Source organism: Pseudomonas sp. NFACC51 (assembly GCF_900103575.1).
Classification (GTDB): Bacteria; Pseudomonadota; Gammaproteobacteria; order Pseudomonadales; family Pseudomonadaceae; genus Aquipseudomonas; species Aquipseudomonas fluorescens_Q.
In genome coordinates, this window is record NZ_FMXH01000003.1 from 10,860 (window position 1) to 122,759 (window position 111,900).

Consider the following 111,900-nt stretch of genomic DNA (forward strand, 5'->3'; position numbering starts at 1 on the left):
GCATTGTCCAGCGAATGCAGCTGCAACTCGTAGTTGAACAGCCGCCCTAATTCTTCACCGCCGCCCATGTCCTTGAGCAACAGCACCTCAGGTCCCAGGGGGCTGGTGACTTTGGCCAGGCGTGAGGCTTGGTTGAATAGCATCGGTTGTCCTTATCGCTGCCGCAGTCCATTTGACGCTGCGCAAGATTGCCGGCTTTTGACGTTGAAGATCAAGCGATCGCGCCCTTTGATAGCTCGTGCACAGGCATGAAATCGCCAGAGTAGTGACGCTGATCGCATAATGTAGTTCGTTGCTTGAGGCAGAGGAACCCGGTTCTTGATTGTTACCAGGCATTACTTGAATATCTGCTCCTTCGCGCGTCACCTCACGTCCATGGAAAGCGATTACTGTGACCTCTTACCGCATTCAAGAAGCCGATCTCGAAATCCCCGATACCTGGCAGGACCAGAGCATCAATATTTTCAAGCTGCCGGCAGTCGGCCCTGCTAAAGAAGCCAGTTTCGTCATCAGCCGCGATACCACTCAGGGCGATGCTCCTTTTGCCGAGTACGTGGACCGCCAACTCAAAAGCGCGGAGCAGCAACTGCCGGGCTTCAAGCTGGTTCAGCGCTGGGACACCGTACTGCATGGGCACACCGCTACATTGCTGGACTACACCTGGCAACGCGAGGGGCGCGACCTGATGCTGCGCCAGGTGTTCATCGAGCGTAAACCATCCGTGGTGATCACCACTTTGACCACCACACCGAACGATTTCGCCTATCACGAGCCGGCCTGGAAGGTGGCGATGCATTCGTTCAAGCCACAGCCTCCGATCATCTGAGCATCCATACGTCCCACTGAGCAGTCATACACATCAGTCAGGTAGATGCGCGCAATGGATGCACAGGCTGCAGCACGTCTGGGTGACGAAATAGCCCACGGGTTCGGGTTGGCCGCGATGGTCGCCGGAGCCGTGGCCGGTGCCTTGATCGGCGCTGCGGTCGTTGCCGCGACGGTTGCCACGGGCGGCGTGGCCCTGGCGATCATGGCCGGCTCGATTGCGGCTGGCGGCTTGTCGATGTTCCAGATCGTCAAGGGCCTCTCCACAATCTTCAACCTGCCCGAGCCCACCACGGGGGCGTTGATAATGGGCAGCTTCAACGTCTACATCAACAGCCGCAATGCCATGCGGGCGGGTGAAGACACTTCATCTTCCTGCACCGGGCTGCCGATGAACCATCCGATCTGGCCCTTCCCGGTGCTGATCGCCGAAGGCAGCGCCACGGTCTTTATCAACGGCAAGCCGGCGGCGCGCTTGCACAGCAAAATGGTCTGCGGAGCCCACATCAAGAGCGGCAGCCCGAATACGTTCATCGGTGGGCCGACGGTGTCGGTGGCGTTTGTCCTGGATCTTGAAGGGTGGATGCACACTGGGCTGGAAGTGTTGGGGTTGTTGGCGGCAGGTGCTGCGCTGGTCATGGCCGCCATGGCGGGTATCGCCGTGCTCGTCGAGTTCGTGGTGGTGGGCGGGCTGATCGTAGGGGGGATGGAGCTTCTCGGTGATTTAGGTGACCGCCTGGGGCCTGGCTATCGGGACCTGCTGCAAGGTGTCGCCGGCATGGCCATGCTGGGGCTGAGTCCGAAGATGGCGAAGGCGGCCAAGCCTGCCGAACTGCCGCCGCCCAAGTACAAGCCTGGCGTGACCGAGGCCGATATCCTGGCCATGCCGAAGGGGTCGCGACCCGACGCCGACACGTACCTGTCACCGCAGTATGTGAAAGAACACTTGGCCCAGTTCGAGAACGGTGCCTCGCGCTTCACCACCAAGGCCAACCTGGACAAGTACGGCATCGCCCAGCGCGACGGCACGACGTTCCTGATGCCCAAGGCTGAAGCCGATCAATTGATTGCCAATGCCAAGGGCGACAAGCGCGCATTGGAGAAGGCCCTTGGGCTACCAGAAAATACCCTGGAAAGTAGTACTCTGGTGCGGGTCGACATCCCCGCGCCTAAAGACATGAACCTGCGGATTCCTTCAGGTAACGAGGCCGGCGCCAACGAATTCTGGATCCCTGGCGGCAAGCTGCCGACCGGTGCCAGCGAGGCGGTCATCGATGCCGGGGGCATTTTGCCCAAAGACTTCAGTTGGACGCCATTATGACGGTAGAGGTAGGCAAATCATGAAATTTCAAGATGTTCTGGTCAGTCGCGAACACATGTTCTGCGTGGGTATCGAACAGGATTCGGGTCGATTCTATGTCTCCATACCGGTGAGCAACGGCATGGCCGACTACGAGGAATATTATGAAATCAATCAGGCGACCTTCGAGCTGTTCAAGCGTGACCCGGATGCGGCGCTGCCTTTTGTGGCGCGTTGCAGGAAGCGTGAGCTGGACGAGCTATTGATTGTCCAACCGGGAACGAACCGCGGCACCGCCATCTGATCGTCGAAGGGCAGGGGGAACGGTGGGAATTGAATTGAGTGCCTTCGCCAGTCGGGATGTGTTCCTGGACTACGCCTACGAAGCGGTCACCTTCCGTTGGGACCCTCGCACCGGGACCGTATTCAGGAAGTTTTACGGTGCTGCCGAAAGCGAACAATCGGTTCCCGCGGACAATAGGCTGTACAACGACGCCGTCTTGTATGGTCGCGAGATTTCCAAAGAACAATACGCGAAGGGCTTTGATCGCCAATGAGCATTCTGGACGCTGCAATCGCCCTGGCTTCAAGGGTCCACGCGGGCCAGGTGGATAAGGCCGGCAAGCCCTACATCCTCCACCCGTTGCGCCTGATGATGAAGTTCGACGGGCTTGAAGAGCAACTGGTCAGCCTGTTGCACGATGTGGTCGAAGACGGCGATGTCACGCTGGATGAGCTGCGCGGGCTTGGCATTCCCGAGGTTGTGGTGACGGCTATCGACTGCTTGACCAAGCGCAAGGGCGAGTCCTATGAACAATTCATCGCCCGGATTCGGCCCAATCCACTGGCGACCAAAGTGAAAATAGCGGACATCCACGACAATCTTGACCTCACTCGGCTGCCCGTCGTGCGAGACAAGGACCTGGAACGCGCCGCGAAATATCATCGGGCATTGCGTTACCTGCAAGAGCAATGAATCATGTCGCCGCCGTCTGCTCGTTGAAGGACAACGCGGCAAGACCGGCGCTGCGTTCGCTCTGACCGTGCCCAGCGATCTCTGGTCATCGATAACTCTCCTGTGCAGTCATACAACCAGTAAGTTGGATTTTCGCAATGGATGCACAGGCTGCAGCACGTCTGGGTGATGAAATAGCCCATGGCTTCGGGTTGGCCGCGATGGTCGCCGGTGCCGTGGCCGGTGCCTTGATCGGCGCCGCGGTCGTAGCCGCGACGGTTGCCACGGGCGGCGTGGCGCTGGCGATCATGGCCGGCTCGATCGCGGCCGGCGGCTTGTCGATGTTCCAGATCGTCAAAGGCCTGTCGACCATCTTCAACCTGCCCGAGCCCACCACGGGGGCGTTGATAATGGGCAGCTTCAACGTCTACATCAACAGCCGCAATGCCATGCGGGCGGGTGAAGACACTTCATCTTCCTGCACCGGGCTGCCGATGAACCATCCGATCTGGCCCTTCCCGGTGCTGATCGCCGAAGGCAGCGCCACGGTGTTCATCAACGGCAAACCCGCCGCACGCTTGCACAGCAAAATGGTGTGTGGCGCGCACATCAAGACCGGCAGCCCGAATACGTTCATCGGTGGGCCGACGGTGTCGGTGGCGTTTGTCCTGGATCTTGAAGGCTGGATGCATACAGGGCTGGAAGCGTTGGGAATGTTGGCCATGGGGGGCGCAGCGATTCTCGCGGCCATGGCTGGCGTGGCCGCTCTGGTCGGTTTCGTGGTGATCGGCGGCACGATGATGGCTGGCATGGCGTTGCTGGGGGATCTGGGGGATCGCTTGGGGCCGGGTTACCGGGACCTGCTGCAGGGCGTCGCGGGAATGGCGCTTCTGGGCCTGGGCCCGAAAATGGCGAAAATCGGTACGGCGCCCAAGCCGCGCTCGGTGAGCTTCAAACCGGGCTACACGTCAGAGGATATCGCTGCGATACCCAAGTTAAGCCGGCCCAATCCTGCCGATTACCTTGAGGCCTCCTATATCGACAAGCACCTCAAAGTCTTTCAGGATGAAGGCGGTGCGTTTCTGTTTACCCCCGATGACATTGCCAACCCCATGTATGGAACCTTTAGCGACACTAAGTACGTCATGGCCAAGTCAGACCTGCACGGTGTGGTCGCCGAGTTTAAGAAAACCGGTGATCTTTCGATTCTGGAGACCGCTTTGGGTTATGAACCGGGCAGCTTCACCGGCAAGGAGATTTACATGATGAACCTGGACAATCCCAAGGTTGTCATGCCCTCCGGTAACGAGCGCGGAGCGAACCCGTTATGGCGCCCTGGCGGCCTGACCCATCCCGGCGGTATGCGTGAAGCGGTATTGGATAAGGTGGCCATCCCACACAATAACGACATCAATTTCCTGCTCGCGAACCCGGATGTAGTGAGAATCCAATGAGTGCCACCCTAGATAATGTATTGCTGCTGGCCCTGGCCAATGACGAGCTGGATAAATTCCTCGTAGGCGAGCCGTTCTACTTTCAAGAAGCCAAGAATGATTATGAGGAACCGCAGAACATCGTTGCGGCTTTCGATTTGCTGGTGCTGCGTTATTGGCAACAGACTCGCGATCCCCAGTTCCCTGTGCGCTGGGTGACGGCTTTGCTCAAGATTCTCGCGACCTACCCTGATCGTAATCGGGCAATTTATGTTGCGGCGTCGTGGGTCTGGTACTACCGGTTTTGCCTGAGCAAAAAGCAGGCACAACCCGAGGGGCTTTATGCCGACCTGTTCGAGGTCGATATGGGGGCCGTGGCGCTGGCCCTTCAAAGGCAACTTGAGCTCAACAAGGCTGAGCTTGTCCAGGATACGCGTTGGGCGGGTGGTAGCTGGAACAGCCAGAACGGCCTGTGGGGGCCGTTGATGCGGACCGCCCTTGTCGTTCGGGATAAGCTGGGCGGCCCTGACTTCGTACCGGCTAATCTCTGAGTGGTTAATGATGTGCTGAGGGCCTATGTGGCAACAGCGGACGGTGATTTGATCCATGTTCGAATCATCGATAAAGCGCTGGACTCGCCCCTGCGCGTTATCGGGTTTTCGAATGCGGCAGAGAAAGATATCTACGTTTTGCAGGTCGCGCACAACACGCAGAAGGCAAAGGTATTCGATGCACTCCGTTCATTGGGCGTGGCCTTTTCGGCGGGCAAGGAATGGTGCCCCTCCGAAGTTTTTGAATATCTTCGTGACGAGCAATTGCTGAGCGGCAAATACTTGCGCGTCGCGTGGACGCAGCCCGGTCAATACCGGCTTACGAACGAGTGAAACTTCAAGATGCCTGGGTCCACCGGGCACACAGGTTCTGCGTGGGTGGCAACGATGAACCCGTGGCGAGGGAGCTTGCTCCCGCTTGAGTGCGAAGCGCTCACAAAAAGGGGCGGCTACGCAGCCCAGCGGGAGCAAGCTCCCTCGCCACGGTTATTCCGGCCATGAACCTCAGTGCTTGGCCTTTGCCGGGAAAAAAGCTTTCACCGCCGCGTCGATCACACCCTTGATGCCCTTGCCCTTGGCATCCACTTCGCTTGCGCCACCGGAGTTGAGGTCCAAGCGGCCGCCGGTGTCGATGTTGCCATTGCCACTGGCGTAGATATTGAACGCAGTGCCCGAGATATTGATCTCGCCACTGGCATTGAACTCCAGCACGCTTTTGCCGCACACCAATCGAATCTGCGACCCCGCCTCCACGAGGTACTGGGTGCTGATGCTGTCGCTCTTGGCTCCACCGACAAGCAATGCGTCGTTGCGCTGTACTGCCCGCAGTCGGTCTTGGCCAATCCGTACGGTTTCGTTGTGGCCGATGCTTTTGTTGCGGTCGTGGCCCACCGAATGGCTTTCATCCACCTCGACCACGATGTCCTGGTTGCGCTCGGCATGGATGTACAGCTGCTCGGCGCCTTTCTTGTCTTCCATGCGGATTTCGTTGAAATTCGCTGGCGTGCCGCCTTTGCTCGAACGGCTTTTGGTGCCGCTCTGAGTGGCATTGGCAGGCAACGCATAGGGCACGGTCTGTTCGGCGTTATACACGCGACCGGTGACGATCGGCCGGTCCGGGTCGCCTTCGAGGAAGCTGACGATCACTTCCTGCCCAATGCGCGGGATCTGCACCGAGCCCCAATTCTTGCCGGCCCAGGCCTGCGACACACGAATCCAGCACGAGCTGTTTTCGTTGGATTGGTCGTGCCGGTCCCAGTAGAAATGCACCTTCACCCGGCCAAACTGATCGGTCCAGATTTCCTCGCCCTTGGGGCCCACGACCAACGCGGTTTGCGGGCCCTTGACGATGGGGCGGTGGGTAGTCGCCAGTGGGCGATAACTCTGCTGGGCGTCGATGCAGGTCAAGCTGCTTTCGAACTGCGCGGTCGGCGCGCCGCCGCCGGTCTCGCCGCTTTCCTGGGAAAGGTAGTAGCGGGCACCGACGATCAGGTATTCGCGGTTCTGGTCCTGGCGGCTGAAGCCGGTGAGGCTGAACAGATGCCCCGAGCCCAGGCCCCGGGCGTTGCCGGCCAGTTCCACCTGTTCGTGCAGGCTCTGCAAGGCTTCGATGCGGGTGCGGGCGTAGTGTTCGCCATCGGTGCTTTGCACGTAAGTGCCGGGGTAGTCGTACAGCGGATAGTCGCCAGCCGTGTGTGGGCGTGGCATGGCCGAGCGCACGTCGATACGTGCGCTGGGGCGTTGGAAGTCGTAGTCGTTGAGCTCAAGCGAACCAGGCTGGACTTCCTGGGCCAGGTGCCAGTCGTGAATGTGATCCCGCTCGCGCTGCTGCTCGTTCTTCGGGTAGTAGGGCACCGAGCCGTAGCCGGGTGCCTTGGTGTGGGCGCCGTAGGCGTCAGCCAGCACCAACACATGGCGGCCCTGCTCATGGCGGAAGAAGTAGTAGATGCCTTCCTGTTCCATCAAGCGGCTGACAAAGTCGAAACTGGTCTCGCGATACTGCACGCAGTATTCCCACTCACGATAGGTTTGGCTCAAGGCGTCTTCGAAATCGGAAAAGCCCAGGTCGCGGAACACCTGCTTGATGATCTGCGGGATGGTCAGGTTCTGGAAAATCCGGCAATCGGAAGTGCGGGTCAGCAGCCACAACCACGGTCGCAGTGTGGCTTGGTAACTGGCGAACTGGCCCTGGTCGACGTTCTGGCTGCAACGGGCGACGATGCCATGGAAGTAGCGCTCACCACCGCCATCGAGCTGCAGGCTCACGCACATGGGCTTGCCAAGCAGCTGGTTGAGATCGATGGCATTGTCCAGCGAATGCAGCTGCAACTCGTAGTTGAACAGCCGCCCTAATTCTTCACCGCCGCCCATGTCCTTGAGCAACAGCACCTCAGGTCCGAGGGGGCTGGTGACCTTGGCCAGGCGTGAGGCTTGGTTGAATAACATCGGTTATCTCATTGTGATAATGGCTGCGGCGCTGATTGGAACAACTGTGGGAGCGAGCTTGCTCGCGATGGCGGTATGTCAGTCAACATGGATGTTGAATGTGACTGCGCTATCGCGAGCAAGCTCGCTCCCACGGGGTTTTGCAGTGTTCCTTACCGTCAGGCCGCGTCGCTGAAATCGTATTGCAGTTCGTTATCCACCGCGCTGATCCGCACGCCGGCCAAGGCTTTGCCTTCGAGCATGCGGGTCAGGAACTCGCGGCTCATGTCCGGCAGCAGGCTGTTGGTCAGGATGGTGTCGATCATGCGTCCGCCGCTTTCGGTTTCGGTGCAACGCGAGACGATCAAATCGATCACCGCGTCGTCGTAGTCGAAGGCGACTTTGTGGGTGCTCTCCACGCGCTTCTTGATGCGGTTGAGTTGCAGGCGGGTGATGGCCTTGAGCATTTCGTCGCTGAGCGGGTAGTACGGGATCGTCACCAGGCGGCCCAGCAAGGCTGGCGGGAAAATCTCCAGCAGCGGTTGGCGCAGGGCCTTGGCGATTTCTTCCGGCTCCGGCACGTTCTGCGGGTCTTTGCAGACGTCGGCAATCAGCTCGGTGCCGGCGTTGGTGGTCAGCAGGATCAAGGTGTTCTTGAAGTCGATCACCCGGCCTTCGCCGTCCTCCATCACGCCTTTGTCGAACACCTGGAAGAAGATTTCATGCACGTCCGGGTGAGCTTTTTCCACCTCGTCCAGCAGCACCACGCTGTACGGTTTGCGCCGCACGGCTTCGGTCAACACGCCGCCTTCGCCGTAGCCGATGTAACCCGGTGGCGCACCCTTGAGGGTGGACACGGTGTGGGCTTCCTGGAACTCGCTCATGTTGATGGTGATGACGTTCTGTTCGCCGCCGTACATGGCTTCGGCCAGGGCCAGGGCGGTTTCGGTCTTGCCCACGCCGGAGGTGCCGGCGAGCATGAACACACCAATCGGCTTGCTCGGGTTGTCGAGGCCGGCGCGGGAGGTCTGGATGCGCTTGGCGATCATCTGCAAGGCGTGGTCCTGGCCGATGATGCGTTTTTTCAGGTGCTGGTCGAGGTTGAGCACGGTTTCCAGTTCGTTGCGGGCCATGCGGCCCACCGGGATACCGGTCCAGTCGGCGACCACCGAGGCCACGGCCTGGTAATCCACGGTCGGCAGGATCAGCGGGGTTTCGCCTTGCAGGGCGGTCAGGCGCTGCTGCAGGTCCACCAGTTTCTCGCGCAGGGCGTGGCTTTCGTTGTCGGCAGCTTCGCTGGCGTCTTCGCTGTCTACCACGCCGACGCGCTCGCGTAAGGTGGCGCGGGTGGCGAGCAGTTCGTCCACCAGGGTTTTCTCTTCGGCCCAGCGGCTTTCCAGCTCGGCCAGGCGTTCGCGCTCGGCGCTCAGCAGGCTTTCGGTCTGGGTCTGGCGAGTGCCGATGACCACGCCGATGGCGTGTTCACGGGCGATGATTTGCAGCTCGGTTTCCAGTGCTTCGATGCGCCGGCGGCTGTCGTCCACCTCGGCCGGCACGGCGTGCAGGCTGATGGCGACGCGGGCGCAAGCGGTGTCCAGCAGGCTCACGGATTTGTCCGGCAGCTGGCGCGCGGGAATGTAGCGGTGGGACAGCTTGACCGAGGCTTCCAGGGCTTCGTCGAGGATCTGCACCTGGTGGTGTTTTTCCATGGTCGAGGCCACGCCGCGCATCATCAGCAGCGCCTTGTCTTCCGACGGCTCGGCCACTTGCACCACTTGGAAACGACGGGTCAGGGCCGGGTCTTTCTCGATGTGCTTCTTGTACTCGGCCCAGGTGGTGGCCGCCACGGTACGCAAGGTGCCACGGGCCAACGCCGGCTTGAGCAGGTTGGCTGCGTCGCCCGTGCCGGCGGCGCCACCGGCACCCACCAGGGTGTGGGCTTCGTCGATGAACAGGATGATCGGCTTGGGCGAGGCCTGGACGTCTTCGATGACCTGGCGCAGGCGCTGTTCGAACTCGCCTTTCATGCTCGCGCCGGCCTGCAACAGGCCCACGTCGAGGCTGCGCAGTTCCACGTCCTTGAGGGCCGGCGGTACGTCGCCGGCGACGATGCGCAGGGCGAAGCCTTCGACCACGGCGGTCTTGCCCACGCCGGCTTCACCGGTAAGGATCGGGTTGTTCTGCCGGCGGCGCATGAGGATGTCCACCAGTTGGCGGATCTCTTCGTCACGCCCGACGATCGGGTCGAGCTTGCCGCTGCGGGCCTGCTCGGTGAGGTCGACAGTGAAGCGCTTGAGGGCTTCCTGTTTGCCCATGGCGCTAGGGGCCATGGCGCCGCTGGCTTCGCCCGGCACGGCACCGGCATTGAAACCGTCGCTGGCGGTCAGGGCGTTTTCCGGCGAGTCGCCGACGTATTCGTCAAAGCGTTCGCTCAGGGCCTCGACCTTGACCTTGTCGAACTCCGACGACAGCCCCAATAGTGCGTGGCGCAGGCTCGGGGTCTTGAGGATGCCCAGCACCAGGTAACCGGTGCGCACCTGGCTTTCGCCGAACATCAGGCTGCCGTAGACCCAGCCGCGTTCCACGGCTTCTTCCACGTGGGACGACAGGTCGGTGATCGACGTCGACCCCCGTGGCAGACGGTCGAGGGCTTCGGTGAGGTCACGGGCCAGGCGCGCCGGCTCGATGTTGAACTGGCGGATGATGCGGTGCAGGTCCGAGTCCTGCAGTTGCAACAACTGGTGAAACCAGTGGGCCAATTCCACATAAGGGTTACCGCGCAACTTGCAGAACACGGTGGCGGCTTCGATGGCTTTGTAGGCCACGCTGTTGAGTTTGCCGAACAACGCGGCGCGACTGATTTCACCCATGCTCATGGCTCCTTGAGGTCTGTGAGGTGTTGGCCTGTTCGGCGTAATGCCGGGCCAGTATTAGATCGTTGGCATCGGTTTCGGGGCGACCCAGCCAGGTATTGAAGCCCAGGCGGAAGCGACCATTGAGTTGCAGTGCCGGGACTTCGGGTTGTGCCAGGACCAGGTTCAGGTCCCAGTCCAATTCATGCCCCAGGTATTCGGCGACCCAGGCCACCAGCTCGTTGAACGGTTGGCTGCCGGGCAGCATGCCCATGTAGTCAACGAGCTTGAGTGGCCCCAGGCGAATGCGGAATTTGTGTTGGCGATCCCACACGAAGCGGCCCAGGCAGAAGTCCACGCCCAATTGATGAGCGCTGACCCCGACGCGGCTGCGTTCGGGCAATTCCAGCCATTGGCCGACGTATTCTTCGATCTCCACCGGCAGGCCGAAGTACTCGCTGAGGATTGCCTTCAAGCCGTCCGGGTAGCGGGTTTGCGCCGACAGGTGGCCGCTGTAGTGCAGCTTCGCCGTGTCGGGGATCAGCCCTTGTTTGAGCAGGCTCGGCATGCCCCGGCCGCTGAGGGCGGCCAGGCGCGCCGACCAATAGTCATCGTCCGGGCGATCGTGGCTGACCGTCGGCCGCGCTTCGGCCCAGGCCCGGTAAAACAGGCTGAGCAAGCGGTGGTGAAACACATCGAGAAAGCGCTTGCTGGTGCTGTCGCCATTGTTGCGCTGGCGTTCGCGCACGTATTCGGTGATGTGCAGCGGCATCGGGCCGTTGGGGCCGCCGAGGCCGAAGAAGAACTGCTCCAGGCGTGCCGGGGTGCCGTCGCTGCCCGGTTGCACCGAGGCCAGGGTCGCCGGGGCGAAGGTGCAGTCGGCCTGCTGGCCGAGGCGCAGCGGGTCATCGGCCAGGCGCAGAGAATGGCCCAGGCGCGGCAGCTCGGGGGATTCGCACTCGATGCGCCGTAGCGCCTGGAAGAAGTCGTATTCCCAGGGCTCCTGGTGCATCGCCTCCAGGGTACTCACAGGGTCGGACGACGTCCGGGCTTGGCTTTCCATCGCATGATCTCGCCGCGTTCGGTGGTACGGATCACCGTCTCGGTAAAACTGTTGATCGACACGTAGCGTGCCAGGAAGCGCTCGAACACGGCGCCGAGCAGGAACACTCCGGTGCCGCGAAACGCGTTTTCATCGAATTCCAGGGTGATCTCCAGACCACGCCCGAACACGATCGGGCCGGGCATCGGCAAGCGCCGGGTGCAAGCCTTGCTGCTGACTTCGCGCAGGCCTTCGATCTGCAATTGCAGCGCCGCATCGTTGCTGTCGCCGTACAGGCGCAGCAGTTCGCGCAGGGCGGCGGCGCCTTGGCCTTGTTCGCTGAGGGACAGGTAATTCAGCGAGAGCTGGCTGATCAGGCGCCAGGCCTTGGCATCGTGGGCATGGCTGGCCCGTGGGCGACTGGGACCTGCCACGCAACGCACGGCGCCAACCGGCGCACTGTCGGCGAGGGTGAAGTCGGTCTTGCCGTTGCCCACGCTCATGAACAACGGCAGGTCGCGGTTGGTGCACAGCGCGGTCACGCCCAGTTGGCGCAGGTCGTGGCGATAAGGCGCTTGCTGGCTGTCCACCAGGTTGACGAAGGTTTCGCTGCCGATGTAGGTCGAGCGTGGGCCGTTGCGCCGCTGGTCGCTGGACAGCACACGGGGTTCGCGCCGCACCGTGTAATAGGCCTGGTCGCGGCCATAACGGGACGGATCGCGTACGGCGTAGAACGGCAGGAACGGCTGCTCCGGCCCGGTGCCGTGGCCAGTGAGGCCGTTCAGCGAATGCACTTCGAAATCCATCGGTCGGGTACGGTCGGCGATCACGTGGTGTTCGTTGACCCGATCCGACAAGTGAATGCGATCCAGGCGCTTGGGGAACAGGTTGATGGCCGGGGTGCAGAACGGCAGGAACTGCGAAGCGCCGACGCTGCCTTCCAGGCTCGGATCGTGCCGGTCGAACAGCACGATCAGCTCCAGTTCCTGGCCGTCGCAACGCTTGACCGCGCGGCTCAACTGGGTGAAGTCGACAAACAGGAAACGGTGGGGCAGGGCGAAGTATTCCTGCAACAGGCGATAGCCCTGGAAGGCTCGCGGCACCACCGGCAGCGCGGCGTCGGCATCGTCGAAGCCGCGCGAGCGCAATGCATCCTGCGGCAGGCGTTCCACCCAGTCGCCGCCGGGCTTGCGGGCGAACACCGCGCAGGCATTGCCCAGCAGTTGTTCGTAGAGGCGGAAAGGCTGTTCGTCGGCACCGCTCAAGTACAGCGGCAGGTTGTCCAGGGCCAGGCTGTTGAACGGCAGTTCGGCGCCGGTGCGCAGTGTGAGGCGCAGGCCGGCCTTGGCTTTCGGCTCGCTTGCAGCCAGGCGTCCGAGCACGGCGGAGGGGTTGCCGAAGTACTCGGCCTGGCTGACCTGCAACGGCCACAACGTCACCGCGTGGGCGGTGCGGTACTCGCAGCAGGTCTGGGTTTCACGCCCCAGGGCGGCACGCAGGACCGTATCGCGCGGCAGCGGGAAGCCACTGCTCAGCGAGCCTTCGTCCGGGTCGGCCTGCAATTGCACCACGGTCATCGACGGTGTCGGCGCCAGGTAATGCGGGTAGGCGATTTCCAGCAGGTTGTGGGTGAAGGTCGGGTACTCGGCGTCGAGCTTGAGCTGCACCCGCGCCGTCAGGTAGGCGAAGCCTTCCAGCAGGCGCTCGACATAGGGGTCGGCGCAGTCCATGCCGGACAAGGTCAGCCGACTGGCGATCTTCGGGTATTCCTTGGCGAACTCCGCCGCGCTTTCGCGCACGTGGTGCAGTTCCTGGTTGTACAGCTCCAGCAGGCGTGGGTTCATGAGCGTCTCCGCTGGTCGGCGTTGACCACGCGCACATGGCCGGTTTCCAGGTCCAGGTCGGTTTGCAGCATCAGGCGCAGCGGCACCGGCTGGGCCCAGAGATCGCCTTCGATCTCGAAACTCAAGGCGTTGTGGTTCATCTCGGCCGTCGCCCGGGCGCGCACGCGCAGGGTGTGGCGCAGGATTCGCGGCTCGAACGTGGCGATGGCCTGGTGGATCAGCGTTTCCAGGGCCGAGACATCGACGTTCGACGCGCTGTTGCCGGCCAGTGCCGGCAGGCCGAAATTCACCACCGAGGTGCCCGCCGGGGTGTGCAACGTGGCATCGGCGCTGAGCAATGAGGTGGTGTTGAGCAGCCACGCCAGGTCACGCAGCACGGAGGCTTTCAATTGGGTCAGGGACAGCACGCGTTTGTCGGCGCTTTCCTTGGGATTGGTCGGATCGTCGTCGGTCAACCGGTCCAATAGGGATGGCTGGAGGCGATCGCGGGTGGCGATTTCGGTTACCAAGTGAAAAGGCCTGTGTAATTCTTCTGGTCACCTGTGCCACCCATGCAGCTGGCGCGGCGAGCGATTATCGAGGGTTCGAGTTGCCCATTGACCAGGCGTATGGCGCGGTACTCGGAGTGACATTGCGGACTGTTCTGAGCCGCGGTCGAGAAATGAAGAACAATGACAATAGGCACCTTGCCAAAGGTCTCGACATGAGATTTGCCTTGTCTGTCTACCGTGAACTGGCAGGGCCATGGCAGGTCGAGTGGCATTAGCGTCTGGTCTGGTTTGCGTAGCGCGCAGCGTTGTTGGTCATCGACCAGCGTCAACTGTTGCCCGCCCATCACGACGACTTGATTCACCGCTGCGGTTGAAGTTGCCGATGAGGCTTGCTGCCCGGCACAGGCTGTCAGGCTCGAAAACAGGCAGCCAATCAATACAGCGCAACGAGCCTTGTTCATAAAAGCTCCCAGAACCAGATCGCCCTGGATCGATAGGCCGGATCGTCATACCCGAGGGTCAGGCCACGGTTCCAGAGGTCGATATGGTCGCCGGTGCGACCGTCCGAAGACTCTCCCAATTGCTGGAAGCAATCCTTGAAGAAAATCAGGCCGGTCTTGTCTTGCAGCTTGCGTCGGTCCGCGGCAGTTCCGCCGAGGATCAACGGGCGGCCCAGGTGATGTTTCCACAACCAGTTCGCCAGCGATTCGGCCCCCCTGGCGTGCTCATGTGCACACTTGGGTTCGGTGTAGGTGGACTTGTTGACCTTGATGGTCAGCTCTGTATTGAGCGTGATGCTCATGCGGATAGCGCACTGGTTTGCCCACGGACCATCACAGGGTTTCGCGTCTGGGTAGGTCACCAGCAGATCGGAATAGGCTTTCCACAGATTGATAAACGAAGGCTTGGCCATGACTCACACCGCGCTGTAAAGGATTGGATTCGAGCAAGCACCAAACACCCCCGGCGCGTGGCACCGGGGGCGTGTTCGATTACACCTTGACGTTCTGACGGATGTTCCAGCCGAACTTGACCGGACCGCCTTCCTTGGTGCCGTCGGCTTTCTGTGGCTGGTAGTCCACCAGCACCTTGGCGAAGTTCAGGGTGACGTTTTCGGTCAGGCGATCATCGCCGCCCGAACCGCCGGTGCTCAGGGACGTAACCAGCACTTCTTCCAGGTTGATGATCATGTACTCGACCTGGCTTTCACCGCCGGCCTTGCGCACGGTCAGCTTGACCTTGTCGATGTGCTTGCCGCTGGCGCAGTGCATCATCAGGTTCGGCGACGCCTTGTCGACGTACTTGGTCAGGGACAGGTCCTGGACGTTGACCTTGCCCGCACCACCGCCGCTGCCCACGTGCATGTTGCCGGACTGGGACATGCCCCAGCTCCAGTTCAGGACATCGATCTCGTCCTTGTGGGCCTTGTCCATGGACTCGCCCTTGATGTCGCCGATCTTGATGAAAATATCAACAGCCATGTTTTCTCCCTGTGTGGTTTCTAACCACATTGTTTGGTTGACGCTGACCTTGCGAAATCTGTGAACTCAATGAAGATCTCTTGTGGACCACTCTGTGGCGAGGGAGCTTGCTCCCGCTTGGGTGCGCAGCGCCCACAAGAAGGGGCCGCTACGCGACCCAGCGGGAGCAAGCTCCCTCGCCACAAAGGGCCTCCACAGGAAAGCCCATTTCAACGGTTGTTTATGCGCCCTTGGCCGACGGCAGTTTCGATACCAGGCGCAGCGACACGGTCAGCCCTTCGAGCTGGTAGTGCGGACGCAGGTAGAACTTGGAGTTGTAGTACCCCGGGTTGCCTTCGACTTCTTCGACGATCACTTCGGCGGCAGCCAACGGGTGCTGGGCCTTGGTGGTCTCGGTGGAGTGCGCCGGGTCACCGTCGACGTAGTTGAGGATCCAGTCCTGCAACCAGCGCTGCATCTCGTCCTTCTCTTTGAAGGAACCGATTTTGTCGCGCACGATGCACTTGAGGTAATGGGCGAAACGGCAAGTGGCGAACAGGTACGGCAGGCGCGCCGCCAGGTTGGCGTTGGCGGTGGCGTCCGGGTCGTCGTATTCGGCGGGTTTCTGCAACGACTGGGCGCCGATGAACGCGGCGAAGTCGGTGTTTTTCTTGTGCAGCAGCGGCATGAAACCGTTCTTCGCCAGCTCCGCTTCACGGCGGTCCGAGATGGCGATTTCGGTCGGGCACTTCATGTCCACGCCACCGTCGTCGGTCGGGAACGTGTGGGCTGGCAGGTTTTCCACTTCACCGCCGGACTCCACGCCACGGATGCGCGAGCACCAGCCGAAGTGTTTGAACGAACGGTTGATGTTCACCGCCATCGCGTAAGCGGCGTTGGCCCAGGTGTACTTGGAGCTGTCGGCACCGTCGGTGTTTTCTTCGAAGGCGAAGGCTTCCACCGGGTCGGTCTTGGCGCCGTACGGCAGGCGCGCCAGGAAGCGTGGCATGGTCAGGCCGATGTAGCGCGAGTCTTCCGATTCACGCAGCGAGCGCCAGCCGGCGTATTCCGGGGTGGTGAAGATCTTGGTCAGGTCGCGTGGGTTCGACAGTTCCTGCCACGAGCCCATGCCCATCACGGTCGGCGATGCCGCAGCGATGAACGGCGAGTGCATGGCCGCGCAGACTTTCGACAGTTCGCCCAGCAGCTCGACATCCGGTGGCGACTGGTCGAAGTAGTAGTCGCCTACCAGGCAGCCGTAAGGCTCGCCGCCGAACTGGCCGTATTCTTCTTCGTACATCTTCTTGAAGATCGGGCTCTGGTCCCACGCGGTGCCCTTGAATTTCTTCAGGGTCTTGTGCAGGTCGGTCTTGGAGATGTTGAGCACGCGGATCTTGAGCTGCTCATCGGTCTCGGTGTTGTTGACCAGGTAGTGCAGGCCACGCCAGGCGCTTTCCAGTTGCTGGAAGTCGGGATGGTGGATGACCTGGTTGACCTGGGCGGTGAGCTTGGCGTCGATGGCGGCGATGATCGATTCGATCGACTTGATGGCGTCGTTGGACACCAGGTCGGTCTGCGCCAGGGCCTGTTCGGCCAGGGTACGCACGGCGGTCTCGACGGCTTCGCGGGCGCGCTCGGTCTTGGGTTTGAATTCTTGCAGCAGCAGGGACGCGAACTCGCTGGTTTCTTCGGTTGCGCCCAGGTTTTGCACGCCTTCGCGGGCTGTATTGTCAGTCATGATCATTGGTCCTGTGCTGGCTTCGGCGCGCTCGCCAGGGCCTGCAACAGCGCTGGGTCCTTGATCGCCTTCATGATGATTTCTTCGGCGCCGGTCTTGCCGTCCATGTAGGTCAGCAGGTTGGCCAACTGGGTACGCGCTTCGAGCAATTTGTTCAGCGAATCGACCTTGCGGGCCACGGCCGCCGGGCTGAAGTCGTCCATGCTTTCGAACGTCAGGTCCAGGCTCAGGTTGCCTTCGCCGGTCAGTTCGTTAGGCACATGAAACGCCACGCGCGGCTGCATGGCCTTGAGGCGCGAGTCGAAATTGTCGACGTCGATCTCGAGGAACTTGCGATCAGCCACAGGGGCCAGAGGCTCGGCGGGCTTGCCGGCGAGGTCGGCCATTACCCCCATGACGAAGGGCAACTGGACCTTTTTCTCGGCGCCGTAGAGCTCGACGTCGTACTCGATCTGCACTCGAGGCGCGCGGTTGCGCGCGATGAATTTCTGAGAACTTTGCTTCGCCACGTTGCTGCTCCTGGTCGCTTGAGCGACGGTGTTGGCGTCATCGGGGGGGCCGGTGACGTGACTGCGTGATCCGCTCGCTTTTTATTCGCTGTCTGGGCCGCGCAGGTTTTCAAATTGACTCATGCCGTCGGGAATCAGGTTGCGTACGATGGCCGCGAAGTCGGCGTGCACCAGATTCTTGGCCCGGTTCAACAGCACCGGCAGCGGGCTGGAGGGCTCATGACGGGTGTAGTAAGCGAGAATCCGGTCCAGGCTGCGCAGCACGTCGTCGCGGTTGTTGATGTCGCCGCTGACGGTGCTGGTGCTGTTATTGGTGTTGCGCGGTGAGCTTGTGACATTTGCATGCTCAGTGGGCGCTGGGCTGTTGTCGCTGACGGAATCGGCCTGGGCGCTGTCGCCACTCTGCGGGGCGAACTGGCCGAGAATCTGCAGGGCCATCTTCAACGGTTGCTTCAACGGGCCGAGGTCCACGCCTTGGGCGGAACCGACCTGGTCGCTGACCTGCTGTTCGATGGTTTCGGCGGCGCTGCGGGCTTCCTGCAGGGCGGCACGGATGATTTCCAACTGTTCGGGGTCGCTGTCGAGCAAGGCCCCGGCGAGCTGTTCGGCACCGAGGTTCTCATCCGGGAAACTTTGCAGGCCGCTGGCGTTGGCGGCGGCGCGCAGGCTGACGGCGCCGAAGGTCCGCGAGCGGACCAGGATGCTTTCGCGCAGCAAGCGAATGGTGACGTCGGACGTCAGGCCGGCGAGGGCATTGATGCGCACAGTGGGGTCGTTGTCGTCATCGGCGTCCAGGCGCGGATGTAACTCGGCCCAGTATTGCTTGAGCAGTTCGCTGATCAGCGTCAGCACACGGGCCATGCCCGGCAGGCCTTCGAGGGCCAGGGAGCTTTGCAACAGGAAATGGGTGATGCGCAGGTCTTTGCTGCGTTGCAGCAAGTCCAGGCTCTGCTGCTGGATGCTGCGCCATTCAGGAGGCTCGGCAGGCAAGATCGAATCGCCCATGCTGCGCTCGGGCTGGCCCCGGGAGTCGCGTTCCAGGCGCAAGAAATCCGCGTCATATTCCAGATCTTCACCGCACGGCGAAGTCGCGGAAACGGCGGCGAGCAACAAAGGCACATCCACTTGGATCGATCTCCCTATCACCCGCTGAAGAAGTCGGGCAGTTCACACGCAAGTTTCGGATGAAACTCGCATGTTCCTTGACGGTAATGGCCTTTTAAATCCTAAGTGATTTTAAAGTGCCATCATCTATATTCAAGAAGTTGTGCATTTTTGGTGTAGTACTTATCGCTTGTCAAGGTAAGCTATTTCACCAGTGTAGCCCCTCTGTAACAGTTGTGATGCGCTTAACAGCCTGCTCGACCCATCGGTCGAAGCGGCAACTGACGTGGGGTTTTTGTCACGCAAGCCGGTTATGATCAGCAATCATGCTGGCAAAAAGCCGTTTCGCGGTGGTTGGCAAGGTTGTTGGTGGGTAGTCGGGGCTTCAATCCTCACTTCACCCGCCCGCGCGCGAAGTATTCAGCAAGGAGGCAAGATGCCGCTGTGTTTGACTATCACTAGTTATCACAAGATTACCCCGGGCCAGTGTTCTGAAAAGTCCATGGATCAGGGGGTGATGGCAATTGGCCGTAATTCCGATAATGACTGGGTATTGCCGGACCCTGAGCGTCTGGTTTCCGGCAAACATTGCGTTATCCAATACAAAGATGGGCGTTATTACTTAACCGATAACAGCACTAATGGTGTGGAATTGGTCAAGGCCGGTGTTCGCCTGCGCAAGGGCAACAGCGAACCCCTGCAAGACGGCGAAGTGATCCGCATCGGTGATTATGAAATCCAGGCGCGCGTCGATTTCAGCCTGCCAGTCACCGACAGCAACCCGTTCGCCGAATCGCCCAGCACTTTCGAGGCCTTGATGGGGCGCCAGGGCGCCGCGGTGCATGCGCCATCGCCGCTTCATACGCCATCGCCGATTCCAGTGGCTGCGCCTGCGCATTTCCAGGGCGGGTCGGCCATGGACACCCTGCCGGACCTGTTCGATTTCTTGAGCCCGAGCAGTGTCCCGCCGGCCACCCAGCCTGACCATGTGCCGGCCGAGCAGCACAACTTCCGCCCGCCGACGCCAATTCCCCGGCCGAGCCCGCCGCCCGTGGTGGCGCCGGTGATACCGCCGTCTGCCTCAATGATTCCGGACGACTGGGACCCCTTTAGCGACAAGCCGGTGGCGGTGGCCCCGCCGCCCGTGACCCCGCCGCCTGTGCCGCTGCCGCCCGTGGTTGAGCCGGTCGCGACGCCTGCCCCGCAGGCTCCGCTCGCCGACATCTTTGCTGAAATCAGCGCACCGCCGCCGGCCCCCGTGCCTGAAGCGTCGGTCACCCGCGTCGAGCCCCCGGTCGCACCTCCGGTTGCTCCGGTTGCTCCGGTTGCTCCGGCCGAGGCCGCCCAACCCGACTTGCTGCAAGCCTTCCTGCGCGGTGCCGGGCTGGACCAGTTGCGCCTGGACAAGGCCAACGCCGAAGCACAGATGGAAAGCATCGGCCGCAGTTACCGGTTGATGGTCGAAGGCCTGATCGATGTATTGCGCGCCCGCAGTAGCCTCAAGGGGGAGTTCCGCATCCAGCAGACGATGATCCAGCCGGTGGAAAACAACCCGCTGAAATTCGCCCCCAACGTCGATGAGGCCCTGTTGTTGCTGTTGCGCCACGGCAATCAGGCGTTCATGGCCCCGGACGCGGCGGTGCGTGACAGTTTCGATGACTTGCGGGCCCACCAACTGGCGGTGATGGCCGGTGTGGAAGCGGCCATCAAGCATTTGCTGGGGCGCTTTGAGCCGGCGCAACTGGAAGAACGCATGGCCAAGCCCGGTGGGCTCTCGGGTATTTTCAGTGGCTCGCGACAGGCCCAGTACTGGCAGCAGTTCACCGAGCTCTACAGCAACATTTCCCGGGAAGCCCAAGAGGATTTCCAGGACCTGTTCGGTCGCGAGTTCAGCCGCGCCTACGAAGAACACAGTACGCGACAGCGACGCCGCTAAGCGGCGCCGTCCCATAACAAGATTGATCGGCACACAACGGATAGCTCAAACGTCATTGAGGACGCAGGATGATTCCCAGGTTTTTACTCGCAGTTGCCACCGTGCTTCTGCTGACGGCGTGCGCCAAGGATGCGGCCAACCCCCAGCCCGAAGAAGCTGAGGCCGACACCGCCGCCATCGAGCTGCACTTTCACGCCATTGCCGGCCTCAACCCCGGCGCCACCGGCCAGCCGGCCCCGGTCCGGGTGCGCATTTTCGAACTGAAAAATGCCGCGACCTTCGGTCGTGCCGATTATTTCGCCCTCGCCGAACGGGCCCAGGCAACGCTGGGTGCCGACCTGATCGACCAGGACGAGGTGCTGATCCAGCCCGGCCAGCAATTGAGCCTGCAACGCGACCTCGATCCGGCCACGCGGCATATCGGAATACTGGTGGGCTATCGCGAACTGGACCAGTCGCTGTGGCGCACGGTGATGAATGTCCCGGCGCGCGAATACACCGAATACCAGATCAGCCTCGATGTGCGCGCCGTGCGCAGCGCCGTCGTCGTCCCCCCATCCAGCCCTGCCCAATAAGCAATCGGAGCCCCCATGTCCTGGAACAATCGCGTGGTCTGGTCGGAAGGCATGTTCATTGGAACGCAGCACTTCCAACAGCATGACCGTTACCTGGAAAACCTCATCGACGCACGCAGCCGCCCGTTGTCGGCCGGCGCCTGGGGTTTTTCCGAATTGCTGATCGACCAGGGCCTGTTGGCCCAGGGCAAGCTGGCGATCATCTCGGCGCGCGGCCTGTTGCCGGACGGTACGCCCTTCAACATTCCCCAGGATGACCTGGCGCCCACCCCGCTGAACGTCGATGACAACCTGCGCGATGGCCTGGTGTACCTGGCCCTGCCGCTCAAGCGCGCCGGCGCCCGGGACACCGTGGACGAAGGCGAAGACCTCGGCGCTGCACGTTATGTGAGCCAGGTGTGCGAAGTGCGCGACGACAACGCACCGTTCGAAAACCGCGCACCGGTGGCCCTTGGCTCGCGGGCGCTGCGGCTGCTGACCGAACAGGATGGCATCGGCGACTACGCCGCCATCGGTGTGGTGCGTATCAAGGAAAAACGCGCCGACCGTGCCCTGGTGCTCGACGACACCTACATCCCGCCACTGCTGGATGTCATCGCCTCCAAACCGCTGGCGGCGTTTCGCAGTGAACTGCTGGGCCTGCTGCATCAACGCGGCGAAGCCTTGGCCGGGCGGGTGGTAGCGTCCGGCGCCGGTGGCGCCTCGGAAATTGCCGATTTCATGCTGTTGCAACTGGTCAACCGCGCCCAACCGCTGATCCAGCACCTGAGCCAGTTGAGCCCACTGCATCCCGAACGTTTCTACAGCGAGCTGGTAAGCCTGGCCGGGGAGTTCTCCACGTTCACCGCGTCCGGGCGACGACCGCAGCCATACCCGCCATACCAGCACGATGACCTGGCGCTCAGCTACGCGCCGGTGATGCAGGCCCTGCGTGAAGCCCTGTCGATGCTGATCGACAGCAAGGCGACGCCGATTCCGATTGTCGAGAAAGCCTACGGCATCCACGTGGCGATGCTGGCCGACAAGACCCTGCTCGACAGTGCCAGCTTCATCCTGGTGGTGCGCGCCGACGTGCCGGCCGAGACCCTGCGCGGCCGCTTCGGCCAGCAGAGCAAGGTCGGTTCGGTGGAGCACATCCGCGATCTGGTCAACCTGCAACTGCCGGGCATCGGCCTGCTGCCGTTGCCGGTGGCGCCAAGGCAGCTGCCGTACCACGCCGGCTCCACTTACTACGAGCTCGACCGCGGCAGCGATCACTGGCAGCAGCTGAGCAACTCTGGCGGCTTCGCATTCCACATCGCCGGCCAGTTCCCAGGGCTGAACCTGGCCTTCTGGGCGATCCGAGGATAAATCGCGATGAGTAACGACGATCGTACCCAGTTCATGCCGACACCCGGTGGCCGTGGTGGAGATCCCTTCCGCCCGGACGCTGGCCGGCCACAGCCGACGCCTGCGCCTGCACCGCTGTCGATGCCAGCCGCGCCGGTGCTCACCGGCAAGGCCGAGGGCCTCAACCCGTTGGAAAGCGCCGCCGGCCCGCTGTTGGCGCTGCTGACGCGCCTGCGCAACACCATTGCTCACCCGGCGCCGGCCAGTTTGCGCGCACAACTGCTGGCTTACCTGCGCCAGTTCGAAGAGCGCGCCGAGGCCGCCGGTGTGGTGCGCAACGATGTGTTGCTGGCCCGCTACGCCTTGTGCACCGCGCTGGACGAAGCGGTGTTGAGCACGCCGTGGGGCGGCACCAGCGATTGGGGCAAGCAAAGCCTGTTGATCACCGTGCACAACGAAGCCTGGGGCGGCGAGAAGGTGTTCCAGTTGCTGGAGCATTGCCTGCAAAGCCCGCGCGAGCGCCTGTATCTGCTGGAGCTTTTGTACCTGTGCATGTGCCTGGGTTTCGAGGGGCGCTACCGGGTGATGAACGACGGCCGCAGTCAACTGGAAGCGTTGCGTGAGCGCACCGCCGCCGTCATCCGCAGTGCCCGTGGCGATTACGAGCGCGAGCTGTCGCCGCACTGGCGCGGTGTCACTGTGGCCCGTGATCGACTGGCGCAATTCATGCCGCCGTGGATCGCCGTGGCCATCGGCGCGGCCTTGCTGCTGGCGCTGCTGTTCGGCCTGCGCATGAAACTGGCCTCCGATGCCGAGCCGGTGTTCAAGAACATTCACTTCCTGGGCGAAATCCCGGTACAGACCATCGACCGCCCCGTGGTGCAGCCGAAAGTGGTCGAGCGCCCACGCCTGGCAGGCTTTTTGGCTGATGAAATCCGCGCCAACCGGATTGCCGTGGAAGACGCCGTCGACCGCTCGGTGGTGACCATCCGCGGCGATGAACTGTTCGCCTCGGGCAGCGCCAGCATCAAGGACGACTTCCAGCCGCTGATGCTGCGCATCGCCGATGCGGTGCGCAAGGTCAAGGGCCAGGTCCTGGTCACCGGGCACAGCGACAATCGGCCGATTGCCACCCTCCGGTTCCCGTCCAACTGGGCGTTGTCCGAAGCGCGGGCGCAATCGGTGCTGCAAATTCTTTCGGCCAAGACCGGCCAGCCCGAGCGCTTCAGCGCCGAAGGCCGCAGCGACACCGAGCCGTTGGCATCCAACGCCACCCCAGAGGGGCGTGCGCGCAACCGTCGGGTTGAAATCACAGTATTGGCGGAGGGGGTCGAGTGAAGGCGTTTTTCAGTTTTATGACCCGCTGGGTCATCCCATTGCTGGGGCTGATCGCCCTGAGCCTGATCATCTGGTTCGTTGGCCCGCTGCTCGATTGGCTGGTGCCCGAAGGCCGCCGCTGGGCCTTGATCGTCCTGGTGTTCGCGGTATGGATCGCCTACCGGGTGTTCCGCATCATCCAGGCGCGCCGTCAGGCCGCCGAAGTGATGCGCAGCCTGGCCGCGCAAACCCCACCGGACCCGACCAGCATCGCCACCGCCGAAGAGCTCGAAACCCTGCGCCAGCGCATGGACGAAGCCTTGGCCCTGCTCAAGAAAGCCAAGCTGGGCGGTGACGAACGGCGCAACCTCTATGAACTGCCGTGGTACGTGATCATCGGCCCGCCGGGGTCGGGCAAGACCACCGCGCTGGTCAACTCCGGATTGCATTTCCCATTGGCCGCGCAACTGGGCGCCGGTGCCGTGCGCGGTGTTGGCGGCACGCGCAATTGCGATTGGTGGTTCACCGACCAGGCGGTCCTGCTCGACACCGCCGGGCGCTACACCACCCAGGACAGCGACGCGACCATCGACAAGGCCGCCTGGCTGGGCTTCCTGGGCCTGTTGAAAAAACAACGGGCCCGGCGCCCGATTGACGGCGCGTTCATCGCCATCAGCCTGTCCGACCTGCTGTTGGGCAGCGACGCCGAGCGCGCCGCCCATGCCGCCGCAATCCGCCTGCGGATCCAGGAGCTCTACACCCAACTGGGCGTGCGCTTCCCGATCTACCTGATGCTGACCAAGCTCGACCTCGTGCCCGGGTTCATGGAGTATTTCGACACCCTGAGCAAGGAAGAGCGCGCCCAGGTCTGGGGCATGACCTTCGCCCTGGACGATGGCAAGAGCAGCGACAGCCCACTGGCGCACCTGCAAAGCGAATTCACCGGCCTTGAGCAGCGCCTCAACGACCGTTTGGTGGAACGCCTGCAACAAGAGCGCGACCCGGCGCGGCGCGATCTGATCTACGGCTTCCCGCAGCAGTTCGGCGCGCTGAAAGATTGCCTGCAAAGCTTCCTAGAAGGCGTGTTCAAACCCAACGCCTTCGAAGAGCGCGTGTTGCTGCGCGGTGTGTATTTCACCAGCGGCACCCAGGAAGGCAGCCCGATCGATCGCCTGATCGGCTCCATGGCCCAGAGCATGAACCTGGACCGTCAGCACCTGGCGCGCCAGACCGGCACCGGGCGCAGCTACTTCATCGAAAAACTCTTCACCGCCGTGGCCTTCGCCGAGCGCGGGCTGGTGGGCGTCGATCCGAAAGTCGAGCGGCGGCGCAAGTGGATCGCCCGCGGCGTCCTGGCCTCCACCGTGGTGTTGGTGCTGGTGGTCAGCACGTTGTGGTGGGTCAGCTACCGCGCCAACCAGGCCTACATTGCCCAGGTCGATCAGAAGGTCGCGCCGTTGGGACAAACCGTGCAGAACCTCAGCCCGGCGCAACGGGATGTGCTCGCGGTGTTGCCATTGCTCAACGCCGTGAAACACCTGGCCGACGACGCCCCGAGCTGGGCCGAAGGCCTGGGCTTGTACCAGGGCGACATGCTCGAAGCCGAGTCCGGCAGCGTCTACCGCAAGCTGCTGATCGCGGTGTTCGCCCCACGGCTGCTGACCCGCATCGAAGAACAGCTGCACAGCGGCGGTAATTCGGACTTCCTCTACGAGGGCTTGAAGGCCTACCTGATGCTCGCCGACACCGAGCACTACGATGCCGATTTCATCAAAGCCTGGATCGCCCTGGATTGGGACCGCAGCCTGCCGCGAGACTTGCCAGCCGAGCAGCGTCAGGCCCTGACCGCGCATTTGCAGGCACTGTTCGAGCGCCGTCCGCCCCTCGCGCGCCTGGACCAGCGTCTGGTCGAAGACCTGCGTCGCCAGTTGCAGCAATTGCCGGTGGCCCAGCGGGTCTATGACCGGATCAAGCGCCAGAAACTGCCCGACGGCATCCCGGACTTCCGCATCAATGAAGCCGCCGGGCGTGACGCGGCGCTGGTGTTCAGCCGCAAGAGCGGCAAGCCGTTGGGCGAGCCGCTGAGCGGGTTCTTCACCGTCAAGGGCTACCGCCAGGGCTTCTTGCTCACCAGCCTGAGCCAGACCGGCACCCTGGCCGAAGAGCAGTGGGTGCTGGGCTTTGAGCAGGCCGATCAGCAGAACGTCGCCAGCCTAGCCGCCGATGTACGTCGCCTGTACTTCCAGGATTACCTGCGCCAATGGGACGCCTTGCTGGCCGACATCGACTTTGTGCCGATCACCAGCGTGGCCCAGGCCGCCGATGTGCTGCGGGTGATTTCCGGTCCGACCTCGCCGTTGAAAAAGCTGTTGGTGGCGGTGGCGAAGGAAACCGACCTGCAACAGGATGAACGCCTGCTGGCCGCCCAAGGTGCGCCGGTAGAAGGCGGCGTGGACAAACTCAAGGAGCGCCTGGGCAGCTTGCTCGGCCAGGAGCAGTCGACGCAAAACGCACCGGCGCAAAGCGATGACCCGATCACCGCGCACTTCGCCGAGCTCAACAGCATCGTCAGCAAAAGTGAAGGCGAGCCGGCGGCCATCGATGGCTTGCTGGCCGACATGAACGCTTTGTACGTGCAGGTCAGTGCCATGGTCGGTGCCAGCGGCGACGCCTTGCTCGGCGAAGCCAAGAACCAGGCCACGGCCGCTGCTACGCGCGTCAGCCTCAACGCTGAACGCCAGCCGCCGCTGGTGCAGGGTTTGGTCAAGTCGGTGGTCAACTCCACCACCAACAGCATGATGGGCGGGGTGCGCAACCAGCTGAACGCCGCCTGGACCAGCGAAGTGGTGAATATCTATCGCCAGTCCCTGGCCGGGCGCTATCCGATGTCGCCAGGCAGTGCGCGGGACGCGACCCTGGATGATTTCGGCCAGTTCTTCGGCGTCGGCGGGGTAATGGACAACTACTTCCGCAAGTACCTGCAACCCTACGTCGACACCTCGACGCCGACCTGGCGCTGGCAGCCGGGCGCGGCGCAGAAGCTCGGCATCGCCCCTGGCGTGCTGCAGACCTTCCAGCGCGCGGCGACCATCCGCGATGCGTTCTTCCGTTCCGGTGGCACGCAGCCGATGGTGCGTTTCGAGCTCAAACCGGTGGCGATGGACTCGACCATCACCCAGTTCCTGCTCGACCTCGACGGCCAACAGTTGAGCTACGACCACGGCCCAAGCCGCCCGACCGCCATGCAGTGGCCGAACCCGGGGAGCATCGGTGTGGTGCGGATCTCGATCATGCCGCCGTCGTCCAATGGTCGCTCCGGCATCACCCTGGACGGGCCGTGGGCCTGGTTCCGACTGCTGGAACAATCGGACCTGACCGCCGGTAACTCGCCGGATCGCTTCAACCTGCGGTTGCGGGTCGATGGCGCCAGCGCCTCTTATGAGCTGCGGGCCAACAGCGCCTTCAATCCATTCAAGAGCCGGGTGCTCAGCGGCTTCAGCCTGCCGGAGCGGCTATGAGCACACCGGGCTTCTATGGAAAGTTGGCCAGCCGCGGGGATTTCGTCAGCCGTGGCTTGCCCCAGAGTTTTATCGGCCCGTGGGATTCGTGGTTGGCGGCGGGTTTGCTCGCCAGCCAGACCAGCCTCGGCGAGCGCTGGCTGGATGCTTATCTGGTCAGCCCGCTGTGGCGCTTCATGGTCGCGCCGGGTGTGTGTGGCCCGGACGCCGCCGTCGGGGTAGTGATGCCGAGCATCGACCGGGTCGGCCGTTATTTCCCGCTGACCGTCGCGGTGCTGCTGGAGCCCGACGCGGACCCGGCGTCCGTGGTGGGCGGTGCGGACGAGTGGTTCGAGCGGGTCGAGAACCTGTTGCTGAGCACGTTGAGCGTGGAGGCCAGTTTCGAGGCGTTCAACGAACAGCTGGAAACCCTCGGTAGCCCGATGCACCTGCCGCGCACGCCGAGCAGCCGTTTCGCCAGCCTGCATCGCTTCGATGCCACCGACCCGCAGCGGCGCATGAGCGCCCTGGCCGAGGCGGCCTGCGAAGGCGCGAGCCTGTGGTGGGGCCAGGGATCGGAGCGCATCGCCCCGGGTTTGATGCGCTGCCAGGGATTGCCGGCGGCGGCTGATTTTGCGCAATTTTTGCTCGGCCAAGAAGGTGTTGTGTAGATGCGTCCAAGTGCCGGAAAAGCAATCAAGTCTGCAAGCAAGAGCCATGTCGGGATGGTCCGCCAGGTCAACGAAGACGCCTGCCTGGACCTGCCGGAAAACGGCCTCTGGGTGGTGGCCGACGGCATGGGCGGGCACGCGGCGGGCGACTACGTCAGCAGCCTGATCGTCGACAGCCTGCGCGGCATCGCCGTGGGGCGTTCGCTGGACGAATACGTCGCGGCGCTGCAAAGCGACCTGCTGCGGGTCAACGCCGCCGTGCGGGAAGAAACCGCCAACCGTGGCGTGACGATGATGGGCAGCACCGTGGTGGTGTTGGTCGCCCGCGACCTGCGCGGCATGTGCCTGTGGGCCGGTGACAGCCGTTTGTACCGCTTGCGCGACGGCGTGCTCGAAGGCATCTCCCGGGACCACAGCTACGTCCAGGATCTGCAGGACAGCGGCCTGCTCAGCGAAGCCGAGGCGCGGGTGCATCCACGGGCCAACATCGTTACCCGGGCCATTGGCGTCGAGGCGCAACTGAACCTGGCGCTGACCGAGCTGCTGCTGGTGCCCGGCGACAGTTACCTGTTGTGCAGCGACGGGCTGACCAAGACCGTCGAAGACGATGAAATCCGCGAAGTCTTGAGCCACGACGAGCCCGGCGAAATCGTCAGCAGCCTGGTGTCCCTGGGCCTGATGCGCGGCGCGCCGGACAACATCACCGTGGTGGTCGTGAAGGTGCCGTCATGAGCTTGACCCTGAACATTGTCATCCCCGGCTACGACATCGAAGGGCCGATCGGTGAAGGCGCGATGGCCAGCGTCTACCTGGCGACCCAGCGTTCGCTGGAACGCAAGGTGGCGTTGAAAGTGATGGCCGCCGCGCTGGCCGCCGACCCGACCTTCTGCGAGCGTTTCCTGCGCGAAGGCAAGACCCTGGCGCGACTGTCGCACCCGCACACCGTCACCATCCATGACATCGGCAACGTCGGTGAGCTGTATTACATGGCGATGGAGTACCTGCCCAACGGCACGCTCAAGGAACGCATCGCTGCGGGCCTGACGCCGGAGCAGGGCCTGACCTACATCCGCCAGATCGCCTCGGCCCTGGGCTATGCCCACGGCTTGGGCCTGGTGCACCGTGACGTCAAGCCGGCCAACATCCTGTTCCGTGCCGATGGCACGGCGGTGCTCTCGGACTTCGGTATCGCCAAGTCCCTGGACGACCGCACTCAATTTACCCAGGCCGGTTTTGCGGTCGGCACGCCCAGCTACATGAGCCCGGAACAGGCCCGTGGACAGGACATCGATGGCCGCGCTGACTTGTACGCCCTGGGCGTGGTGCTCTACGAAATCCTCGTCGGCAAACTGCCGTATACCGGCAACGATGCACTGTCCACGGCCCTGGCGCACCTGACCGAACCGTTGCCGGAACTGCCGGTGCACCACGGCCGTTACCAGGACGTGCTGCGCAAGCTGCTGGCGAAGGATCCGGCGGAGCGTTTCCCGGATGCGGCGGCGTTGCTGCGGGCGCTGGATAACCTGCCAGACGAGTCGGCGCAAGCGACGTTGATTCGGCCGTTGTCGTTGCAACTGCCGACCACGTCGCCTGCGGTGGACGACTTGGCGGGTTTGACGCCCATGTCCATCGACATTCCCAGCGGCCCGGCTTATTCACCACCGCCGCCACAATCGCAGCCCAAGCCCGTTGCGCCGCCGATAAAACCGACGGTTCAATCCTCGGTGTCGGAGCAACGCAAGGGCCCGGTGTTCGCCCTGGCCGCCGTTGCGGTCGCCGTGGCGCTGGCGCTGGGTGGCGCGGGTTATTGGTGGTTGTCCGGTGATGACGGCAAAGCAGTGAAGACGCCAGTGGCCACCACCACCTCGGTCAAGCCACCGGAAGTGAAGCCGCCGCAGGCCCCGGAAGTACCAGGGGTCAAACCACCTGTTGTCCCTGCGGCTCAGCCACCCGTGGCGACCGAGGCTGATGGCGGCCAGCGTCCGCTGTTGATGGCGGGCAAGAAAACCCTGTTCCAGCGGGTGCTGAGCAAACCGGGGGCGAAGCTCGCCGACGCGCCGGGCGCGGCACCGGGCAAGGCACTGCCGGCGTTTTCCGTGCTTTACGTGTATCAGCGCAAGGACGTCGACGGCGGTTCGTGGGTACGAGTCGGTGCGGCCACTGACGGGCGCAGCGACGGCTGGTTGCCCGCCGCCCAGGTCAGCGACTGGAAGCAGAGCCTGGTGCTCAAGTTCACCGAACGTTCTGGCCGTGCGCCCGTGATGTTCCTGCGTCAGCCAGGCGACGTGGAAAAGCTCCTGGCTAACCCATCGGCGGCCAAGAACGTGTTGCTCAAGGCACAGCAGAGCCCGCAGGACGACCAGCAAGTACTGGCCCTGGAGCCGGCTGCCAGCGCCGTGCCGCAGAGCCAGTTCTACCTGCTGCCGATCTTCGATTCCCGCGAGAGCCTCGATGAGAACGGCCAGCCGGTGCAGTTGCTGAATGTGGCGTCGATCGATCCGGGCAACACCCCCAAGGCGTCGAGCAACACGCCGATCACCACCGCCAACGCCGACGCGTTCCGCACCGCCGTGGTGCTGGTGGTGGACACCACCGTGTCGATGCAGCCCTACATCGACCAGGTGCGCGACGTGGTCCACGAACTGCAAACCCGCATTGCCGAGCGCGGCGAGTTGGACAGCGTCAGCTTCGGCATGGTGGGTTTCCGCAGCAGCATCAAGAAAACCCCGGGCCTGGAATACGTCGCCAAGACCTTGATCACCCTGGAGCAGGGCCGCGACCCGCAACGCTTCATGGAGCTGGCGCGCCAGGTCAAGGCATCGACGGTGTCGAGCCATTCGTTCAACGAAGATGCGTTTGCCGGGGTCATGGAAGCCGTCGAAGGCATGGACTGGTCCGGTTATGGCGGGCGTTTGATCCTGTTGGTCACCGACGCCGGGGCCCTGCGCAAGAACGATCCATTTGCCGCCACGCAAATGAACGAGGCCGAAGTGCGCCAGGCCGCACTGGGCAAGCAGATCAAGATCTACGCCTTGCACCTGCTCAGCGACGCTGGCAAGAAAACCCACGCCGGCGCCCAGAGCCAGTACCGCACCCTGACCGCCGACGCCAACCCGCAGATCGGCGATCTGTACATTCCGGTGCCGGGCGCCGATGTGCGCAAGTTCGGCGAGCGCGTCGACGAGATCGGTTCGGTGTTTGCCGACCTGGTGCACCAGGTGCGCAGCAACAAACCGCAAGCCGTGCCGCTGTTGAGTGCCGCGCCGAGCCTGGCGGATAAATCGGCGGCGGTCGGCTACGCGATGCACATGGACTTTTTGGGGCGTAAATCCGCCAGCCAGGCGCCGCAACTGGTCAGCGCCTGGACCGCCGACCGCGACCTGACCAACCCGGCGCTGCCGGCGTTCCAGGTGTGCGTGATGCTGACCAAGCTGCAACTCAACGACTTGCAGCAGTCGCTGAAGCTGATCGTCGACGCGGCCCGCAAGACCCAGAGTTCACCCAAAGATTTCTTCCAGGAAATCGCCAGCGCCAGTGCCTACATGAGCCGCGACCCGTCGGCCCTGCGCAAGGGCGGCAACCTGGCCGACGGCGGCATTCTCGGCGAGTACCTGGAAGGGCTGCCGTACCGCAGCAAGTCGCTGAACATGACCCAGGACCTGTGGTTGTCGTTGAGCGTGGCCGAGCAGGAAGACTTCATCGACGAGCTGGATTCGAAAATCCGCCTCTACGAAACCTTCCACAACGACCTGGCGAACTGGGTGCGTTTCGGCGATGCCGAGCCGGGTGATGCCTTGTACCGCGTTCCGTTGTCGACGCTGCCGTGATGCTGAACATGAGCGCGGTGCACAAAAGCCGGGGCGCTGGTAGTCAGCGCTACAGCCTGGTGATTCCACGGCTGCTACTGCGTGCCGGTGAACAACTGGCGGTGGTCGGCCCCAGCGGCTGCGGCAAAAGCACCTTGCTCGACTTGCTCGCGCTGGTGCTGGCGCCGGATCAGGCCGGGCGCTTCGACTTCACGCCCGCCAACACACCGCTGGACATCGCCAAATTGTGGCGTGGGTCGCAACAAGGCACCTTGGCCGAGCTGCGCAGTCGTCACCTGGGTTATGTTCTGCAAACCGGCGGCCTGTTGGGCTTTCTGGACGTGCGCGGCAACATTGAGTTGTCGCGAAAACTGTTGGGTTTGAAGGATGACGGCAGCGTGACGCGCCTGGCTGGGCAGTTGGATATTGCCGATCAACTGGACAAAAAACCGGCGGACTTGTCCGTCGGCCAGCGCCAGCGAGTCAGTTGCGCCCGCGCTCTGGCCCATGGCCCGCGCCTGCTGCTGGCGGATGAACCGACCGCCGCCCTCGACCCGCTGAACGCCGAGCGCGTCATGCAGTTGCTGGTGGCCCAGGCGCGCGAGCACGGCGTGTGCTGTGTGGTCGCCACTCACGACGAGGCCCTGGCCCGTGCCAGCGGTTTGCAGGTGCGGCGCATCAGTTGCCGTCGCGATGTCGACGGCGGTGTCACCGCCACCCTCGGGGAGGCTTGCTGATGCGTGGCGCGCTGGTGGCCTCCCTGGCCTGGCAGGATTACCGCAACGATGCCTGGCTGTCGGCCTGCTCGGTGCTGGCGTTGGTGGCGGTGGTGGCGCCGTTGCTGGTGTTGTTCGGCCTGAAGTTCGGCTTGGTCAGCAGCCTCACCGAACGCCTGCAGAACGACCCGGCCACCCGGGAAATCATCCCCTTGGGCGGCGGTCGCTTCAGTGCCGAGTTCGTCGAGCAATTGAGCCAGCGCAGCGACGTGGCTTTTGCCTTGCCGCGCACTCGGCAGATCGCCGCCACGGCGGACTTGAGCGGCGATGCTTCGGTCGTCACGGTCGAGATGATTCCCACCGCGGCCAACGATCCCTTGTTCGAGCATTTGCCGGTGCCGCAAGGCCTGGATCAAGTGGTGCTCAGCCAGACCGCCGCCGAAAAGCTCGGCGCCAAGGCCGGCGATTGGGTGCAGGCCAGTTTCGGTCGGCAGGTGGCCGGTCGCAGCGAGGCGCAGCGCACTCGCGTGCAGGTATTGCACGTGCTGCCCCTGCAAGCCTTCGCCCGCGACGGTCTGTTTGCACCCCTGGCCTTGCTGGAGGCCGCCGAGGATTACCGCGATGGCCGCGCCGTGCCCGCGTTCGGCTGGCCGGGCGATGCGGTGAGTGTGGCCGGGCAACGGGTCTACCCGGCGTTTCGTTTGTATGCCCGCAGCCTCGGCGACGTCGAGCCGCTGCGTCAGTATTTCGCCGGGCAGAACCTATTGGTCTCGACCCAGGCCCAGACCATCGCACAAGTGCAATCGCTGAGCCGCAATCTGTCGATCGTGTTCTGGATCATCGCCGGGTTGGCCTTGGCCGGCGCGTTCGCGGCGATCTTTGCCGGCGCCCTGGCGGCGGTGGAGCGTAAGCGTCGGGAGCTGTCAGTCTTGCGCCTGCTGGGGGTTTCCACAGCGGCGCTGTTGCTGTTCGTGGTGTTGCAGGCGCTCTACAGCGCCACCTTTGCGGCCCTGCTGAGTGCCGGCTTGTATGGCCTGGCGCAGTCGGGCCTGAATTATTTATTTGCACAGATGCCCGGCGAATACGCCAGTCATCTGTTGGTGCGTCACTACACCTTGGCCCTGGTGGCCGTGCTCGGCGTCAGCGCTGTCGCGGCGGCTTGTGGTGGCTGGCGGGTGGCGCGCATCCAGGCGTGTGAAGGAATTCGCGATGTATAAGTTATTGGGCGCCGCCGTGGCGTTGAGCCTGGCCAGTTTGGCCTGGGCCGATGAAGGCACCGACAAGTTGGACAACCCCAAGCCGTTGCCCGATGACGTCAGCCTGCCGCTGCCGTGCGAAGGGCAGATGGTGTTTCGTTACGTCTACATTCTCGCCCAGGGCACCCTGGACGACCGCGAGATCAGCCTCGGTTACCCGTTCAGCGAAGGCGAGGCGGGTTATCAGCAGTCGTTCATTTCCGGCTACCGGCGCGACTTCATCAACGGTCAGTTCACCCTCAAGGACCTGCCCAAGGACTGGAACACCACCATCACGCCGTTGATGCCCAAGACCGACGCCAAGACGCCGCTCAAACCGATGCTGTACTTCATCGGCAAGTACGAAGTCACCGCGCGCCAGTACGCCCAGGTCATGGCCCAGGCGCAATCGCTGGCCAGCGGCGAACCGGCCCCGGCCTGCGAAACCTTGCAAGCCGATTTGCCCCAAGGCGTGGCCGGGCGTTTGCCCAAGGTGAAACTGTCGAAATTCGAGGCCGAGCGTTTCTCGGCGGTGTACAGCGCCTGGCTGATGAAGTACCACAAGGACCTGCTGCCGGTGAGCGGTCGCGGCACTTCTGCCGAAGATGGCGGGCTGGGTTTCGTGCGCTTGCCAACGGAAGTCGAGTGGGAATTCGCCGCCCGTGGCGGGCAAGCCGTGAGTCGTCAGGACTTGGAAGGGCGCCTGTTTCCGCGGCGCCTGGAAGGCAGTGAAAGCGACGGGCCGCTGGCCGATTGGGCGGTGTTCAATCAGGTCGCCGGTGGCACTGGCCAGGCAGCGCGGCTGATGCCCATCGGCACCAAGCTGCCGAATCCGATTGGCCTGTTCGACGTGGTCGGCAACGCCGCCGAGATGGTCCAGGAATCCTTCCAATTGGTGCACGCCGGTCGCCGCCAGGGCGCCTATGGCGGCTTCGTGGTCAAGGGCGGCAACTACCTGGAAGGCGAGGGCACGCTGTTCACCGGCATGCGCCGCGAGTACCCGTTGTTCGCCGCCGACGGCACTGAGCAAAGCAACGAAACCACCGGTTTTCGCGTGGCCGTCGGGGCGTTGTCGGCGCCGCGTTCGCGCTACAAGGAACTGTTCGCCCAATGGCAGAAAGAAGGCCGCCTCGCGTCGCTGACCGATGCCATCGACGACGCCGATGACCCGACCAAGCGCCTGGACAGCATCATCGCCGCCAGTGTCGACCCGCGCCTGCAAGCCGAACTGGGCCTGGTCAACGAAGAACTCAAGCGCAACGTCTCGCTCATCGCCCAGCAGCGCGAGGAAGCGGCGGGCAACCTGATCCAGTCGTCAGCCTTGGTGGCCGAGACCGTCAACAACTACAACATTCGCCTGACCAATCTGCAGAACAGCCGGCAAGCCGCCCTGGACGCCAAGGACGAGGCCAGCGCCCAGCTGTTTGCCACAGCCATCGACAATGGCCGCAGCGCCTTGGACGGCGCGGTGGCGATTTACATCGACAACCTGGCCACCGGCACGCGTTACACCGATGCGGTGATCCAGGCGCAGTTCCAGCGCATCAAGGAAGAATTGGAGCGCAAGCCGGTCCTAGGCAAGAGCCTGGTGGCGCGTGCAACGTTATTCGTTCGTCATGTCGGGGATTATCGTCAGCAAAAACGAGCCGACCCGGCGGCGATATTGAAGGAATTGCTCGCATCGAACGCTCAGCGGTCTTGAGTGTTCGTTGTCAGCGAGCTTGGAAGGGACTCAGGCGGCAATGGGGCTGCGCTGAGCTGGTCAAAACTTAAACGAGAACACCACTATGCTTTTCTCCCGTAAACCTTTTGCTTCGGTTTCCAAGCGTCACTTGCTGATGGTCGCTGTCGGCTTCAGCACCGTACTGACCGGCTGCGCCACGTCGCCGACTTCCAAAGTCGCCTCGAGCACCAAGGTCGAGTACTACCCGAACTGCTACGAGCCGGTGCAGCACCTGCGCTCCACTGAGGGCAGCATGACCAAGTCGGTGGTTACCGGCGCGGCCGTTGGTGCAGTGGGTGGTGCGCTGCTGGGCGCCCTGACCGCCGACAAGGAAGACCGTGGTCGCAACGCGGCCATCGGTGCTGCTGGCGGCGCCCTGGCCGGTGGTGCAGCCGGTTACTACACCGAGCGCCAGAAGCAGATCGCCGATGACAACCAGCGCATCGCCTCCTACGCCGCCGACGTCAACAAAAGCGTCTCCGACATCGACCGCAGCACCGCTTACGCCAAGACGTCGCAGCAGTGCTACCAGAACGCGTTCAGCAAACTGGTTGCCGACCGCAAGGCCAAGACCGTCAACGACACCGAAGGCCGCAAGCGCCTGGCGGAAATCGTCGCTGGCCTGAAAGAGTCGAACGACCTGATTGTCGCGGTCAACGGCAAGGCCTCGGAAGATCTGAACAACTACACCCAGGCCTATGAGAAAGACCTGCAGCAGGTGGGTGTGCAGCGTACTGACGTGGTGACTGTGGCCACTGCTGATACCACGCCGGTCGTGGCTCAGACCACCAGCAAGACCAAGAAGATTGTGAAGCCGGCGAAAAAACCACCGGTGTTGCCAACCGTGCCGAAAGAAGCGGTGACCACCGAGAAAACCCTGCAGACCGCCAAGGCCAAGCAGGATGAGAGCAAGCAGGTCGCCAGCGCGGGTACCACTCAGGTCAATAGCATGTGCAAGAACCCGGACCTGGGTGACTGGGCACCGGTTCCTTGCCCGAATGTTTGATTGAGTGAGGGCTGCTGATCATTGGTCAGCAGCCAAACTTGTGGGAGCGAGCTTGCTCGCGATAGCGTCCGTTCAGTTGGCATCCATGTTGACTGACCCGTCGCTATCGCGAGCAAGCTCGCTCCCACAGTTGTTTTGTACTGGCTGAAATATCTGCAACACCCCGGGGCGGGCCTGCTCGCGATGGCGCCAGCCCAGACAACCCATAACCCGTGGCGAGGGAGCTTGCTCCCGCTCGGCTGCGCAGCAGTCGCAACACCGGCTCATGCGGTCCGGCTGAAAAAAAGCAGGGGCCTGCTTCGCAGGCCAGCGGGAGCAAGCTCCCTCGCCACGTTGGGTTTGTGTGGAGTCGAAATTAGCGCTCGACCAAAGTCCCTGTGGGAACGAGCCCGCTCGCGATGGCGTCGGTTCAGCTTGCATCAATGCCAGCGCTACCCCTTGGCGTCAGGCGCCGCCATCCCCTTGTTTTCCAGATCATCCAACGCCCGCTCGACCAACAACTGCACCCCATCGGCCATGCGGCTTATCGCCAGGGCTATGCAGCGGCGTGAGTCGTCGACGTCGTCGGCCAAGTCGGCGGCGATGGTGCTGATGGAGAGCAGGTCTTCGGAAGCGTTGGCCAGCAGGGTTTCGGTGTCGATGTGGGGGGAGACGATGAAGAGCTGGTTTTTGTCGGGTTCGGGCGGGGAGGGTTGGGGGTTGAGGTAGTAGTCGAGGGCGCGGGTGGCGGCGTCTTCGAGCTTTTTTTCTTCCTGCGCTTGGACGCGGGATTTGTGGCCGTTTTGTGGCGGATTAGGAGTGACCTTGAACATAGATGTATCCCGATATGTATTTGAAGAAAACAGCCACCGTTCGTTGCACCGAATTAAGGTGGCAGCCGTGCGTAGGTGTGCAAGACCGGGCATATCGGACCCCGGCAGACTCGAAAGTCTCCCACGCACAGCCGCCATAGCAGTTGCGCGCCGATATGTACCGGACTTGCACGTCCGTGTCACCGTTTTTTGCGATGACGAACAAAGGTTAGCGGTGCCCCAGGGCCCTGCCTAGTTCACGAACAGCTCGGCGTTTTGAAGGAAATATCCGAGGAGCAAGAGAGCAAAAAGGTCAAAAGATCGCAGCCTTCGGCAGCTCCTACGGAAATGGGTGTAGGAGTTGGCGAAGGCTGCGATCTTTTGACTTTTTGTTTTGTGACTTGGTAGTCATCTTTCGCGAAAACCGGCTTATCTTCCGCTAAAGCGATCCGATGATGGCGTTCCGCCGAGGAATCGCTAAACTGCCAGCCATTCATCTTTCTTCACGAGGCGGTGCCCATGAAATTTCGTTTTCTGCTGTGGATGCTGGGGTGGTTGATGGGCAAGGCCAGCCGGACCAATCCGGCGTTCCAACAGCAGTTGGGCGATAAGGAATTGGTGTTCCAATTGCAAACCCTGGACGGCAAGGTCGCCCGGCATTTCACCGTGAAGAACCAGCGCATCACCAGCCAGTCCGGCGTTTATCCGACCCCGGCCTTCGCCATCGCCTTCAAGGACGCCGCCTATGGCTTCGCCACGATGCAGGCCAAGAACAAGCAACTGGCATTCATGACGGGGATTCAGGACAAGTCGATCCAGATCAAGGGCAACCCGGCGCTGGTGATCTGGTTTCAGGGCCTGACCAAGTACTTGAAACCGAAGAAGGCCAAGGCCTAGCCAAGAACCCCGTGGCGAGGGAGCTTGCTCCCGCTGGGCCGCGAAGCGGCCCTAAATGGGTTAACGCAACCCTCCAGGCAGATCGCGTCAGGCGGTTTTGCGACTGCTGCGCAGCCGAGCGGGAGCAAGCTCCCTCGCCACAAGAGCTTCACTTACCTGCACAAGCCAGGTGAGTCTATTCAACCGTGGCTGAACTGCGAAGCCAGTTCCCGCAGCAGCACTTCGGCTTCAAGCACTTTGCTGACCACGTCATTGACCTTGTCCCGAGACAGTCCTACACGCTCCAGCAGAGCATCGGGAATTTCCTCGTCCGGGCCGGAGCCGATCCCTCGCGAGCGCAGCAGGCGTACGGCCAGGCACACCAGGTTCGGGTAGGCGGCGTATTCGCCGTCGTAGTGCGGGTCGTGCTGGAAGCGCAGGGCGGTGGCCAGTTCGTCGGGCATGTCCCAGTAGCGCATCAGCCAGGCGCCGATCTGCTCGCGACTGATGCCCAGCAGGTGCTGTTCCACGTAGCTGTGGCACAGGTGCGGGTTGACCTCCAGGTGCCGGCAGATCAGCGAGAAGTGCGGCGGGAACACGTGGGCCAGCAACAGGTAGCCGAAGTTATGCAGCAGGCCCGATAGGTAGGTCAGGCCGCCTTCGGGTCGCTGGGCACGGGGCATGGCGCGGGTCAGGCCTTCGATGACGGCGGCGGTGTAGATCGACTGGTGCCAGTAGGGCGTGGTGTGTTGCGGGTGGTCTTTGGGCAGGCTCAGGGTCTTGCCCAAGGCCAGGCCCAGTGCCAGGTTGATCACCAGGTCGAAGCCCAGGACCCGGACGATGGCGTCTTCCACTGAACGAATCTTGCCCGGCGAGGCGTAGTAGGGCGATGCGGCCCAGCTCACCACTTGCGCGGCCAGGGCCGGGTCGGTTTCGACGACGCCGGTGATGTCATCGATGGTCGCGTCTGGGTCGACCCGCAGCTTGATGATTTTCTGAGCGGTTTCGGCCAGCGGCGGGATCTCGATGGTTTCTTCCAGCCGTTGCTGGATACGCCGGGCGGTGAACGCCTGTACGGCCTGGGTGATTTCCGCGCGGTCGTCGTGTGGGCGGTCCAGGTTTGGGGTGATGTTGCTCACGGCTTCGCCGAACGTCGCGGCGCTGGCCTTGGTGAGCATGGTCTTGAACGCTTCGCTGGTGACTTCCAGCAGCAGTCCCGGCTCGCCCGAGTTGATCAGCAGCTTTGGCTCACGCAGCAGGCTTTCTTCGTACAGGCAGGGTGAGCTGGTCAGCGCCGGCAGACCGGGCAGCAGGCTCAGGCTGTGTTTACCGAGCATGCGCTCCAGGCGGTCGGTAGGCACTGCCGTGAGTTTGCGGCCGGTGAGTTCGGCCAGGCGGTTGAGGTCCAGCAGTTGGCTTTGCGGAAACAGCACCATCAGCGCGCCAACGGCATCGTGCAGCAACACTGCCTGTACTTTGCGGGCTGGGTTCAGGCCGGGGCGTTCGAGCACTTCGTCAAAGCCGATGCCCAATTTCTCGAGCAACAGCCGAATAACAGACGGAGCGTGCGGGGATTCGGGAACGAGGGCAGCTTCTGTCATGGTCTGTATCCGTTTTCCTACAAGTTGGTCAGTATAACCAGCTTGTCCGGTACGCGCGTCCGGAAAACTGAGCGCGTGCTCACACTTGGCCGTATTGCTGCCCGTGACGCAGCCAGCGATCCAGCAGCGGGCTGACGTGGTCGGGCCAGCGTTCCAGCAGCGCCTGGGCGGCATCGCGTACGGCGGGGAGCAGGTCGGCGTCGCGCATCAGGTCGGCTACCTTGAATTGAAGCAGACCGGTCTGGCGCGTGCCGAGCATTTCACCGGGGCCGCGCAATTCGAGGTCTTTTTCGGCGATGACGAAACCGTCGTTGGTTTCGCGCATGATCCCCAGCCGCTGGCGACCGATCTGCGACAGCGGCGGGTGATACAGCAGGACGCAATGGCTGGCGGCGCTGCCTCGACCCACGCGTCCGCGCAACTGGTGCAACTGTGCCAGGCCCAGGCGCTCGGGGTTTTCGATGATCATCAAGCTGGCGTTGGGCACGTCGACGCCCACCTCGATCACCGTGGTGGCAACCAAAAGTTGCAGGGCGCCGGCCTTGAACTCAGCCATGACGGCGGCTTTCTCGGCGGGCTTCATGCGTCCGTGGATCAGCCCGACCTTCAACTCGCCGAGGGCGGCGGTGAGGTCCTCAAAGGTGGTCTCGGCCGCCTGGCAGGTCAGTTCTTCCGACTCTTCGATCAACGTGCACACCCAATAAGCCTGCCGCCCTTCGGCGCAGGCGCTGCGCACGCGCTCGATCACCTCCACTCGTCGGGTATCGGTGACCAATACGGTGTTGACCGGCGTACGGCCGGGCGGCAGTTCGTCGAGGATCGAGGTGTCGAGGTCGGCGTAGGCGCTCATCGCCAGGGTTCGCGGGATCGGCGTCGCGGTCATGATCAGTTGATGAGGGCACATCCGCCCGCCCACGCCTTTCTGCCGCAGGGCCAGGCGCTGCTGCACGCCGAAGCGGTGCTGTTCATCGATGATCACCAGGGCCAGGTTCTTGAATTGCACTTCGTCCTGGAACAACGCGTGGGTGCCGACCACCATCGGTGCCCCTTCGGCGATCTGCGCCAGGGCGGCGGTGCGGTTCTTGCCCTTGAGCTTGCCGGCCAGCCAGGCGACTTCGATGCCCAACGGTTCGAGCCAGCGCTGGAAGGTGATGAAGTGTTGTTCGGCGAGGATCTCGGTGGGCGCCATCAGCGCCACTTGATACCCCGCTTCCAGGGCCTGGAGCGCGGCGAGGGCGGCGACCACGGTCTTGCCGGCGCCGACATCGCCCTGGATCAACCGCAGCATCGGCTCGGGCTGGCTCAGGTCGTAGGCGATTTCGTTGCCGACCCGTTGCTGGGCGCCTGTGGGGGTGAACCCGAGGTTGGCCAGGTAGCGGGCCGGCAGATCCCTGGCCTTGGGCATGGCTGGGGCGCGCAGGGAACGCAGGCTTTCGCGCAGGCGTTGTTGGGACAGTTGATGGGTCAGCAGCTCTTCGAACGCCAGACGATGCTGGGCCCAGTGATGGCCGACGGCGAGTTCGTCCACGTCGGCATCGGCGGGCGGATGGTGCAAGTAGCGGATCGCATCGGCCAGGGGGGCCAAGTGGTAATCCCGGGCCAGTTCCGTGGGCAGCCAGTCGGGCAGGCTGCTGGGGCCGAGCAGGGTCAGGGTTTGCTGGCAGAGCTGGCGCAGGCGTTGTTGGGTCAGGCCTTCGGTGAGGGGGTAGACCGGGGTCAGGGTTTCGTCCACCGGCGGCGGTTCGTCACCGGTGATGGCGCGGTATTCCGGGTGATAGATCTCCAGCCCCGAAGCCCCGGGCCGCGCCTCGCCGTAGCAGCGCACACGGGTGCCGCGCTTGAGGCCCTCCTTTTGCGCATTGCTGAAATGATAGAAGCGCAGGCTGAGCCCGCCGGTGCCATCCTGCAAGCGCACCACCAGGCTGCGACGGCGACCCATGACCACGTCGGCGCCGCTGACGGTGCCTTCGATCACCGCATCCTGTCCCGGGCGCAGATGGCCGATGGGCACCACGCGGGTGCGGTCCTGGTAACGCAGCGGCAGGTGGAACAGCAGGTCCTGGAGGGTTTCCAGGCCGACCTTGGCCAGTTTCTCGGCCATGGCTTCACCGACACCCTTGAGTGTGGTGACCGGCACTTTCGACAGCTCCGTCATGGGCGTGGCTTACTTGCCAGCGGGCGGCTTGGCCACGGAGCACAGGCGGATCGAGTCAGCGAGGATCTCGATGGCCTTGGGCCGCGGGAAACTGGCGCGCCAGGCGATGGCCACGGTGCGGAACGGCACGGGCGGCGTCAGCGGGCGGACTTCGATCACGCCCGGGGAGTAATGATGGCTGTCCACCGCCGACAGCGGCAGGATCGAAATACCCAGGCCCGACGCGACCATGTGGCGGATGGTTTCCAGGGAGCTGGACTCCACCGTGGTGTGCTTGGCGCCTTCGTTGCCCTTGGTCAGGGTCGGGCAGGCTTCGAGCACCTGGTCGCGGAAGCAGTGGCCTTCGCCAAGCAACAGCAGGCTCTTGTCGTTGAGCTGGGCGGCGTCGATGGTCTTTTTCTGGGTCCAGGGGTGCTGGGCCGGCATCAGGACGTAGAACGGTTCGTCGTAGAGCGGCAGGGTCAGGACGTCGGCTTCGTTGAATGGCAGGGCGATGATGATCGCGTCCAGCTCGCCGTTGCGCAGCTTGTCGCGCAGCACATGGGTGAAGTTTTCTTCGATGTACAACGGCATCTGCGGGGCGACCCGGTGCAGTTGCGGAATCAGGTGCGGGAACAGGTACGGGCCGACGGTGTAGATCGCGCCGACTTTCAGCGGGGCGGTCAGTTGGTTCTTGCCGGCCTGGGCCAGTTCGCGAATACCCTGGGCCTGCTCCAGGACCTTTTGCGCCTGGGCCACGATGCCTTCGCCCACTGGAGTCAGGCGCACGGCGCTTTTGCTGCGCTCGAAAATCAGCACACCGAGTTCGTCTTCAAGCTTTTTCACGCCCACCGACAGCGTCGGCTGGCTGACGTGGCAACGCTCGGCCGCATGGCCGAAATGCTGCTCTTGGGCGAGGGTCACGATGTAGCGTAATTCTGTGAGGGTCATGGCGAGCGTCCGTGAAGTTGCGAGCCAAGCATACCGGCTGCAATCGATAGACGCACGTTATCAGACTGGGGGGGCGGTGTGACACTGTCCAATGTCTGTTGGGGCGTTGCCGAATATGAAAAAGGCATCTTTCGATGCCTTTCTGTCGGTTGTACTTATTGTGGCGAGGGAGCTTGCTCCCGCTGGGCCGCGAAGCGGCCCCAAAACCAGTGAGTGCGCTGTATCAGGCAGATCGTGTTGATCGGGCCACGGCCTGCTGCGCAGTCCAGCGGGAGCAAGCTCCCTCGCCACAGGATTCACCTGCTACCGGGTTGCCAGGTTCAGTCAGCGCCGGCGCTTGTCGATGGAGTACACAAACGGTGCCGTCAGTTCGATGGTGCCGTTGGTCAGCAGCTCCGCCGGCGGCTTGGGCAGCGGTTGGGCGCGGCGGATCATTTCCAGGGTGGCCCGGTCCAAGGAGTCCGTGCCGGAGCTGCCCACCAGTTCGAATGACAGCACGTTACCTTCGGCATCCACCACGAAGCGCAGGCGGTTCATGCCTTCCTTGTTCATCTGCTGGGCCCTGGGCGGGTACTTCTTGTACTTGCCCAGGTGCGCCAGCAGCGTGCCCTGCCAGTTGGCCTTGGCAGCCGATTGTGCAGGTGACGGGCCAGGAGCCGGTTGCGCGGACTTCTCGGCCACTGACTGGGTTGGCGGGGTGTCGCTGGGCTTCTGCTCCGACGGCTGTTCCTTCGGCGGCTCGGGCTTTTTCTCCACCGGTTTGGGTTTGGGCGGTTGTGGCTTTGGCTTGGGCTTGACCGGCTTGGGCACGGAAATCTCCGGCTTCGGCGCTTCGGCAAGCTTGGGCAGAGGCAATTCTTCGACCGGCTCGGGAGGTTGCGGCGGTGTGACGACTTTTGGCGGTGCCGGCGGCGGCGGGGCTGGTACCGGCGCCAGCTCGACCATCATCGCCTGGGGAGGCAATTCGATGGGCGGGCGCGATGTCCAGTTCAACGCCAGGGCGATGGCGAGCGCATGCACGCCCAGCACCACTGCCAGGCTACCGCTGTAACGCGTCAGCTTTTGGCGCGTCGTGATCATTTCTGCCGCGCCGTCTCGAGTCCGACCAGGCCGACCTTCAGGTAGCCAGCGCCCCGCAGCGCGTCCATCACGCTCATCAGGTCGCCGTAGTCCACGCCTTTGTCGGCCTGGAAGAAGATCGTCGTGTCTTTCTTGCCTTGGGTCTTGGCGTCGAGGGTCGCGCCAAGGGTTTCGGCCTTGACCTCTTCTTCGCCCAGGAACAGGCGCTGGTCGGCCTTGACGCTGAGGAACACCGGTTTTTCCGGCCGTGGCGAAGGCTTGGCCGTCGACGCCGGCAGGTCAACCTTGATGTCCACGGTGGCAAGCGGGGCGGCCACCATGAAGATGATCAACAGCACCAGCATCACGTCGATGAACGGCGTGACGTTGATTTCGTGGTTCTCGGCCAGATCGTCGTCTGCGCCTTCTTTCAAATGCAGGCCCATGGCCGATTACCCCACTTTCACCATGTGCGGTTGCGAGCTGCGCTCGGGCGGCAGGTGGTCGAGGTCGCGGCTGACCAGCAACAGGACTTCAGCCGAGGCGTCGGAGACCTGGGCCTTGTAGCCGGCAATGGAGCGGGCGAAGACGTTGTAGATCACGACGGCCGGGATCGCTGCGACCAGGCCCAAGGCCGTTGCCAGCAAGGCTTCGGCGATGCCGGGTGCGACGACGGCGAGGTTGGTGGTCTGGGTCTTGGCGATGCCGATGAAGCTGTTCATGATGCCCCACACGGTGCCGAACAGACCGACGAATGGCGCGGTAGAGCCGATGGTGGCAAGCACGCCGGTGCCGCTGCTCATGTTGCGACCGCAGGCGGCGACCAGGCGTTCGAGGCGGAAGCTCACGCGTTCCTTGATGCCTTCTTTCTCGCGGCTGTTGGCCGACAGGCGCATCTCTTCGAGTGCGTCATGCACGAGCAGGTTGGCAAGAGTGCCTGCCTTCGCGGCGGTGGCGCTGGCTTCCTTGAGGGTGGTGGCTTTTTTCAGGGCGGCGATTTCACCACGCAAGCGACGCTTGGCACCCAGCAGCTCGAAGCCTTTGGCAATCCAGATAGTCCAGGTGATGATCGAGGCGATGGCCAGGCCGATCATCACGATTTTCACGATGATGTCGGCGTTCTTGTACATGCCCCATGGCGACAGATCGTGGGCCATGCCCAGGGAGTTGTCGGCTTCGAGCACTTGAGGTGCGTCGGCTTCGACGGCTTGGGCCGGGTCGGTGGCGACCGGCGTTGCAACGGGAGCGGCCGGGTCGGCCGGTGCCTGGGCAGCAGCCGGTGCGGTGGCCGGGGTTGTGGCGGGCGCCTGTGCATCGGCGAACGCGGCGGCAGGTGCCAGCAGCAGGCTGAATAGCAGGGCGGCTACCGTGCCCCAGGCACGAGGTCGATTGGTTGGCGAAGCGGGGGATAGAGAGCGTTTCATGCTGGCCGGACCTGAGAGAAAAAAGAAGGTTGATGTTCTTCCAGGCCTCGGGGGCCGAGAACAAAACTGGCGGGCATTATTGCAAGTAATTCTTGTTAACAAAAGTAATACAGTTACTTTTTTTGTGCGATGGCTAGCCGCCCGTCCCCCTCGGAGGCTAGTCTGCGGCTTTGCCAGAGGAATTCTTGATGTCCGCGCCTTCTGTTTTGATCGCCGGCTGCGGTGATATCGGTGGCCGCCTGGCCCGTCAGTTATTGGCCGCACATTGGCAAGTCCATGGCCTGCGGCGTACGGTTTCGAGCCTGCCGGCCGGCGTCATCGGCGTGGCGGGGGATTTGTTCAGCGAGCAATGCCCGGCCGATTGGCCCACCGGTTCGTTGGATTACCTGGTGTACAGCGCCGCGGCCACCGACCATGACGAAGCGGGCTATCGCTCGGCTTATGTCGATGGGTTGCAGCATGTGTTGGGCTGGTTGAAGCAGCATGGGCAGCAGCCCAAGCGTCTGCTGTTTGTGTCCAGCAGCAGTGTTTATGGGCAACAGCTGGGCGAATGGGTGGATGAAACCTCGCCAACCGTGGCCAGCGGCTATTCCGGTCGCCTGATGCTCGAAGCCGAGCAAGTGGCCTTGGGCAGTGGCATCCCGGCCAGCCGCGTGCGCCTGACCGGCATCTATGGGCCGGGTCGGGAATGGTTGCTGAGCCAGGTGCGCCAAGGGTATCGCGTCGTGATCGACCCGCCGCTGTACGCCAATCGCATCCACGCCGACGATGCGGCCGGCTTGCTGGCGTTCCTGCTGGAGGCCGATCGCCAGGGCCAGATGCTGGACGATTGCTACATCGGCGTCGACGACGCCCCTGCGCCGCTGGCCGAGGTGGTGGGCTGGTTGCGTGAATACATGGGCGTCACCCAGTGGGCCGAAGACGCCAGCGTGCGTCGTGCCGGCAGCAAGCGCTGCAGCAATGCCCGGGCGAAGGCCTTGGGCTGGACGCCGCGGTATCCGAGTTTTCGCCAGGGGTATGCGGCGATTCTGGAAGGGCGCAGCTGACACGGGCTTGCTCGGCGTGTGCTCGATGATATTGTTCGGCGCCAAGGGCTAGATCTCTATGGGCTCTTACCGTCCTGAGTACCTTCCACGTCTTGACTTGGTTCATCAAGCTCGCCGAGCATTATCCGTTGCTTGCCGAAACCAGGAGTGATCCGAAGGCCACTCGCAACCGTTTCAATCATCTTTTGCGTCGTCGATGTGGGCCAACATCCGATCGAACGATCTAACCGCGACAAGGACCGTCATCAATGCAAGCCAGTTTCAGCAAAGGCGTTATCTTTGCACTCTCCGCCGCCGCACTTAACGCCACGATAGGCGTGCTCAGCAAAGTGCTCATGAGCAATGGCTTCACCGCCAGCAGTGTCGCCGTCATAAAGACCGTCCTGGGTTGTCTACTGCTCTCGGCCTTGCTGCTGTTTATCAAGCGTCCGGCGACGACGGCCAAATGGACCCAGGCGGCGATCTGCGCGTTTCTCGGTATCTTTGTGCTGTTCCACTTCGAAACGGCTGCCTATCGGCATTACGCTGCGGCGGGTGTAGTCGTGATGCTGATGGCCAGTGCTTCCATTTCCTCGATTGTGCTCGGACGCATAATCCTCAAGGATGCGATCACCGCGAACGCCACTGTGGGCGCCGCCTTGGCGATCGCCGGAATCGCGGTGATCTTTGGCGCCGATCTGCGGCAGGGCTTCACGCTCCAAGGCGTTGCGCTCGCGTCCATGGCGGGCTGCGGCTATGGGGCGTTTTCGGTAGCCATGAAACGGATGGGCGTGTCCGGTGGGCTGCACTTCACTCGTCAGTTGCTGTTCTTCGGCAGCCTGTACTTGCTGATGCCGGCTTCGGCCGACGGCTTCGTGATCGGTGAGCTGTCGCCCTGGGCGATTGCCGCACTGCTGGCGCTGGCCGCGCTGCCGACCATCCTCGGCTTTTTTTGCACCACCAAGGCAATCGAGTACCTCAAGCCATCCCAGGTGCAAGCCTTGGAGCTGACCGAGCCGCTGTTCGCCGCACTGCTGGCATTTGTTGTGCTCAATGAGGTGCCACGCGAAAGCCTGTACCCGGGCGCACTGCTGATCATCATTGGGCTGTGTTTCTCCAATGAGCTGATCCGCCTGGGCAGAAGAAAGCCTGTCCCCTCTCGCGTGTGAACCTTTACCGGCGTGGGGCGCCCGTACATTTATTTCGAGGCGCCCTATCCCTTACTGCTTTTCCAGCACCCATTGCCGAGTCCCCGGCGTGAACGACGGCATTTCATCGGCCAGCGCGGCGTTGACGGTCTGGAAAATCTCCAGCCGCTTGCCGTCGCGGGCAAAGATCCAGGTGTTGCCCTGGCCGTTCTGCTGCAACCAGATGTTGTCGTTGCCACCGCTCATGGAGGCGCAATCGCCGGCCAGGCACAAGGCGTAACGATCGGCGCCCGGCAGCCCGCTGACCTGGCCGTCGGGCTGGAATTGCACGCTGGCGCCCTGGCCGGGGCCGTTGACGATGCTCCAGGTGCCACCCAGGTAGGCGGTATACAGCGCTCGCTCGAAACTGGCGCCGATCGGCGCACCTGCGGGTACCTGGACTGACGCCCGGTCGAACACCTGCTGCGGTTCGTTCTCGGTGGCGGCCTGGCTTAACTGGTCGCCATCGCGCTTGAGTTCGCTGGCGGAGCTGCCGTAGAAATCGACTTTCCAGGCGCCGTCTTCTTCGCCCAGCAACTTGCCTTCGACGTTTTCAAAGCCGTTGGTGTAGCGCGCCTGACCGGCCCGGGTGTTGACGTCCCATTCCAGGTTCGGGCCGTAGCCCTGCAGCGCTTCGCGAAGCGGGCCGCCCTTGGCGGCAGCGTCGATGGCTGCCTGGTTGATCCAGGTGCCGCTGATGTCACGGTCGGCAGGGTCGCTGGCGCAACCGCCCAGAAGCAGGGCAGCCAGCGAGAGAGCAAGCGCTTTGCGCATGGTGGAATCCTTTCAGAACGAAAACGGCGCAGCAGGGGAGGCTGCGCCGGCCTTATTACTCGATGACCAGGATGGCATCCATCTCAACCTGAGCGCCCTTGGGCAGGGCGGCCACGCCGATGGCGGCGCGGGCAGGGTAAGGCTGGTCGAAGTACTTGCCCATCACCTCGTTGACCTTGGCGAAGTGGCTCAGGTCGGTGAGGAAGATGTTCAGCTTGACGATGTCCTTGAACGAACCACCGGCGGCCTCGGCCACGGCCTTGAGGTTTTCGAACACCTGCACGGTCTGGGCTTCGAAGCCTTCCACCAGCTCCATGGTCTTGGGGTCCAGTGGAATCTGGCCCGACATGTACACGGTGTTGCCGGCCTTGATCGCCTGGGAATAAGTACCGATGGCGGCCGGGGCCTTGTCGCTGGTGATAACAGTCTTGGTCATGAATGACTCCTGATAACGAATGGGCTACGCGCGCATCCGGGTGATGCGGATAACGCCGGTCAGGGCGCGCAGTTTCTTGATCACGCGGGCCAGGTGCACACGGTCGTGTACGCTGACTACCAATTGAACGACGCTGATGCGGCCATCGCGTTCGTCCATGCTGATTTTTTCGATATTGCCGTCGGCGGCATTGACGCTGCTGGCCAGCAGCGCGATCAGGCCACGCTGGTGTTCCAGCTCGACCCGCAGCTCGACGTTGAATTCGCCGGTGACATCCTTGGCCCAGGAGAGCTGGATGCATTTTTCCGGGTTATGACGGATTTCGCTGATGTTGCGGCAGTTGTCCAGGTGCACCACCATCCCTTTGCCGGCGGACAAATGGCCGACAATCGGGTCGCCCGGGATCGGCGTACAGCACTTGGCATAACTGAGCACCAGGCCCTCGGTGCCGCGAATCGCCAGCGGACCTTCGGGGCTTGGCAACTGTTCGCCTTCACCGAGCAGCCGACGGGCAACGACGTAGGCCATGCGATTGCCCAGGCCGATGTCTTCGAGCAGGTCTTCGATCAGTTCGAGGCGGTATTCATTGAGCATCAGTTGCACACGCTCGGCCGGGATCTTGTCCAGGGAGCTGTCGAAACCGTTCAGGACCTTGTTCAGCAGGCGTTCGCCGAGGCTGATGGATTCGGAGCGGCGTTGCAGTTTCAGTGCATGCCGGATGTGCGTACGGGCCTTGCCGGTGACCACGAAATTGAGCCATGCCGGGTTGGGTCGTGCGCCCGGGGCGCTGACAATTTCCACCGTGGAGCCGCTTTGCAGCGGTTCGGACAACGGTGCCAGGCGGCGGTTGATCCGGCACGCGATGCAACTGTTGCCGACGTCGGTGTGTACCGCATAGGCAAAGTCCACGGCCGTGGAGCCTTTGGGCAGCTCCATGATCCGGCCCTTGGGCGTAAAGACGTAGACCTCGTCCGGGAACAGGTCGATCTTCACGCTCTCGATGAACTCCAGGGAGTTGCCGGCGCGCTGCTGCATTTCCAGCACACCCTTGACCCACTGCCGGGCGCGGGCATGGGTGCTCTTGGGTTGTTCGTCGCCGCTGGATTTGTACAGCCAATGGGCGGCGATGCCGTTGTTGGCCATCTCTTCCATTTCGCGGGTGCGGATCTGGATTTCGATGGGTACGCCGTGCATGCCGAACAGCGTGGTGTGCAGCGACTGATAGCCGTTGGCCTTGGGAATCGCGATGTAATCCTTGAAGCGCCCCGGCAGCGGTTTGTACAAATTATGTACAGCTCCCAGCACGCGATAGCAGGTGTCGACCTTGTCGACGATGATCCGGAACGCGTAGACGTCCATGATCTCGTTGAAGGCCCGACGCTTGCCGCGCATTTTCTTGTAGATGCCGTAGAGGTGTTTCTGCCGCCCGCTGACTTCGCCTTCGATGCCGTCGATGGCCAGGCAGTGGCTCAGGGATTCTTCGATCTTGTTGACGATTTCCTTGCGGTTGCCCCGGGCGCGCTTGACGGCCTGGTTGATCCGCGCCGAACGCATCGGGTGCATGGCCTTGAAGCCGAGGTCTTCGAACTCGATGCGGATCGCGTGCATGCCCAGGCGATTGGCGATGGGTGCGTAGATTTCCAGGGTTTCCTTGGCGATGCGCCGGCGTTTTTCGCCGGACAGCACTTCCAGGGTGCGCATGTTGTGCAGGCGGTCGGCGAGCTTGACCAGGATTACGCGAATGTCGCGTGCCATGGCCATGGCCATTTTCTGGAAGTTCTCGGCCTGGGCCTCGGCCTTGGTCTCGAAGTTCATCTGGGTCAGCTTGCTGACCCCGTCGACCAGTTCGGCCACGGTTTCGCCGAACTGCGCTTGCAGCGCTTCCTTGGCAATGCCGGTGTCTTCGATCACGTCATGCAGCATCGCCGCCATCAGGCTCTGATGGTCCATGTGCATGTCGGCAAGAATATTCGCCACCGCAAGAGGATGCGTGACGTACGCCTCGCCACTGCGGCGGCGTTGGCCGTCGTGGGCTTGTTCAGCGTAGAAATAGGCTCGGCGGACCAGGTTGACCTGGTCCGTGCCGAGATAGGCCGATAAGCGATCGGCGAGGGCGTCTATGCTCGGCATGATGATGACTCCTGCCGTCTGCTGTGACCCCGCGCCGTGCTACGTCGACCAGGCATAGGCTTAGACCGCCTCGTTGGACTCGTCCTCGAACGCTGCGAACAGCGGTTCGTCTTCGACGATTTCAGCGTTGGCGATGAACTCGTAGCTCATCAGGCCCTCGGCGATTTCACGCAGCGCTACTACTGTAGGCTTGTCGTTTTCCCACTGGACCAATGGCTCTTTGCCGCCGGTGGCCAGTTGACGGGCACGCTTGGTAGAGAGCATGACCAGCTCAAAGCGGTTTTCCACGTGTTCTAGGCAGTCTTCAACGGTTACGCGGGCCATGGTATTCCTCGGAGCGAATGCAATATGCGCGCTGCCCGGTTGGGCGAGCGGACTCGACAGTTTAAAAAAACACCAGCGTTTAGGGAAGCGCTGATTTTTTAACCAAACCCCTCGGCGCGCTGCGACTACCAATGTAAAGCCGTCGCAGCGGTTTTGGGAAGGGCTGTTCAGCCCAACAATTCGGCCAATAATTTGCCGAAACGTTGCTGTTGGCGTTTCTGCTGCAGCTGGCTGGCGCGGAAAATCGCCTTCAGGTCGTCCAGCGCGTGGGCGAAATCGTCGTTGATGATCAGGTAATCATAGTCGACGTAGTGACTCATCTCGCTGACCGCTTCGCGCATCCGGCCCTCGATGATGTCGTCGCTGTCCTGGCCACGGTTGGTCAGGCGCTGGCGCAAGGCTTGCTGGCTTGGCGGCAGGATAAAGATCGAACGAGCCTGGGGCATCAGCTTGCGCACCTGCTCGGCGCCTTGCCAGTCGATTTCCAGGATCAGGTCGTGACCTTCGTCCAGGGTCTGCTGCAAGTAACTTTGCGAAGTACCATAAAGGTTGCCGAAAACTTCGGCGCGCTCCAGGAAGTCGCCGTGTTCGGCCATCTTCACGAACTCTTCGCGGTCGACGAAGTGATAGTTCACACCATTCACTTCGCCCGGACGCATGGCGCGGGTAGTGTGCGAGACCGAGACGCGGATCTGCGGTTCGGCATCGATCAGTGCCTTGACCAGGCTGGTCTTGCCGGCGCCCGAGGGCGCGGAAATGATGTAGAGGGTGCCGGTGCTGTGGGTCATGTCGTTAGCCTTACTCAATGTTCTGCACTTGTTCGCGCATTTGTTCGATCAACACCTTGAGGTTGACCGCCGCCTGGGTGCTGCGCGGGTCGAAGGCTTTGGAGCCCAGTGTATTGGCTTCGCGGTTGAGTTCCTGCATCAAAAAGTCCAGGCGGCGACCGGCCGCACCGCCGGACTTGAGCACCCGGCGAACTTCGATGATGTGGGTGCTCAGGCGATCCAGTTCTTCGGCCACGTCGCTTTTTTGCGCGAGCATGACCATTTCCTGTTCCAGGCGTTGCGGGTCCAGTTCGGCCTTCATGTCGGTGAAGCGGTCGAGGACTTTCTGGCGCTGGGTGGCGAGCATCTGTGGGACCAGTTCGCGCAGGGTGCTGACGTCTTCTTCGATGGAGGTCAGGCGCTCGTTGATCAGTCGGGCCAGCTCCGCGCCTTCGCGCTCGCGGCCGGCCTTGAGTTCCTTGAGGCCTTCATTGAACAGCGTCATCGCCTCGGCGTTCAGCGCTTGGGGGTCGCTCGCATCGCCCACCAGCACGCCGGGCCAGGCCAGGACTTCCAGTGGGTTCAAGGCGGCAGGATGCTTGATCAGGCTGGCGACGGTTTCGGCCGCGGCGACCAGTTGCGCGGCGCGCTCACGGTCCACCTGCAAGGCTTTGCCAGTGCTTTCTTCGGTGAAGCGCAGGGTGCATTCCAGCTTGCCCCGGGACAGGCCCTGGCGCAGCGCCTCGCGCACGCCGCCTTCGAGGTCGCGGAAAGACTCTGGCAGGCGCAGGTGTGGCTCCAGGTAGCGGCTGTTGACCGAACGCAGTTCCCAGCTCAGCGTGCCTTGGGCCCCGGCTTTTTCGACGCGGGCGAAAGCGGTCATGCTGTGCACCATGGAGGGTCCTCGCAATGCAGGCGGCCACAACGGGTGGTGGTGGGGCCTGGAATCTGTGAATAAAAGCCGAAGGGCAGCAAAGGCGCAGGATTGTAGCGCAGTGAAGCGCATGCCCCAAACGCGCATGTGACAAAGCGCTGCAACCCGTCGGGCAGGCCTTTGCGCGGCTTCGCTCGCGCCGGCTTTTTGGAGCCGAGTGACGTTTGACTGCCCTATGACGATTCACGGCTCTATAATGCTCGGCAGTTTTCCGTCCTCCGTACAGGTATTCCCTATGAAACGTCCAAGTGGTCGCGCTGCCGATCAGCTTCGCTCGATCCGCATTACCCGCAACTACACCAAACACGCCGAGGGATCTGTACTGGTCGAATTCGGTGATACCAAAGTCATCTGCACTGTCAGTGTCGAAAACGGCGTGCCACGCTTCCTCAAGGGGCAGGGCCAGGGCTGGCTGACGGCCGAATACGGCATGCTGCCGCGCGCCACGGGTGAGCGGAACCAGCGTGAGGCCAGCCGTGGCAAGCAGGGCGGTCGTACCCTGGAAATCCAACGCTTGATCGGCCGTTCGCTGCGTGCCGCTCTGGACATGTCCAAGTTGGGTGACGTGACGCTGTATGTCGATTGCGACGTGATCCAGGCCGATGGCGGTACCCGTACTGCCTCCATCACCGGGGCCATGGTCGCCCTGGTCGATGCCTTGAAAGTGATCAAGAAGCGCGGCGGCCTCAAGGGCGGCGACCCGCTCAAGCAAATGATTGCCGCTGTGTCCGTGGGCATGTACCAGGGCGAGCCGGTGCTGGACCTGGATTACCTGGAAGACTCCGCTGCCGAGACTGACCTGAACGTGGTCATGACCAGTGCCGGCGGTTTCATCGAAGTCCAGGGCACTGCCGAGGGCGCGCCGTTCCAGCCAGAAGAATTGAACGCTATGCTGGAATTGGCGAAGAAAGGCATGAACGAGATCTTCGAACTGCAAAAGGCCGCCTTGGCTGACTGATCGATTCCCGCTTCAAGACAAGGAGAGTGTCATGAGTGATGAGCAAATCCTACTGCCCCAGCCGAGCAAAGAGGCGCGTCAATGGGCAATGTTTTGTCACCTGTCCGCCTTGTTGGGGATCTGGATTCCGTTCGGCACGCTGATCGGGCCGCTGGTGCTCTGGCAGCTCAAGCGTGAGTCCGACCCGTTCATCGATGCCCAGGGCAAGGAAGCGCTGAACTTCCAGATCACCGTGGCGATTGCCTCGGCGATCAGCCTGCTGCTGATGGTCGTGGTGATCGGCTTCTTCCTGTTCGGCCTGGTGGCCATCGGTGCGCTTGTGCTGACGATCATTGGTGGCGTGAAGGCCAATGAAGGGCAGCCGTATCGGTATCCGTTTACCTGGCGCCTGGTCAAATAACGATCAGCCCTGCGATCCAAGGACAATGCCCCGGCCTATCGGGGCATTGTCTTTTTTGAAGTCATAAATGTTTCTTTTTATGTGCAGTTTCCCATTGCGTAGCGAGTTATTGTGCGCATATTCCGCTCTTACACTTCTAGTCACAACTGCACGGCTTTAGTGCGGTCTCTATGCTTGGCAATAAGACGCTTCGATTGATAGAGTTGCGCCAAGTTATATTCCTTCAGAAATATTTCGATATATTCAGACCATTGAAGGTCCTTGAATTCAAAGCCAATCAGTGTTGAGGCAATCAACCTGTTCAAGAGGCGTGTCCAGGTAAAAAGTTCGCCCCTGAATATATGTTCAAAGAATAAACACTCATGTTTCAGCTCGATTTCTATGGAACACTTGTCGCCGCCTCTCTGGTGCTTTTGCTGGGGCGCGGACTTGTTACGCGTGTTGGTTTCCTTCGCGCCTACAATATCCCTGAGCCTGTAGCGGGCGGGCTGGTAGTTGCCCTGGTGCTCCTGGCTTTGCGGGGGCTTGAAGTTGAAGTTCGATTTGATACTTCATTGCAGACACCGTTGATGCTGGCATTTTTTGCCACGATTGGCCTGAGCGCGGACTTCGCGAGCCTGAAGAAAGGCGGGCGCGTGGTTGGGATTTTCCTGCTGGCGGTCGTCGGCCTGTTGGTGGTCCAGAACGCCATGGGCATCGGGCTCGCAACAGTGCTGGAGCTCGATCCGTTGATGGGGTTGCTGACTGGCTCGATCACCTTGGCGGGCGGTCACGGTACTGGCGCGGCGTGGGGGACGGTGTTCAGCGAGAAGTTCGGCCTGGCTTCTGCCTCCGAACTTGCGATGGCTTCTGCGACGTTTGGCTTGGTGTTAGGTGGCTTGATCGGTGGGCCGGTTGCGCGCCTGCTCATCAAGCGTGTTCAGTCACCCGGCGGTCTTGAATCAGAAAAGCCCCGGATACCCAAGGGTTTCGAACAGCCGAACAAAGAGCGCTCGATTACGCCGTTTTCGTTTATTGAGACGCTCGCCCTGATTGCAGTCAGCCTGCTGGCCGGTACGCTCTTGAATGGGCAGCTCCACGACACCGCATTCGAGTTGCCGACGTTCGTTTGTGTCTTGTTCGTGGGGGTGGTCTTGCGCAATGGACTTTCGGCACTTGGCTTGTATCAGGTCTTTGAGCGAGAAGTATCCGTACTTGGCAATGTCAGCCTGTCACTGTTTCTGGCTATCGCCTTGATGTCACTCAAGTTGTGGGACCTGGCGTCACTGGCATTGCCGATATTCATTATCCTGGCGGCCCAGACATTGGTCATGGCGCTGTTTGCGATTTTCGTGACGTTCAGAATCATGGGCAGTCATTACGATGCAGCCGTCTTGGCGGCAGGGCATTGCGGTTTTGGGTTGGGCGCCACGCCGACGGCCATCGCCAACATGCAGGCAGTGACTCAGCGCTACGGGCCTTCACAGATAGCGTTTCTGGTGGTACCGATGGTGGGAGCGTTCTTCATCGATATCATTAACGTCATCGTCATCAAGTTGTACCTTGCCCTGCCGTTGTTTGCCGTGGCTTGAGGTTCTGCGCGGTAGCGTTCGCCATAAAAAATGCCCGTATCTTGCGATACGGGCATTTTCTTTTTCGGTCGACCTGGGAATGTCGCCGGTACGCTAGATGGTCAGCGTCCAGTCGTAATCCACGATCAGCGGCGCATGCTGCGAGAACCGTGGCTGGCGCGGCAGGCGGGCGCTGCGTACGAAGCGGCGCAGGCCAGGCGTCAGCAACTGGTAGTCGAAGCGCCAGCCAAGGTTGAGCATCTCGGCCTGTTCGTTGTCCGGCCACCAGCTGTACTGGTCGCCTTCACGGCTGACTTCGCGCAGGGCGTCGACATAACCCATGTTGCCAATGATCTCGTCCATCCAGGCCCGTTCCGGCGCCAGGAAACCAGGAGATTGCTGGCTGTCGCGCCAGTTCTTGATATCCAGCTTCTGTTGCGCCACGTACAGCGAGCCACAATAGATGTACTCGCGACGTTTGCGCCGCTGTTTATCCAGATAACGGGCGAAGTCGTCCATCAACTTGAATTTCTGATTCAAATCTTCATCGCCGTTCTGCCCCGAAGGGAGCAGTAAGGTCGCGATGCTGACCTTGTCGAAATCGGCTTGCAGGTAGCGCCCGTAGCGGTCCGCCGTCTCGAAACCGAGACCGTTGATGACAGCCTTCGGTTGCAGCCGCGAGTACAAAGCCACGCCACCCTGGGCGGGGACTTCGGCATCGCAGGCATAAAGGAAGTAACCATCCAGTTGGAAGGCTGCATCGTCCAGTTCAAAGGCGGAGGCGCGGGTGTCCTGCAGGCAGATGACGTCGGCATTCTGTGCTTGCAGCCAACTGAGCAAACCACGCTCGACTGCAGCCTGAATACCATTGACGTTCACACTGATGATCCGCATAAATGGCCCCAAAAATCACGTGCGTGTATGATACACGCCGTGTACCTATTTAGCTAAATCCGCGGTATTTGAGGCTTTTTTTCATGCAGGCGTATCAGCGCGATTTCATTCGCTTTGCCATCGATCGCGGCGTTTTGCGCTTCGGTGAGTTCACCCTCAAGTCCGGGCGCACCAGCCCGTACTTCTTCAATGCCGGCCTGTTCAACAGCGGTTCTGCCTTGGCGCAACTGGGTCGTTTCTATGCGGCGGCCATCGTCGAGAGCGGCATCCCGTTCGACGTGCTGTTCGGCCCAGCCTACAAAGGCATCCCGCTGGCCGCCACCACTGCCGTCGCCCTGGCTGAACATCACGACCGCGACTTGCCTTGGTGCTTCAACCGCAAGGAAGCCAAGGCCCATGGCGAAGGCGGCAGCCTGGTGGGTGCCCCGCTGACCGGCGACGTGTTGATCATCGACGACGTCATCACTGCCGGCACTGCCATTCGCGAAGTGATGCAGATCATCGCTGCCCAGGAAGGCGCCAAGGCCGCTGGCGTGCTGATCGCCCTGAACCGCCAGGAGCGCGGCAACGGTGAGCTGTCGGCGATCCAGGAAGTGGAGCGTGACTTCGGCATTCCGGTGATCAGCATTGTGTCGCTGAACCAGGTGCTGGAGTTTTTGGCCGACGATCCGCAGCTCAAGCAGCATTTGCCGGCGGTTGAGGCTTATCGGGCGCAGTTTGGTGTCTGAAGGCTTTTGACTCCTGTGGCGAGGGAGCTTGCTCCCGTTCGGTTGCGTAGCGACCGCAAAGATATTGGGGCTGCTGCGCAGCCCAGCGGGAGCAAGCTCCCTCGCCACAAAAGCATCATCTGAAACAGTGGTGTAAAAAAAGACCCCGCTCAACCAGGTTGAGCGGGGTCTTTTTTACCGGTGTCGCTTAAGGACGCTTGCGATTACTGATTAACGTACCCACGCCAGTATCGGTGAAGATCTCCAGCAGAATCGCATTCGGCACCCGGCCGTCGATGATCAGCGAGCTGCCGACGCCGCCCTGCACCGCTTCCAGCGCACAACGAATCTTCGGCAGCATGCCGCCGTAGATGGTGCCGTCGGCGATCAGGTCATCGACCTGCTGGGTCGACAGTCCGGTCAGGACTTTGCCCGACTTGTCCATCAGGCCGGCGATGTTGGTCAGCAGCATCAGCTTTTCAGCTTTCAGTGCCTCGGCAACCTTGCCCGCCACCAGGTCGGCGTTGATGTTGTACGACTCGCCGTTGGCGCCCACGCCGATGGGCGCGATCACCGGGATGAAGTCGCCCTTGACCAGCAGGTTCAGCAGATCGGTGTTGATACCGACCACTTCGCCCACATGACCGATGTCGATGATTTCCGGCTGGGTCATCTCCGGTGTCTGGCGGGTCACGGTGAGTTTCTTCGCCCGGATCAGCTCAGCGTCCTTGCCTGTCAGGCCGATGGCGCTGCCGCCATGACGGTTGATCAGGTTGACGATGTCCTTGTTGACCTGGCCGCCCAGGACCATTTCCACCACATCCATGGTCTGCGCGTCGGTCACGCGCATGCCATCGATGAAGTGGCTTTCGATCGACAGGCGCTTGAGCAGGTCGCCGATTTGCGGGCCGCCGCCGTGGACCACCACCGGGTTGATGCCCACGGCCTTCATCAGCACGATGTCGCGGGCGAAGCCGGTCTTGAGCTCCTCGCTTTCCATCGCGTTGCCGCCGTATTTGATCACCAGGGTCTTGCCGACGTAGCGTCGGATATAAGGCAACGCTTCGGACAGGACCTTGGCGGTGTTGGCGGCGGCTTCGCGTTCGAGGGTCATTCAGGGCTCCGGTAGTGCTTCAAAAAATCAAAACGGTAGTTGGAGATCAGGTGCAACACGTTTGAGTTGGGTGTGGAACACATCCTTGATGCGCTGCAGTTCGGCCTCGTTGTCGGCCTCGAAACGCAGTACCAGCACCGGTGTGGTGTTGGATGCGCGAACCAGGCCCCAGCCGTGGGGATAGTCGACCCGCACACCATCGATGGTGGTCAGTTCGGCGCCTTCGCCCCATTGAGCGTCGTGCAGTGCATCAATGATGCTGAATTTGCTCTCTTCGGTCACATGGATATTGATTTCTGGCGTAGAAATATCGTTCGGGAAGGTCGCGAACAGCTCTTCGGCGCTGGATTTCTCCTTGCTGAGGATTTCCAGCAGGCGCGCGGCGCTGTAGATGCCGTCGTCAAAACCGAACCAGCGCTCCTTGAAGAAGATGTGGCCGCTCATTTCGCCGGCCAGCAGGGCGCCGCTTTGTTTCATTTTCTTCTTGATCAGCGAATGGCCGGTTTTCCACATCAGTGGACGACCGCCGTACTCCTTGATCAACGGCACCAGGCGACGGGTGCATTTAACGTCAAAGATGATTTCGGCGTTCGGATTGCGCGCTACCACGTCCTTGGCAAACAGCATCAGCAGGCGGTCGGGGAACACCACGCTGCCGGTATTGGTCACCACGCCCACGCGGTCGCCGTCGCCGTCGAAGGCCAGGCCCAGGTCGGCGTTGGTTTCCTTGACCTTGGCGATCAGGTCTTCAAGGTTTTCCAGCTTGCCCGGATCCGGGTGGTGGTTAGGGAAGTTGCCATCCACGTCGCAGAACAGCGGGATGACTTCGCAGTTCAGGGCTTCGATCAGTTGCGGGGCGATCACGCCAGCCGCGCCGTTGCCGCAGTCGACCACCACTTTCAGGCGACGAGCGAGTTTCACGTCCTTGACGATTTCGTCGTTGTAGCGTTCGAGGATATCGACTTTGGTGATGCTGCCCTGGCCGCTGCTCAGGTCGTTGGTCTTGAGGCGGGTGTGCAGGGCCTGGATCTGCTCGTTGGCAAGGGTGTCGCCAGCGATGACGATCTTGAAGCCGTTGTAGTTCGATGGGTTGTGGCTGCCGGTGAGCATCACCCCGGACTTGCCGGCCAACACGTTGGCGGCGTAATACAGCGCCGGGGTCGGCACCAGGCCCACGTCGCTGACGTGGCAGCCACTGTCGGCGACGCCTTTTATCAGTTGTTCGACCAGCTCAGGCCCCGACAAGCGGCCATCACGGCCGACACACACGTTCGGTTCGCCCTGGGCCAGGCTCTGGGAGCCAATGGCCCGGCCGATCCAGTAGGCGGTTTCGGCGGTGAGGGTTTCCGGTACCACGCCACGGATGTCGTAGGCGCGGAAGATACTGTCAGGGAAGATCGGGGCGATTGCGGCTGGGGTGTTCATGGGCGGGGCGCTCTATCAGGAAAGTGACTGGACAGGCCGGCGGGTCGCGTCGGCAGGCTCAAGCTGAAGGGTATGACGGCGTTTTTGACAGAGAGTTCGTGGTGGGAAAATGCCATGAGACAGCGTTACCCCGGCCTCGCTCGCCTAATACGTTGATTCCGGATGGGAAACCTAGCAGAAAGCCACTGCGCATTTTTTGTCCTGAAACACAAGCTTCACAAACGGGCCGGGCAGGACGCCCGGCTTGAAAACACCGGTCAATGGCTGCCGGAATGCCCAAAACCACCCGCGCCACGCTGGCTTTCGTCGAATTCTTCGACCAGTTCGAAGTGGGCCTGGACCACCGGCACCAGCACCAGCTGCGCGATGCGTTCGCCCACGGCAATGTTGAAGGCTGTTTGGCCGCGGTTCCAGCACGACACCATCAGTTCGCCTTGATAGTCGGAGTCGATCAGGCCCACCAGGTTGCCCAGCACGATGCCGTGCTTATGGCCCAGACCCGAGCGCGGCAGGATCAGCGCGGCCAGGCCAGGATCGCCGATGTACACCGACAGGCCGGTAGGAATCAGCAGGGTCTGGCCCGGCTCCAGGATCGTGTCCTGCTTGAGCATCGCCCGCAGGTCGAGGCCGGCGGAGCCCGGTGTGGCGTATTGCGGCAGCGGGAATTCGTTGCCGATGCGTGGGTCGAGGATCTTGGCTTGTAGGGCGTGCATGACATTTAAACCTGGTTCAGACGTTCGGCGATGAAAGTGATCAGCTGGCGGGCAATCTTGCTCTTGCTGGTCTGGGCGAAAAGTGTGGCGTGCAACTGGCGGTCGATCACGCTGCAGGCGTTTTCTTCGCTGTTGAAGCCGATGCTCGGGTTGGCCACGTCGTTGGCGACGATCAAGTCGAGATTCTTGTCCTTGAGCTTGCGTGCGGCGTAATCGAGCAGGTGTTCGGTCTCGGCGGCAAAGCCGACACTGAACGGGCGGTCGGGGCGGGTGGCGATGCTGGCCAGGATGTCCGGGTTGCGCACCATTTGCAGGAGCAGGCCGTCGCCGCTTGTAGGGTCTTTCTTCAATTTTTGCGGGGCGACGACTTCGGGGCGGTAGTCCGCCACCGCCGCCGAGGCGATGAACAGGTCGCAGGGGATGGCGGCCTCGCAGGCTGCGAGCATGTCCCGGGCGCTGACCACATCGATGCGCGTGACCCGGTCCGGAGTCGGCAGGTGCACGGGGCCGGTGATCAGTGTTACCCGGGCGCCGGCTTCTACCGCGGCTTCGGCCAGGGCGAAGCCCATTTTCCCGGAGCTGTGGTTGGTGATGTAGCGCACCGGGTCGATGTTTTCCTGGGTCGGTCCGGCGGTGATCAGCACGTGCTTGCCGGTCAGGGCCTGGCGCTGGAAGCAGTCGGCGGCGCACTGGGCCAGGTCGGTGGCTTCAAGCATGCGGCCCATGCCGACATCGCCGCAGGCCTGGCTCCCAGAGGCCGGGCCGAAGACTTTCAGGGCGCGGCTTTCGAGCAATTGCAGGTTGGCCTGGGTGGCCGGGTCGCGCCACATGGCCTGGTTCATGGCCGGCGCCACGGCGACCACCGCGTCGGTGGCGAGCACCAGGGTGGTCAGCAGGTCGTCGGCGATGCCCTGGGCCAAACGGGCGATCAGGTCGGCCGTGGCCGGGGCGATCAGCACCAGGTCGGCCCACTTGGCCAGTTCGATGTGACCCATGGCGGCTTCGGCCGCCGGGTCGAGCAGATCCAGGTGGACCGGGTGCCCGGATAGGGCTTGCATGGTCAGCGGGGTAATGAACTCGCTGCCACCGCGGGTCATGACGACCCGTACTTCCGCGCCCTGGTCGATAAGCCTGCGAACCAGCTCGGCGCTCTTGTAGGCGGCAATGCCGCCGCCGACGCCCAGAACGATGCGTTTCCGATACAGCCGCTGCATAGGCCTGCCTTTCGATTTCAGTGGTCAGTGCAAGACGAACCCCTTGGCAGCAGCTGCCAGGGTGCAAATCGCCTGCAAAAAAGATGGGCTACGATATCACAGCGACCGCTATGGAACAGCGGCGCCCACAATCAGGGAGATGCCATGAGTATTCGCGATTGGCCCGTGGCCGAGCGGCCACGGGAGCGGTTATTGGCGCTAGGGGCGGGGAGTCTATCGGACGCCGAGCTGCTGGCGATTTTTTTGCGCACCGGCGTGTCGGGCAAAAGCGCGGTGGATCTGGCGCGACAACTATTGATTCAATTTGGCAGCCTGCGCGCGCTGCTTGAAGCCGATCAGATCACATTCAGTAATCATATGGGGCTCGGACCGGCGAAGTTTGCCCAACTGCAAGCGGCTCAGGAAATGAGTCGTCGGCATTTGGCTGAACGGGCACGGGAAAAGACCACGCTGGAAAGCCCGTTCGCGGTGCGTGAGTACCTGAAATCGATGTTGCGTCACGAACCCCACGAAGTGTTCGGTTGCCTGTTTCTCAATGCCAAGCACCAGGTGCTGACCTTCGAGGCGCTGTTCCGCGGCTCTATCGACAGCGCCAGTGTCCATCCCCGGCAGGTCGTCAAGCGCGCCCTGGCCCACAACGCCGCCGCGTTGATCCTGTGCCACAACCACCCCTCCGGCAACACCGAGCCCAGCCAGGCCGACCGGGTGCTCACTGAGCGGCTTCAGGAGGCGTTGGAACTGATCGATGTGCGGGTGCTCGACCACTTCATTGTTGGCGATGGGGAGCCGCTGTCGATGGCGGAGCATGGGTGGATGTGAGGCAGCGGCAAGCTGTCAGCTTCAAGCCGCAAGTTCAGAGCCGGGTGTGATCTGCTCTTGAGCTTGCAGCTTGCAGCTTGCAGCTTGCAGCTTACGGCTTGAGCCTGACCTTCGAGTAATCCTGCCGCCCAAACGGGCTGACCGAGTAACCCTGCACATCCTTGCGGGCCAGGGCGAACGCGGTCGGGTGCGCCAGGGGCAGCCACAGGGCCTGTTGCTGGATCTGGGCCTGGGCCTGCTCGTAGAGCTTGGCCCGCACGCCTTGTTCGCCGGTGGTCTTGCCGGCGCTGATCAGTTTGTCCAGGTCGGGATTGCAGTAGCGGGCGAAGTTGGTGCCGGACTTGACCGCCGCGCAGGAAAACTGTGGCGTGAGGAAGTTGTCCGGGTCGCCGTTGTCGCCGGCCCAACCCATGAACAGCAAATCATGTTCGCCGGCCTTGGCGCGACGGATCAGTTCGCCCCATTCGATCACCCGGATCTCGGCCTGGATGCCGATCTGCGCCAGGTCGGACTGCAGCAGTTGCGCGCCGACGCTGGGGTTGGGGTTCAGCAGGCTGCCGGAAGGGCGGGTCCAGATGGTGGTCTGGAAGCCTTCCTTCAAGCCGGCCTTGGCCAACAGGTCGCGGGCCTTGGCCAGATCATGGGCGTAGCCGGGCAGGCTTTTGGCGTAGCTCCAGGTGTTGGGCGGGTAGGGGCCATTGGCGGCTTCGGCGGTGCCTTCGAAGACGCTCTTCAGGTAGCTGGCCTTGTCGAAGGCCAGGTTGATGGCTTGGCGCACCTCAGGCTTGTCCAGCGGCGGATGCTGGCTGTTGATGGCCACGAACGCGGTCATGAAGGCGTCGGTCTGCTCGACCTTCAGCGTAGGTTCTTGCTTGGCGGCTTGTACGTCCAGCGGCTTGGGCGACAGGGCGATCTGGCATTCGTTGCGACGCAGTTTCTGCAGGCGCACATTGGCATCCGGCGTGATGGCGAAGACCAGCGGGTCCACTTGGGGCTTGCCGCCGAAATAGGCGTCGTTGGCCTTGTAGCGAATCGAGGCGTCCTTCTGGAACCGGCTGAAAATGAACGGGCCGGTGCCGATCGGCAGGCTATTGAGCTTTTCCGGCGTACCGGCCTTCATCAACTGATCGGCGTATTCGGCCGAGTAAATGGAGGCAAAACCCATGCTCAACGTCGCCAGGAAGGTCGAGTCGGCGTGATCGAGGGTGAAGCGCACGATCAACGGGTCCAGCGCATCGACTTTCTTGATCAGCGCTGGCAGTTGCATGGACTGGGCGTGGGGGAAACCGCTTTGCGCCACCTTGTGCCAGGGGTTCGCCGGGTCGAGCATGCGCTCGAAGCTGAACTTCACGTCCTCGGCGGTCAGGTCGCGGCGCGGCGTGAAGTAGTCGGTGTGGTGGAACTTGACCTGTGGCCGCAGCTTGAACACGTAGGTCAGGCCATCGGTGGAGACTTCCCAGCGCTCGGCCAGGCTGGGGACCACTTTGCCGCCGGCGGTATCGAAGTCCACCAGGCGGTTCATCAGCACGTCGGCGGAGGCGTTGGTGGTCGTCAGGGAGTTGTACTGGACGACATCGAACCCTTCCGGGCTGGCTTCGGTACAGACGCTCAGGGCGGCGGCCAAGGCCTGTGGGGTGATCAGCAGAGGGGCGAGCAACAATGGTAGGGCAGCGAGGCGCATGGTCGGTTTCCTGTGCAAGTCGAAGGCCCATCTGCGAGTGCAGTCTGGAAAAGGCCTACCCTAGTGGGCTCGCCGCTAAATGACTATCCCCTTTTTGCATTTTCCGGCACTCTGCGCCAACGCGTGGATGGACTAAAAATCGCCACAGGTGAAAAAAACCTGCATGCAGCGACGAGCGGTAAGGTGCTGTGCCAGCCTCTGCCCCCGCCGCCCGGGGCGGTTGGTCGATGATTCGCCATGAAGACAAATCACATCGGCTGTTGTTGCGCTGTGGTCTTTCTGGTATAAAGCAGCGCTCTTTTCTAGGGGCCCGGTTCCTTCACTGTAGGTGTAGCCGGTAAGACCCTTAAAGAAACGCGGCGCCTGGCGCCAAATGACTGAGAGATTAAGCGGCCAACCCATGCCGGGTTGGGCATGTGGTTTTAGAGGGCTGAGGCATGTCGAGAGTCTGTCAAGTTACCGGTAAGGGTCCGGTGACTGGGAATAACATTTCCCACGCAAACAACAAAACCCGTCGTCGTTTCCTGCCGAACCTGCAGCATCACCGCTTCTGGGTTGAAGAAGAGAAACGTTTTGTGCGTCTGCGCGTATCTGCCAAGGGCATGCGTATCATCGACAAGCGTGGCATCAGTGTCGTGCTGGCCGAACTTCGTCGCGATGGCAAGGTTTAAGGGAGCTAATCATGCGTGAATTGATTCGTTTGATCTCGAGCGCCGGTACTGGTCACTTCTACACTACCGACAAGAACAAGCGTACTACCCCGGACAAAATCGAGATCAAGAAATATGATCCGGTTGTTCGCAAGCACGTGATCTACAAGGAAGGCAAAATCAAGTAATTGATTTTTCCCTTCTTACGAAAAAGGCCCGTATCGCGAGATACGGGCCTTTTTTGTTGCGCTCGGATTGTGTGGTCAGCGACGAGGGGGTCAGCCGCAGTTGATGCTGACAATGATCCTGTCGGCGTCGGTGTGCAGGTTGATCCGGCGCGGACGCAGGTCCCAGCTCGACGGATATTTCGGGCCTGTGGCGCGGACGGGGGCTCCATTGGCCAAGGCGCGAACCTCTTCAAGCAATTGAGGGGTGCATTTTTGGCCGATGGTGTATTGGGCGATGGCGAGATCGCATTGATCGGGTACGACGGGCATATTGCCTCCTTGCAATAGAGATAGGGTCAGGGCGCTCACCTGTCGGTTGGCCGCACGTCCTGTGCGTGCCGTTGCGACGATAAAATACGTGATGCCCGTGAGCAGTCTTATCTGCTGCGCTGGTTTTTACCAGCGATAGAGTGTCAGCTTCTTTTTCGGCGGGGCTCAAGCCTTCTGCTCGAACACCACGTAAATCTTGCGGCACGGCTCCAGCACTTCCCAAGTGCCCTGGAAACCCGCTGGGATCACAAAGCGGTCGCCAGCCCGCAGGGTCTTGGCATTGCCATTGTCGTCCCGCAGCACGGAAACACCCTGGACGATCTCGCAATACTCATGCTCGGTGTAATTGACCGTCCACTGGCCGACGGCGCCTTCCCATACGCCCGCGTTCATCTGCCCGCAGGGGCTGCTGTAATGGTTGAACACGGTTTGCTCGGGGTCGCCCTTGAACACCTTGGCCGGGTCCGGGCGATAACGTTCGGCGGTGGTATTGGCCTGGCTGAAATCGACGATGTCCTGAATGCTCATGCGGGTGATCCCCAGTGATCGCTTGGAAGGCTTCGAGTCTATGTTTATTAAAACGAACATCGCAAGGTCGTTTGCCCGCGTTGTGTCAAATATATTGAAACATGACCAGCCGCTGGTTTAGGGTGGCGGGTGCCCTATGCCGAAAACGGTGCCGAAACCAGGCTGGTTGGGCAGAATACTTTTGAGCGCTGCGCACCGCGCGGCGTTCGTACTCAATAAGAGGAGGACACACGCATGACCACCCTGACTCGTGCCGACTGGGAACAACGCGCCCGCGACCTGAAGATCGAGGGCCGCGCCTTCATCAACGGCGAGTACACTGATGCGGTGTCCGGCGAAACCTTCGATTGCCTCAGCCCGGTCGATGGCCGCCTGCTGGGCAAGATCGCCAGCTGTGACGTCGCCGACGCCCAGCGTGCGGTCGAAAACGCCCGCGCCACATTCAGTTCCGGCGTCTGGTCGCGCCTGGCACCCAGCAAGCGCAAAGCCACCATGATTCGTTTTGCCGGCCTGCTCAAGCAGCATGCCGAAGAACTGGCCCTGCTCGAAACCCTGGACATGGGCAAGCCGATCAGTGATTCCCTGAACATCGACGTTCCCGGCGCGGCGCAAGCCTTGAGCTGGAGCGGTGAAGCCATCGACAAGCTCTACGACGAAGTGGCGGCTACGCCGCACGATCAGTTGGGCCTGGTAACCCGTGAGCCGGTGGGTGTCGTGGGCGCTATCGTGCCCTGGAACTTCCCGTTGATGATGGCCTGCTGGAAGCTCGGCCCGGCGCTGTCCACCGGTAACTCGGTGGTGCTCAAACCGTCGGAAAAATCCCCGCTGACCGCTATCCGCATCGCCGCACTGGCGATCGAGGCCGGCATTCCGAAGGGCGTGCTGAACGTGCTGCCAGGCTATGGCCACACCGTCGGCAAGGCCCTGGCCCTGCATATGGACGTCGATACGCTGGTGTTCACCGGCTCTACCAAGATCGCCAAGCAACTGATGATCTACTCCGGCGAATCCAACATGAAACGTATCTGGCTGGAAGCCGGCGGCAAGAGCCCGAACATCGTATTCGCCGATGCCCCGGACCTGCAAGCCGCCGCCGAATCCGCCGCCAGCGCCATCGCCTTCAACCAGGGCGAAGTTTGCACTGCCGGCTCGCGGCTGTTGGTGGAGCGTTCCATCAAGGACACGTTCCTGCCACTGGTGATCGAAGCCCTCAAGGGCTGGAAGCCTGGTAACCCTCTGGACCCGGCCACCAATGTCGGCGCCCTGGTCGATACCCAGCAGATGAACACCGTGCTGTCCTACATCGAGGCCGGTCACAGCGACGGCGCCAAACTGGTGGCCGGCGGCAAGCGCATCCTTGAGGAAACGGGCGGTACGTACGTCGAGCCGACGATTTTCGACGGCGTGAGCAACGCCATGAAAATCGCCCAGGAAGAGATTTTCGGCCCGGTCTTGTCGGTCATTGCCTTCGACACCGCCGAGCAGGCCATCGAGATCGCCAACGACACGCCGTACGGCCTGGCCGCGGCGGTATGGACCAAGGACATCTCCAAGGCCCACCTGACCGCCAAGGCCCTGCGTGCCGGCAGCGTCTGGGTCAACCAGTACGACGGCGGCGACATGACCGCGCCGTTCGGTGGTTTCAAGCAATCGGGTAATGGTCGCGACAAGTCGCTGCATGCGTTCGACAAGTACACCGAGCTGAAGTCGACCTGGATCAAACTCTGATCCCTTTTGTGGGAGCGGAAGATTTGCGGTAGACACACATCCCCTGTGGGAGCGCGCTTGCTCGCGATCGCGGTATGACAGTCGACGACTTTGTTGAATGTCGCGCCGCTATCGCGAGCAAGCTCGCTCCCACAATGTTTTGGGTGGCGCTTGGGATTGATAACTGTCCACAGGAGCGTGGAAATGCGTTGGGCGACCTATTTCGCCGTGTTGGCGTCTGTCCTGAGTGTCGGCCTGGCTTTGGGTGTGAGCATGCCGCTGGTGTCGCTGCGCCTGGAGGGCTGGGGTTATGGCTCGTTCGCCATTGGCGTGATGGCCGCCATGCCGGCCGTGGGGGTGTTGCTCGGGGCCAAGGTGTCCAGCCGGCTGGCGGCGCGGTTTGGCACGGCAGCGTTGATGCGTCTGTGCCTGTGGGGCGGCGCGGTGTCCATCGGGTTGCTGGCGCTGCTGCCCAGCTATCCGGTCTGGCTGCTGCTGCGCCTGTTGATTGGCGTGGTCCTGACCTTGGTGTTCATTCTGGGTGAGAGTTGGATCAACCAACTGGTCATTGAGAAATGGCGTGGGCGACTGGTGGCGCTGTACGGCAGCAGCTACGCCTTGAGCCAGTTGTCCGGCCCACTGCTGCTGGGCGCGCTGGGGACCGCTCATGACTACGGGTTCTGGGTGGGTGTCGGTTTGCTGCTGATCGCACCCTTACTGTTGCTGGGCCGTAGCGGTGCGCCGAGCAGCGAGGCCGGCAGCGTTACGTTTGGCGACTTGTGGACGTTTTGCCGGGGCTTGCCGGCGATTGCCTGGGCGGTCTCGTTGTTCGCCGCGTTCGAGGCCATGATCCTCACGTTGCTGCCGGTGTATTGCCTGCGCCAGGGCTTCACCGCCGACGTAGCGCTGGCGATGGTCAGCACCGTGGTGGTCGGTGATGCCCTGTTGCAGTTGCCCATTGGTGCCCTGGCCGATCGCGTGTCTCGTCGGGCGCTGTTGACGGGCTGTGCAGTGGCGCTGACGTTATCGAGCCTGGCGGTTCCGCTGTTGATCGATACCCTGTTGATCTGGCCGCTGTGGGTACTGTTCGGCGCCAGTGCCGGCGGTTTGTTCACGTTGTCGCTGATCCTGATCGGCGAGCGTTACCGTGACGATGCGCTGGTGCGGGCCAACGCCCACGTCGCGCAACTGTGGGGCCTTGGTTGCCTGATCGGGCCACTGGTGGCGGGAGCGGGCAGTCAGTGGATCAGCGGGCATGCGCTGCCCTTGTTCATGGCCGCAGGGGCGTTTGGCCTGGTGATCCTGCTGTTGCGCCAGGGGGCGTTCGGGGCGACCCAAGCGGCCTGAGCACACCAAACCCCGTGGCGAGGGAGCTTGCTCCCGCTCGGTTGCGCAGCAACCGCAAAAGCCGGGACTGCTTCGCAGTCCAGCGGGAGCAAGCTCCCTCGCCACAACAGCGGGGTGCCCCTACAGCATCCGCTCCAACCCGATCGTCGTGCTGAACCAGGCATTGAATCGGCGCCACCAACTGCCCGGTTCGCGGTTCAGGTCGTGCGTCTGGCCATTGTCTTCGGTGGTCCAGACGAGCGTTCCATCCTCCAGCCTGGCCTGATAGCTCAGGGCTGGCGCCATGCCCTGCAAGGCCAGTTCGCGCACTTGGCTGGCGAGTTCAGGGCTGTCCACCAGCACGCCGACTTCGGTGTTCCACAGCACCGAGCGCGGGTCGAAATTGAACGAGCCGATGAACGATTTCTGCTGGTCGAAGATGATCGCCTTGCTGTGCAGGCTGGAGTCCGATTCGCCGTAGGATTTGCTGTAGAACAGGTGCGGGCTGCTGCCGGTGTCGCCCGGTTGTCGTCGCAGTTCGAACAGGCGTACGCCATGTTGCAACAGGGCCTTGCGGTACGGTGCATAGCCGCCGTGCACGGCGGGCACGTCGGTGGCTTCCAGGGAGTTGGTCAGCAGGCTCACCGACACGCCGGCATCGGCGCGACTGGTCAGGTACACCAAGCCTGGCTGGCCGGGGACGAAGTAGGCGGAAATCATGATCAGTTCTTTGCTGACACCCGTCAGCTCGGGGGCCAGTTGGGTGGTCAACAACAGTTGAGGGGTCCGGTTCGTCCTTGGCCAGCACTTTGCTGGGCGCGTCCCACAGTGCCTGGTTCCAGGCCCAGATCAGCTGATCGCGCCAAGTGTCCAGGCGCGGTTGGGTTTTGTAGGCGGTCAGCTGTTGGTAGAGCGCGTGATTTTCCTTTTGGGTCTGCTCCATGGATTCTTGCAGGCGCAGGCGGCTGTTGGCCAGGTCCTTGGGCGTGGGGCGATGGGACAGGAACTGCTCGATGGGTTTGCTCAGGGCGCTGTTCCAGTACTGGTCGAAGCTGTGACCCAGTTGTTCGGCCACCGGGCCGACACTGAGCAGGTCGATGTCGGTGAAGTTCAGGTTGGGTTCGGCGTCGAAATACTCATCGCCCAGGTTGCGACCGCCGACGATGGCCATGCTGTTATCCGCCAGCCACAGCTTGTTGTGCATCCGGCGGTGTTGCTGCGAAAGGTTGAGCAGGCGGCCGAGGCTGCGAGTCACGCCGGTGGCACGTCCCAGGTGCAGCGGGTTGAACAGGCGGATCTGGATCTGCGGATGAGCGGCGAGGGTGGCGATGATCTGATCCTGGCCATCGCTGGTGGTGTCGTCCAGCAATATCCGTATGCGCACGCCCCGGTCGGCGGCCTTGAGCAATTCATCTACCAGCATCCGCGTGCTGATGCCGTCATGGACGATGTAGTACTGCAAATCCAGGCTGCCTTGGGCGTGGCGAATCAACTCGGCCCGGGCAATGAACGCGTCGGTGCTGTCCGATAGCAGCCGAAAGCCCGAGCGTCCTTCATGGGCGGCAGCCTGGGCCTGGACCGAGCGGCCGAACGAAGATTCGGCGGCCGGTAAGGCCTGGGAGGGCTCGCGGGTGACATCAAGACCGGCGCAGCCGCTCAGCAGTGAGGCGACTAACAGCAGCGCAGGCAGGATCGGTCTGGATCTCACGTAGGATCGTTCCGCTTGTTCACGTTGATCGGCTGTTGGGTGCTGCTTCCCTGGGTAAAGTTCAGACGACGTCGCGCTGGGTTTCGTTCAACAACGCGATAGCGGCGGTTCCCACCTTGCGTACGGCGTCTTCGATCTGGGCCGTTGGCTTGGCAGCGTAGTTCATCCGCAGGCAGTTGCGGTACTTGCCCGATGCCGAAAAGATGCTGCCGACAGCGACCTGCACGCCTTGGTCGAGCAGGACCCGATTGAGCTTCAGCGTGTCGAAGCCTTCCGGCAATTCGACCCACAGCATGAAGCTGCCCCGCGGGCGACTGGCCCGGGTGCCCGGTGGGAAATAGCGGCTGACCCAATCGATCATCACGTCGCGATTGCGCTGGTATTGCGTACGCATCCGGCGTAAATGGGGTTCGAAATGCCCACCCTTGAGAAATTCGGCAATGGCGATCTGCGGTTGTGGCGCGGTGGAGCCGGTGCTGATGTATTTCATGTGCAGTACCCGCTCCAGATACCGGCCCGGCGCGACCCAGCCAATGCGCAGTCCTGGCGCCAGGGTCTTGGAAAAAGAACTGCAGAGCAGGACGCGGCCGTCTTCATCGAAGGACTTGATGGTGCGCGGGCGAGGGTAGGTGTAGGCCAGTTCGCCATACACATCATCTTCGATGATCGCCACGTCGAAGCGCTGTGCCAGGGTCAGCAGCGCGCGTTTATTAGCGTCGGGCATGATGTAGCCCAGCGGGTTATTGCAGCTGGGAGTCAACTGTATGGCCTTGATCGGCCATTGCTCCAACGCCAGTTCCAGGGCATCGAGGCTGATGCCGGTGAGCGGGTCGGTGGGGATTTCCAAAGCCTTCATGCCCAGGCCCTTGAGGGTTTGCATGGCCCCGTGAAAGCTGGGTGAATCCACTGCGACGATATCGCCTTGTTCGCAGGTGGCACGGATGCTGACCGACAGGGCCTCATGACAGCCAGTGGTGACGATCAAGTCGTTGGGCCCCAGCTGGCAGCCGGAGTCCAGCGACAGCCGGGCGATCTGTTCACGTAGCGCGAGGTTGCCGTAGATGTTGTCGTAATACAGGCCGGGCATGTCTTGTCGGCGGCTGATCTGCGCCAGGCTGCGCAGCAGCGGTTTCATGGTCGGCGAATGGATATCCGGCATGCCGCGTCCCAGTTGCACCACGTCCGGGCGCGGTACGGCGCGGATCAGTTCCAGCACCTGGTCCCACTGGGAAATATCCACTGGGCGCTGGGCCGGACGGCCTACCACCGGCAGGTCCGGCAGTTCGCGGCCCACGGGGACGAAATAGCCGGACTTAGGCCTTGGCATCGCCAGCCCGCTGTCTTCCAGCACGCGATAGGCCTGCTGCACCGTACTCAAGCTGACCCCATGTTCCGTGCTCAATGCCCGCACTGATGGCAGCCGGTCGCCGGGGCGGTAGAAGCCCTGTTCGATGCGGGTACCGAGCAATTCGGCGAGGTTCACGTAGAGGGTCATGGTGCGCTCCCGATGAGATGAGGCAACTGCAACCAATACAGTTGGGGTGGAAAATGGCAATTCAGTGCCGCTAATGCCTAATCTGTATGCTTATAAAAGAAATAGGTTGAATCTGTATCGCTTCAAGCCGTCCGCGCATCATGAAACCTCTGGCTACCCAAGTAAACAGGAGCGATCAAAATGAACGGCTTGAGCGATGTGCGGCTGACGTTACACAGTCAGGAACTGGCGGCAGGGCGGAAGAAAGGGCTGCGCAGCGCGACATTGCGCAATGCGCCGTCCGGCCTGAACCGCTGGGCCCTGTTCTGGCATCGTCTGCATACACGCAAGGCCTTGTTGGAACTTACACCCGAACAGTTGCGTGACATCGGGCTGAGTCGGGAGCAGGCACGGGAGGAGGGGCTCAAACCGTTCTGGCGGCTTTGAAGCAATAGGAACCCGGTGGCGAGGGAGCTTGCTCCCGCTCGGTTGCGCAGCAACCGCAAAAAGAAGGTCTGCTACGCAGCCCAGCGGGAGCAAGCTCCCTCGCCACCGGATCCAGGACTAAACCAGCTCTTTCAACCGATGCCACAACATCCCCAGCGCCAACAGCGGCGAGCGCAGGTGCTTGCCGCCGGGGAAGGTCATGTGCGGGATCTGGGCGAACAGATCGAAACCGCTGCTGTGCTGCCCGCTGATGGCCTCGGCCAATAGTTTGCCGGCCAGGTGCGTGGCATTCACCCCATGGCCGGAATAGGCCTGGGCGTAATACACATTGGGTTGGTCCTTGAGCCGACCGATCTGTGGCAAACGGTTGGCGCCGATACCAATCATCCCGCCCCATTGATAATCGATTTTCACATCCGCCAATTGCGGGAACACCTTGAGCATCTTCGGACGCATGTAGGCGCCAATATCCTGCGGGTCGCGACCGGAATAGTGACAGGCCCCGCCGAACAGCAAGCGGCGATCCGCCGAAAGCCGATAGTAATCCAGGGCCACGCGTTGATCGCAGACCGCCATGTTCTGTGGCAACAACGCCTGCGCCTGGGCCTGGCTCAAGGGTTCGGTGGCGATGATGTAGCTGCCAGCGGGCAGCACCTTGCCGCCCAGTTGCGGATTGAGTCCATTGAGGTAAGCGTTGCAGCCCAGCACCAGCGTCTTGGCGCGGACCGAGCCCTGTTGGGTGTGCACCTTCACTTCAGGACCGTAGTCGATGTGTGTGACCGCCGATTGCTCGAACAGCCTGACCCCCAGCTGTTGCGCGGCGGCGGCTTCGCCCAGGGCCAGGTTCAGCGGATGCAGATGCCCCGAGCCCATGTCGATCAACCCACCGACGTAGCGATCCGAACCCACGACGCTGCGCATTTCGTTGGCTTGCAGCAGTCGGGTCGAATGGCGATAACCCAGGCTGCGCAGTTCTTCGGCGTCTTCGGCGAAGCCCTCCAGGTCGCTGGGCTTGTTGGCGAGGTCGCAGTAACCCCAGGTGAGGTCGCACGGGATCTGGAAACGCTCGACGCGCTGTCGGACGATTTCCACGGCCTCAAGGCCCATGAGCTTCATCTGGCGCACGCCGTCGGCGCCGATGATCGGCGCAAACTGATCGAGGCCATGGCCGACGCCACGAATCAATTGGCCGCCGTTGCGCCCGCTGGCGCCCCAGCCGATCCGGTGCGCTTCCAGCAGCACCACGCTCATGCCGCGCTCGGCCAGTTCGATGGCCGTGTTCAACCCGGAGAACCCGCCGCCGACCACGCAGACATCCGCCAGCAGTTCACCCTGCAGCAGCGGATGGTCCGGTTGCGGCAGGCTGCTGGCGGCGTAATAAGAGGCGGCGTGCGCGTGGCTCGGGACAGGTTGCTGAACACGGGCGTTCATGTGCGTAATCCTGATTTTTGTGTTTGAGAAATTTTACGGAGCATAAGCTGGCGATTCCTTACTGGGCAACACCGGTCGGCTGGCGCTGTCTGGTGCGCGGCTTTTAAGGCAGAATCCTGGACCGTCTCCTTCGGTAACCGCCTCGATGAGCTGCAACAGTCAAAAAATCCGCACGCTACGCCAGCAGATTCCCTCGTTCGAGTGCGTACCGGGCTGCCATGACTGCTGTGGTCCGGTGACCACCTCGCCCGAGGAAATGGCCCGCTTGCCCCGCAAGACCCGGGCCGAACAGGACGCGGCCATGGACGCACTCGACTGCGTGCACTTGGGGCCCGACGGTTGCACCGTCTACGACGAGCGCCCGCTGATCTGCCGGCTGTTCGGCACCACGGCGACCTTGCCGTGTCCCAATGGACGGCGGCCGGTGGAATTGATTCATCCGCGGGTCGAAAAGCAGATTCATGAATACATGGCTGCTAATCGGCAGGTTCTAGTCTAATGAGATCGTTCCCATGTTTCGCGTGGGAATGCTGCCCGCTCGCGAAAGCGGTCCGGAGCCAGGCTCAATCCGGAATCGGCAGGTTCAAGCTCTCCTTCACCTCTTCCATCACGATGTAGCTCTTGGATTCACGCACATGGGGCAGCTTGAGCAGGATGTCCCCCAGCAGCTTGCGGTACGAAGCCATCTCGGAAATCCGTGCTTTCACCAGATAGTCGAAATCCCCTGACACCAAGTGACATTCCAACACGTGAGGCAGTTTCAGCACGGCGCGTCGGAACTCTTCGAACGTGTCGCCGGATTTGTAGTCGAGGCTGATCTCGACAAACACCAGCAGGCTACCCTTCAAGTGCTGCGGATTGAGCCGGGCGTTGTAGCCCATGATGATGCCCTCACGCTCCAGGCGCCGTACCCGCTCGGTGCAGGGCGTGGTGGAGAGGCCGACCTTTTCCCCCAGCTCGGTGAAGGAGATGCGCCCGTCCGCCTGGAGAATGCGCAGGATATTGCGGTCGATCTTGTCCAGCTCACGTTTGGTCTGGGTGTTGGTACGCACAGGTGATGCGCCTCCGTGAAAAGGGTTTTTGCCGAGAATTCTCGCCAAATATAGGCGTTTATATAGTGAAAAGCACTGGCTGATCTTTTTTACACTGCGACCATCAAAGCTATGTACAACAAACGTCAGCGGTTATCCGCGATGAGGGCATCAACATGCGCGTTCTGGTCTTGGGTAGCGGCGTCATCGGTACCGTCAGTGCTTATTATCTGGCCCGTGCCGGGTTTGAAGTGGTGGTGGTCGACCGTCAGCCGGCGCCTGCCATGGAAACCAGTTTCGCCAACGCCGGCCAGGTGTCGCCGGGTTATGCCTCGCCGTGGGCCGCGCCGGGCGTGCCGCTCAAGGCCATCAAGTGGCTGCTGCAGCGCCACGCGCCGCTGGCGATCAAGGCCACGGCCGATATTGACCAATACCTGTGGATGGCACAGATGCTGCGCAACTGCACCGCCAGCCGCTATGCGATCAACAAGGAGCGCATGGTGCGCCTGTCCGAGTACAGCCGTGACTGCCTCGACGAGCTGCGCGCCGAAACCGGCATTGCCTACGAGGGCCGTAGCCTGGGGACCACCCAGCTGTTCCGCACCCAGGCCCAGCTCGACGGCGCGGCAAAAGACATCGCCGTGCTGAAAGAGTCGGGTGTGCCGTTCGAAGTACTCGACCGCGAAGGCATCGCCCGGGTCGAGCCGGCCCTGGCCAATGTCACCGACATTCTGGCCGGTGCCTTGCGCCTGCCCAACGACCAGACCGGCGACTGCCAGATGTTTACCACGCGCTTGGCGGAAATGGCCGAGAAGCTCGGAGTGCAATTCCGCTTCGGCCAGGATATCCAGCGCCTGGACTTCGCCGGTGACCGCATCAACGGTGTCTGGATCGACGGCAAGCTGGAAACCGCCGACCGCTACGTCCTCGCCCTGGGCAGCTACTCGCCGCAACTGCTCAAGCCTCTCGGGATCCGTGCACCGGTGTATCCGCTCAAGGGCTACTCCCTGACCGTGCCGATCACCAACCCGGCGATGGCGCCGACTTCGACCATTCTCGACGAAACCTATAAGGTCGCGATCACCCGCTTCGACAACCGTATTCGGGTGGGCGGCATGGCGGAAATCGCCGGTTTTGACCTGTCTCTCAACCCACGTCGGCGCGAAACCCTGGAGATGATCGTCAACGACCTTTATCCTCAGGGCGGCAATCTGGCCGAGGCGAGTTTCTGGACCGGCTTGCGCCCGACCACTCCGGACGGAACGCCAATCGTGGGCGCCACGCCCTTCAAGAATCTGTTCCTGAACACCGGCCATGGCACCCTTGGATGGACCATGGCCTGTGGTTCCGGTCGCCTGTTGGCCGACCTGATGGCGAAGAAAAAGCCGCAGATCAGCGCCGAAGGCCTCGATATTTCCCGTTATGGCAGCAAACACCAGGAGTCTGCAAAACATGTCAATCCAGCGCCAGCTCACCAATGACCGCATGAGCCAGGTTGTCGTGCACAACGGCACCGTTTACCTGGCCGGACAGGTCGGCGACGACATGAACGCCGGTATTGAACAGCAGACCCGCGAAAGCCTGGCCAATATCGAGCGCTTGCTGGACCTGGCCGGAACCGACAAGAATCGTTTGCTATCGGTGACGATCTACTTGAAGGACATCGAGGCTCACTTCGAAGGCATGAACGCGGTCTGGGACAAATGGTTGCCCAAGGGCGTCGCCCCGGCCCGCGCCACGGTGGAAGCCAAGCTGTGCGAACCGGAGATCCTGGTAGAGCTGTCCGTCGTGGCCGCGTTGCCTTAAATACCGGCCCAAACGATCCCTCTCCCGGTGCTGTTGGTGGTTCATGCTGTCAGCCAGCACCGGTTTTTTATTCATGACCGCCTAGAAGCCTGCCGCCATGCGTCCTGCCCGTGCCCTGATCGATCTCCAAGCCCTGCGTCACAATTACCAATTGGCCCGCGAAGTCACGGGGGCCAAGGCCCTTGCGGTGATCAAGGCCGACGCCTACGGGCACGGCGCGGTGCGTTGCGCCGAGGCGCTGCAGGACACGGCAGACGGGTTTGCCGTGGCCTGCATCGAAGAAGCCCTGGAACTGCGGGCCGGTGGGATCCGCGGACCGATCCTGCTGCTGGAGGGTTTTTTCGAGGCCAGTGAGCTGCCGTTGATCGTCGAGCACGATTTCTGGTGCGTGGTGCATTCGTTGTGGCAGCTCGAAGCGATTGAAAAAGCCGCGCTGAGCCAGCCGATCACGGTCTGGCTCAAGCTCGATTCCGGTATGCACCGGGTCGGCCTGCATCCGGCGGATTACCAAGCGGCCTACCGTCGCCTGCTCGCCAGCGGCAAGGTGGCGAAGATTGTCTTGATGAGTCACTTCGCCCGTGCCGATGAACTGCACGATCCCAGCAGCACTGAGCAACTGGCGATATTCGACAAAGCCCGCCAGGGCCTGGTGGCGCAGATCAGCCTGCGCAACTCACCGGCCGTGCTGGGCTGGCCGCAGGTACCCAGCGACTGGGTGCGCCCGGGCATCATGCTCTACGGGGCCACGCCCTTCGACGAGCCCAACGCCGTCGCCTCGCGCCTGCAACCGGTGATGACGCTGGAGTCGAAGATCATCTGCGTGCGCGAATTGCCCGCTGGCGAACCGGTGGGCTACGGTGCCCGTTTTGTGACCACGCAACCGACCCGGGTCGGGGTGGTCGCCATGGGGTATGCCGACGGCTACCCGCGCCAGGCGCCGAACGGTACGCCGGTGCTGGTGGATGGGCAGCGCAGCCAACTGGTCGGGCGGGTGTCGATGGACATGCTGTGTGTCGACTTGACCGATGTCCCCCAGGCCGGGCTCGGCTCGACCGTGGAGTTGTGGGGCAAGAACATCCTTGCCAGCGACGTTGCCAAGGCCGCCGACACGATCCCCTATCAGATTTTCTGCAACCTGCGGCGGGTGCCACGGCTCTATTCCGGGCATTGACGTACGGCGTCGGCTACCGAAAGTCGCTTCACCGCACAGGATTCGGGTCCAAGTGTTGTAAATACTGAACGCTGTCGCCATGATAACGCTCACTTTCCTCACAACCTGATTCCCTGGAGGCTCCAGCATTGGACGTCGGTGAACGACTGCAATCCATTCGTAAACTCAAAGGCCTTTCCCAGCGTGAGCTCGCCAAGCGTGCGGGCGTCACCAACAGCACTATTTCAATGATCGAGAAGAACAGCGTCAGCCCCTCGATCAGCTCGCTGCGTAAGGTCCTTGGCGGGATTCCCATGTCCATGGTCGAGTTTTTCTCCGAAGAAATCCTTCAGGAGAAACCGACTCAGATCGTTTATAAAGCCAACGAACTGATCGACATCTCCGACGGCGCCGTGACCATGAAGCTGGTGGGCAGGGCACACCCAAGCCGGGCGATCGCCTTCCTCAACGAAATCTATCCGCCTGGCGCCGACACCGGTGAAGAAATGCTCACCCATGAGGGCGAGGAAACCGGGATCCTGGTGGAGGGGCGGCTGGAACTGGTGGTTGGTGTCGAAACCTTCGTGCTCGAAGCGGGCGACAGCTACTATTTCGAAAGCACCAAGCCCCACCGTTTTCGTAATCCGTTCGACGTGCCGGCGCGACTGATCAGCGCAGCCACGCCGGCCAATTTCTAGAAAAAGCGGCGCCGGCCCCTGCGGCAAAGGCGCCCAGGGAAGTAACCGTCATTGCAAACAAGACCCTTGCGACTTTGGGGTTGTTTCAGTGTGACGGCCTTACCGCTATACTTGCGCCCGCCTGCAAACCGTGGCCGCAGGCGTGACTAGCCACCATTGAGGGTGTACGCGTGAACCTAATTATGAAAATGCTGGCTGCACCAGCAACCGTATTGGCCCTATGGGCAGTCAGTGCCCAAGCGGCGACCACCGACGAAATCGCCAAGCGCCTCGAACCGGTTGGCCAGGTCTGCGTCCAGGGGAAAGAATGCAAAGGCATGGAAGTTGCCACTGCCGCTGGCGGCGCGGGTGGTGCCAAGAAGCCGGCTGACGTGATTGCAAAGCATTGCAACGCTTGCCACGGCACAGGCCTGCTGGGCGCGCCGAAAATCGGTGACAAGGCGGCCTGGAAAGAGCGCGCCGATCACCAGGGCGGCCTCGACGGCATCCTGGCCAAGGCCATTACCGGCGTCAATGCCATGCCGCCTAAGGGCACCTGCGCCGATTGCTCGGATGACGACCTCAAGGGCGCCATCAAAGAGATGTCCGGCCTGTAATACGCCGATATCTTGCGCAAAAAAGCCGCTTACGAGCGGCTTTTTTGTGCCCCGGGGTTTTCCAGGGCTGTTCATCGCAACCAAGACCCGGCAAGCTCGGTCCAACCCACATTCATGGAGTGTCCAGGAGGGTCCGATGGTGCAGTTGTGTTCAATCGAACAGGCGGTGGATGACGTGCTCGAGCGCCTGCCCGCGCATATTCATCTCGGCATGCCCCTGGGGCTAGGCAAACCCAACCTGTTCGCCAACGCGCTGTACCGGCGCATTGCACAACTGCCCGAGCGGCAGTTGACCATCTACACGGCCCTGAGCCTGGGCCGACCGAAATTGGGCGATGGTCTGCAGAAGCGCTTCCTCGAGCCCTTTGTCGAACGGGTCTTCGGCGACTATCCCGAACTGGATTACCTGGCCGACCTGCATCAGGACAGCCTCCCACCCAACATACGAGTCGAGCAGTTCTTCATGCAGCCGGGCAGCCTGCTGCACAGCGCCTCGGCCCAGCAGAGCTACGTCAGCAGCAACTACAGCCATGCTGCCCGGGACATCAACGCTGCCGGCTTGAACCTGGTGGCGCAGTTGGTGGCGAGCGATCCTGAGCATCCGGATCGCCTGAGCCTGAGCTGCAATCCGGACATCACCCTCGACCTGCTGCCGATGATCGCCAAGCGGCGGGCGGCCGGGGAGACCATCCTCCTGGTCGGCCAGGTGCACAACGATTTGCCCTACATGCCGGGCGACGCGGAAGTCGGCATCGACGCCTTCGACCTGTTGATCGACGAGAAGGACAGCCACACGTTGTTTTCCACGCCGAACATGCCGGTGGGCTTCCAGGACCATCTGATCGGCCTGCACGCCAGTACCCTGGTGCGCGACGGCGGGACGCTGCAGATCGGCATCGGCGCCATGGGCGATGCATTGACGGCGGCGCTGTTGGCGCGCCAGGCCGATAACGCCGGTTACCAGGCGTTGCTGGCGGACCTGAACCTTAGCCAGTGGGCGCAACTGATCGAGCGCGAAGGCGGGGTCGAGCCGTTTGCCAAAGGGCTTTACGGCTGCAGTGAAATGTTCGTCAACGGTTTGCTGGTGCTGGCCGAGGCCGGAATCGTCCGGCGCAAGGTCTATCCCGATGTTCCGACCCAGGAACGGGCCAACGCCGGTACCCTCGATGAGGCGGCGCAACCTGACGGCATTTGCATACACGGCGGATTTTTCCTCGGGCCGCGCAGTTTTTATGAGCGCCTGCGCGAGTTGCCGAAAAGCCGTCTGCTCGAATTCAACATGACGCGCATCAGTTACATCAACGAGCTGTACGGCCAGGAACAGCTCAAGCGCCTGCAGCGCCTCGACGCCCGCTTCATCAACACGGTCTTCATCATGACCCTGATGGGTGCCGGGGTGGCCGATCAGCTGGAGGACGGGCGGGTGCTAAGCGGCGTGGGCGGGCAGTACAACTTCGTTGCCCAGGGCCATGCGCTGGAGGGTGGGCGTTCGATCCTGCTGCTGCGCAGTTGGCGTGAGGCCGGGGGCGAGATCAGCTCGAATATCGTCTGGGACTACGGACATTGCACGATTCCCCGGCACTTGCGCGACATCGTGGTGACCGAATACGGCATCGCCGACCTGCGCGGCAAGACCGACGCCGCGGTGATCGAGGCGTTGCTGAACATCAGCGACTCACGCTTCCAGCCGGGGCTGATCGAGCAGGCGCAAAAAGCCGGTAAGTTGCCGAAGGATTTTCGTCTCGATCCGCGATTCGCCGACAACACTTCGGAGCGTTTGCAGGCGATCCAGGCGCGGCATCCAAACCTGTTTCCGGAGTATCCGCTGAGCTGCGATTTTGACGACGTAGAGCGAGACCTGTTGCGGGCGCTGAACTGGCTCAAGAGCAAGTTCAAGCTCACCGAGATCCTGGAGCTGGGCAAGGCCGCCCTCGATGCGCCGGAGCCCTGGGAGTTTGCCGGGCATTTGGGGCGGATGCAGCTGACCAGCCCCGAAGGGCTGAAGGAGGAGTTGTTCCAGCGGTTGTTGCTGGCGGGGCTCAAGGCTACTGCGCCTTAGCGACCCACCTAAGACCCTTGTGGGAGCGAGCTTGCTCCCACAGGAGGCACAGGGTTATTCGATGAAGGTCACAACCCCACCGGCCAACGACTTCACCCGCGCCAACGATTCAACCCGATAGCCCTGGGCATCCAATTCCGCACGGCCGCCCTGGAACGACTTCTCGATCACGATCCCCAGCCCGGCGACGGTCGCGCCAGCCTGCTTGATGATGGAGATCAGCGCCTGGGACGCTTTGCCGTTGGCCAGGAAGTCATCAATGATCAGTACCCGGTCGCTGCTCGTCAGGTGACGTGGGCTGATGGCGACGGTGCTTTCGGTTTTCTTGGTGAACGAATACACGGTGGCCGACAGCAGGTTTTCCGTCAGGGTCAGGGACTGTTGCTTGCGGGCGAAGATCACCGGTACGCCCAGGTTCAGCCCGGTCATGATCGCCGGGGCAATGCCCGAGGCTTCGATGGTGACGATCTTGGTGATGCCCGAGTCCTTGAACAACGCGGCAAATTCGTCGCCGATCAGCTTCATCAACTGTGGGTCGATCTGATGGTTCAGGAACGCGTCGACTTTCAGGACCTGATCGGAAAGCACGATGCCTTGTTCACGAATTTTCTGCTGCAGGGCTTCCATGAAGCCTCCTCTGATGACGCCTTGAGCGCCTGAAGTCGTTGAAAAAAGTAGTCGATTCTAGCGCTTTAGCATCGCGCGTATATCCGCCAGGGCGCTGTTGCCGCGAACGACTTTGACTTCCGTCGGCGTGTCGTCGTTGCCTTCCCAGGCCAGGTCGTCCGGCGGCAGCTCATCGAGAAAGCGGCTGGGGGCGCAGTCGATCACTTCGCCGTATTGCTTGCGCTTGGCGGCAAAGGTGAAGGCCAGCGTCTGGCGGGCCCGGGTAATCCCGACATAGGCCAGGCGCCGTTCTTCCTCGATGGTGTCGGCCTCGATGCTGGAGCGGTGCGGCAGGATTTCTTCTTCCATGCCCATGATGAACACGTAAGGAAATTCCAAGCCCTTGGAGGCGTGCAGCGTCATCATCTGCACACCTTCGGCGCCGTCTTCCTCTTCCTGCTGGCGTTCAAGCATGTCCCGCAGCACGAGTTTGCCGATGGCGTCCTCGACGGTCATGTCGCCGTCTTCGTCTTTTTCCAGGGTGTTCTTCAACGCCTCGATCAGGAACCAGACGTTGCTCATGCGGTAGTCGGCAGCCTTGTCGCTGGAGCTGTTGGTACGCAGCCAGTTTTCGTAGTCGATGTCCATGACCATGCTGCGCAGTGCTGAAATCGGATCTTCCCCGGCGCACTGTTCGCGAACCTTGTCCATGAAGCGCTTGAAGCGCGCCAGGCGGTCGGTGAAGCGGCTGTCCAGATGTTCGCCCAGGCCGATTTCATCGGTGGCGGCGTACATCGAGATCTTGCGCTCGGTGGCGTAGTTACCGAGTTTTTCCAAGGTGGTCGAACCGATTTCCCGGCGCGGCACGTTGATCACCCGCAGGAAGGCGTTGTCGTCGTCCGGGTTCACGATCAGGCGGAAGTAGGCCATCAGGTCCTTCACTTCCTGGCGTCCGAAAAAGCTGTTGCCCCCCGACAGGCGATAAGGAATCTGGTGATGCTGCAGTTTCAGCTCGATCAGCTTGGCCTGGTAGTTGCCGCGGTACAGGATCGCGAAGTCGCTGTACGGCCGGTCGGTGCGCAGGTGCAGGCTGAGGATTTCCATGGCCACGCGCTCGGCTTCGGCGTCTTCGTTGCGGCAACGGATCACACGGATCTCGTCGCCGTGGCCCATCTCGCTCCACAGTTGTTTTTCGAACTCGTGGGGGTTGTTGGAAATCAGCACGTTGGCACAGCGCAGGATGCGGCTGGTGGAGCGGTAGTTCTGCTCCAGCATCACCACTTTGAGCGACGGATAGTCATCCTTGAGCAGCATCAGGTTTTCCGGCCGCGCGCCGCGCCAGGCATAGATCGACTGGTCGTCGTCGCCCACCACGGTGAACTGGTTGCGTTTGCCGATCAGCAGCTTCACCAGCAGATATTGGCTGGCGTTGGTGTCCTGGTATTCGTCCACCAGCAGGTAGCGGACCTTGTTCTGCCATTTTTCGAGGATGTCGGCGTGGTCCTGGAACAGCTTGACCGGCAGCAGGATCAGGTCGTCGAAGTCCACCGCATTGAACGCCTTGAGGGTGCGCTGGTAGTGGGTGTAGACGATGGCGGCGGTCTGTTCCTTGGGATTACGGGCGTTTTCCAGGGCTTGTGGCGGCAGGATCAGGTCGTTTTTCCACGAGCCGATCATGTTCTTGATTTCGTCCACGCCGTCGTCGCCCGAGTATTCCTTCTGCATGATGTCGGTCATCAGGGCCTTGACGTCGGTCTCGTCGAAAATCGAGAAGCCCGGCTTGTAGCCCAGCCGCGCGTGTTCCTTGCGGATGATGTTCAGGCCCAGGTTGTGGAAGGTGCAGACCGTCAGGCCGCGGCCTTCGCCGGCGCGCAGCAGGCCGCCGACCCGTTCCTTCATTTCCCGGGCGGCCTTGTTGGTGAAGGTCATGGCGACGATGTACTGGGCGCGGATGCCACAATTCTGGATCAGGTGCGCGATCTTGCGGGTGATTACGCTGGTCTTGCCGGAGCCTGCACCGGCGAGCACCAAAAGAGGGCCGCCGACATAGTTCACGGCTTCTTGCTGCCGGGGATTGAGTCGGGACATGACAGAGTCAGGGAGTCGTTTGCGAAATGGGCCGGCATTTTAACAGGCTCAGCGAATTGTGCTGCTCTGTCCGACTTGTGACGCATAGCGCATTGTCATTTGCCGCTTCTGCTACTTTCACGCAGGATGTGGGGCCAATTGCGTCCAGCGCAGGGTTTGGAGTGGAAAAAAACCACCAAAACCGCGTGTTTGAGAACCATTGGCATTGGTCATTGCCCATCGGCGCGTCATAATGCCCGGCGCCTACCACCTTGCAGAGTCTAGGGAGTCAGCTTGTCAACGCCTGTCGAACCCTTGCGTTTGCTGTTATTGGCCCAAGAGCCTGCGTGGTCAGCAATATTGCGCGAGTGCCTGGCGCCCTCGGGGCCCTCGGTCGTGTTGATCAGCGCCCCGAGCTGGGAATCGGTCAGCAGCCTGTTCGAAGATAATCGCAACGCGGTGTTGTTGACCGTTACGGCGTTGCAGCCGGCGCCGGGCCGTTGCAGCCTGCCGACGATCCTGTTGCTTGAGCACGAGCCGGCGGTTGCCCCCGACGGTGTCAGCGACTGGTTGGTGCGTGATGTCCTCGACAGCGCGACCCTGCGTCGTTGCCTGCGCCATGTGCGCGAACGCGGCGTGCTGGAAAACACCTTGCAGCGCCTCGCCGAACAGGACCCATTGACGGGCATCGCCAATCGCCAGGGTTTCCAGACGCTGCTGGCGGCGCGCCTGGCGGAAAACGACGGCCGTGGCCTGGCGCTCGGTCACCTGGACCTGGACAACTTTCGTCACGCCAACGACGCCCTCGGTCACCAGGCCGGTGACCGCTTGATCCTGCAAGTGGTGTCGCGGCTCAAGAGCTCGCTCGAGGCCGGCGATCAATTGGCGCGGTTGGGCAGTGATGAATTTGCCCTGCTGATCGACACCCGCCGCGCACCACAGCGGGCCGAGTGGATGGCCGAGCGTATTACCGAAGCCTTGGCCGAACCCTATTGGGTGGACGGTGAAAGCCTGCTGATCGGCTGCAGCCTGGGCGTTGCCCATGCTCGCGCCCAGGCCGGCGCCGATCCGCTGATGTGGCACGCCCACATCGCCATGCAGCAGGCCAAGAGCACCCAGGGCTGCACCTTTCATATCTTCAACGAGCGCATCAATCGCAACGCCCGCAGCCTCGCCGACCTGGAAAGCGAACTGCGCCGGGCACTGCGCCGTGACGAGTTGGAACTGCATTACCAGCCACGGCTGAACCTCGATGGCGGCCACATTGTCGGCCTCGAAGCGTTGGTACGCTGGCGTCACGGCGAACGTGGCTTGCTGCCACCGAGTGAGTTCGTGCCGCTGGCCGAACAGAGCGGCCTGATCGTGCCGCTGGGCTACTGGGTGATTTCCCGGGCGCTGCGGGACATGCAGGCCCTGCGCGAGCGTGGGCTGGCGCCGTTGCACATGGCGGTCAACCTGTCGTTCCGACAGTTCCAGGACAGCCAGTTGCTGCCGACCCTGAGCCGGCTGATTGCCGAGCGGGGTGTCGAGGCGCAATGGCTGGAGTTCGAACTCACCGAAACCGCCGTCATGCGCCGCAGCGAACTGGTCAAGCAGACCATGGATGCCCTGGGCCGCCTGGGGGTGCGCTTCTCCCTGGACGACTTCGGCACCGGCTTCTCCTCGTTCGTGCACCTCAACAGCCTGCCGATCGCCTTGCTCAAGATCGACAAGAGCTTCGTCGGTGGCATGGAGCAGCGCGAAGAGAACCGCAAACTGGTGCACGCGATGATCAACCTGGCGCACAACCTCAATCTGGAAGTGGTGGCCGAAGGGGTGGAAACCCAGGAACAACTGGACCTGCTACGCGGCTTCGGTTGCGACCAGGTGCAGGGTTTCCTGATCAGCAAGCCGTTGCCGTTGCCGGAGTTGGTTGAGTACTTGATGTTCGAGGGTGATCAGCAGTCGATGCTGGAAATCAGCTGACACAAACCCATGTGTGTGCGGGCTTGCTCGCTCCCACAAAGGGATGGATTTCACTTGGCCTGGATGGCCTCGAAACGCTGCCGTCCGGGCTCACTGCGAATCATCCGCTTCATCTTCCATTCAAACGCCGCTGTCAGGCTCACGGCCGCGCAGGCCAGCCCCAGGGCCAGGCCCCACCAGACGCCAGTCGGCCCCCAGTTCAGGTGGAACGCCATCCACCACGCCGCCGGCGCGCCGATCAGCCAATAGCAACCCAGGCCCACCAGGAAGGTGGTCTTGGCGTCCTTGAGCCCGCGAATGCAGCCCATGGCGATGGTTTGCGTGCCATCGAACAGCTCGAACCACGCCGCCACCGCCAGCAGGCTCACAGCCAGGTTGATCACATCGCGGAACGCCGGGTCGTCGTGGTCCAGGAACAAGCCGACCAATTGATGGGGCAGCAGCCAGAACACCATGGCGAACGCCAGCATGGCGGCCGCGCCAAAGCCAATCCCGACCCGACCGGCCAGGCGTGCCATCAGCAGTTGCCCGGCACCGTAGTGCTGGCCGATGCGCATGGTGATGGCGTAGGACATCCCGGCCGGCACCATGAACGCCACCGAGACGATTTGCAGCGCGATCTGGTGGGCTGCCAACGACGTGCTGCCCATGGTGCCCATGCACAGCGCGGCGAACGCAAACAGCCCGACCTCCACCGCATAGGTGCCGCCAATCGGCAGGCCCAGGCGCCACAGTTCCTTGAGGTACTGGCGATTGGGCCGCGACAGGCCTTCGAGCAACGGATAGGCGCGGTAGGCCGGGTGCCGATGGATATGCCAGGCCAGCGCCAGGGCCATGCAGTTGGCAACGATGGCCGTGACCAGGCCGATCCCCATCAGGCCGAGTTTCGGCAGGCCGAACATTCCGGTGATGAGCGCGTAGTTGAGCAGGAAGTTGGCCACGGTGCCGCCGAGGCTGATCACCATGACCGGTGTGGCCCGGCCAATGGCGCTGGTGAAACCGCGCAGGGCCATGAAGCTCAAGTAGCCGGGCAGGGCGAACGGCAGCGCCAGCAGGAACTGTCCGGCGGACAGCACGTTGGTTTCGGTCTGGCCGAACATCAGCAGCACTGGCTTGAGATTCCACAACAGCAACCCGGCCATCAGCGCCATCAGCCAGGCCAGCCATAACCCGGCCTGGGTCAACCGGGTGGCGCCTTCGACATCGCCTGCGCCCTGGCGGATCGCGACCAGCGTGCCCACCGCAGCGATCACGCCGATGCAGAAGATCGACACGAACGAATAGGTGGCCGCCCCAAGCCCACCGCCGGCCAAGGCTTCGGGGCTCAGGCGCGCCATCATCACGGTGTCGGTGAGCACCATCAACATGTGCGCCAACTGCGAGGCAATCAACGGCCCCGCCAGCCGCAGGAGGGCCCAGAGTTCGGTACGCACCGGATGCCGCATGATCATCACGCTCCATGTTCAAACAAGGCAGTAAAGCAACGATTCTCGGCGCTCTCGGCGGATTGCACAAAGGGATAAAAAAGATCGCTGGCATGATTAAAACTCATGCTGGACGCGTTTCTGGTAGGGTTTGCAAACAACGACCATGGAGCTTTTGCGATGTCTCGTCGTCTTCCTCCTCTTTATGCGCTGCGGGCATTCGAAGCCGCGGCGCGCTACAGCTCGTTCACTCGCGCCGCTGAAGAGCTGTCGATCACCCAGAGCGCCGTCAGCCGGCACATTCGCACGCTGGAAGATCACTTTGCCTGTCGGCTGTTCCTGCGCAGCGGCCGTAACCTGCAATTGACCGAGGCCGCACGGTTACTGTTGCCGGGCGTACGTGAGGGTTTCATGGCGCTGGAGCGGGCTTGCCATACCTTGCATGGTGAGGATGGCATCCTGCGCATGAAGGCGCCTTCCACGCTGACCATGCGGTGGTTGTTGGCGCGCTTGAGTCGCTTCCGGCATTTGCAGCCCGGCAACGAGGTGCAACTGACCAGTGCCTGGATGGACGTCGACTCGGTGGACTTCAACGTCGAGCCCTTCGATTGCGCCGTACTACTGGGCAACGGGCATTTTCCGGCAGACTGGGAGGCCAGTTTGCTGTTTCCCGAGGAATTGATCCCGGTGGGCGCGCCGAACCTGTTGAACGACCAGCCCTGGGATGTGGCGCGGTTGGCCAGCGCTGAATTGCTGCACCCCACGCCGGATCGCCGGGACTGGCGCAATTGGCTGCAACGCATGGGGCTGTCCGACAAGGTCTCGCTCAAAGGGGGGCAGGTGTTCGATACCCTGGAGCTGGGCATGATCGCAGCAGCACGCGGCTATGGGGTCTCCATGGGCGATCTGCTGATGGTGGCTGAAGACGTCGCCCAGGGGCGCCTGAGCCTGCCATGGCCGACGGCTGTCGCCAGCGGTGAACACTATTACCTGGTCTGGCCGAAAACCCGGCCGGGAGGTGAACGTTTGCGCCGGCTCAGCGACTTTCTCCAAGGTGAGGTGAAGGCCATGCAATTACCTGATGTGCAGCGTCTGGGCTGAAACGTTGCAGTTGGCGTGCTAGCCACTTGATATTAATCCTTCCAAGCCGCTCAAGTATTTGGCTTTGCCGCCGAATCCGTGAAGATGGAACCTTCGTTCAGAAAGGCCAACTTACACCCCACCCCGAATAAAATGCCGAGCGTGCGAGCGTGATCAGGATGATCCGGTCTCTCGGCCAGGAGCCGTCATGTCTCAACCCCGTGCCCGGATCGCCTCACAGCTAGGCCTTGCCCTCGCTGTGATATTGGCGGTCGTGATCTCCGGCAGTACTGTCTTCGCCTTGCGTTCGCTGGACGCTGCCAACCTCGCCACCCGTGAAGAACACCTGGCCAGCGAAGCGCGCCTGATGGCCGATCAGCTCAATACGTTCCACGGTACCTTGCGCGAGAGTACCCAGCGCTTGGCCGGCCTGTTCGAAAAGCGCTTCAGCGCGGGCCTGAGCGTGCATCCAGACCAGCCGGTGACAGTGGCGGGCGTGCAAACCCCAGGCTTGAACCTGGGTAGCGAAGTGTTGAACAACAACTTCAAGGAAGTGGACGACTTCAAAGCGATGACAGCCGGGGTCGCCACGGTATTCGTGCGCAGCGGCGACGATTTCATCCGCGTCAGTACTTCCGTCAGCAAACAGGACGGTACGCGGGCCATCGGCACTGTGCTCGACCGCGCCGGTCCCGCCTACGGCCCGGTGATCAGCGGGCAGAGCTACATTGGTCGGGCCCTGCTTTTCGGGCGCTTCTACATGTCGCAGTACACGCCGGTACGCGACAGCAGCGGCAAGATCATTGCCGTGTTGTACGTAGGCTTCGACTACACCGATGCGCAGAACGCGCAGTTCGAGAACCTCAAGCGCTTCCGTATCGGCCAGACCGGTTCCCTGGCGCTGCTGGACGAACAAAACAAATGGCTGGTACCGCCGGCCGGCGTGCAGGCGCTGGACAACGCTACCGCAATCATCACGGGCCTGATCAAAAAGCCGGGCAAAGGCGCGTTCTGGACCGATACCGCCGAAGATTTCTACAGCGTTGCCGTACCGTTCGAAGGTGGGCCGTGGGCGGTGGTGGCGAGCATGCCCAAAACCGAGATTCGTGCCGTGACCTGGAGCGTCGGTACGCAACTGGCCATTGGCAGCCTGCTGGCGATGTTGTTGGCGGTCGGCTCGGCGATGTGGTTGCTGCGCAGCAAACTGGCGCCGCTGGGGGACCTGGTGCGCCAGGCCGAAGCCTTGGGCGCCGGTGACCTGAGCGTGCGCCTGAACGTGTCGAGCCATGATGAGATCGGGCAGTTGGCCCGTGCCTTCAACCAGATGAGCCAGGCCTTGTCGACCATGGTCGAGCACATCCGCAAGGCCTCCCAGGAGGTCAACAGCCGTGCCCAGGCGCTGTCCGGGTTGTCCAGCGGGGCGTATGAAGGCATGGAACAGCAATCCGGCGAAATCACCAGCATGGCCGGCGCGGTGGAAGAGTTCAGTGCGACCTCATTGAACATTGCCGACAACATGGGCAACACCGAGCGCCTGGCCCAGGAAAACGCCCAGCAAACCCGCATTGGCCGAACCTCGATGGACGAAGCGTCGTCGTCCCTGGAGCAAATTGCCGGTGCGCTGAACAGCACGGCCACGGTCATCAATACCTTGGGCCAGCGCTCCCAGGAAATCGGCGGCATCGTGGGTGTGATCACCTCGATCGCCGAGCAGACCAACCTGCTGGCCTTGAACGCCGCCATCGAAGCCGCCCGCGCAGGCGAGCAGGGCCGTGGTTTCGCCGTGGTGGCCGATGAAGTCCGCAGCCTGGCTTCCCGTACTCGCCAGGCTACTGACGAAATTTCCAGCATGATCAATAGCATCCAGCAGGAAACCGGCAATGCCATCAGCACGATGGAGCAGGGCAACCTGTTGATGCAGGAAGGCCTGTCGCGCAACGCCAACGTGGCCACGGCCCTGGCCCGAATCGATGAGCAGAGCCGTTCGGCGGGCCAGCAGTTTGCGGCGATCACCACCGCCACCCAGGAACAAAGCAGCACTGCGACCCTGCTCAGCAGTAACCTGCAAAGCATCGCCATGGCCAACAGCGAACAGCGCGAAGTGGTCTCGAACCTGGCACTCACCGCCAAGGAACTGGAGAAACTGGCCCAGGACCTGCGCCAAGAGGTTGATCGGTTCCGCTGAAGCCTCCCGTCATGAGCAAGCTCACCCATACCCCTGTGGGAGCGAGCTTGCTCGCGATGACGGCCGCCCGGCCAACATCATCTCAATCTGACCCACCGCCTTCGCGAGCAGGCTCGCTCCCACAAAAGCTGCCATCTGGTGGTCGTGCCTTTTTTAGGAATATTGCTGTTTTTAAGCTTGCTGAAACGTTTCTTCAAGTCTATAAAAACCGCACAACTCCAATAAAAGGTCGTGACCATGACTCCGCTCAAACTCCTCATCACCCTTGGCGCCTTGGGCGCTGCCTCCCATGCGATGGCTTGGGACTACGTCCTGCTGGATACGGATAAAGCCGCTCAACCCTGGCAAATCACCAGCCAGCAACTCGGTGTGAAAACCGGCAAGCCCTTTTCCGTGACGATGCGCACCCTGCACGGCGGCCGGCAGGAAGGCGTCAGCATTGTCGACATCGACAATGGCACCCTGAAGCTTTCAGTCGTCCCGACCCGTGGCATGAACGTGCTGCAGGCTTCGGTCGGGAATGTGCGCATGGGTTGGGATTCGCCCGTCAAGGAAGTGGTCAACCCGGCGTTCATCGAACTCAACGGTCGAGGCGGGCTGGGCTGGCTCGAAGGGTTCAACGAGCTGGTCACCCGTTGCGGCTACGAGTGGGTCGGCCATCCCGGCATGGACAATGGTGAGCTGCTGACCCTGCATGGTCGCGCCGCTAATATTCCTGCCAACAAAGTCACGTTGCACATTGATGAAAAACCGCCTTACGCCATCACCCTGCGGGGCGAGTTGAAGGAGCAGGCGTTCAAGAAGGTCGACTTTTCGGTACAGACCGAGCTGGTCACCGAGCCCGGCAGTGTGACGTTCGCGCTCAGCGACACACTGACCAACAACGGCGATTACCCGAAGGAATACCAAGCGCTCTACCACAGCAATTTCAGCACGCCTTTCCTGGAGCAGGGCGCTCGTTTCGCGGCACCGGTCAAGCAGGTCTCGCCGTTCAACGACAAGGCCAAGGGCGATTTGCCGGATTGGCAAACCTACCGAGCCCCGACCAAGGATTATGACGAAACCGTCTATAACGTCGTGCCCTACGCTGACGCCAAGGGCGACACCCTCACCGTGCTGCACAACAAGGCCGGCAGCCTCGGTGTGTCGGTAGGCTTCAACACCGGTACGCTGCCCGTGTTCTCCCTGTGGAAAAATACCGATACCCAAGGCCAGGGCTACGTGACCGGGTTGGAACCGGGCACCAGTTTTTCCTATAACCGCCGGTATCAGCGGCCACTGGGCCTGGTGCCCACGATCAGGCCGAAAGAGCACAGGCAGTTCCAGATCCACTACAGCCTGTTGGCGGACAAGGGCGCTGTGGATAAGGCGCTCAAGCGCATCGATGCGATCCAGAACGGTCAAAAGACCGAAGTGCGCGATACGCCGCTGGTGGACCTGACCAAGCCGTGATCAGGGTGTAGCAGGCCGATACTGCAACGCTTCGGCCAGATGCTCGCGGCGGATGCTTGCCGCTTGTTCCAGGTCGGCCAATGTCCGTGCGACCTTGAGCAGGCGGTGGGCGGCACGCAGCGACAAGGTCAGCCGCTCGCAGGCGGTTTCCAGCCAGGTTTCGTCGGCTGTGGATAACTTGCAATGCCGACGCAGGCCCGGCAGATCCAGGAAGGCATTGGCGCAGCCCTGGCGTCGCTGTTGGCGTTCCCGGGCCTCGGCCACTCGTTCGGCGACAGTGGCCGTGTCCTCGCCCGTTGTGCTCTTCGGGTTAAGTGCGGTGGCTTCCCGGGCCACGGTCAAGTGCAGGTCGATACGGTCCAGCAACGGACCGGACAACTTGTTGCGGTAGCGCTGCACCATGTCCGGTGAGCAGGAGCAACGACCGCTGGGTTCGCCAAGATATCCACAGGGGCAGGGGTTCATCGCCGCCACCAGTTGGAAGCGTGCCGGGAACCGTACTCGATCGCGGGCGCGGGACACCACGATGTGCCCTGACTCCAGCGGTTCCCTCAAGACTTCCAGCACCTTGCGGTCGAACTCCGGCAGCTCGTCGAGAAACAGCACGCCATGGTGGGCGAGGGTTATTTCCCCGGGTTGCGGTTTCGACCCGCCACCCACCAGCGCTGGGCCGGAAGCCGAGTGATGGGGCTGGCGAAACGGCCGCTGCGGCCAATGGCTCAGCGGCACGCAACTGGCAACCGACTGAATCGCCGCGACCTCAAGGGCCTCGCTCTCGGCCAGGGGCGGCAGCAGCCCGGGCAGACGGCTCGCCAGCAAGGTCTTGCCAGTGCCTGGTGGTCCGCTGAACAACAGGTTATGGGCCCCCGCGGCAGCGATCAGCAGGGCACGCTTGGCCCCGGCCTGGCCTTGTACTTCATTCAGGTCGGGGTAGGGCTTGCTGGCCGAGAGCAGCCCATTGGAAACGAAAGGCTCGACCGGTGTGTGCCCATTGAAGTGGGCCACTGCTTCGAGCAGATGATCCACGGCGATCACCTTCAGGCCCGACGCGAGGCAGGCTTCCTCGGCGTTGGCCCGTGGCACCACCAGCATGCGTCCGGCCTTGCGAGCCGCCAGCGCCGCTGGCAGTACCCCGCGCACCGGGCGCACCGCGCCGGACAAGGCCAACTCACCGAGACACTCGACGTCGTCCAGCGTCAGGGTTGGCACCTGCACACTGGCCGACAGGATGCCCAGGGCAATCGCCAGGTCGAACCGCCCGCCGTCCTTGGGCAGATCCGCCGGCGCCAGGTTCAGGGTGATGCGCCGCGCAGGGAAGCTCAGGCCCGAATTGATGATCGCGCTGCGCACCCGGTCCTTGCTTTCCTTCACCGCCGCCTCCGGCAGGCCAACCATCGTCAGTGACGGCAAGCCATTGGCCAGGTGGACTTCAACGGTAACGGCAGGCGCCTCGACCCCTACTTGGGCGCGGCTGTGGACGATGGCAAGCGACATGAATCATTCCTTGAGTGAATAGGGCGCCGCGTCCTGCGGCTCTGGAAGGTTAGTCGTGGGGATGAGCTTGGGCGCGGCAATTGAAGGGGGAAAATTTGGCAGGATGTTTCGACAGCGAGTGACGGCCGAGGGCGACAAGCGAGGTGCGGTAGCGCATATCACCGTCTCGCCTGTCCACGCAAAATGCCCGGGAAGGGCCCTCTGCTAGACTCCGATTTGCCCAGTCGGCACTTGGCGGTATCAACGGCACAACGAGGAAGTGGCCATGAACGATTTGCTGGCTCTGTTAACCGACAAGCGCTTCATGCCCCACGGGCATTGCTACATGTGGCGTCCGGATCTGCTGTGGACGAATGTGATCGCCGATAGCTTGATCGCCCTGTCCTACGTCACCATCCCCTTCACGCTCCTGTACTTTATCCACAAGCGCAAGGACGTGCCGTTCGACTGGATGCTCGCGGCCTTTGGCGTGTTCATCCTGGCCTGCGGGACCAGCCATGTGATGGAGATCCTGACCATCTGGCAGCCTTATTACTGGTTGATGGCGCTGGTCAAGGTCATCACTGCGATTGCCTCGGTGATTACCGCCATCCTGCTGGTCCGGCTGGTACCGGCGGCCCTGAAGATCCCCAGCCCGCAGCAATTGGCCAAGGTCAACGACGAGTTGCGCGAGGCCCAGGCCGAACTGGTCACCACCGCCCGCCGCGCCGGCATGGCGGAGATCGCCACCAATGTGCTGCACAACGTTGGCAATGTGCTCAACAGCGTCAATGTGTCAGCCCAGGTCCTGTACGAGAAGGTGCACACCTCCAAGGGGCCAGGGGTGGCCAAGGTTGCCCAGCTGATGAAGGAGCATCCCGATGACCTCGGTGACTTCATCAGCAGCGACCCGAAAGGTCGCGCGCTACCGGACTATCTCGACAAGCTGGCCGACGCGCTGGCCGTCGAGCAGCAGGGCATGATCGCCGAGTTGGCGCAGTTGACCCGCCGCATCGACCACATCAAGGAAATCGTCGCCACCCAGCAATCCTACGCCGGCAACGCCAGCGTGCTGGAGCCGGGCTCGTTGCGTGAGCTGGTCGAGGATGTCGTGCGCATTTGCGATGTGTCCCTGGCCCGCCACCACATCACGCTGATCAAGGAGTTCAGCGATATACCGCAAATGCCACTGGACAAGCACCGCGTGCTGCAGATCCTGGTGAATCTGATCAACAACGCCAAGCAGGCGCTGGACGCCGGTGTGAACCGGCCACCGCAGATCATCCTGCGCCTGAAGGTCGTTGACGATAGGCGCGTGTGGGTCGAGGTCCAGGACAATGGCGAGGGGATTGCGCAGGACAATCTTGCGCGGGTGTTCGAGCACGGCTTCACCACGCGTGTCGACGGTCACGGCTTTGGTTTGCACAGCTGCATTCTGGCGGCGCACGAGATGGGCGGCGATCTGACGGCGCAGAGCGCGGGGCCGGGCCAGGGCGCGCTCTTTATCCTGGAGCTGCCGCTGGCACTGACCCCGGAGCCGTTTCAACACGCTGCGAGTGGTTGAGTGGCCCGCAGGGGCTGCTTATTCCTGGGCCGGAACCAGTCGCGCTTCCAGCTCTGCGACCTTGGCCTCCAGGCTTTCGAGCCGCGCTCGGGTCCGGGCCAGCACGACCATCTGGCTGTCGAATTCTTCCCGGCTTACCAGGTCCAGCTTGCTGAAGCCGCTTTGCAACAGGGCTTTGAACTGGCTTTCGATTTCGCTTTTTGGCAGGGGGGTGTCACCACTCAAGAGGCGGGAGGCGTGGCCGCTCAGGGCGTCGAGGAGGTCTTTGGGCGCAAGCATGGCAGGTGTCCTGAAAACAATGGCGGGCAGTGTATCACGCAGTGTCTATAGTCAATTCGCAAGCCAGGGATGCACGCTTTTCGCGCATGGACCTGGGCATCGTTGCACTGTTGTTGTGCGTATCGCTGCGGTTCATGGCGCAACGCACGTCGAGCAGGTGGCCAAGAGACTGAAATCAGAGGGTTTGATGCAGATGGCAAGGTTTCTGCTTAGAGGCTGATGACCCATGCACTGATGCAGTCGCTGTGACGAATGCAGTGCAGCAGGCGAAACGGGGAGTTTCGTCAGGATCGGTTAACTGGCACCTGTCGGGCAACTTGGGCCGACGACGCGTTACAAAGCCAGGCACTGCGCTTAGACTTGAGTCGGGTTTGTTTTCCTGGGGCAAGTCCACCAATTCGGGAGAAAGTTTCATGAAGCTAGTCACTGCCATCATCAAGCCGTTCAAGTTGGACGACGTGCGCGAGTCGTTGTCCGAGATCGGCGTGCAGGGCATTACCGTTACTGAGGTCAAAGGCTTCGGTCGGCAGAAGGGTCACACCGAGCTGTATCGCGGCGCGGAGTACGTGGTCGATTTCCTGCCCAAGGTGAAGATCGATGTCGCCATTGACGACAAGGATCTGGACCGGGTGATCGAGGCAATCACCAAGGCCGCCAACACCGGCAAGATCGGTGACGGGAAGATCTTTGTGGTCAATCTGGAACAGGCTATCCGCATCCGTACCGGCGAAACCGATACCGACGCCATCTAAGCCGCCAAACCCAACGCCCCAGGAGAAAACAATATGACTCTGCGTAAATTCGCAGGGCTAGGAGCCCTGTTGTCCTTCGCAATGCCTGGCCTGGCCATGGCAGAAGAAGCGGCAGCCCCAGTCCTGAACTCCGGCGACACCGCCTGGATGCTCACGGCAACGATTCTTGTACTGTTCATGACCATTCCCGGCCTGGCGCTGTTCTACGGCGGCATGGTTCGGTCGAAAAACCTTCTTTCCGTGATGATGCAGTGCTTTGCCATTACCGGTCTGATCAGCATCCTGTGGGTCATCTACGGCTACAGCATTGCGTTCGACACCACCGGCATGGAGCAGGGCGTCGTCAACTTCAACTCCTTCATCGGCGGTTTCGGCAAAGCCTTCTTGGCGGGCGTCACGCCCGCCAGCCTGACCGGCCCGGCAGCGCTGTTCCCTGAAGCGGTGTTCATCACCTTCCAGATGACCTTCGCCATCATCACCCCGGCCCTGATCGTCGGCGCATTTGCCGAGCGGATGAAGTTCTCCGCCATGCTGATCTTCATGGGCGTGTGGTTCACCCTGGTGTATGCACCGATTGCCCACATGGTCTGGTCCGGTAACGGCGGCCTGCTGTGGGACTGGGGCGTACTGGACTTCGCTGGCGGCACCGTAGTGCATATCAACGCCGGTATCGCAGGCCTGGTGGCGTGCCTGGTATTGGGCAAGCGCAAAGGCTTCCCGACCACGCCAATGGCACCGCACAACTTGGGTTACACCTTGATGGGCGCGGCCATGCTGTGGGTCGGCTGGTTCGGCTTCAACGCCGGTTCCGCTGTCGCCGCCAACGGCACCGCCGGCATGGCGATGCTGGTGACTCAGATCGCGACCGCTGCGGCGGCGCTGGGCTGGATGTTTGCCGAGTGGATCACCCACGGCAAGCCAAGCGCACTGGGCATCGCCTCGGGCGTCGTGGCAGGCCTGGTTGCCATCACCCCGGCTGCCGGCACCGTGGGCCCGATGGGCGCCCTGGTCATCGGCCTGGCAGCGGGCGTGGTGTGCTTCTTCTGCGCCACTACCCTCAAGCGTAAACTCGGCTACGACGATTCCCTGGACGCCTTCGGCGTACACGGCATCGGCGGTATCCTCGGCGCGATCCTGACCGGTGTGTTCGCAGCACCGGCCCTGGGTGGCTTCGGCACCGTGACCGATATCGGTGCGCAAGTGTGGATTCAATTCAAGGGTGTGGGTTTCACGGTGGTCTACACCGCGATCGTCACCTTCATCATCCTCAAGGTCCTGGACGCCGTCATGGGTCTGCGTGTCACCGAGGAAGAAGAAGCGGTGGGCCTGGACCTGGCCCAGCACAACGAACGTGGCTACAATCTGTAAGCACACGCACACGCAATAAAAAATGCCCGGTTCGCCGGGCATTTTTTTGTCTGGAATTTGTCATTGCTCAGAGGGCGCCCCGGTTTTTCCGACGCCTTTTGTTGTGGATGCGACATGGGTTTTTATACCGCCAAAGGCTTACACCGAAGCAAGAATATTAGGCCCTTTGTTTTTTCCCAGAGCGCGCTAGAATGCGCGCCGAACGTGCGGAGATCTGTATGTGGCAACAGACGCTGATAACCCTGCGGGCAAGGCCTCGGGGCTTTCATCTGGTGACGGACGAGTTGCTTGCCGGCCTGCCTGAACTCCAGGCGTGTCGTGTCGGTCTGTTGCATCTGTGGCTGCAGCATACCTCGGCTTCGTTGACCATCAACGAGAACGCCGATCCGGCGGTACGTCGAGACTTCGAACGATTTTTCAATCGGCTGATCCCACAAGGAGCCGCCGATTATGAGCACAACGACGAAGGCCTGGACGACCTCCCGGCGCACTTCAAGGCCAGTGTGCTCGGTTGTCAACTCAGTCTGCCGGTCACGGCAGGGCGGCTGGCATTGGGTACCTGGCAAGGTGTTTATCTGGGCGAGCACCGTGATCACGGCGGTGCTCGTAAAGTCCTCGCCACCTTGTACGGTGAAGGGGCATAACCGCTGATTGCCGGCGGATGTTGAATTTTTTCTGGCAGCCTTCGAACAGATGGCGAAGCTGGGCTATAACTAATCTGCTTTTCGCAAGTCATGAGGTAGAACATGAGCGACGATGATCTGGAAAACGACGACCTCGAAGTAGGTGACGAAGACGAGACCGAAGAAGGCCTTGAAGCGGCGGCGGAAGACGTTGCCGACGACGATGGGGCCGATGTTCCGGTTCCTACCGCCAAAGGCAAGGCCAAGGCGGCCGTTTCGGTCGACGAGTTGCCGAGCGTAGAGGCCAAGAACAAGGAGCGTGATGCGCTCGCCAAGGCCATGGAGGAATTCCTGGCCAGGGGCGGTAAGGTGCAGGAAGTGGAGGCCAACGTGGTCGCTGATCCGCCCAAGAAGCCTGACAACAAGTACGGCAGCCGCCCTATCTGAGTATCGGCTTCATTGCTTGCTGAAAAAGCCCGCCGTCGCTGCGGGCTTTTTCATGGGCGCGATTCCATTCCCAGGCCAGGCACAATCCCTGTGGGAGCGAGCTTGCTCGCGATAGCGGTGGGTCTGTTGGCATTGATGTTGGATGTGCTGCCGTCATCGCGAGCAAGCTCGCTCCCACAGAGGGCTTTGGCGGCTGTGAAGCAGGGTTCAGCGCTGGCGATGCCACCCTGCCAATAACCCTGGCAGTTCGGTCAGGCTGCGGATCTCCGCATCCGGTGCATGGTCGGCCTCCCAGGCCTTGCCCGTCGGGTTGAACCACACCGCGCGCAGGCCGGCCTGCTGGGCGCCGGCGATGTCATCGCCGGGGTGATCGCCAATGTGCACGGCGGTCTGCGCCGTCGCGCCGCCGCGCAGCAAGGCCTCGTGGAATAGCCGCGCGTCCGGCTTGGCGATGCCGATGTCTTCAGCACACAAGGCGAACTTGAAATAGTCCGCCAGCCCCAGGCGGCGCACATCGGCGTTGCCATTGGTGACCACACCGAGGGCGAAATGATTGGCCAGGATCTCCAGGGTGGGCTGCACCTCGGGGAAAATCTCCAACTGATGACGGGCGTGCAAGAACGTCTCGAAGGCCTGGTCTGCCAGCTCAGAGGCTTGCCACTGGTCGTAGCCGGCTTCCTGCAGGGCGCGAAACAGCACCCGTCGGCGCAGGGCGCTGATGCGGTGCTTCAGCCCAGGCTCCTCGCGCAGCACTTGTTCGCGAATCGAAAAAAGATGCTCCACCGGCACGCCGCCCAGGTTCGGCGCGTTGTCGGTCAGCCATTGGCGGAGTATGGCTTCGGCGCTGGCGATCACCGGCGCGGTGTCCCACAGGGTGTCGTCCAGGTCGAAAGTGATGAGTTCGATGGTCATGATTCGTCGCCCTTGGTGCGTTTGGCCCTGGGGTGGGCACTGTCATAGACCGTCGCCAGGTGCTGGAAATCCAGGTGGGTGTAGATCTGGGTGGTCTTGATGTCCGAGTGCCCCAATAGCTCTTGAACGGCGCGCAGGTCCTGGGAGGACTCCAGCAAATGGCTGGCGAAGGAGTGCCGGAGCATGTGCGGGTGCAGGTTCTGTCCCAGCTCCCGTTCGCCGGCAGCCTTGACCCGCAACTGAATGGCCCGCGGGCCAAGGCGCCGTCCCTGTTGGCTGACGAAGACCGCGTCGTCGGCGGGGTTGGTCAGCGCCCGCAGCGGCAGCCATTGCTCCAGGGCTTCACGGGCCTTGCGGCCGACGGGCAGCAGGCGGGTCTTGCTGCCTTTGCCGAGCACTTGGACCATGCCATCGGCCAGGTCCAGTTGATCCAGGTTAAGCCCTGTCAGCTCTGAAAGTCGCAGGCCGGAAGAATAGAACAGCTCGAGAATCGCCTGGTCGCGCCGGGCGAGGAAGTCATCCTCGACGGCACCTTCGAGCAGTTGCAGGGCGCGGTCGGTGTCGAGGGTCTTTGGCAGCCGGCGCTCGCCTTTGGGCGGTGCCAGCCCGGTGGCCGGGTCGTGGTCGCACAGGCCTTCGCGATTGAGGTAGTGATACAGGCCGCGTACCGCTGACAACAGGCGTGCCAGGCTGCGAGAGGACTGCCCCTGTTGATGCAGGCGAGCGATCAGGCTGCGCAAGCGCTGGATGTCCAGGGCCGCCCAGCTGCCGATGTTCTGCTTCTGGCACCAGCCCAGCACTTTTTCCAGGTCGCGGCGATAGGCCGACAACGTGTGGGGCGACACCTGGCGCTCACTGCGCAGGTGTTCGCAGTAGGCGTCCAGTTGCCGTTCCATCCTCAGCGTACCGAGCGCAGCGAACCGGCGACCCGCGGCAGCACCCGGCCGGTGACTTCGGCGATGTAGCTCAAAAACAGCGTGCCCACCGAGCTTTTGTAGTGCTGCGGATCGCGGCTGGCGATGGCCAGCACGCCGTGCACGCCCTGATGGGCGATGGCGACGACGGCAGTGGAGCCGATCTGCTTGCGTTGTTCTTCGCCGAACAGGAAGTCCAGCTCATGCTCGCGCAGGCTGCCGCTGACGCTTTTGTTTTCCGTCAGCAGGCCGCCGATGGCCGTCTGCGCTTCGGCATGGGTCACCCAGCGGCCCACCGGCATGGCGTTGTCGCCGAACAGGATCAGGCTGACAAAGGGCACTTGGAAATCCTGGCGCAGGCTGTCTTCGACGCTCATGACCAGGTCTTCGAGGGTGCTGGCGTCCATCAGGGCGAGGATCAGCCGACGGGTCTTGTCGAACAGTCGGTCGTTGTCCCGGGCTACATCCATCAGGTGCGAAAGACGATGGCGCATTTCGATGTTGCGCTCGCGCAGGATTTTCATCTGGTGCTCCACCAGCGACACGGTATCGCCGCGCCGGTGGGGGATGCGCATCGTCGCGAGCAGTTCTTCATGCGCGACGAAGAAGTCCGGGTTAGCCTCCAGATAAGCCGCTACGGCCGCGGTTTCTGGCAGACTGGGGGATTCGTCGGGCTGTGGGGCTGGAACCTGTGGCTGGTCGGTCATGGGGTTGGCTCACTCAAAGACGAACTTGTCCTTCGTATACGCGCACTGCCGGGCCGGTCATCATCACCGGTTGGCCAGGGCCTGCCCATTCGATGGACAGGCGCCCGCCGGGCAGGTCGATCAACAATGGCGAATCCATCCACCCCTGGCTGATCGCAGCGACGGCAGCGGCACAGGCGCCGGTACCGCAGGCCTGGGTTTCCCCGGCACCGCGCTCCCAGACGCGCAATTGTGCGCGGTGACGGTCGATGACTTGCAGGAAACCGACGTTCACTCGCGCGGGGAAGCGCGGATGATGCTCGATTTTCGGCCCCAGCTCATGCACCGGAGCACTGTTGATATCGGCCACTCGCAGCACGGCATGGGGGTTGCCCATGGAAACCGCTGCCAGTTCCACCGTGGCGCCGTCGACGTCCACCTGATAGCTCAAGGCCTGGGCCGGCGCCTGGAATGGAATGTCCGCCGGTACCAGGCGCGGAGCGCCCATGTTGACGCCGATCTGGCCGTCGCTGCGCACATCCAGTTCGATGATGCCGCTTTTGGTCTCGACGCGGATCTGCCGCTTGGCGGTCAGGCGCTTGTCCAGCACGAAGCGGGCGAAGCAGCGCGCGCCATTGCCGCATTGCTCCACTTCCGAACCGTCGGCGTTGAAGATCCGATAACGGAAATCCACGTCCGGGTTATTGGGTGCCTCGACGATCAACAACTGGTCGAAACCGATACCGGTGTGCCGGTCCCCCCATTGCTTGGCGTGCTTGGGCAGGATGTGCGCGTGCTGGCTGACCAGGTCGAGGACCATGAAGTCATTGCCCAGGCCGTGCATCTTGGTAAAACGCAGCAGCATGGTTTTACTCCGGTAGCAGGCTTTCGCCGGCATACAACTCGGCTACCGTCTCGCGGCGACGCACTTCGAATGCCTGATCACCGTCCACCAGCACCTCGGCGCAACGGCCGCGGGTGTTGTAGTTGGAACTCATGACAAACCCGTAGGCTCCAGCCGAATGCACGGCCAGCAGATCGCCTTCTTCCAGCGCCAGCTCCCGACCCTTGGCCAGGAAGTCGCCGGTTTCGCAGATCGGCCCGACGATGTCGTAGGGGCGGGCCGCAGTGTCGCGAGGGCGCACGGCGGTGACGTCCATCCAGGCCTGGTACAGCGCCGGGCGGATCAGGTCGTTCATCGCCGCGTCGACGATGGCGAAATCCTTGTGCTCAGTGTGCTTGAGGTACTCGACCTGGGTCAGCAGCACGCCGGCGTTGGCGACGATGTAGCGGCCCGGTTCGAACATCAGCGCCAGGTCACGCCCGTCGAGGCGCTCACGCACGGCCTTGATGTAGTCGGCCACCAGCGGCGGCTCTTCATCGCGATAGCGCACGCCGACACCGCCACCGAGGTCGATGTGGCGCAGGTAGATGCCGCAGTCGCCGAGGCGGTCGACCAGCGCCAGCAGGCGGTCGAGGGCATCGATGAACGGTTCGAGGGTGGTCAGTTGCGAGCCGATGTGGCAGTCGACGCCCAGCACTTCCAGGTTCGGCAGTTGGGCAGCGCGTACGTACACGTCTTCGGCGTCGGCAATGGCGATGCCGAACTTGTTTTCCTTCAGACCGGTGGAAATGTACGGGTGGGTGCCGGCGTCGACGTCCGGGTTCACGCGCAGGGAGACCGGTGCGCGAACGCCCAGCTCGGCGGCGACAACCTGCAGGCGCTCCAGCTCGTCGGTGGATTCGATGTTGAAGCAGTGCACGCCGACTTCCAGGGCGCGGCGCATGTCTTCACGGGTCTTGCCGACGCCGGAGAAGACGATCTTGTCGGCGCTGCCGCCAGCGGCCAGCACACGTTCGAGCTCGCCACCGGAGACGATGTCGAAACCGGCCCCCAGGCGCGCCAGGACATTGAGCACACCCAGGTTGGAGTTGGCTTTTACAGCGAAACACACCAGGTGCGGCATGCCCACGAGGGCATCGGCGAATGTCCGGTACTGGGCTTCAATGTGAGCGCGGGAATAGACATAGGTCGGCGTGCCGAAACGTTCGGCGATCGCGGACAGGGCAACCCCTTCCGCGAACAGCTCCCCGCCACGGTAGTTAAAAGCGTCCATGGCGTTCCCTTAGTAGGTGGTGTGGGTGTCGTGCGAGTGTGACTTGGATTGCGACGACTTGGCCTGTTCTTCAGGGGACTTGCTGTCATCAGGCAGGTACAGCGGACCTTTTTGACCACAGGCTGTCACGAGGCAGGCAACCGCGACGAGCGCAGCAAGGGAAGAGATCAGGCGCTTCATGGCGAAATCCTTGAAAATGCTTTAATTGCGCCGGAGTATACCGGCCACCCGTCAGCTTGCCTATGCAACGGGGTGCCCGTCTGGCGGCGCTGGTGATCGTCAGTGGGTATATCCTTTGCAATCGCCGGGAAGCGTCCGTATCTTGCGGCGCTTGAGCATGAGCAGACATTTTCGAGGTTGCCGCAATGAGTTTGACTGAAGCCCGTTTCCACGATCTGGTCGATGCGACCCAGCAAACGCTGGAGGATGTGTTCGATGACAGTGACCTGGACATTGACCTGGAAGTCTCTGCCGGTGTACTCACCGTCAAGTTCGAAAACGGCAGTCAGTTGATTTTCAGTCGCCAGGAGCCGTTGCGGCAATTATGGCTGGCGGCGGTCTCCGGTGGCTTTCACTTCGACTACGACGAAGAAAGCGAGCGCTGGATGTGCGACAAGAGCGAAGAGCAGTTGGGCGAAATGCTCGAGCGCATCGTCAAGCAGCAGGCGGGCGTGGAACTCGATTTCGAAGGGCTGTAACCGCGTGAACCAGACAGCCCCGGCGCGGCCACCCAAGCCGCTCTACAGCAACGTCAGCCCCGCCGTCCCGTCGCCCTGCACCAGCGTGTGCAAGCTGGATGAACAGAAGGTCTGTCTCGGCTGTTTCCGCCATGTGGAGCACATCCGCGAATGGCGCTCGGCCGACGATGAGCGCCGCCGGGTCATCTGCGCCGAGGCGGCTAAGCGCCAATCCCTGAGGTAACCATTGGCCTTGGAAGCTTTTGTGGCGAGGGAGCTTGCTCCCGCTCGGCTGCGCAGCAGTCGCAGGATTTTGGGGTCGCTTCGCAACCCAGCGGGAGCAAGCTCCCTCGCCACAGGGATTTGTTTGGTCCGGGGACATGGTTCACTGTCCATAGATAGGGCAGGTCCCGCCTGACTTGTTTATTTATTGAGCTGTGATAGTGTCCGGTTACGCCTCAATCCATCGAGGCCCGTGAAAACCCCGCCTTTTTGTGGCGGGGTTTTGCTTTTTTTGTGCAGAAGAAAGGAGTCTGCCAGGATCATGACCGCACCTTCCATCACCCTTACCCGTCTGGACGTACAGCGTCTGGAACGCCTGATCGACAGCCTTGATGAAACGCTGCCGGGTGTGATTGCGCTGCAAACCGAACTGGATCGCGCCGAGAACGTGGTGGGCCACGAAGAAGTGCCTGCCGATGTCGTGACCATGAACTCGCGCGTGCATTGTCGCGAAGAAAGCAGCGGCAAGGACTATCACCTCACGCTGGTTTATCCGCAGGACGCGAACGCCGACGAAGGCCGGATCTCGATCCTGGCGCCGGTGGGCAGTGCGTTGCTGGGCCTGAAGGTCGGCCAGCACATCGACTGGCCCGCCCCGGGTGGCAAGACGCTGAAGCTGACGTTGCTGGAGGTCGAGTCGCAGCCGGTCAACGGCGGCGACTGTGCGTTCTGAACCCGTCTCAGACCTGGTTCAGTGCCTCGTTCAGGGCGCGTTCCAGGTCGGCCTTGTAGCGCAGGTACAAATTGCTTGAACAGGCGCCGTCGCCCACCAGGCCCGAGAGGTCCAGGTCGGTGATGTAGCAGCGATAGCGCTGGGCTTCGCGGCGCTGTTCGACGATCTCCCTGGCGACCACGCGGAACAGTTGGTCGCCATGTTCCAGTTCGGAAAACTCCTGCTGATCGCAGTACAGGGTGACGTGCACCTGCCCGTGCGCCGCTTTGCCGATGATCGCCTGCACGTCATAGAACGGCTTGTTGACCAGCGTTTGCGGGGCTTGCCGCGCTTCGATCCGTCGCGCCCGGCCACTGCCTGAGGGCAATAACTGGTAGTACAGGGTTTCCAGGGTCAGCGGCTGGGCGGCATCCAGCGGCAGCAGGGCATCGCGACGATAAAGCACCGACTGCAAAAAGCGTTGCAGCGGCACCAGCAGGCTTTGTTCGTCGTGGTAAGGCACGTGTTGTTGCCACAGTGCGTTGAACTCGTCGAGCACGTACAGATTGGCCTCGTCTTCGTCGACGCGGTAGAACACCTGGATGCACTCGGGCTGGCCCATGGGCAGGATCAGCGCCAGGTCATGGTCGTCCAGGGCCATCGGGTCCAGGTGCAAGGGGCTGTAGGCTGTCAGTTCCTCGCCCAGGTAATCCATCAGCGCCGACAGGCTGCCCAGCGCCACGTGATTGACTTGGCCGGGCACCAGCTCCAACACGTGATAGTGCTGTTGGACCTGAAGCAGATAGCGGTGATTGAGCCGGCTCAGCAGCAGGGTCTGCGCCGTGTCGATGACTTCTTCCACGCGCCGCGCAATGAATTGGGCGCGGTTGTGGCAGAAGCAGCGCACCTGCAAGCGTGGCTGGTGCTGGGTGACGGGCAGGTCGTTGAGGTAATCGCGCAGGCAGTCGAGCAGGGCGTGTTCGCCGTCAAAACGGTTGACCAGCACCTCGTTCCAGCTGTTGAGCGTGACCTGGTCGAGGGTCAGCACCAGGTTCTCCCGGACCCCGGCATAGCTCAGGGAGTCGGTGCGCTCGGTGGTCATCAGGATATTCAGGTCGCGGTGGTGCTTGAGCGGGTCGACGCCGACGTTCACCAGGATCAACACTTCGCTGGGCACGCTGGCGCGCAGCAACTGTGCTTCATCCACGGTGGTCAAGGGCAGGGCGATGGACTGTTGCAGGCTGCCCAGCAGGTTGAACAGTTCGAACTCGCTCAGGTCGCTGTCGCCTGGGTGCAGCGCCAGGCGCGTGCTGCTGTCGATTACGCCGTTGCGATGGCACCAGGTCAGCAGTTCCAGTAGCTCGCGGCAGCGCTTGATCGGCGCGAAATTCTCCCACTCCAGGGCGTTGAGGCTGCCGTTGTACAGCGCCCACTGGTTCTGCCCCGGTTCTTTCTTGTTGGGTGACTGGACCAGCGTCAGGGTGTCTTCGGCCAGGTCCGGCGCAATGCCGGGGTTGATGAACTCGACCTTGTCGGCCTTGCGTTCGAAGGCGGCATACAGCCGCCGGCCAAGCACGTTGAGATCGCGCTTGTTGATCAGGCTGACGGTTTTCTCGGTGCGGGCGAACTGGGTCAGGAAGCGGTAGCTGTGGGTGAGTTCGTTGACCAGTGCCCGTCGCTCGTGGCTGACCTGGCGGACTTTCCATTGGCTGCGGGCGTCCAGCAGCGCCAGTTGACGCTGGTCCCAGCCCCATTCCCGAGCCAGTCGTTCGAGCAGCACCCGTTGCCAGCCGTTGCTACGCATCTGGCCGGTGAGCTTGCGATTGACCTTCAGGTACAGCGCGCGGCGGATCAACTCCAGGCGTTCGGATTCGCCGCGGGCATTGAGGTATTCCTCGATGCGGCGATAGACCAGCATGTACGGATCCAGCTCTTCGAGGTCCAGGCGATTGGCAAATACGGCCTGTTTGAAGCGCAGGCTCAGGCAGCGAACATTCGGGTGTTCACTGGCATAGACCTCGGTCAGCAGCAGCTTGAGCACGGATTTGTAGGGCGATTCGATACCTTTGAACAGCTGCCAGAGCCCGGCACCGACGAATTCGCCTGGCGGAATGTAGGCCAGGTGTCCCAGGTCCAGGGTTTCATCGGCGCGAATGAAACGCTTGGACATCAGCGTATGGGTGTATTGCTCATAGTTCTCTTCTTCATAGACCGGTACCAGCCACCAGATCGGCGTGCGCCCGGCCAGCCAGATCGCGGTGCGGTAGAACTCGTCCAGCAGCAGGTAATGCTGGGTGGTGCCGCAATCGTCGGAACTGAGCTGGTTGTCACGGTCACCCCTTACGAAACGCGCTGGGTCGATCAGGAAAAAGTGGGCTTCGGCGCCCTGGGTCGCCGCCCAGATCTCCAGCAACTGGCATTTCTTGCGCAGTTCGGCCAGTTCATCGTCGCTCAGGTCCGGCCCGTGGCACACCCACACGTCCATGTCGCTCTGGTCGGCCTGGGCCAGGGTGCCGAGGCTGCCCATCAGGAACAGGCCAAGGATCGGCCGTGGCGGGTTGCTGCCATGCCGGGGCTTGTAGGAAAACGAACGGGTCAGCCGCTGGGCTTCGGCAAGGATATTGGCGTCAGGCTCGTAGTTCGACAGCCCGGCAGGCGTGCTGCCGGAAACGTAGCCGGGCAGCAGCGGATGGTTGACGTGGAAGAACAGCGGCAGCAACGTCAGCACGCCTTGCTGGCGCGGCGACAGTCCTTCGAGGGCGCGCTCCATCCGCACGGTGTTGAGCTTGAGAAAACGTGCGCGCAACTGGTTCAAGACCTTGCGGTCGATTCCCTCGTCCAGATCAGGGCGTATTTCGTGATTGCGGGTCATGTCAGCTCAAACCGGCTCGCGGCGTCGAACGTGGGGTGATGGCAGGTTAGCGCCCGATCTTGGGAATACTTAAGCTGAAAACAGAATTCGGATGCCGGTTTTTTACGCAGGGCACCCGTGCGCCTGCGGAAATCCCGTAAGGGAGATTTCCGTGGGCGACAGGGGGATCAGGCGGCTTCTTGCACGCTGAGTATTGTCAGGACGGTTTGTACGTTTTGGGCGGCATCTCGGCCCAGGCTTGTCAGGTAACCACCATCGGGCTGGGTGATCAGTTCTTTTTCGAACAGGCGTTGGGCAGCGGCAATCGCTTTAGGGGCAGCGGTCTGATGAATTTTCAGGCCTTCCTGGGAACTGTCCAGGTTGAAGAGTGCAAGGATTTCCAGTTCGGCAACCAGCTCAGGGGTAAGCGACATAAGGACTCCAGACTTTCTAGGAATTTGGTCGACAGCGTCACTAAGGTGAGCGCACTCGGCCGAGCTGTCCAGTCTCAGTGTCATGGTTTTTTTGTTTAAAGCAATTCTTTGTGGCGAGGGAGCTTGCTCCCGCTCGGCTGCGCAGCAGTCGTCAAGCTATTGGGGCCGCTTCGCGCCCCAGTGGGAGCAAGCTCCCTCGCCACAGAAGCAACTTTTGCCTGTCGGTTCAGTTCTTTTCCGGCGGCAACTCGGGGAGGGCGCGCAGCGCCGCTTCGTACCATTGGGTATCGAACGCGCGGTCCTCTTCCAGGATCGCGTCGATTTCCACCGCCAGCACATGGGCCATCAGGTTGAGGATTTCTTCGCGCTCATAACCGACCAGGGTCAACTTGTTGAAAGTGGCCTTGGCCGCAGGCGGATTGTCACTTTCGATCTGGTTTTCGATGGCCTGGATCAGCGTGTTCTCGACGAATTCTTCTTCGTCGTTGTCGATGTCGGTTGGCTCGCTCATGGCAGGCTCCTGGGAGAAAGGTCGCCAGTTTACCTGCATTCAGCGGCGTGATGCGCCTGGCAAGAAATGCCCTGGCGGTCTATAACGCTTGGCTGCCAACCCCGCACGGCCTGGAGGCTTTGTGATGCTCAAGCTTTACGGTTTTTCTGTCAGTAACTACTACAACATGGTCAAGCTGGCGCTGCTGGAGAAGGGCCTGCCTTTCGAGGAAGTGCCGTTTTACCCAAGCCAGACCCCTGAAGCGCTCGCTGTCAGCCCACGCGGCAAGGTCCCGGTGTTGAAGACCGAACAAGGGTTTATCAACGAGACCAGCGTGATCCTTGAGTACATCGAGCAAACCCAGCCCGGGAAAGCCCTGCTGCCCGGTGACCCGTTCGAGCGTGCCCAGGTGCTGGCCTTGTGCAGGGAAATCGAGTTGTACATCGAGCTGCCGGGGCGAGCCTGTTATGGCGAGGCATTTTTCGGCACGCCGGTGCCCGATGCCATCAAGCAAAAGACCAAGGCCGAATTGCTGCTGGGGTTTGCCTCGCTTGGCAGGCACGGCAAATTCTCGCCCTATGTGGCGGGCGAGCGCATGAGCCTGGCCGATCTGTATTTCTTCTACAGCTTATCCCTGGCCTTGCAGGTGGGCAGGAAGCTGTTCGATATCGACTTGCTGGCAGGCATGCCAGCGGCCAAGGCGCTGATGGAGCGCTTGGAACAGAATCCAAATGTGCAGCGGATTGCGGCGGACAGAGAGGCGGCGATGCCGGCGTTTTTGGCGATGATCGCTGCCAAGAAGTAAATTTTTGTGGTGATCTCTGGATCGCCTTCGCGAACAAGCCCGCTCCCACAGTAGATCTCCAGCGAACACAATTCTTGTGAACACACAGGGATCCAATGTGGGAGCGGGCTTGCTCGCGAAGCTTTTCAGCTTTTAGCGGCTGGCGAGCAACGCCTGGCCACGTACCACAGCTGCCTTGACCTGCGCCGGCGCGGTGCCGCCGATGTGGTCACGGGCATTGACCGAGCCTTCGAGGGTCAGCACGGCAAACACGTCCTGTTCGATCTGGTCGCTGAACTGGCGCAGTTCGTCCAGGCTCATTTCCGCCAGGTCCTTGCCGCTGTCCACGCCGTACTTCACGGCGTGACCGACGATTTCGTGGCAGTCACGGAACGGCAGGCCACGGCGCACCAGGTAATCGGCCAGGTCCGTGGCGGTGGAGAAGCCGCGCAGGGCCGCTTCGCGCATCACCGCGTGCTTGGGCTTGATGGCCGGGATCATGTCGGCGAAGGCCCGCAGCGAGTCGCGCAAGGTATCGGCGGCGTCGAACAGCGGTTCCTTGTCTTCCTGGTTGTCCTTGTTGTAGGCCAGCGGCTGGCCTTTCATCAGGGTCAGCAGACCCATCAATGCGCCGAACACCCGGCCACTCTTGCCCCGCACCAGCTCCGGCACGTCAGGGTTTTTCTTTTGCGGCATGATCGAGCTGCCGGTGCAGAAGCGGTCCGGCAGGTCAATGAACTGGAATTGCGCACTGGTCCACAGCACCAGCTCTTCGGAGAAGCGCGACAGGTGCATCATCGCGATGCTTGCGGCGGCGCAGAATTCGATGGCGAAATCGCGGTCCGAGACGTTATCCAGCGAGTTGCCGCCCACGGCGTCAAAGCCCAGCAACTGCGCGGTGTATTCACGGTCGATCGGGTACGTGGTGCCGGCCAGCGCGGCGCTGCCCAGGGGCATGCGGTTGGTGCGCTTGCGGCAGTCCACCAGGCGCTCGTAGTCGCGGCTGAGCATTTCGAACCAGGCCAGCATGTGATGCCCAAACGTTACAGGTTGGGCGGTTTGCAGGTGCGTGAAGCCCGGCATGATGCTCTCGGCTTCGCGCCCGGCTTGCTCCAGCAGGCCTTTTTGCAGGCGAGTGATTTCGGCCAGGATCAGGTCGATCTCATCGCGCAGCCACAGGCGGATGTCGGTGGCGACCTGGTCGTTGCGGCTGCGGCCGGTGTGCAGTTTCTTGCCCGTCACGCCGATGCGGTCGGTCAGGCGCGCTTCGATGTTCATGTGTACGTCTTCGAGGTCGACGCGCCAGTCGAACTGGCCGGCCTCGATTTCAGCCTGGATGGTCTTCAGGCCGTCGATGATGCTGTCGCGCTCGGCATCGGTCAGCACGCCGACCTTGGCCAGCATGGTGGCGTGGGCGATCGAGCCCATGATGTCGTGGCGATACAGGCGCTGGTCAAAGTTGACGGAGGCGGTGAAGCGGGCGACGAAGGCGTCGACGGGTTCACTGAAGCGGCCGCCCCAGGACTGATTGGTCTTGTCAGTGCTCATGAATTCGCTCGTGATCGGCTGTGGAGAAAGTAGCGGTTAAAGGCTGCGGCGGATGATAGCAGGGTTGCCGGGACTGGCGCTGGCACTGGTCGGCAGGTTTTTTCGATGCAAGCCTGGGATCCAACCGGGTTTTCCCGCAACGATATTTTTCGATTGAGCAATATCGTCGTGGCAACCGTCTACAGTGGACTGTAGGACTTTTGCTTTTTCCACCCATGGCGCAGCGGATATAGATAAGAAGGGGGGGCTCATATTGGTCAGATCGACAGTTAACAATCCCTACGGCGACGCCGTGCGACAACGGGCCTCGGGCATCGGTCGGCAAGCGCTGGTAAAGATAGGCAACCGCCTCGCGGCACTTTTTGGCCCTCGAACGAGTCTTAGCGTGGATCGCCGTGACGGATGTCACTTCCCCTGTCTACGCTATCCTTGTGCGAGACTCACGCAGGAATCCAGCGCAATATGAATGTCCTGATCGTTGATGACGAACCACTGGCCCGCGAGCGCCTGAGCCGAATGGTTGGCGAGCTCGAGGGTTACAGTGTCCTGGAGCCGAGCGCCACCAATGGCGAAGAGGCATTGGCCCTTATTGACAGCCACAAGCCGGATATCGTGCTGCTCGACATTCGCATGCCTGGCCTGGACGGTCTACAGGTCGCGGCGAAGCTGTGCGAACGAGAGTCGCCGCCCGCCGTGGTGTTCTGTACCACCCGGGACGACTTCCCTCCCGAGGTGTTGCAGGCCGGCGCCGTAGGCTACCTGGTCAAGCCCGTGGCGGCCGAGGCGCTGCTCGAAGCCTTGCGCAAGGCCGAGCGGCCCAACCGCGTGCAGCTGGCAGCGCTGACCCGTCCGGCCGCCGAAAGCGGCAGCGGCCCGCGCAGCCATATCAGTGCGCGCACCCGCAAAGGCATCGAGCTGATCCCGTTGAACCAG

The 111,900-nt window shown here is 62.1% G+C and carries 103 protein-coding genes and 4 pseudogenes (1 of these 107 cut by a window edge); 56 read left to right on the forward strand and 51 right to left on the reverse strand.

All coding sequences use genetic code 11. The features are described from left to right. The first annotated feature begins 391 nt into the window (after positions 1–391). The 8 genes from BLT00_RS06890 (at position 392) to BLT00_RS06925 (ending at position 5,397) form a co-directional block, all read left to right on the forward strand. Positions 392–826 carry a DcrB-related protein gene (locus tag BLT00_RS06890; RefSeq protein WP_063323759.1) on the forward strand — a complete coding sequence of 145 codons (435 nt, stop codon included), beginning with the start codon at positions 392–394 and terminating at the stop codon, positions 824–826. A gap of 54 nt (positions 827–880) precedes the next feature. Then, entirely contained in the window at positions 881–2,146 is a 1,266-nt protein-coding gene (locus BLT00_RS06895; protein ID WP_063323760.1) for a PAAR domain-containing protein, read from the forward strand. A gap of 19 nt (positions 2,147–2,165) precedes the next feature. Beyond that, the gene (locus BLT00_RS06900; protein WP_092151234.1) at positions 2,166–2,429 is read left to right on the forward strand and encodes a hypothetical protein; all 264 of its coding nucleotides are present in this window, start codon (positions 2,166–2,168) and stop codon (positions 2,427–2,429) included. Between the two features lie 34 nt (positions 2,430–2,463). Continuing rightward, positions 2,464–2,682, forward strand: coding sequence for a hypothetical protein (locus BLT00_RS06905; protein ID WP_256572623.1), 219 nt, complete (start codon positions 2,464–2,466; stop codon positions 2,680–2,682). Continuing rightward, the gene (locus BLT00_RS06910; RefSeq protein WP_092151240.1) at positions 2,679–3,101 is read left to right on the forward strand and encodes a GTP pyrophosphokinase; all 423 of its coding nucleotides are present in this window, start codon (positions 2,679–2,681) and stop codon (positions 3,099–3,101) included. Before BLT00_RS06905 ends, BLT00_RS06910 begins: the two co-directional genes overlap by 4 nt. A gap of 137 nt (positions 3,102–3,238) precedes the next feature. Further along, the gene (locus tag BLT00_RS06915; RefSeq protein ID WP_092152514.1) at positions 3,239–4,534 is read left to right on the forward strand and encodes a PAAR domain-containing protein; all 1,296 of its coding nucleotides are present in this window, start codon (positions 3,239–3,241) and stop codon (positions 4,532–4,534) included. Continuing rightward, entirely contained in the window at positions 4,531–5,064 is a 534-nt protein-coding gene (locus tag BLT00_RS06920) for a hypothetical protein (protein ID WP_092151222.1), read from the forward strand. The genes BLT00_RS06915 and BLT00_RS06920 overlap by 4 nt, the downstream gene beginning before the upstream one ends. 12 nt (positions 5,065–5,076) lie before the next feature. Continuing rightward, positions 5,077–5,397, forward strand: a complete 321-nt coding sequence (locus tag BLT00_RS06925) for a hypothetical protein (protein WP_256572763.1) — start codon at positions 5,077–5,079, stop codon at positions 5,395–5,397. 171 nt (positions 5,398–5,568) lie between these two features. On the opposite strand, the gene BLT00_RS06930 is transcribed toward BLT00_RS06925, so the two are convergent. From BLT00_RS06930 to tssA, 11 genes are all read right to left on the reverse strand, one after another. After that, positions 5,569–7,509 carry a type VI secretion system Vgr family protein gene (locus tag BLT00_RS06930; RefSeq protein WP_092152515.1) on the reverse strand — a complete coding sequence of 647 codons (1,941 nt, stop codon included), beginning with the start codon at positions 7,507–7,509 and terminating at the stop codon, positions 5,569–5,571. Positions 7,510–7,667: 158 nt separating this feature from the next. Next, positions 7,668–10,358 carry a type VI secretion system ATPase TssH gene (gene tssH, locus BLT00_RS06935; RefSeq protein ID WP_092148352.1) on the reverse strand — a complete coding sequence of 897 codons (2,691 nt, stop codon included), beginning with the start codon at positions 10,356–10,358 and terminating at the stop codon, positions 7,668–7,670. Continuing rightward, the gene (gene tssG / locus BLT00_RS06940; protein ID WP_092148349.1) at positions 10,351–11,403 is read right to left on the reverse strand and encodes a type VI secretion system baseplate subunit TssG; all 1,053 of its coding nucleotides are present in this window, start codon (positions 11,401–11,403) and stop codon (positions 10,351–10,353) included. Before tssG ends, tssH begins: the two co-directional genes overlap by 8 nt. Then, the gene (gene tssF / locus BLT00_RS06945) at positions 11,367–13,226 is read right to left on the reverse strand and encodes a type VI secretion system baseplate subunit TssF (protein ID WP_092148346.1); all 1,860 of its coding nucleotides are present in this window, start codon (positions 13,224–13,226) and stop codon (positions 11,367–11,369) included. Before tssF ends, tssG begins: the two co-directional genes overlap by 37 nt. Beyond that, positions 13,223–13,735, reverse strand: a complete 513-nt coding sequence (tssE, locus tag BLT00_RS06950) for a type VI secretion system baseplate subunit TssE (protein WP_003206934.1) — start codon at positions 13,733–13,735, stop codon at positions 13,223–13,225. Before tssE ends, tssF begins: the two co-directional genes overlap by 4 nt. After that, positions 13,729–14,178 (reverse strand): hypothetical protein, encoded by a 450-nt coding sequence (locus BLT00_RS06955; protein ID WP_092148343.1) that lies wholly within the window; start codon positions 14,176–14,178, stop codon positions 13,729–13,731. The genes tssE and BLT00_RS06955 overlap by 7 nt, the downstream gene beginning before the upstream one ends. Next, positions 14,175–14,630 carry a T6SS effector amidase Tae4 family protein gene (locus BLT00_RS06960; protein ID WP_063323772.1) on the reverse strand — a complete coding sequence of 152 codons (456 nt, stop codon included), beginning with the start codon at positions 14,628–14,630 and terminating at the stop codon, positions 14,175–14,177. Before BLT00_RS06960 ends, BLT00_RS06955 begins: the two co-directional genes overlap by 4 nt. Positions 14,631–14,709: 79 nt before the next feature. Beyond that, on the reverse strand, positions 14,710–15,198 hold the full coding sequence (locus BLT00_RS06965) for an Hcp family type VI secretion system effector (protein WP_003206927.1): 489 nt from the start codon (positions 15,196–15,198) through the stop codon (positions 14,710–14,712). A gap of 220 nt (positions 15,199–15,418) precedes the next feature. After that, positions 15,419–16,915, reverse strand: coding sequence for a type VI secretion system contractile sheath large subunit (tssC, locus tag BLT00_RS06970; protein ID WP_063323773.1), 1,497 nt, complete (start codon positions 16,913–16,915; stop codon positions 15,419–15,421). A gap of 2 nt (positions 16,916–16,917) precedes the next feature. Then, complete coding sequence (tssB, locus tag BLT00_RS06975; RefSeq protein ID WP_003177230.1) at positions 16,918–17,424, reverse strand: type VI secretion system contractile sheath small subunit; 507 nt, start codon at positions 17,422–17,424, stop codon at positions 16,918–16,920. An 81-nt stretch (positions 17,425–17,505) separates the two neighbouring features. Further along, the gene (gene tssA, locus BLT00_RS06980) at positions 17,506–18,549 is read right to left on the reverse strand and encodes a type VI secretion system protein TssA (RefSeq protein WP_092148340.1); all 1,044 of its coding nucleotides are present in this window, start codon (positions 18,547–18,549) and stop codon (positions 17,506–17,508) included. Positions 18,550–18,964: 415 nt separating this feature from the next. Between tssA and tagH the strand changes: the two genes are divergently transcribed. The 12 genes from tagH to tagQ all read left to right on the forward strand — a co-directional run bounded on the left by tagH (position 18,965) and on the right by tagQ (position 36,339). Next, positions 18,965–20,464 (forward strand): type VI secretion system-associated FHA domain protein TagH, encoded by a 1,500-nt coding sequence (gene tagH / locus BLT00_RS06985; protein WP_092148337.1) that lies wholly within the window; start codon positions 18,965–18,967, stop codon positions 20,462–20,464. A 68-nt stretch (positions 20,465–20,532) separates the two neighbouring features. Continuing rightward, positions 20,533–21,039: a type VI secretion system lipoprotein TssJ gene (gene tssJ / locus BLT00_RS06990; protein WP_003206918.1), complete on the forward strand. Its 507-nt coding sequence runs from the start codon at positions 20,533–20,535 to the stop codon at positions 21,037–21,039. 15 nt (positions 21,040–21,054) lie between these two features. After that, positions 21,055–22,389, forward strand: coding sequence for a type VI secretion system baseplate subunit TssK (tssK, locus tag BLT00_RS06995; RefSeq protein ID WP_063323776.1), 1,335 nt, complete (start codon positions 21,055–21,057; stop codon positions 22,387–22,389). Between the two features lie 6 nt (positions 22,390–22,395). After that, on the forward strand, positions 22,396–23,706 hold the full coding sequence (locus tag BLT00_RS07000) for a DotU family type VI secretion system protein (protein ID WP_063323777.1): 1,311 nt from the start codon (positions 22,396–22,398) through the stop codon (positions 23,704–23,706). Continuing rightward, on the forward strand, positions 23,703–27,203 hold the full coding sequence (gene tssM / locus BLT00_RS07005; RefSeq protein WP_092148334.1) for a type VI secretion system membrane subunit TssM: 3,501 nt from the start codon (positions 23,703–23,705) through the stop codon (positions 27,201–27,203). Before BLT00_RS07000 ends, tssM begins: the two co-directional genes overlap by 4 nt. Beyond that, complete coding sequence (gene tagF / locus BLT00_RS07010) at positions 27,200–27,853, forward strand: type VI secretion system-associated protein TagF (RefSeq protein ID WP_063323779.1); 654 nt, start codon at positions 27,200–27,202, stop codon at positions 27,851–27,853. Before tssM ends, tagF begins: the two co-directional genes overlap by 4 nt. Beyond that, the gene (locus BLT00_RS07015) at positions 27,854–28,585 is read left to right on the forward strand and encodes a PP2C family protein-serine/threonine phosphatase (protein WP_072348199.1); all 732 of its coding nucleotides are present in this window, start codon (positions 27,854–27,856) and stop codon (positions 28,583–28,585) included. Further along, entirely contained in the window at positions 28,582–31,680 is a 3,099-nt protein-coding gene (locus tag BLT00_RS07020; protein ID WP_092148331.1) for a serine/threonine-protein kinase, read from the forward strand. The genes BLT00_RS07015 and BLT00_RS07020 overlap by 4 nt, the downstream gene beginning before the upstream one ends. Next, entirely contained in the window at positions 31,680–32,396 is a 717-nt protein-coding gene (locus BLT00_RS07025; RefSeq protein ID WP_092148328.1) for an ABC transporter ATP-binding protein, read from the forward strand. Before BLT00_RS07020 ends, BLT00_RS07025 begins: the two co-directional genes overlap by 1 nt. Further along, positions 32,396–33,592, forward strand: coding sequence for an ABC transporter permease (locus BLT00_RS07030; RefSeq protein ID WP_092148325.1), 1,197 nt, complete (start codon positions 32,396–32,398; stop codon positions 33,590–33,592). Before BLT00_RS07025 ends, BLT00_RS07030 begins: the two co-directional genes overlap by 1 nt. Continuing rightward, complete coding sequence (locus BLT00_RS07035; protein ID WP_092148322.1) at positions 33,585–35,312, forward strand: formylglycine-generating enzyme family protein; 1,728 nt, start codon at positions 33,585–33,587, stop codon at positions 35,310–35,312. The genes BLT00_RS07030 and BLT00_RS07035 overlap by 8 nt, the downstream gene beginning before the upstream one ends. A gap of 85 nt (positions 35,313–35,397) precedes the next feature. Further along, a complete protein-coding gene (gene tagQ / locus BLT00_RS07040) occupies positions 35,398–36,339 on the forward strand; it encodes a type VI secretion system-associated lipoprotein TagQ (protein WP_092148319.1) in 942 nt (313 codons plus the stop codon). Positions 36,340–36,770: 431 nt separating this feature from the next. On the opposite strand, the gene BLT00_RS07045 is transcribed toward tagQ, so the two are convergent. After that, entirely contained in the window at positions 36,771–37,151 is a 381-nt protein-coding gene (locus BLT00_RS07045; protein ID WP_092148316.1) for a DUF6124 family protein, read from the reverse strand. A 498-nt stretch (positions 37,152–37,649) separates the two neighbouring features. Here BLT00_RS07045 and BLT00_RS07050 point away from each other — a divergent pair, with 498 nt between their 5' ends. Continuing rightward, the gene (locus BLT00_RS07050; RefSeq protein ID WP_092148313.1) at positions 37,650–38,027 is read left to right on the forward strand and encodes a helicase; all 378 of its coding nucleotides are present in this window, start codon (positions 37,650–37,652) and stop codon (positions 38,025–38,027) included. A gap of 179 nt (positions 38,028–38,206) precedes the next feature. Here the strand turns inward: BLT00_RS07050 and BLT00_RS07055 are convergent, their stop codons facing one another. The 6 genes from BLT00_RS07055 to exbB all read right to left on the reverse strand — a co-directional run bounded on the left by BLT00_RS07055 (position 38,207) and on the right by exbB (position 45,175). Then, positions 38,207–39,607, reverse strand: coding sequence for an aminoacyl-tRNA deacylase and HDOD domain-containing protein (locus BLT00_RS07055; protein WP_063323788.1), 1,401 nt, complete (start codon positions 39,605–39,607; stop codon positions 38,207–38,209). A gap of 79 nt (positions 39,608–39,686) precedes the next feature. After that, positions 39,687–41,762, reverse strand: a complete 2,076-nt coding sequence (gene recG / locus BLT00_RS07060; RefSeq protein WP_092148310.1) for an ATP-dependent DNA helicase RecG — start codon at positions 41,760–41,762, stop codon at positions 39,687–39,689. Between the two features lie 9 nt (positions 41,763–41,771). Further along, entirely contained in the window at positions 41,772–42,692 is a 921-nt protein-coding gene (locus BLT00_RS07065) for a hydrogen peroxide-inducible genes activator (protein WP_063323790.1), read from the reverse strand. A 324-nt stretch (positions 42,693–43,016) separates the two neighbouring features. Then, on the reverse strand, positions 43,017–43,772 hold the full coding sequence (locus tag BLT00_RS07070) for an energy transducer TonB (RefSeq protein WP_063323791.1): 756 nt from the start codon (positions 43,770–43,772) through the stop codon (positions 43,017–43,019). Then, positions 43,769–44,197, reverse strand: a complete 429-nt coding sequence (gene exbD / locus BLT00_RS07075; protein ID WP_063323792.1) for a TonB system transport protein ExbD — start codon at positions 44,195–44,197, stop codon at positions 43,769–43,771. The genes BLT00_RS07070 and exbD overlap by 4 nt, the downstream gene beginning before the upstream one ends. A 6-nt stretch (positions 44,198–44,203) precedes the next feature. Beyond that, positions 44,204–45,175, reverse strand: a complete 972-nt coding sequence (exbB, locus tag BLT00_RS07080; protein ID WP_092148307.1) for a tonB-system energizer ExbB — start codon at positions 45,173–45,175, stop codon at positions 44,204–44,206. Between the two features lie 188 nt (positions 45,176–45,363). Between exbB and BLT00_RS07085 the strand changes: the two genes are divergently transcribed. Continuing rightward, positions 45,364–46,221 (forward strand): SDR family oxidoreductase, encoded by an 858-nt coding sequence (locus BLT00_RS07085; RefSeq protein WP_092148304.1) that lies wholly within the window; start codon positions 45,364–45,366, stop codon positions 46,219–46,221. 248 nt (positions 46,222–46,469) lie between these two features. Further along, on the forward strand, positions 46,470–47,369 hold the full coding sequence (locus BLT00_RS07090) for a DMT family transporter (protein ID WP_063323795.1): 900 nt from the start codon (positions 46,470–46,472) through the stop codon (positions 47,367–47,369). Between the two features lie 51 nt (positions 47,370–47,420). On the opposite strand, the gene BLT00_RS07095 is transcribed toward BLT00_RS07090, so the two are convergent. The 6 genes from BLT00_RS07095 to BLT00_RS07120 all read right to left on the reverse strand — a co-directional run bounded on the left by BLT00_RS07095 (position 47,421) and on the right by BLT00_RS07120 (position 52,713). Continuing rightward, positions 47,421–48,161, reverse strand: coding sequence for a hypothetical protein (locus tag BLT00_RS07095; protein WP_092148302.1), 741 nt, complete (start codon positions 48,159–48,161; stop codon positions 47,421–47,423). A 55-nt stretch (positions 48,162–48,216) separates the two neighbouring features. Beyond that, positions 48,217–48,597, reverse strand: coding sequence for a RidA family protein (locus BLT00_RS07100; RefSeq protein WP_003206880.1), 381 nt, complete (start codon positions 48,595–48,597; stop codon positions 48,217–48,219). A gap of 24 nt (positions 48,598–48,621) precedes the next feature. After that, positions 48,622–50,727, reverse strand: a complete 2,106-nt coding sequence (gene spoT, locus BLT00_RS07105; RefSeq protein WP_063323797.1) for a bifunctional GTP diphosphokinase/guanosine-3',5'-bis pyrophosphate 3'-pyrophosphohydrolase — start codon at positions 50,725–50,727, stop codon at positions 48,622–48,624. Between the two features lie 60 nt (positions 50,728–50,787). After that, entirely contained in the window at positions 50,788–51,051 is a 264-nt protein-coding gene (rpoZ, locus tag BLT00_RS07110; protein ID WP_003177259.1) for a DNA-directed RNA polymerase subunit omega, read from the reverse strand. A 167-nt stretch (positions 51,052–51,218) separates the two neighbouring features. Next, the gene (gmk, locus tag BLT00_RS07115; RefSeq protein WP_003206877.1) at positions 51,219–51,839 is read right to left on the reverse strand and encodes a guanylate kinase; all 621 of its coding nucleotides are present in this window, start codon (positions 51,837–51,839) and stop codon (positions 51,219–51,221) included. A 10-nt stretch (positions 51,840–51,849) separates the two neighbouring features. Next, a complete protein-coding gene (locus BLT00_RS07120; protein ID WP_063323798.1) occupies positions 51,850–52,713 on the reverse strand; it encodes a YicC/YloC family endoribonuclease in 864 nt (287 codons plus the stop codon). Positions 52,714–52,987: 274 nt separating this feature from the next. Here BLT00_RS07120 and rph point away from each other — a divergent pair, with 274 nt between their 5' ends. The 3 genes from rph to gltS all read left to right on the forward strand — a co-directional run bounded on the left by rph (position 52,988) and on the right by gltS (position 55,681). Beyond that, on the forward strand, positions 52,988–53,710 hold the full coding sequence (rph, locus tag BLT00_RS07125; RefSeq protein ID WP_003177262.1) for a ribonuclease PH: 723 nt from the start codon (positions 52,988–52,990) through the stop codon (positions 53,708–53,710). Between the two features lie 31 nt (positions 53,711–53,741). Then, positions 53,742–54,110, forward strand: a complete 369-nt coding sequence (locus BLT00_RS07130) for a DUF4870 domain-containing protein (RefSeq protein ID WP_013694558.1) — start codon at positions 53,742–53,744, stop codon at positions 54,108–54,110. A gap of 362 nt (positions 54,111–54,472) precedes the next feature. Continuing rightward, positions 54,473–55,681 carry a sodium/glutamate symporter gene (gltS, locus tag BLT00_RS07135; RefSeq protein WP_092148300.1) on the forward strand — a complete coding sequence of 403 codons (1,209 nt, stop codon included), beginning with the start codon at positions 54,473–54,475 and terminating at the stop codon, positions 55,679–55,681. Between the two features lie 93 nt (positions 55,682–55,774). Here gltS and BLT00_RS07140 read toward each other — a convergent pair whose 3' ends face one another. After that, the gene (locus tag BLT00_RS07140) at positions 55,775–56,554 is read right to left on the reverse strand and encodes an exodeoxyribonuclease III (RefSeq protein ID WP_013694557.1); all 780 of its coding nucleotides are present in this window, start codon (positions 56,552–56,554) and stop codon (positions 55,775–55,777) included. Between the two features lie 83 nt (positions 56,555–56,637). Between BLT00_RS07140 and pyrE the strand changes: the two genes are divergently transcribed. Further along, positions 56,638–57,282, forward strand: coding sequence for an orotate phosphoribosyltransferase (gene pyrE, locus BLT00_RS07145; RefSeq protein ID WP_092148297.1), 645 nt, complete (start codon positions 56,638–56,640; stop codon positions 57,280–57,282). Between the two features lie 187 nt (positions 57,283–57,469). Here pyrE and argB read toward each other — a convergent pair whose 3' ends face one another. The 4 genes and pseudogenes from argB to coaBC all read right to left on the reverse strand — a co-directional run bounded on the left by argB (position 57,470) and on the right by coaBC (position 61,727). Then, a complete protein-coding gene (gene argB, locus BLT00_RS07150) occupies positions 57,470–58,375 on the reverse strand; it encodes an acetylglutamate kinase (RefSeq protein WP_003206871.1) in 906 nt (301 codons plus the stop codon). Positions 58,376–58,402: 27 nt separating this feature from the next. Further along, a pseudogene (locus tag BLT00_RS07155) lies at positions 58,403–59,806 on the reverse strand (phosphomannomutase/phosphoglucomutase); the annotation flags it as partial. 251 nt (positions 59,807–60,057) lie between these two features. Beyond that, entirely contained in the window at positions 60,058–60,513 is a 456-nt protein-coding gene (gene dut / locus BLT00_RS07160; protein ID WP_003206867.1) for a dUTP diphosphatase, read from the reverse strand. Positions 60,514–60,518: 5 nt separating this feature from the next. After that, on the reverse strand, positions 60,519–61,727 hold the full coding sequence (gene coaBC / locus BLT00_RS07165; RefSeq protein WP_003206865.1) for a bifunctional phosphopantothenoylcysteine decarboxylase/phosphopantothenate--cysteine ligase CoaBC: 1,209 nt from the start codon (positions 61,725–61,727) through the stop codon (positions 60,519–60,521). Positions 61,728–61,871: 144 nt separating this feature from the next. Between coaBC and radC the strand changes: the two genes are divergently transcribed. Further along, on the forward strand, positions 61,872–62,546 hold the full coding sequence (gene radC / locus BLT00_RS07170; protein ID WP_092148294.1) for a RadC family protein: 675 nt from the start codon (positions 61,872–61,874) through the stop codon (positions 62,544–62,546). A gap of 91 nt (positions 62,547–62,637) precedes the next feature. Here the strand turns inward: radC and BLT00_RS07175 are convergent, their stop codons facing one another. Continuing rightward, positions 62,638–64,227 carry an ABC transporter substrate-binding protein gene (locus BLT00_RS07175; protein ID WP_092148291.1) on the reverse strand — a complete coding sequence of 530 codons (1,590 nt, stop codon included), beginning with the start codon at positions 64,225–64,227 and terminating at the stop codon, positions 62,638–62,640. Positions 64,228–64,664: 437 nt separating this feature from the next. Here BLT00_RS07175 and rpmB point away from each other — a divergent pair, with 437 nt between their 5' ends. Beyond that, the gene (rpmB, locus tag BLT00_RS07180; RefSeq protein ID WP_003177273.1) at positions 64,665–64,898 is read left to right on the forward strand and encodes a 50S ribosomal protein L28; all 234 of its coding nucleotides are present in this window, start codon (positions 64,665–64,667) and stop codon (positions 64,896–64,898) included. A gap of 11 nt (positions 64,899–64,909) precedes the next feature. Further along, the gene (gene rpmG / locus BLT00_RS07185) at positions 64,910–65,065 is read left to right on the forward strand and encodes a 50S ribosomal protein L33 (protein WP_003177274.1); all 156 of its coding nucleotides are present in this window, start codon (positions 64,910–64,912) and stop codon (positions 65,063–65,065) included. A 90-nt stretch (positions 65,066–65,155) separates the two neighbouring features. Here the strand turns inward: rpmG and BLT00_RS07190 are convergent, their stop codons facing one another. Both BLT00_RS07190 and BLT00_RS07195 read right to left on the reverse strand, forming a co-directional pair. Further along, positions 65,156–65,374, reverse strand: coding sequence for a peptidase inhibitor (locus BLT00_RS07190; RefSeq protein ID WP_063323806.1), 219 nt, complete (start codon positions 65,372–65,374; stop codon positions 65,156–65,158). Positions 65,375–65,539: 165 nt separating this feature from the next. Further along, on the reverse strand, positions 65,540–65,902 hold the full coding sequence (locus tag BLT00_RS07195) for a cupin domain-containing protein (protein ID WP_072343141.1): 363 nt from the start codon (positions 65,900–65,902) through the stop codon (positions 65,540–65,542). 234 nt (positions 65,903–66,136) lie between these two features. Between BLT00_RS07195 and BLT00_RS07200 the strand changes: the two genes are divergently transcribed. Next, a complete protein-coding gene (locus tag BLT00_RS07200) occupies positions 66,137–67,630 on the forward strand; it encodes an aldehyde dehydrogenase (RefSeq protein ID WP_057449428.1) in 1,494 nt (497 codons plus the stop codon). A gap of 183 nt (positions 67,631–67,813) precedes the next feature. Next, complete coding sequence (locus tag BLT00_RS07205) at positions 67,814–68,956, forward strand: MFS transporter (protein WP_092148288.1); 1,143 nt, start codon at positions 67,814–67,816, stop codon at positions 68,954–68,956. Between the two features lie 120 nt (positions 68,957–69,076). Here the strand turns inward: BLT00_RS07205 and BLT00_RS07215 are convergent. Next, positions 69,077–70,643 (reverse strand): annotated as a pseudogene (locus BLT00_RS07215) (phospholipase D family protein). Between the two features lie 61 nt (positions 70,644–70,704). Beyond that, positions 70,705–72,138: an aminotransferase-like domain-containing protein gene (locus tag BLT00_RS07220; RefSeq protein ID WP_092148282.1), complete on the reverse strand. Its 1,434-nt coding sequence runs from the start codon at positions 72,136–72,138 to the stop codon at positions 70,705–70,707. Positions 72,139–72,318: 180 nt separating this feature from the next. On the opposite strand from BLT00_RS07220, the gene BLT00_RS07225 reads away from it, so the two are divergent. Beyond that, the gene (locus BLT00_RS07225) at positions 72,319–72,564 is read left to right on the forward strand and encodes a DUF1127 domain-containing protein (protein WP_063323812.1); all 246 of its coding nucleotides are present in this window, start codon (positions 72,319–72,321) and stop codon (positions 72,562–72,564) included. 117 nt (positions 72,565–72,681) lie between these two features. On the opposite strand, the gene BLT00_RS07230 is transcribed toward BLT00_RS07225, so the two are convergent. Then, positions 72,682–73,995, reverse strand: a complete 1,314-nt coding sequence (locus BLT00_RS07230) for an NAD(P)/FAD-dependent oxidoreductase (protein ID WP_092148279.1) — start codon at positions 73,993–73,995, stop codon at positions 72,682–72,684. Between the two features lie 145 nt (positions 73,996–74,140). On the opposite strand from BLT00_RS07230, the gene BLT00_RS07235 reads away from it, so the two are divergent. Continuing rightward, complete coding sequence (locus BLT00_RS07235; RefSeq protein ID WP_063323814.1) at positions 74,141–74,494, forward strand: YkgJ family cysteine cluster protein; 354 nt, start codon at positions 74,141–74,143, stop codon at positions 74,492–74,494. Positions 74,495–74,558: 64 nt separating this feature from the next. Here the strand turns inward: BLT00_RS07235 and BLT00_RS07240 are convergent, their stop codons facing one another. Beyond that, on the reverse strand, positions 74,559–75,047 hold the full coding sequence (locus BLT00_RS07240) for an Lrp/AsnC ligand binding domain-containing protein (protein WP_003206849.1): 489 nt from the start codon (positions 75,045–75,047) through the stop codon (positions 74,559–74,561). 155 nt (positions 75,048–75,202) lie between these two features. Between BLT00_RS07240 and dadA the strand changes: the two genes are divergently transcribed. The 6 genes from dadA to BLT00_RS07270 all read left to right on the forward strand — a co-directional run bounded on the left by dadA (position 75,203) and on the right by BLT00_RS07270 (position 81,335). Further along, on the forward strand, positions 75,203–76,507 hold the full coding sequence (dadA, locus tag BLT00_RS07245; RefSeq protein WP_092148276.1) for a D-amino acid dehydrogenase: 1,305 nt from the start codon (positions 75,203–75,205) through the stop codon (positions 76,505–76,507). Next, the gene (locus BLT00_RS07250; protein ID WP_003206844.1) at positions 76,479–76,832 is read left to right on the forward strand and encodes a RidA family protein; all 354 of its coding nucleotides are present in this window, start codon (positions 76,479–76,481) and stop codon (positions 76,830–76,832) included. Before dadA ends, BLT00_RS07250 begins: the two co-directional genes overlap by 29 nt. Positions 76,833–76,929: 97 nt before the next feature. Further along, the gene (gene alr / locus BLT00_RS07255; protein ID WP_092148273.1) at positions 76,930–78,003 is read left to right on the forward strand and encodes an alanine racemase; all 1,074 of its coding nucleotides are present in this window, start codon (positions 76,930–76,932) and stop codon (positions 78,001–78,003) included. A gap of 128 nt (positions 78,004–78,131) precedes the next feature. Further along, positions 78,132–78,680 (forward strand): cupin domain-containing protein, encoded by a 549-nt coding sequence (locus BLT00_RS07260; protein ID WP_003206841.1) that lies wholly within the window; start codon positions 78,132–78,134, stop codon positions 78,678–78,680. A 182-nt stretch (positions 78,681–78,862) separates the two neighbouring features. Continuing rightward, entirely contained in the window at positions 78,863–79,276 is a 414-nt protein-coding gene (locus tag BLT00_RS07265) for a c-type cytochrome (RefSeq protein ID WP_063323817.1), read from the forward strand. Positions 79,277–79,412: 136 nt separating this feature from the next. Further along, positions 79,413–81,335 carry an acetyl-CoA hydrolase/transferase C-terminal domain-containing protein gene (locus BLT00_RS07270; RefSeq protein WP_092148270.1) on the forward strand — a complete coding sequence of 641 codons (1,923 nt, stop codon included), beginning with the start codon at positions 79,413–79,415 and terminating at the stop codon, positions 81,333–81,335. 54 nt (positions 81,336–81,389) lie between these two features. Here BLT00_RS07270 and BLT00_RS07275 read toward each other — a convergent pair whose 3' ends face one another. Together BLT00_RS07275 and rep are read right to left on the reverse strand one after the other, a co-directional pair. Further along, positions 81,390–81,962: a xanthine phosphoribosyltransferase gene (locus BLT00_RS07275; protein WP_092148267.1), complete on the reverse strand. Its 573-nt coding sequence runs from the start codon at positions 81,960–81,962 to the stop codon at positions 81,390–81,392. 57 nt (positions 81,963–82,019) lie between these two features. Continuing rightward, positions 82,020–84,029 (reverse strand): DNA helicase Rep, encoded by a 2,010-nt coding sequence (rep, locus tag BLT00_RS07280; protein WP_092148264.1) that lies wholly within the window; start codon positions 84,027–84,029, stop codon positions 82,020–82,022. 273 nt (positions 84,030–84,302) lie between these two features. On the opposite strand from rep, the gene BLT00_RS07285 reads away from it, so the two are divergent. Next, positions 84,303–85,973 carry a putative bifunctional diguanylate cyclase/phosphodiesterase gene (locus BLT00_RS07285; protein ID WP_092148261.1) on the forward strand — a complete coding sequence of 557 codons (1,671 nt, stop codon included), beginning with the start codon at positions 84,303–84,305 and terminating at the stop codon, positions 85,971–85,973. Between the two features lie 50 nt (positions 85,974–86,023). On the opposite strand, the gene BLT00_RS07290 is transcribed toward BLT00_RS07285, so the two are convergent. Further along, positions 86,024–87,418: a NorM family multidrug efflux MATE transporter gene (locus BLT00_RS07290; RefSeq protein WP_063325198.1), complete on the reverse strand. Its 1,395-nt coding sequence runs from the start codon at positions 87,416–87,418 to the stop codon at positions 86,024–86,026. Between the two features lie 159 nt (positions 87,419–87,577). Between BLT00_RS07290 and BLT00_RS07295 the strand changes: the two genes are divergently transcribed. From BLT00_RS07295 to BLT00_RS07305, 4 genes and pseudogenes are all read left to right on the forward strand, one after another. Then, positions 87,578–88,498 (forward strand): LysR substrate-binding domain-containing protein, encoded by a 921-nt coding sequence (locus BLT00_RS07295; protein WP_063323822.1) that lies wholly within the window; start codon positions 87,578–87,580, stop codon positions 88,496–88,498. Positions 88,499–88,844: 346 nt separating this feature from the next. Then, positions 88,845–89,759 (forward strand): annotated as a pseudogene (locus BLT00_RS32460) (Cache 3/Cache 2 fusion domain-containing protein); the annotation flags it as partial. A gap of 180 nt (positions 89,760–89,939) precedes the next feature. Further along, the gene (locus BLT00_RS32465) at positions 89,940–90,662 is read left to right on the forward strand and encodes a methyl-accepting chemotaxis protein (RefSeq protein WP_371856170.1); all 723 of its coding nucleotides are present in this window, start codon (positions 89,940–89,942) and stop codon (positions 90,660–90,662) included. A 237-nt stretch (positions 90,663–90,899) separates the two neighbouring features. Then, entirely contained in the window at positions 90,900–92,114 is a 1,215-nt protein-coding gene (locus BLT00_RS07305; RefSeq protein ID WP_092148255.1) for an aldose 1-epimerase family protein, read from the forward strand. Here BLT00_RS07305 and BLT00_RS07310 read toward each other — a convergent pair whose 3' ends face one another. Then, on the reverse strand, positions 92,115–93,608 hold the full coding sequence (locus tag BLT00_RS07310; protein WP_063323825.1) for a YifB family Mg chelatase-like AAA ATPase: 1,494 nt from the start codon (positions 93,606–93,608) through the stop codon (positions 92,115–92,117). It abuts the gene before it with no gap. A gap of 265 nt (positions 93,609–93,873) precedes the next feature. Here BLT00_RS07310 and BLT00_RS07315 point away from each other — a divergent pair, with 265 nt between their 5' ends. After that, positions 93,874–95,151: a sensor histidine kinase gene (locus BLT00_RS07315; RefSeq protein WP_092148252.1), complete on the forward strand. Its 1,278-nt coding sequence runs from the start codon at positions 93,874–93,876 to the stop codon at positions 95,149–95,151. 18 nt (positions 95,152–95,169) lie between these two features. Here the strand turns inward: BLT00_RS07315 and BLT00_RS07320 are convergent, their stop codons facing one another. Then, a complete protein-coding gene (locus BLT00_RS07320; protein WP_063323829.1) occupies positions 95,170–95,430 on the reverse strand; it encodes an accessory factor UbiK family protein in 261 nt (86 codons plus the stop codon). A gap of 413 nt (positions 95,431–95,843) precedes the next feature. On the opposite strand from BLT00_RS07320, the gene glnK reads away from it, so the two are divergent. From glnK to sutA, 4 genes are all read left to right on the forward strand, one after another. Further along, positions 95,844–96,182: a P-II family nitrogen regulator gene (gene glnK / locus BLT00_RS07325; protein ID WP_002555808.1), complete on the forward strand. Its 339-nt coding sequence runs from the start codon at positions 95,844–95,846 to the stop codon at positions 96,180–96,182. Positions 96,183–96,215: 33 nt separating this feature from the next. Continuing rightward, a complete protein-coding gene (locus BLT00_RS07330) occupies positions 96,216–97,550 on the forward strand; it encodes an ammonium transporter (RefSeq protein ID WP_063323830.1) in 1,335 nt (444 codons plus the stop codon). 218 nt (positions 97,551–97,768) lie between these two features. Then, the gene (locus tag BLT00_RS07335) at positions 97,769–98,194 is read left to right on the forward strand and encodes a secondary thiamine-phosphate synthase enzyme YjbQ (protein ID WP_092148355.1); all 426 of its coding nucleotides are present in this window, start codon (positions 97,769–97,771) and stop codon (positions 98,192–98,194) included. A gap of 102 nt (positions 98,195–98,296) precedes the next feature. Then, a complete protein-coding gene (sutA, locus tag BLT00_RS07340) occupies positions 98,297–98,620 on the forward strand; it encodes a transcriptional regulator SutA (RefSeq protein WP_003206813.1) in 324 nt (107 codons plus the stop codon). Positions 98,621–98,827: 207 nt separating this feature from the next. On the opposite strand, the gene BLT00_RS07345 is transcribed toward sutA, so the two are convergent. Genes BLT00_RS07345 through BLT00_RS07370 form a run of 6 tightly spaced genes read right to left on the reverse strand, consistent with a single transcriptional unit; the run spans position 98,828 to position 103,429 of the window. After that, positions 98,828–99,532 carry an HAD family hydrolase gene (locus BLT00_RS07345; protein WP_063323831.1) on the reverse strand — a complete coding sequence of 235 codons (705 nt, stop codon included), beginning with the start codon at positions 99,530–99,532 and terminating at the stop codon, positions 98,828–98,830. Beyond that, positions 99,529–100,428: a tyrosine recombinase XerC gene (xerC, locus tag BLT00_RS07350; protein WP_092148250.1), complete on the reverse strand. Its 900-nt coding sequence runs from the start codon at positions 100,426–100,428 to the stop codon at positions 99,529–99,531. The genes BLT00_RS07345 and xerC overlap by 4 nt, the downstream gene beginning before the upstream one ends. Before the next feature lie 2 nt (positions 100,429–100,430). After that, positions 100,431–101,153 (reverse strand): DUF484 family protein, encoded by a 723-nt coding sequence (locus BLT00_RS07355; protein WP_063323833.1) that lies wholly within the window; start codon positions 101,151–101,153, stop codon positions 100,431–100,433. Between the two features lie 13 nt (positions 101,154–101,166). Then, positions 101,167–101,997 (reverse strand): diaminopimelate epimerase, encoded by an 831-nt coding sequence (gene dapF, locus BLT00_RS07360; protein ID WP_003206804.1) that lies wholly within the window; start codon positions 101,995–101,997, stop codon positions 101,167–101,169. A gap of 4 nt (positions 101,998–102,001) precedes the next feature. Beyond that, positions 102,002–103,249: a diaminopimelate decarboxylase gene (lysA, locus tag BLT00_RS07365; RefSeq protein WP_092148247.1), complete on the reverse strand. Its 1,248-nt coding sequence runs from the start codon at positions 103,247–103,249 to the stop codon at positions 102,002–102,004. 9 nt (positions 103,250–103,258) lie between these two features. Continuing rightward, entirely contained in the window at positions 103,259–103,429 is a 171-nt protein-coding gene (locus BLT00_RS07370) for an LPS translocon maturation chaperone LptM (RefSeq protein WP_041024539.1), read from the reverse strand. Between the two features lie 185 nt (positions 103,430–103,614). Here BLT00_RS07370 and cyaY point away from each other — a divergent pair, with 185 nt between their 5' ends. From cyaY to rnk, 3 genes are all read left to right on the forward strand, one after another. After that, positions 103,615–103,947, forward strand: a complete 333-nt coding sequence (gene cyaY, locus BLT00_RS07375; RefSeq protein ID WP_092148244.1) for an iron donor protein CyaY — start codon at positions 103,615–103,617, stop codon at positions 103,945–103,947. Between the two features lie 4 nt (positions 103,948–103,951). Next, positions 103,952–104,170 (forward strand): DUF1289 domain-containing protein, encoded by a 219-nt coding sequence (locus BLT00_RS07380; protein WP_092148241.1) that lies wholly within the window; start codon positions 103,952–103,954, stop codon positions 104,168–104,170. Positions 104,171–104,470: 300 nt separating this feature from the next. Next, the gene (gene rnk, locus BLT00_RS07385; RefSeq protein WP_014340819.1) at positions 104,471–104,881 is read left to right on the forward strand and encodes a nucleoside diphosphate kinase regulator; all 411 of its coding nucleotides are present in this window, start codon (positions 104,471–104,473) and stop codon (positions 104,879–104,881) included. Positions 104,882–104,888: 7 nt separating this feature from the next. Here rnk and BLT00_RS07390 read toward each other — a convergent pair whose 3' ends face one another. The 3 genes from BLT00_RS07390 to BLT00_RS07400 form a co-directional block, all read right to left on the reverse strand. Next, a complete protein-coding gene (locus tag BLT00_RS07390) occupies positions 104,889–107,732 on the reverse strand; it encodes a class I adenylate cyclase (RefSeq protein ID WP_092148238.1) in 2,844 nt (947 codons plus the stop codon). 167 nt (positions 107,733–107,899) lie between these two features. Further along, on the reverse strand, positions 107,900–108,145 hold the full coding sequence (locus BLT00_RS07395; protein WP_003206789.1) for a TIGR02647 family protein: 246 nt from the start codon (positions 108,143–108,145) through the stop codon (positions 107,900–107,902). A 226-nt stretch (positions 108,146–108,371) separates the two neighbouring features. Then, a complete protein-coding gene (locus BLT00_RS07400) occupies positions 108,372–108,656 on the reverse strand; it encodes a hypothetical protein (RefSeq protein WP_092148235.1) in 285 nt (94 codons plus the stop codon). A 124-nt stretch (positions 108,657–108,780) separates the two neighbouring features. On the opposite strand from BLT00_RS07400, the gene BLT00_RS07405 reads away from it, so the two are divergent. Continuing rightward, positions 108,781–109,440: a glutathione S-transferase family protein gene (locus BLT00_RS07405; protein ID WP_092148232.1), complete on the forward strand. Its 660-nt coding sequence runs from the start codon at positions 108,781–108,783 to the stop codon at positions 109,438–109,440. 132 nt (positions 109,441–109,572) lie between these two features. Here BLT00_RS07405 and argH read toward each other — a convergent pair whose 3' ends face one another. Further along, complete coding sequence (gene argH, locus BLT00_RS07410) at positions 109,573–110,967, reverse strand: argininosuccinate lyase (protein ID WP_063323839.1); 1,395 nt, start codon at positions 110,965–110,967, stop codon at positions 109,573–109,575. Positions 110,968–111,283: 316 nt separating this feature from the next. Here argH and BLT00_RS32470 point away from each other — a divergent pair. Then, a pseudogene (locus tag BLT00_RS32470) lies at positions 111,284–111,433 on the forward strand (sensor histidine kinase); the annotation flags it as partial. Then, positions 111,430–111,900, forward strand: partial view of a LytR/AlgR family response regulator transcription factor gene (locus tag BLT00_RS07420; protein ID WP_003206780.1) — the 5' portion only. 276 nt of this gene lie beyond the right edge of the window; 471 of the gene's 747 nt are visible here — the first part of the coding sequence; it begins with the start codon at positions 111,430–111,432; the stop codon falls past the right edge of the window. The pseudogene BLT00_RS32470 and the gene BLT00_RS07420, both read left to right, overlap by 4 nt.

What these genes read in the sequence shown, in the direction of transcription:
- BLT00_RS06895 (WP_063323760.1), top strand. Translation starts at nt 881, where the DNA reads ATGGATGCACAGGCTGCAGCACGTCTGGGTGACGAAATAGCCCACGGG.
- BLT00_RS06900 (WP_092151234.1), top strand. Translation starts at nt 2,166, where the DNA reads ATGAAATTTCAAGATGTTCTGGTCAGTCGCGAACACATGTTCTGCGTG.
- BLT00_RS06910 (WP_092151240.1), top strand. Translation starts at nt 2,679, where the DNA reads ATGAGCATTCTGGACGCTGCAATCGCCCTGGCTTCAAGGGTCCACGCG.
- BLT00_RS06915 (WP_092152514.1), top strand. Translation starts at nt 3,239, where the DNA reads ATGGATGCACAGGCTGCAGCACGTCTGGGTGATGAAATAGCCCATGGC.
- BLT00_RS06920 (WP_092151222.1), top strand. Translation starts at nt 4,531, where the DNA reads ATGAGTGCCACCCTAGATAATGTATTGCTGCTGGCCCTGGCCAATGAC.
- BLT00_RS06930 (WP_092152515.1), bottom strand. Translation starts at nt 7,509, where the DNA reads ATGTTATTCAACCAAGCCTCACGCCTGGCCAAGGTCACCAGCCCCCTC.
- tssH (WP_092148352.1), bottom strand. Translation starts at nt 10,358, where the DNA reads ATGGGTGAAATCAGTCGCGCCGCGTTGTTCGGCAAACTCAACAGCGTG.
- tssG (WP_092148349.1), bottom strand. Translation starts at nt 11,403, where the DNA reads ATGGAAAGCCAAGCCCGGACGTCGTCCGACCCTGTGAGTACCCTGGAG.
- tssF (WP_092148346.1), bottom strand. Translation starts at nt 13,226, where the DNA reads ATGAACCCACGCCTGCTGGAGCTGTACAACCAGGAACTGCACCACGTG.
- BLT00_RS06955 (WP_092148343.1), bottom strand. Translation starts at nt 14,178, where the DNA reads ATGAACAAGGCTCGTTGCGCTGTATTGATTGGCTGCCTGTTTTCGAGC.
- BLT00_RS06960 (WP_063323772.1), bottom strand. Translation starts at nt 14,630, where the DNA reads ATGGCCAAGCCTTCGTTTATCAATCTGTGGAAAGCCTATTCCGATCTG.
- BLT00_RS06965 (WP_003206927.1), bottom strand. Translation starts at nt 15,198, where the DNA reads ATGGCTGTTGATATTTTCATCAAGATCGGCGACATCAAGGGCGAGTCC.
- tssC (WP_063323773.1), bottom strand. Translation starts at nt 16,915, where the DNA reads ATGACTGACAATACAGCCCGCGAAGGCGTGCAAAACCTGGGCGCAACC.
- tagH (WP_092148337.1), top strand. Translation starts at nt 18,965, where the DNA reads ATGCCGCTGTGTTTGACTATCACTAGTTATCACAAGATTACCCCGGGC.
- tssJ (WP_003206918.1), top strand. Translation starts at nt 20,533, where the DNA reads ATGATTCCCAGGTTTTTACTCGCAGTTGCCACCGTGCTTCTGCTGACG.
- tssK (WP_063323776.1), top strand. Translation starts at nt 21,055, where the DNA reads ATGTCCTGGAACAATCGCGTGGTCTGGTCGGAAGGCATGTTCATTGGA.
- BLT00_RS07000 (WP_063323777.1), top strand. Translation starts at nt 22,396, where the DNA reads ATGAGTAACGACGATCGTACCCAGTTCATGCCGACACCCGGTGGCCGT.
- tagF (WP_063323779.1), top strand. Translation starts at nt 27,200, where the DNA reads ATGAGCACACCGGGCTTCTATGGAAAGTTGGCCAGCCGCGGGGATTTC.
- BLT00_RS07015 (WP_072348199.1), top strand. Translation starts at nt 27,854, where the DNA reads ATGCGTCCAAGTGCCGGAAAAGCAATCAAGTCTGCAAGCAAGAGCCAT.
- BLT00_RS07020 (WP_092148331.1), top strand. Translation starts at nt 28,582, where the DNA reads ATGAGCTTGACCCTGAACATTGTCATCCCCGGCTACGACATCGAAGGG.
- BLT00_RS07025 (WP_092148328.1), top strand. Translation starts at nt 31,680, where the DNA reads ATGCTGAACATGAGCGCGGTGCACAAAAGCCGGGGCGCTGGTAGTCAG.
- BLT00_RS07030 (WP_092148325.1), top strand. Translation starts at nt 32,396, where the DNA reads ATGCGTGGCGCGCTGGTGGCCTCCCTGGCCTGGCAGGATTACCGCAAC.
- BLT00_RS07035 (WP_092148322.1), top strand. Translation starts at nt 33,585, where the DNA reads ATGTATAAGTTATTGGGCGCCGCCGTGGCGTTGAGCCTGGCCAGTTTG.
- tagQ (WP_092148319.1), top strand. Translation starts at nt 35,398, where the DNA reads ATGCTTTTCTCCCGTAAACCTTTTGCTTCGGTTTCCAAGCGTCACTTG.
- BLT00_RS07045 (WP_092148316.1), bottom strand. Translation starts at nt 37,151, where the DNA reads ATGTTCAAGGTCACTCCTAATCCGCCACAAAACGGCCACAAATCCCGC.
- BLT00_RS07050 (WP_092148313.1), top strand. Translation starts at nt 37,650, where the DNA reads ATGAAATTTCGTTTTCTGCTGTGGATGCTGGGGTGGTTGATGGGCAAG.
- BLT00_RS07055 (WP_063323788.1), bottom strand. Translation starts at nt 39,607, where the DNA reads ATGACAGAAGCTGCCCTCGTTCCCGAATCCCCGCACGCTCCGTCTGTT.
- recG (WP_092148310.1), bottom strand. Translation starts at nt 41,762, where the DNA reads ATGACGGAGCTGTCGAAAGTGCCGGTCACCACACTCAAGGGTGTCGGT.
- BLT00_RS07065 (WP_063323790.1), bottom strand. Translation starts at nt 42,692, where the DNA reads ATGACCCTCACAGAATTACGCTACATCGTGACCCTCGCCCAAGAGCAG.
- BLT00_RS07070 (WP_063323791.1), bottom strand. Translation starts at nt 43,772, where the DNA reads ATGATCACGACGCGCCAAAAGCTGACGCGTTACAGCGGTAGCCTGGCA.
- exbD (WP_063323792.1), bottom strand. Translation starts at nt 44,197, where the DNA reads ATGGGCCTGCATTTGAAAGAAGGCGCAGACGACGATCTGGCCGAGAAC.
- exbB (WP_092148307.1), bottom strand. Translation starts at nt 45,175, where the DNA reads ATGAAACGCTCTCTATCCCCCGCTTCGCCAACCAATCGACCTCGTGCC.
- BLT00_RS07085 (WP_092148304.1), top strand. Translation starts at nt 45,364, where the DNA reads ATGTCCGCGCCTTCTGTTTTGATCGCCGGCTGCGGTGATATCGGTGGC.
- BLT00_RS07090 (WP_063323795.1), top strand. Translation starts at nt 46,470, where the DNA reads ATGCAAGCCAGTTTCAGCAAAGGCGTTATCTTTGCACTCTCCGCCGCC.
- BLT00_RS07095 (WP_092148302.1), bottom strand. Translation starts at nt 48,161, where the DNA reads ATGCGCAAAGCGCTTGCTCTCTCGCTGGCTGCCCTGCTTCTGGGCGGT.
- BLT00_RS07100 (WP_003206880.1), bottom strand. Translation starts at nt 48,597, where the DNA reads ATGACCAAGACTGTTATCACCAGCGACAAGGCCCCGGCCGCCATCGGT.
- spoT (WP_063323797.1), bottom strand. Translation starts at nt 50,727, where the DNA reads ATGCCGAGCATAGACGCCCTCGCCGATCGCTTATCGGCCTATCTCGGC.
- rpoZ (WP_003177259.1), bottom strand. Translation starts at nt 51,051, where the DNA reads ATGGCCCGCGTAACCGTTGAAGACTGCCTAGAACACGTGGAAAACCGC.
- gmk (WP_003206877.1), bottom strand. Translation starts at nt 51,839, where the DNA reads ATGACCCACAGCACCGGCACCCTCTACATCATTTCCGCGCCCTCGGGC.
- BLT00_RS07120 (WP_063323798.1), bottom strand. Translation starts at nt 52,713, where the DNA reads ATGGTGCACAGCATGACCGCTTTCGCCCGCGTCGAAAAAGCCGGGGCC.
- rph (WP_003177262.1), top strand. Translation starts at nt 52,988, where the DNA reads ATGAAACGTCCAAGTGGTCGCGCTGCCGATCAGCTTCGCTCGATCCGC.
- BLT00_RS07130 (WP_013694558.1), top strand. Translation starts at nt 53,742, where the DNA reads ATGAGTGATGAGCAAATCCTACTGCCCCAGCCGAGCAAAGAGGCGCGT.
- gltS (WP_092148300.1), top strand. Translation starts at nt 54,473, where the DNA reads ATGTTTCAGCTCGATTTCTATGGAACACTTGTCGCCGCCTCTCTGGTG.
- BLT00_RS07140 (WP_013694557.1), bottom strand. Translation starts at nt 56,554, where the DNA reads ATGCGGATCATCAGTGTGAACGTCAATGGTATTCAGGCTGCAGTCGAG.
- pyrE (WP_092148297.1), top strand. Translation starts at nt 56,638, where the DNA reads ATGCAGGCGTATCAGCGCGATTTCATTCGCTTTGCCATCGATCGCGGC.
- argB (WP_003206871.1), bottom strand. Translation starts at nt 58,375, where the DNA reads ATGACCCTCGAACGCGAAGCCGCCGCCAACACCGCCAAGGTCCTGTCC.
- dut (WP_003206867.1), bottom strand. Translation starts at nt 60,513, where the DNA reads ATGCACGCCCTACAAGCCAAGATCCTCGACCCACGCATCGGCAACGAA.
- coaBC (WP_003206865.1), bottom strand. Translation starts at nt 61,727, where the DNA reads ATGCAGCGGCTGTATCGGAAACGCATCGTTCTGGGCGTCGGCGGCGGC.
- radC (WP_092148294.1), top strand. Translation starts at nt 61,872, where the DNA reads ATGAGTATTCGCGATTGGCCCGTGGCCGAGCGGCCACGGGAGCGGTTA.
- BLT00_RS07175 (WP_092148291.1), bottom strand. Translation starts at nt 64,227, where the DNA reads ATGCGCCTCGCTGCCCTACCATTGTTGCTCGCCCCTCTGCTGATCACC.
- rpmB (WP_003177273.1), top strand. Translation starts at nt 64,665, where the DNA reads ATGTCGAGAGTCTGTCAAGTTACCGGTAAGGGTCCGGTGACTGGGAAT.
- rpmG (WP_003177274.1), top strand. Translation starts at nt 64,910, where the DNA reads ATGCGTGAATTGATTCGTTTGATCTCGAGCGCCGGTACTGGTCACTTC.
- BLT00_RS07190 (WP_063323806.1), bottom strand. Translation starts at nt 65,374, where the DNA reads ATGCCCGTCGTACCCGATCAATGCGATCTCGCCATCGCCCAATACACC.
- BLT00_RS07195 (WP_072343141.1), bottom strand. Translation starts at nt 65,902, where the DNA reads ATGAGCATTCAGGACATCGTCGATTTCAGCCAGGCCAATACCACCGCC.
- BLT00_RS07200 (WP_057449428.1), top strand. Translation starts at nt 66,137, where the DNA reads ATGACCACCCTGACTCGTGCCGACTGGGAACAACGCGCCCGCGACCTG.
- BLT00_RS07205 (WP_092148288.1), top strand. Translation starts at nt 67,814, where the DNA reads ATGCGTTGGGCGACCTATTTCGCCGTGTTGGCGTCTGTCCTGAGTGTC.
- BLT00_RS07220 (WP_092148282.1), bottom strand. Translation starts at nt 72,138, where the DNA reads ATGACCCTCTACGTGAACCTCGCCGAATTGCTCGGTACCCGCATCGAA.
- BLT00_RS07225 (WP_063323812.1), top strand. Translation starts at nt 72,319, where the DNA reads ATGAACGGCTTGAGCGATGTGCGGCTGACGTTACACAGTCAGGAACTG.
- BLT00_RS07230 (WP_092148279.1), bottom strand. Translation starts at nt 73,995, where the DNA reads ATGAACGCCCGTGTTCAGCAACCTGTCCCGAGCCACGCGCACGCCGCC.
- BLT00_RS07235 (WP_063323814.1), top strand. Translation starts at nt 74,141, where the DNA reads ATGAGCTGCAACAGTCAAAAAATCCGCACGCTACGCCAGCAGATTCCC.
- dadA (WP_092148276.1), top strand. Translation starts at nt 75,203, where the DNA reads ATGCGCGTTCTGGTCTTGGGTAGCGGCGTCATCGGTACCGTCAGTGCT.
- BLT00_RS07250 (WP_003206844.1), top strand. Translation starts at nt 76,479, where the DNA reads ATGTCAATCCAGCGCCAGCTCACCAATGACCGCATGAGCCAGGTTGTC.
- alr (WP_092148273.1), top strand. Translation starts at nt 76,930, where the DNA reads ATGCGTCCTGCCCGTGCCCTGATCGATCTCCAAGCCCTGCGTCACAAT.
- BLT00_RS07265 (WP_063323817.1), top strand. Translation starts at nt 78,863, where the DNA reads ATGAAAATGCTGGCTGCACCAGCAACCGTATTGGCCCTATGGGCAGTC.
- BLT00_RS07270 (WP_092148270.1), top strand. Translation starts at nt 79,413, where the DNA reads ATGGTGCAGTTGTGTTCAATCGAACAGGCGGTGGATGACGTGCTCGAG.
- BLT00_RS07275 (WP_092148267.1), bottom strand. Translation starts at nt 81,962, where the DNA reads ATGGAAGCCCTGCAGCAGAAAATTCGTGAACAAGGCATCGTGCTTTCC.
- rep (WP_092148264.1), bottom strand. Translation starts at nt 84,029, where the DNA reads ATGTCCCGACTCAATCCCCGGCAGCAAGAAGCCGTGAACTATGTCGGC.
- BLT00_RS07290 (WP_063325198.1), bottom strand. Translation starts at nt 87,418, where the DNA reads ATGCGGCATCCGGTGCGTACCGAACTCTGGGCCCTCCTGCGGCTGGCG.
- BLT00_RS07295 (WP_063323822.1), top strand. Translation starts at nt 87,578, where the DNA reads ATGTCTCGTCGTCTTCCTCCTCTTTATGCGCTGCGGGCATTCGAAGCC.
- BLT00_RS32465 (WP_371856170.1), top strand. Translation starts at nt 89,940, where the DNA reads ATGGCCGGCGCGGTGGAAGAGTTCAGTGCGACCTCATTGAACATTGCC.
- BLT00_RS07305 (WP_092148255.1), top strand. Translation starts at nt 90,900, where the DNA reads ATGACTCCGCTCAAACTCCTCATCACCCTTGGCGCCTTGGGCGCTGCC.
- BLT00_RS07310 (WP_063323825.1), bottom strand. Translation starts at nt 93,608, where the DNA reads ATGTCGCTTGCCATCGTCCACAGCCGCGCCCAAGTAGGGGTCGAGGCG.
- BLT00_RS07315 (WP_092148252.1), top strand. Translation starts at nt 93,874, where the DNA reads ATGAACGATTTGCTGGCTCTGTTAACCGACAAGCGCTTCATGCCCCAC.
- BLT00_RS07320 (WP_063323829.1), bottom strand. Translation starts at nt 95,430, where the DNA reads ATGCTTGCGCCCAAAGACCTCCTCGACGCCCTGAGCGGCCACGCCTCC.
- glnK (WP_002555808.1), top strand. Translation starts at nt 95,844, where the DNA reads ATGAAGCTAGTCACTGCCATCATCAAGCCGTTCAAGTTGGACGACGTG.
- BLT00_RS07330 (WP_063323830.1), top strand. Translation starts at nt 96,216, where the DNA reads ATGACTCTGCGTAAATTCGCAGGGCTAGGAGCCCTGTTGTCCTTCGCA.
- BLT00_RS07335 (WP_092148355.1), top strand. Translation starts at nt 97,769, where the DNA reads ATGTGGCAACAGACGCTGATAACCCTGCGGGCAAGGCCTCGGGGCTTT.
- sutA (WP_003206813.1), top strand. Translation starts at nt 98,297, where the DNA reads ATGAGCGACGATGATCTGGAAAACGACGACCTCGAAGTAGGTGACGAA.
- BLT00_RS07345 (WP_063323831.1), bottom strand. Translation starts at nt 99,532, where the DNA reads ATGACCATCGAACTCATCACTTTCGACCTGGACGACACCCTGTGGGAC.
- xerC (WP_092148250.1), bottom strand. Translation starts at nt 100,428, where the DNA reads ATGGAACGGCAACTGGACGCCTACTGCGAACACCTGCGCAGTGAGCGC.
- BLT00_RS07355 (WP_063323833.1), bottom strand. Translation starts at nt 101,153, where the DNA reads ATGACCGACCAGCCACAGGTTCCAGCCCCACAGCCCGACGAATCCCCC.
- dapF (WP_003206804.1), bottom strand. Translation starts at nt 101,997, where the DNA reads ATGCTGCTGCGTTTTACCAAGATGCACGGCCTGGGCAATGACTTCATG.
- lysA (WP_092148247.1), bottom strand. Translation starts at nt 103,249, where the DNA reads ATGGACGCTTTTAACTACCGTGGCGGGGAGCTGTTCGCGGAAGGGGTT.
- BLT00_RS07370 (WP_041024539.1), bottom strand. Translation starts at nt 103,429, where the DNA reads ATGAAGCGCCTGATCTCTTCCCTTGCTGCGCTCGTCGCGGTTGCCTGC.
- cyaY (WP_092148244.1), top strand. Translation starts at nt 103,615, where the DNA reads ATGAGTTTGACTGAAGCCCGTTTCCACGATCTGGTCGATGCGACCCAG.
- rnk (WP_014340819.1), top strand. Translation starts at nt 104,471, where the DNA reads ATGACCGCACCTTCCATCACCCTTACCCGTCTGGACGTACAGCGTCTG.
- BLT00_RS07390 (WP_092148238.1), bottom strand. Translation starts at nt 107,732, where the DNA reads ATGACCCGCAATCACGAAATACGCCCTGATCTGGACGAGGGAATCGAC.
- BLT00_RS07395 (WP_003206789.1), bottom strand. Translation starts at nt 108,145, where the DNA reads ATGTCGCTTACCCCTGAGCTGGTTGCCGAACTGGAAATCCTTGCACTC.
- BLT00_RS07400 (WP_092148235.1), bottom strand. Translation starts at nt 108,656, where the DNA reads ATGAGCGAGCCAACCGACATCGACAACGACGAAGAAGAATTCGTCGAG.
- BLT00_RS07405 (WP_092148232.1), top strand. Translation starts at nt 108,781, where the DNA reads ATGCTCAAGCTTTACGGTTTTTCTGTCAGTAACTACTACAACATGGTC.
- argH (WP_063323839.1), bottom strand. Translation starts at nt 110,967, where the DNA reads ATGAGCACTGACAAGACCAATCAGTCCTGGGGCGGCCGCTTCAGTGAA.